This window comes from Pseudomonas sp. SG-MS2 (assembly GCF_009933855.1).
Taxonomy (GTDB): Bacteria; Pseudomonadota; Gammaproteobacteria; order Pseudomonadales; family Pseudomonadaceae; genus Aquipseudomonas; species Aquipseudomonas putida_E.
In genome coordinates, this window is record NZ_MOMO01000258.1 from 1 (window position 1) to 115343 (window position 115343).

106 protein-coding genes and 4 pseudogenes (1 of these 110 running past the window's edge) are annotated in these 115343 nt (G+C 57.9%); 59 read left to right on the plus strand and 51 right to left on the minus strand.

What is annotated here, in order from left to right; translation table 11 throughout:
- Positions 1–642, minus strand: a 642-nt coding sequence (locus tag BLX42_RS24240; protein ID WP_161872839.1) for a GntR family transcriptional regulator, incomplete at its 3' end; no start/stop codon positions are given.
- Positions 643–731: 89 nt separating this feature from the next.
- Between BLX42_RS24240 and BLX42_RS24245 the strand changes: the two genes are divergently transcribed.
- Genes BLX42_RS24245 through BLX42_RS24255 form a run of 3 tightly spaced genes read left to right on the plus strand, consistent with a single transcriptional unit; the run spans position 732 to position 2509 of the window.
- Positions 732–1361 (plus strand): FMN-binding negative transcriptional regulator, encoded by a 630-nt coding sequence (locus BLX42_RS24245; protein ID WP_125924275.1) that lies wholly within the window; start codon positions 732–734, stop codon positions 1359–1361.
- A 12-nt stretch (positions 1362–1373) separates the two neighbouring features.
- A complete protein-coding gene (locus BLX42_RS24250) occupies positions 1374–1820 on the plus strand; it encodes a GNAT family N-acetyltransferase (RefSeq protein WP_046786750.1) in 447 nt (148 codons plus the stop codon).
- 14 nt (positions 1821–1834) lie between these two features.
- Positions 1835–2509: a GNAT family N-acetyltransferase gene (locus tag BLX42_RS24255; protein ID WP_161872840.1), complete on the plus strand. Its 675-nt coding sequence runs from the start codon at positions 1835–1837 to the stop codon at positions 2507–2509.
- Between the two features lie 3 nt (positions 2510–2512).
- On the opposite strand, the gene BLX42_RS24260 is transcribed toward BLX42_RS24255, so the two are convergent.
- Entirely contained in the window at positions 2513–3412 is a 900-nt protein-coding gene (locus BLX42_RS24260) for a homocysteine S-methyltransferase family protein (RefSeq protein WP_161872841.1), read from the minus strand.
- A gap of 106 nt (positions 3413–3518) precedes the next feature.
- Here BLX42_RS24260 and BLX42_RS24265 point away from each other — a divergent pair, with 106 nt between their 5' ends.
- Positions 3519–4340, plus strand: a complete 822-nt coding sequence (locus BLX42_RS24265; protein WP_039604255.1) for an ABC transporter substrate-binding protein — start codon at positions 3519–3521, stop codon at positions 4338–4340.
- Positions 4337–5158 (plus strand): amino acid ABC transporter permease, encoded by an 822-nt coding sequence (locus BLX42_RS24270; protein WP_161872842.1) that lies wholly within the window; start codon positions 4337–4339, stop codon positions 5156–5158. Before BLX42_RS24265 ends, BLX42_RS24270 begins: the two co-directional genes overlap by 4 nt.
- A gap of 123 nt (positions 5159–5281) precedes the next feature.
- Here the strand turns inward: BLX42_RS24270 and oadA are convergent, their stop codons facing one another.
- On the minus strand, positions 5282–7090 hold the full coding sequence (gene oadA / locus BLX42_RS24275) for a sodium-extruding oxaloacetate decarboxylase subunit alpha (RefSeq protein WP_046786754.1): 1809 nt from the start codon (positions 7088–7090) through the stop codon (positions 5282–5284).
- 98 nt (positions 7091–7188) lie between these two features.
- Positions 7189–8604 carry an acetyl-CoA carboxylase biotin carboxylase subunit gene (locus BLX42_RS24280; protein ID WP_046786755.1) on the minus strand — a complete coding sequence of 472 codons (1416 nt, stop codon included), beginning with the start codon at positions 8602–8604 and terminating at the stop codon, positions 7189–7191.
- Positions 8605–8809: 205 nt separating this feature from the next.
- On the opposite strand from BLX42_RS24280, the gene BLX42_RS24285 reads away from it, so the two are divergent.
- Positions 8810–9757: a LysR family transcriptional regulator gene (locus tag BLX42_RS24285; protein ID WP_161872865.1), complete on the plus strand. Its 948-nt coding sequence runs from the start codon at positions 8810–8812 to the stop codon at positions 9755–9757.
- On the opposite strand, the gene BLX42_RS27020 is transcribed toward BLX42_RS24285, so the two are convergent.
- Positions 9699–9917 carry a PA3496 family putative envelope integrity protein gene (locus BLX42_RS27020; RefSeq protein ID WP_080765901.1) on the minus strand — a complete coding sequence of 73 codons (219 nt, stop codon included), beginning with the start codon at positions 9915–9917 and terminating at the stop codon, positions 9699–9701. The two genes, BLX42_RS24285 and BLX42_RS27020, sit on opposite strands and share 59 nt — an antisense overlap.
- A 113-nt stretch (positions 9918–10030) precedes the next feature.
- Entirely contained in the window at positions 10031–10897 is an 867-nt protein-coding gene (gene hexR, locus BLX42_RS24290; protein ID WP_012316879.1) for a transcriptional regulator HexR, read from the minus strand.
- 103 nt (positions 10898–11000) lie between these two features.
- On the opposite strand from hexR, the gene zwf reads away from it, so the two are divergent.
- From zwf to BLX42_RS24310, 4 genes are all read left to right on the plus strand, one after another.
- Complete coding sequence (zwf, locus tag BLX42_RS24295; RefSeq protein ID WP_046786757.1) at positions 11001–12443, plus strand: glucose-6-phosphate dehydrogenase; 1443 nt, start codon at positions 11001–11003, stop codon at positions 12441–12443.
- A 97-nt stretch (positions 12444–12540) separates the two neighbouring features.
- On the plus strand, positions 12541–14730 hold the full coding sequence (gene uvrD, locus BLX42_RS24300; RefSeq protein ID WP_115273184.1) for a DNA helicase II: 2190 nt from the start codon (positions 12541–12543) through the stop codon (positions 14728–14730).
- 120 nt (positions 14731–14850) lie between these two features.
- Entirely contained in the window at positions 14851–15705 is an 855-nt protein-coding gene (locus BLX42_RS24305) for a Tim44 domain-containing protein (protein WP_012316883.1), read from the plus strand.
- Between the two features lie 114 nt (positions 15706–15819).
- Positions 15820–16227, plus strand: a complete 408-nt coding sequence (locus tag BLX42_RS24310) for an SMI1/KNR4 family protein (protein ID WP_046786759.1) — start codon at positions 15820–15822, stop codon at positions 16225–16227.
- A gap of 96 nt (positions 16228–16323) precedes the next feature.
- Here the strand turns inward: BLX42_RS24310 and BLX42_RS24315 are convergent, their stop codons facing one another.
- A complete protein-coding gene (locus BLX42_RS24315) occupies positions 16324–18084 on the minus strand; it encodes a cation:proton antiporter (protein WP_046786760.1) in 1761 nt (586 codons plus the stop codon).
- Positions 18085–18404: 320 nt separating this feature from the next.
- Between BLX42_RS24315 and BLX42_RS24320 the strand changes: the two genes are divergently transcribed.
- Positions 18405–18890 (plus strand): acyl-CoA thioesterase, encoded by a 486-nt coding sequence (locus BLX42_RS24320; RefSeq protein ID WP_012316886.1) that lies wholly within the window; start codon positions 18405–18407, stop codon positions 18888–18890.
- On the opposite strand, the gene pdxY is transcribed toward BLX42_RS24320, so the two are convergent.
- Positions 18887–19759, minus strand: a complete 873-nt coding sequence (gene pdxY, locus BLX42_RS24325) for a pyridoxal kinase PdxY (RefSeq protein ID WP_046786761.1) — start codon at positions 19757–19759, stop codon at positions 18887–18889. The genes BLX42_RS24320 and pdxY overlap by 4 nt on opposite strands.
- 120 nt (positions 19760–19879) lie before the next feature.
- Here pdxY and BLX42_RS24330 point away from each other — a divergent pair, with 120 nt between their 5' ends.
- Positions 19880–20272 (plus strand): DUF3301 domain-containing protein, encoded by a 393-nt coding sequence (locus BLX42_RS24330; RefSeq protein ID WP_161872843.1) that lies wholly within the window; start codon positions 19880–19882, stop codon positions 20270–20272.
- Here the strand turns inward: BLX42_RS24330 and BLX42_RS24335 are convergent, their stop codons facing one another.
- Genes BLX42_RS24335 through zigA form a run of 3 tightly spaced genes read right to left on the minus strand, consistent with a single transcriptional unit; the run spans position 20273 to position 23115 of the window.
- Positions 20273–21244: a GTP-binding protein gene (locus BLX42_RS24335; protein ID WP_161872844.1), complete on the minus strand. Its 972-nt coding sequence runs from the start codon at positions 21242–21244 to the stop codon at positions 20273–20275.
- 39 nt (positions 21245–21283) lie between these two features.
- Positions 21284–21910: a DUF1826 domain-containing protein gene (locus BLX42_RS24340; protein WP_161872845.1), complete on the minus strand. Its 627-nt coding sequence runs from the start codon at positions 21908–21910 to the stop codon at positions 21284–21286.
- Entirely contained in the window at positions 21907–23115 is a 1209-nt protein-coding gene (gene zigA / locus BLX42_RS24345; protein ID WP_161872846.1) for a zinc metallochaperone GTPase ZigA, read from the minus strand. Before zigA ends, BLX42_RS24340 begins: the two co-directional genes overlap by 4 nt.
- A gap of 111 nt (positions 23116–23226) precedes the next feature.
- Between zigA and BLX42_RS24350 the strand changes: the two genes are divergently transcribed.
- Positions 23227–23607: a hypothetical protein gene (locus BLX42_RS24350; RefSeq protein WP_039602354.1), complete on the plus strand. Its 381-nt coding sequence runs from the start codon at positions 23227–23229 to the stop codon at positions 23605–23607.
- Between the two features lie 24 nt (positions 23608–23631).
- Positions 23632–24519, plus strand: coding sequence for a GTP cyclohydrolase FolE2 (folE2, locus tag BLX42_RS24355; RefSeq protein ID WP_161872847.1), 888 nt, complete (start codon positions 23632–23634; stop codon positions 24517–24519).
- Between the two features lie 5 nt (positions 24520–24524).
- Here folE2 and BLX42_RS24360 read toward each other — a convergent pair whose 3' ends face one another.
- The gene (locus BLX42_RS24360) at positions 24525–25052 is read right to left on the minus strand and encodes a DUF3617 domain-containing protein (RefSeq protein WP_039602348.1); all 528 of its coding nucleotides are present in this window, start codon (positions 25050–25052) and stop codon (positions 24525–24527) included.
- 129 nt (positions 25053–25181) lie between these two features.
- On the opposite strand from BLX42_RS24360, the gene cls reads away from it, so the two are divergent.
- The gene (gene cls, locus BLX42_RS24365; RefSeq protein WP_046786766.1) at positions 25182–26621 is read left to right on the plus strand and encodes a cardiolipin synthase; all 1440 of its coding nucleotides are present in this window, start codon (positions 25182–25184) and stop codon (positions 26619–26621) included.
- A 35-nt stretch (positions 26622–26656) separates the two neighbouring features.
- Here cls and cfaB read toward each other — a convergent pair whose 3' ends face one another.
- Positions 26657–27841, minus strand: coding sequence for a C17 cyclopropane fatty acid synthase CfaB (gene cfaB, locus BLX42_RS24370; protein ID WP_046786767.1), 1185 nt, complete (start codon positions 27839–27841; stop codon positions 26657–26659).
- Between the two features lie 201 nt (positions 27842–28042).
- Between cfaB and lpdA the strand changes: the two genes are divergently transcribed.
- Both lpdA and BLX42_RS24380 read left to right on the plus strand, forming a co-directional pair.
- Complete coding sequence (gene lpdA / locus BLX42_RS24375; protein ID WP_046786768.1) at positions 28043–29443, plus strand: dihydrolipoyl dehydrogenase; 1401 nt, start codon at positions 28043–28045, stop codon at positions 29441–29443.
- A 202-nt stretch (positions 29444–29645) separates the two neighbouring features.
- Complete coding sequence (locus BLX42_RS24380; protein ID WP_046786769.1) at positions 29646–30554, plus strand: LysR substrate-binding domain-containing protein; 909 nt, start codon at positions 29646–29648, stop codon at positions 30552–30554.
- A gap of 67 nt (positions 30555–30621) precedes the next feature.
- Here the strand turns inward: BLX42_RS24380 and BLX42_RS24385 are convergent, their stop codons facing one another.
- Positions 30622–32325, minus strand: a complete 1704-nt coding sequence (locus BLX42_RS24385) for a BCCT family transporter (RefSeq protein WP_115273192.1) — start codon at positions 32323–32325, stop codon at positions 30622–30624.
- Between the two features lie 397 nt (positions 32326–32722).
- Here BLX42_RS24385 and BLX42_RS24390 point away from each other — a divergent pair, with 397 nt between their 5' ends.
- From BLX42_RS24390 to arsJ, 12 genes and pseudogenes are all read left to right on the plus strand, one after another.
- The gene (locus BLX42_RS24390; RefSeq protein WP_046786771.1) at positions 32723–33913 is read left to right on the plus strand and encodes an aromatic ring-hydroxylating dioxygenase subunit alpha; all 1191 of its coding nucleotides are present in this window, start codon (positions 32723–32725) and stop codon (positions 33911–33913) included.
- A 10-nt stretch (positions 33914–33923) separates the two neighbouring features.
- Entirely contained in the window at positions 33924–35369 is a 1446-nt protein-coding gene (locus BLX42_RS24395) for an aldehyde dehydrogenase family protein (RefSeq protein WP_046786772.1), read from the plus strand.
- Between the two features lie 12 nt (positions 35370–35381).
- Positions 35382–35543, plus strand: a pseudogene (locus BLX42_RS27025) (rubredoxin); the annotation flags it as partial.
- Entirely contained in the window at positions 35532–36767 is a 1236-nt protein-coding gene (locus BLX42_RS24400) for an FAD-dependent oxidoreductase (RefSeq protein WP_239539515.1), read from the plus strand. The pseudogene BLX42_RS27025 and the gene BLX42_RS24400, both read left to right, overlap by 12 nt.
- A 9-nt stretch (positions 36768–36776) precedes the next feature.
- Complete coding sequence (locus BLX42_RS24405; RefSeq protein WP_046786774.1) at positions 36777–38105, plus strand: FAD-binding oxidoreductase; 1329 nt, start codon at positions 36777–36779, stop codon at positions 38103–38105.
- Positions 38102–38473, plus strand: coding sequence for an ethanolamine utilization protein EutQ (locus BLX42_RS24410; protein WP_046786775.1), 372 nt, complete (start codon positions 38102–38104; stop codon positions 38471–38473). Before BLX42_RS24405 ends, BLX42_RS24410 begins: the two co-directional genes overlap by 4 nt.
- A gap of 28 nt (positions 38474–38501) precedes the next feature.
- The gene (locus BLX42_RS24415) at positions 38502–39659 is read left to right on the plus strand and encodes an MFS transporter (protein ID WP_115273195.1); all 1158 of its coding nucleotides are present in this window, start codon (positions 38502–38504) and stop codon (positions 39657–39659) included.
- Between the two features lie 373 nt (positions 39660–40032).
- Positions 40033–40389, plus strand: coding sequence for a metalloregulator ArsR/SmtB family transcription factor (locus BLX42_RS24425; protein WP_012316898.1), 357 nt, complete (start codon positions 40033–40035; stop codon positions 40387–40389).
- A pseudogene (locus tag BLX42_RS27115) lies at positions 40355–40486 on the plus strand (arsenate reductase ArsC); the annotation flags it as partial. The gene BLX42_RS24425 and the pseudogene BLX42_RS27115, both read left to right, overlap by 35 nt.
- Positions 40487–40503: 17 nt before the next feature.
- Complete coding sequence (gene arsH, locus BLX42_RS24435) at positions 40504–41220, plus strand: arsenical resistance protein ArsH (RefSeq protein ID WP_115273197.1); 717 nt, start codon at positions 40504–40506, stop codon at positions 41218–41220.
- A gap of 121 nt (positions 41221–41341) precedes the next feature.
- Complete coding sequence (locus BLX42_RS24440) at positions 41342–42346, plus strand: ArsJ-associated glyceraldehyde-3-phosphate dehydrogenase (RefSeq protein WP_012316902.1); 1005 nt, start codon at positions 41342–41344, stop codon at positions 42344–42346.
- A gap of 9 nt (positions 42347–42355) precedes the next feature.
- Positions 42356–43606 carry an organoarsenical effux MFS transporter ArsJ gene (gene arsJ / locus BLX42_RS24445; RefSeq protein WP_161872849.1) on the plus strand — a complete coding sequence of 417 codons (1251 nt, stop codon included), beginning with the start codon at positions 42356–42358 and terminating at the stop codon, positions 43604–43606.
- Positions 43607–43702: 96 nt separating this feature from the next.
- Here the strand turns inward: arsJ and glmS are convergent, their stop codons facing one another.
- From glmS to rpmH, 21 genes are all read right to left on the minus strand, one after another.
- Positions 43703–45538, minus strand: coding sequence for a glutamine--fructose-6-phosphate transaminase (isomerizing) (glmS, locus tag BLX42_RS24450; RefSeq protein ID WP_161872850.1), 1836 nt, complete (start codon positions 45536–45538; stop codon positions 43703–43705).
- 2 nt (positions 45539–45540) lie between these two features.
- A complete protein-coding gene (locus BLX42_RS24455; RefSeq protein WP_161872851.1) occupies positions 45541–46317 on the minus strand; it encodes a DeoR/GlpR family DNA-binding transcription regulator in 777 nt (258 codons plus the stop codon).
- A gap of 214 nt (positions 46318–46531) precedes the next feature.
- The gene (gene glmU / locus BLX42_RS24460) at positions 46532–47899 is read right to left on the minus strand and encodes a bifunctional UDP-N-acetylglucosamine diphosphorylase/glucosamine-1-phosphate N-acetyltransferase GlmU (RefSeq protein WP_046786782.1); all 1368 of its coding nucleotides are present in this window, start codon (positions 47897–47899) and stop codon (positions 46532–46534) included.
- A gap of 120 nt (positions 47900–48019) precedes the next feature.
- Positions 48020–48439 (minus strand): F0F1 ATP synthase subunit epsilon, encoded by a 420-nt coding sequence (locus BLX42_RS24465; protein WP_012316945.1) that lies wholly within the window; start codon positions 48437–48439, stop codon positions 48020–48022.
- A 43-nt stretch (positions 48440–48482) separates the two neighbouring features.
- On the minus strand, positions 48483–49859 hold the full coding sequence (gene atpD, locus BLX42_RS24470) for a F0F1 ATP synthase subunit beta (RefSeq protein WP_016489910.1): 1377 nt from the start codon (positions 49857–49859) through the stop codon (positions 48483–48485).
- Between the two features lie 27 nt (positions 49860–49886).
- Complete coding sequence (gene atpG / locus BLX42_RS24475; protein ID WP_046786783.1) at positions 49887–50747, minus strand: F0F1 ATP synthase subunit gamma; 861 nt, start codon at positions 50745–50747, stop codon at positions 49887–49889.
- A gap of 48 nt (positions 50748–50795) precedes the next feature.
- Entirely contained in the window at positions 50796–52340 is a 1545-nt protein-coding gene (gene atpA / locus BLX42_RS24480) for a F0F1 ATP synthase subunit alpha (protein ID WP_021785310.1), read from the minus strand.
- Positions 52341–52361: 21 nt separating this feature from the next.
- Complete coding sequence (locus tag BLX42_RS24485) at positions 52362–52898, minus strand: F0F1 ATP synthase subunit delta (RefSeq protein WP_003253191.1); 537 nt, start codon at positions 52896–52898, stop codon at positions 52362–52364.
- A 12-nt stretch (positions 52899–52910) separates the two neighbouring features.
- Positions 52911–53381, minus strand: a complete 471-nt coding sequence (locus BLX42_RS24490) for a F0F1 ATP synthase subunit B (protein ID WP_003253189.1) — start codon at positions 53379–53381, stop codon at positions 52911–52913.
- Positions 53382–53437: 56 nt separating this feature from the next.
- On the minus strand, positions 53438–53695 hold the full coding sequence (atpE, locus tag BLX42_RS24495; protein ID WP_003097235.1) for a F0F1 ATP synthase subunit C: 258 nt from the start codon (positions 53693–53695) through the stop codon (positions 53438–53440).
- A 143-nt stretch (positions 53696–53838) separates the two neighbouring features.
- Positions 53839–54708, minus strand: coding sequence for a F0F1 ATP synthase subunit A (atpB, locus tag BLX42_RS24500; RefSeq protein WP_003260030.1), 870 nt, complete (start codon positions 54706–54708; stop codon positions 53839–53841).
- A 16-nt stretch (positions 54709–54724) separates the two neighbouring features.
- Positions 54725–55132: a F0F1 ATP synthase subunit I gene (locus tag BLX42_RS24505; protein ID WP_012316950.1), complete on the minus strand. Its 408-nt coding sequence runs from the start codon at positions 55130–55132 to the stop codon at positions 54725–54727.
- Between the two features lie 149 nt (positions 55133–55281).
- Entirely contained in the window at positions 55282–56154 is an 873-nt protein-coding gene (locus BLX42_RS24510; RefSeq protein WP_046786784.1) for a ParB/RepB/Spo0J family partition protein, read from the minus strand.
- Positions 56155–56163: 9 nt separating this feature from the next.
- Positions 56164–56955 carry a ParA family protein gene (locus BLX42_RS24515; RefSeq protein WP_012316952.1) on the minus strand — a complete coding sequence of 264 codons (792 nt, stop codon included), beginning with the start codon at positions 56953–56955 and terminating at the stop codon, positions 56164–56166.
- 18 nt (positions 56956–56973) lie between these two features.
- On the minus strand, positions 56974–57624 hold the full coding sequence (gene rsmG / locus BLX42_RS24520) for a 16S rRNA (guanine(527)-N(7))-methyltransferase RsmG (protein WP_119688003.1): 651 nt from the start codon (positions 57622–57624) through the stop codon (positions 56974–56976).
- Positions 57621–59513 (minus strand): tRNA uridine-5-carboxymethylaminomethyl(34) synthesis enzyme MnmG, encoded by a 1893-nt coding sequence (gene mnmG / locus BLX42_RS24525; RefSeq protein WP_012316954.1) that lies wholly within the window; start codon positions 59511–59513, stop codon positions 57621–57623. The genes rsmG and mnmG overlap by 4 nt, the downstream gene beginning before the upstream one ends.
- A 514-nt stretch (positions 59514–60027) precedes the next feature.
- Positions 60028–61398, minus strand: coding sequence for a tRNA uridine-5-carboxymethylaminomethyl(34) synthesis GTPase MnmE (mnmE, locus tag BLX42_RS24530; protein ID WP_115273205.1), 1371 nt, complete (start codon positions 61396–61398; stop codon positions 60028–60030).
- Between the two features lie 86 nt (positions 61399–61484).
- Entirely contained in the window at positions 61485–63167 is a 1683-nt protein-coding gene (gene yidC, locus BLX42_RS24535) for a membrane protein insertase YidC (protein WP_012316956.1), read from the minus strand.
- Between the two features lie 2 nt (positions 63168–63169).
- Positions 63170–63415 (minus strand): membrane protein insertion efficiency factor YidD, encoded by a 246-nt coding sequence (gene yidD, locus BLX42_RS24540; RefSeq protein ID WP_080516506.1) that lies wholly within the window; start codon positions 63413–63415, stop codon positions 63170–63172.
- Positions 63408–63812 (minus strand): ribonuclease P protein component, encoded by a 405-nt coding sequence (rnpA, locus tag BLX42_RS24545; protein ID WP_080516507.1) that lies wholly within the window; start codon positions 63810–63812, stop codon positions 63408–63410. The genes yidD and rnpA overlap by 8 nt, the downstream gene beginning before the upstream one ends.
- Positions 63813–63825: 13 nt before the next feature.
- Entirely contained in the window at positions 63826–63960 is a 135-nt protein-coding gene (rpmH, locus tag BLX42_RS24550; RefSeq protein ID WP_003253163.1) for a 50S ribosomal protein L34, read from the minus strand.
- A 582-nt stretch (positions 63961–64542) separates the two neighbouring features.
- On the opposite strand from rpmH, the gene dnaA reads away from it, so the two are divergent.
- The 17 genes and pseudogenes from dnaA to BLX42_RS24635 all read left to right on the plus strand — a co-directional run bounded on the left by dnaA (position 64543) and on the right by BLX42_RS24635 (position 83666).
- Entirely contained in the window at positions 64543–66078 is a 1536-nt protein-coding gene (gene dnaA, locus BLX42_RS24555) for a chromosomal replication initiator protein DnaA (protein ID WP_046786788.1), read from the plus strand.
- Positions 66079–66118: 40 nt separating this feature from the next.
- Positions 66119–67222 carry a DNA polymerase III subunit beta gene (gene dnaN, locus BLX42_RS24560; protein ID WP_012312006.1) on the plus strand — a complete coding sequence of 368 codons (1104 nt, stop codon included), beginning with the start codon at positions 66119–66121 and terminating at the stop codon, positions 67220–67222.
- A gap of 15 nt (positions 67223–67237) precedes the next feature.
- Positions 67238–68341 (plus strand): DNA replication/repair protein RecF, encoded by a 1104-nt coding sequence (gene recF / locus BLX42_RS24565; RefSeq protein ID WP_115273207.1) that lies wholly within the window; start codon positions 67238–67240, stop codon positions 68339–68341.
- 4 nt (positions 68342–68345) lie between these two features.
- A complete protein-coding gene (gene gyrB, locus BLX42_RS24570; protein ID WP_046786790.1) occupies positions 68346–70766 on the plus strand; it encodes a DNA topoisomerase (ATP-hydrolyzing) subunit B in 2421 nt (806 codons plus the stop codon).
- A gap of 837 nt (positions 70767–71603) precedes the next feature.
- On the plus strand, positions 71604–72242 hold the full coding sequence (locus BLX42_RS24575) for a TnsA endonuclease N-terminal domain-containing protein (RefSeq protein ID WP_011953077.1): 639 nt from the start codon (positions 71604–71606) through the stop codon (positions 72240–72242).
- Entirely contained in the window at positions 72223–74181 is a 1959-nt protein-coding gene (locus BLX42_RS24580) for a DDE-type integrase/transposase/recombinase (RefSeq protein ID WP_016497347.1), read from the plus strand. Before BLX42_RS24575 ends, BLX42_RS24580 begins: the two co-directional genes overlap by 20 nt.
- The gene (locus tag BLX42_RS24585; RefSeq protein WP_010951429.1) at positions 74178–75137 is read left to right on the plus strand and encodes a TniB family NTP-binding protein; all 960 of its coding nucleotides are present in this window, start codon (positions 74178–74180) and stop codon (positions 75135–75137) included. Before BLX42_RS24580 ends, BLX42_RS24585 begins: the two co-directional genes overlap by 4 nt.
- Positions 75138–75212: 75 nt before the next feature.
- Positions 75213–77129, plus strand: coding sequence for a TniQ family protein (locus BLX42_RS24590; RefSeq protein WP_010951430.1), 1917 nt, complete (start codon positions 75213–75215; stop codon positions 77127–77129).
- Between the two features lie 56 nt (positions 77130–77185).
- On the plus strand, positions 77186–77545 hold the full coding sequence (locus BLX42_RS24595) for a histone-like nucleoid-structuring protein, MvaT/MvaU family (RefSeq protein ID WP_010951431.1): 360 nt from the start codon (positions 77186–77188) through the stop codon (positions 77543–77545).
- A 645-nt stretch (positions 77546–78190) separates the two neighbouring features.
- Complete coding sequence (locus BLX42_RS24600) at positions 78191–79033, plus strand: TIGR04255 family protein (protein WP_010951432.1); 843 nt, start codon at positions 78191–78193, stop codon at positions 79031–79033.
- On the plus strand, positions 79030–79713 hold the full coding sequence (locus tag BLX42_RS24605; protein WP_126404318.1) for a transcriptional regulator: 684 nt from the start codon (positions 79030–79032) through the stop codon (positions 79711–79713). Before BLX42_RS24600 ends, BLX42_RS24605 begins: the two co-directional genes overlap by 4 nt.
- Positions 79714–79715: 2 nt before the next feature.
- On the plus strand, positions 79716–80585 hold the full coding sequence (locus tag BLX42_RS26675) for a hypothetical protein (RefSeq protein WP_016497350.1): 870 nt from the start codon (positions 79716–79718) through the stop codon (positions 80583–80585).
- Positions 80586–80895: 310 nt separating this feature from the next.
- Positions 80896–81084: pseudogene (locus BLX42_RS24615) on the plus strand (hypothetical protein); the annotation flags it as partial.
- 67 nt (positions 81085–81151) lie between these two features.
- Entirely contained in the window at positions 81152–82132 is a 981-nt protein-coding gene (locus BLX42_RS24620; protein ID WP_161872852.1) for an IS5-like element ISPa16 family transposase, read from the plus strand.
- Between the two features lie 127 nt (positions 82133–82259).
- Positions 82260–83015, plus strand: a pseudogene (locus tag BLX42_RS24625) (hypothetical protein); the annotation flags it as partial.
- 220 nt (positions 83016–83235) lie between these two features.
- Positions 83236–83445: a hypothetical protein gene (locus BLX42_RS24630; RefSeq protein ID WP_003298409.1), complete on the plus strand. Its 210-nt coding sequence runs from the start codon at positions 83236–83238 to the stop codon at positions 83443–83445.
- 14 nt (positions 83446–83459) lie between these two features.
- Positions 83460–83666, plus strand: coding sequence for a hypothetical protein (locus BLX42_RS24635; RefSeq protein WP_003298411.1), 207 nt, complete (start codon positions 83460–83462; stop codon positions 83664–83666).
- Between the two features lie 143 nt (positions 83667–83809).
- Here the strand turns inward: BLX42_RS24635 and BLX42_RS27030 are convergent, their stop codons facing one another.
- A complete protein-coding gene (locus tag BLX42_RS27030; protein ID WP_003253468.1) occupies positions 83810–83938 on the minus strand; it encodes a hypothetical protein in 129 nt (42 codons plus the stop codon).
- 122 nt (positions 83939–84060) lie between these two features.
- The gene (locus tag BLX42_RS24640; protein ID WP_003298414.1) at positions 84061–85758 is read right to left on the minus strand and encodes a phosphoethanolamine transferase; all 1698 of its coding nucleotides are present in this window, start codon (positions 85756–85758) and stop codon (positions 84061–84063) included.
- Between the two features lie 490 nt (positions 85759–86248).
- Between BLX42_RS24640 and BLX42_RS24645 the strand changes: the two genes are divergently transcribed.
- From BLX42_RS24645 to BLX42_RS24655, 3 genes are all read left to right on the plus strand, one after another.
- On the plus strand, positions 86249–86587 hold the full coding sequence (locus BLX42_RS24645) for a zinc ribbon domain-containing protein (protein ID WP_079732563.1): 339 nt from the start codon (positions 86249–86251) through the stop codon (positions 86585–86587).
- Between the two features lie 54 nt (positions 86588–86641).
- Positions 86642–87547, plus strand: a complete 906-nt coding sequence (locus BLX42_RS24650; RefSeq protein WP_010951438.1) for a cation diffusion facilitator family transporter — start codon at positions 86642–86644, stop codon at positions 87545–87547.
- A gap of 157 nt (positions 87548–87704) precedes the next feature.
- Complete coding sequence (locus BLX42_RS24655; RefSeq protein WP_011953105.1) at positions 87705–88055, plus strand: DUF3147 family protein; 351 nt, start codon at positions 87705–87707, stop codon at positions 88053–88055.
- A gap of 32 nt (positions 88056–88087) precedes the next feature.
- Here the strand turns inward: BLX42_RS24655 and BLX42_RS24660 are convergent, their stop codons facing one another.
- Positions 88088–88414 carry a DUF2790 domain-containing protein gene (locus BLX42_RS24660; protein WP_010951440.1) on the minus strand — a complete coding sequence of 109 codons (327 nt, stop codon included), beginning with the start codon at positions 88412–88414 and terminating at the stop codon, positions 88088–88090.
- A 689-nt stretch (positions 88415–89103) separates the two neighbouring features.
- Here BLX42_RS24660 and BLX42_RS24665 point away from each other — a divergent pair.
- Entirely contained in the window at positions 89104–89778 is a 675-nt protein-coding gene (locus BLX42_RS24665; protein ID WP_003253457.1) for a heavy metal response regulator transcription factor, read from the plus strand.
- Positions 89775–91193, plus strand: coding sequence for a heavy metal sensor histidine kinase (locus BLX42_RS24670; protein WP_161872853.1), 1419 nt, complete (start codon positions 89775–89777; stop codon positions 91191–91193). Before BLX42_RS24665 ends, BLX42_RS24670 begins: the two co-directional genes overlap by 4 nt.
- Positions 91194–91251: 58 nt before the next feature.
- Here BLX42_RS24670 and BLX42_RS24675 read toward each other — a convergent pair whose 3' ends face one another.
- Positions 91252–91839, minus strand: coding sequence for a hypothetical protein (locus tag BLX42_RS24675; protein WP_004576009.1), 588 nt, complete (start codon positions 91837–91839; stop codon positions 91252–91254).
- A gap of 266 nt (positions 91840–92105) precedes the next feature.
- Between BLX42_RS24675 and BLX42_RS24680 the strand changes: the two genes are divergently transcribed.
- The gene (locus BLX42_RS24680) at positions 92106–92327 is read left to right on the plus strand and encodes a hypothetical protein (RefSeq protein ID WP_161872854.1); all 222 of its coding nucleotides are present in this window, start codon (positions 92106–92108) and stop codon (positions 92325–92327) included.
- 83 nt (positions 92328–92410) lie between these two features.
- Here the strand turns inward: BLX42_RS24680 and BLX42_RS24685 are convergent, their stop codons facing one another.
- Genes BLX42_RS24685 through BLX42_RS24695 form a run of 3 tightly spaced genes read right to left on the minus strand, consistent with a single transcriptional unit; the run spans position 92411 to position 95227 of the window.
- Positions 92411–93865, minus strand: a complete 1455-nt coding sequence (locus BLX42_RS24685) for a glycosyltransferase family 39 protein (protein ID WP_004576008.1) — start codon at positions 93863–93865, stop codon at positions 92411–92413.
- A complete protein-coding gene (locus BLX42_RS24690) occupies positions 93859–94842 on the minus strand; it encodes a glycosyltransferase family 2 protein (protein WP_024718166.1) in 984 nt (327 codons plus the stop codon). Before BLX42_RS24690 ends, BLX42_RS24685 begins: the two co-directional genes overlap by 7 nt.
- The gene (locus tag BLX42_RS24695; protein WP_004576006.1) at positions 94808–95227 is read right to left on the minus strand and encodes a GtrA family protein; all 420 of its coding nucleotides are present in this window, start codon (positions 95225–95227) and stop codon (positions 94808–94810) included. Before BLX42_RS24695 ends, BLX42_RS24690 begins: the two co-directional genes overlap by 35 nt.
- Before the next feature lie 257 nt (positions 95228–95484).
- On the opposite strand from BLX42_RS24695, the gene BLX42_RS24700 reads away from it, so the two are divergent.
- From BLX42_RS24700 to BLX42_RS24715, 4 genes are all read left to right on the plus strand, one after another.
- The gene (locus BLX42_RS24700) at positions 95485–96453 is read left to right on the plus strand and encodes a LysR family transcriptional regulator (protein WP_161872855.1); all 969 of its coding nucleotides are present in this window, start codon (positions 95485–95487) and stop codon (positions 96451–96453) included.
- Positions 96454–96663: 210 nt separating this feature from the next.
- Positions 96664–97971 carry an OprO/OprP family phosphate-selective porin gene (locus BLX42_RS24705; protein WP_009395904.1) on the plus strand — a complete coding sequence of 436 codons (1308 nt, stop codon included), beginning with the start codon at positions 96664–96666 and terminating at the stop codon, positions 97969–97971.
- 298 nt (positions 97972–98269) lie between these two features.
- On the plus strand, positions 98270–99295 hold the full coding sequence (locus BLX42_RS24710) for a hypothetical protein (RefSeq protein ID WP_010951450.1): 1026 nt from the start codon (positions 98270–98272) through the stop codon (positions 99293–99295).
- A gap of 127 nt (positions 99296–99422) precedes the next feature.
- A complete protein-coding gene (locus BLX42_RS24715; protein ID WP_010951451.1) occupies positions 99423–99647 on the plus strand; it encodes a hypothetical protein in 225 nt (74 codons plus the stop codon).
- A 92-nt stretch (positions 99648–99739) separates the two neighbouring features.
- On the opposite strand, the gene BLX42_RS24720 is transcribed toward BLX42_RS24715, so the two are convergent.
- From BLX42_RS24720 to BLX42_RS24740, 5 genes are all read right to left on the minus strand, one after another.
- A complete protein-coding gene (locus BLX42_RS24720; protein ID WP_041476521.1) occupies positions 99740–101737 on the minus strand; it encodes a heavy metal translocating P-type ATPase in 1998 nt (665 codons plus the stop codon).
- A 202-nt stretch (positions 101738–101939) separates the two neighbouring features.
- The gene (locus BLX42_RS24725; protein WP_003253432.1) at positions 101940–102263 is read right to left on the minus strand and encodes a DUF2790 domain-containing protein; all 324 of its coding nucleotides are present in this window, start codon (positions 102261–102263) and stop codon (positions 101940–101942) included.
- A gap of 162 nt (positions 102264–102425) precedes the next feature.
- Positions 102426–105587 carry a CusA/CzcA family heavy metal efflux RND transporter gene (locus tag BLX42_RS24730; protein ID WP_010951454.1) on the minus strand — a complete coding sequence of 1054 codons (3162 nt, stop codon included), beginning with the start codon at positions 105585–105587 and terminating at the stop codon, positions 102426–102428.
- Positions 105588–105611: 24 nt separating this feature from the next.
- The gene (locus tag BLX42_RS24735) at positions 105612–106862 is read right to left on the minus strand and encodes an efflux RND transporter periplasmic adaptor subunit (protein WP_161872856.1); all 1251 of its coding nucleotides are present in this window, start codon (positions 106860–106862) and stop codon (positions 105612–105614) included.
- A gap of 68 nt (positions 106863–106930) precedes the next feature.
- A complete protein-coding gene (locus BLX42_RS24740; protein ID WP_135002145.1) occupies positions 106931–108202 on the minus strand; it encodes a TolC family protein in 1272 nt (423 codons plus the stop codon).
- Between the two features lie 404 nt (positions 108203–108606).
- Between BLX42_RS24740 and BLX42_RS24745 the strand changes: the two genes are divergently transcribed.
- The 3 genes from BLX42_RS24745 to BLX42_RS24755 all read left to right on the plus strand — a co-directional run bounded on the left by BLX42_RS24745 (position 108607) and on the right by BLX42_RS24755 (position 111555).
- Entirely contained in the window at positions 108607–109950 is a 1344-nt protein-coding gene (locus BLX42_RS24745; RefSeq protein ID WP_003253422.1) for an OprD family porin, read from the plus strand.
- A gap of 489 nt (positions 109951–110439) precedes the next feature.
- Positions 110440–111114 carry a heavy metal response regulator transcription factor gene (locus BLX42_RS24750; RefSeq protein WP_003253420.1) on the plus strand — a complete coding sequence of 225 codons (675 nt, stop codon included), beginning with the start codon at positions 110440–110442 and terminating at the stop codon, positions 111112–111114.
- Between the two features lie 117 nt (positions 111115–111231).
- On the plus strand, positions 111232–111555 hold the full coding sequence (locus BLX42_RS24755) for a hypothetical protein (protein WP_010951457.1): 324 nt from the start codon (positions 111232–111234) through the stop codon (positions 111553–111555).
- A gap of 101 nt (positions 111556–111656) precedes the next feature.
- Here BLX42_RS24755 and BLX42_RS24760 read toward each other — a convergent pair whose 3' ends face one another.
- The 4 genes from BLX42_RS24760 to BLX42_RS24775 all read right to left on the minus strand — a co-directional run.
- Positions 111657–112184, minus strand: a complete 528-nt coding sequence (locus BLX42_RS24760; protein ID WP_012269855.1) for a hypothetical protein — start codon at positions 112182–112184, stop codon at positions 111657–111659.
- 189 nt (positions 112185–112373) lie between these two features.
- Positions 112374–113801 (minus strand): hypothetical protein, encoded by a 1428-nt coding sequence (locus BLX42_RS24765; protein WP_196997244.1) that lies wholly within the window; start codon positions 113799–113801, stop codon positions 112374–112376.
- Positions 113802–113852: 51 nt separating this feature from the next.
- Positions 113853–114254 carry a hypothetical protein gene (locus BLX42_RS24770; RefSeq protein WP_153428583.1) on the minus strand — a complete coding sequence of 134 codons (402 nt, stop codon included), beginning with the start codon at positions 114252–114254 and terminating at the stop codon, positions 113853–113855.
- A 725-nt stretch (positions 114255–114979) separates the two neighbouring features.
- On the minus strand, positions 114980–115343 hold the 3' portion of the coding sequence (locus tag BLX42_RS24775) for a DUF2254 domain-containing protein (protein ID WP_119688004.1). The gene runs 914 nt beyond the window's last position; the window shows 364 of its 1278 coding nt (coding positions 915–1278); the start codon falls outside the window, past its right edge — the gene reads right to left on this strand; it ends in the stop codon at positions 114980–114982.

Below are 115343 nucleotides of genomic sequence, written 5' to 3' on the forward strand. Positions count from 1 at the left end.
GGTGATCACAATTTGTCCAGCCGTGCACGACATCCCCCTCGACCGACGTAGATACGCAGCGATCAATTCACGCAGTAACGGCTCGCCCGCCGGGTCGCCATAGCCAAGCTGCGCTGGATCGGGATTTCGCCAGAAGCCCGCTTGCAGCTTGGCCCAGACCTCAAAGGGGAACAGATCGAAGGCCGGAACACCTACCCGAAACGCCCGCGGCGGGCCAACTTTTGGGAATGGCAGATGGTTACTTTTCAGACGCTCCAAACGCTCACTGGAACGCCCACATCTGGATAAATCATCAGTGCTTTCTGAGCATTTTGTGGATAAACCTGTTGATAAGCCATGGGATAACCCTGTGGACAGTTGTGTGGATAGTTTCGGCAGATGGCAAACATAGGTGCCATCTCCAACCCGGCTTTCTATGTAGCCTTCGGCATACAGTTGGTCATAGGCACGCACCACGCTGTTGCGCGAGAGCGCGAGCATGCCCGCCAGGTCTCGTGTCGACGGCAGGCGCGTGCCGCTGCTCAAGCGCCCATCCAGCACGCGAGCGCGCAGCGCTTGATAGAGCTGCTGACTCAACCCTCGGCGTTGATCGAGGACGATCCCGGCGGGATCGAATGGCAATACCAAAGGGCGCTCGCTCATCGCATTGGACCTATCAAAATCATCACCAATGGCTCTTAACCTGAACCAATAGCCTGCCTACGATGAAGCCAATCGACAAGGATCCGCCCATGTACAACAGCAAACCGCACCAGGAACACAACCTTGAGCGCCTGCATCAACAGATGCGGGAAACCCGCCTGGCCCTGCTGGTCACCCACGGCGAGCAAGGTCTGCTGGCCAGTCACATACCCGTGTTGATCGATACCAGCGAAGGTGACTTGGGCACCGTTTACGGGCATCTGGCCCGTGCCAACCATCAGTGGCAGGCCTTGGAGCAAGGTGTAGAAGCCTTGTTGGTTTTCGCCGGCCCTGACGCTTATGTCAGCCCCGGCTACTACCCGAGCAAGCTCGACAACCCCAAGGTTGTGCCCACCTGGAACTACTTGGCGGTGCATGCCTACGGCGTCGCTGAAGTGGTGCAGGGCGGCCCCGACCTGCTGGATATCGTCAGCCGCCTGACCGACCTGCACGAGCAAGGACGCAGCACCCCATGGAAGGTCACCGATGCACCCAGCGATTACATCGAAGGCATGCTCCGCGCCATCGTCGGCTTCCGCCTGCCCATCGCACGTCTGCAGGGGGCACGCAAACTCAGCCAGAACCGCTCAACGCAGGACATCGAAGGCGTACGCCAAGGGTTGGCCAGCAGTACCGATCAGCTAAACAATCAACTGGCGGCGCAGATGCGCACGCCCTGAAGGAACAGCCCCATGCCCAACGTCATCCTGCGCCCCGTCAGCGCCAACGACCACGCCGCGTGGCTGCCCCTGTGGCAGGCCTACCTGCGCTTTTATCAAACCGAACTGGCCGATGAAGTCAGCGCCGTGACATGGCAGCGCATCCTCGACTCGCAGGAGCCAACCCACTCGGCGCTGGCCTGGATCGATGGCAAGGCGGTAGGCATGGTCAACTGGATCTATCATCGAACCAACTGGAGCATTGCCAACGCCTGCTACCTGCAGGACCTGTACGTTGACGGTAAGCAGCGCGGCCTGGGCGTTGGCCGGCAACTGATCGAACTGGTCAACGCCAGTGCCAAAGCGGCCGGCTGTTGCAAGGTGCACTGGCTGACACATGAAACCAACGCTACCGCCATCGGCTTGTACGAGCAGGTCGCCGAGCGACCCGGCTTCATCCAATTTCGCCAAACGCTGTGAGACGGGAGCAACGCATGAGTCAACCCAATAACTGGCAACCTGCAGCCCTGCCCCAGGCCGAGCCCCTTGAAGGGCGTTTCATCCGCCTGGAGAAGCTCGATCCGGCGGGTCATGCGGACGATCTCTGGGAGGTGCTGCAAGGTCCGCACTGCGACCCAGCACTGTGGGACTACCTCCCCTATGGCCCGTTTGCCGAGCGCGGTCCGTTCGATCAATGGCTTGCAGACAATGCCGCCAGCCGCGATCCGCTGTTTTACAGCGTCATCGACCGCAGCAGCGGCCAGGTACAAGGCATTCTGAGCCTGATGTCGATGGTGCCTGCCCACGGTCGCATCGAGATCGGCCATATTGCCTTCGGCGCAGCCATGCAACGCACCCCCAAGGGCACCGAAGCGGTATACCTGCTGGGCAAGCTCGGTTTTGAACTGGGTAATCGCCGACTGGAATGGAAGTGCAACAACGCCAATGCCCGCTCCAAGCGCGCAGCGGAGCGCTTTGGCTTCATCTACGAGGGTGTGTTCCGCAATCACATGGTGATCAAGGGCCAGAACCGCGACACGGCCTGGTACTCGATTACCGATCACGAGTGGCCTGCAGTGGCGGCCGCTTTCGAGCGCTGGCTGAGTGCCGACAACCAGCGCCACGAGGGTCAGTCGAAAACGCTGGAAGCCTGCCGGGAGCAGGGCTGAGGCTCAGTTCAGGTTACGCTTGAGCTCAGCGATGTGCTCTGGCCCGATGCCACAGCATCCGCCGAGCAAGCTGGCGCCGCGCTGGCGCCAATCCTGGGCCCAGCTCAGGTAACCCGGCGGGTCGAGGTCTTCGCGCAGCTCATCCAGGCCATCGTTAGCGGTGGCGTCCTTGGGTTGCGGCGGGAAGGCGTTAGCGTAGGCTCCGATGGCGATATCCACACCCAGGCGCTCAAACACTTCGCGCGCAGCGTCGATGGCAGCACCGATCACTTCCGGCTGGCTGCAGTTGAACAGCATGGCTTTGACGCCCAGCGTTGCTACTGCTTCGGCAGCTGCGGTCACACTTTCACCAGAACGCAGCTGCGGTACGTCGCCGACCTCTTCATCCTGCAAGGTGAACGATACCCACAACGGCTTGCCATCTGCTGGCAACTGGCCGGCAATTGCCTGCACTTCTGCGATCGCACTCTGGGTTTCGGCCAGCCACAGATCGACATACGGTGCCAGCCCCACCACCAGTGGGAGCAATACCTCGGACACGCGCTGTGGCTCGAACAGGTCAGGGCGGTAGGAGCCGAACAGCGGAGGCAATGAGCCAGCGACTCGCACTGGCCGTGGGCTGGCATCCGCCGCAGTACGTGCCAGCTGACCAGCGGTGGCGGCCAAGGCGAAGCCTTCATCAGCGAAGCGGTCTTCACCAATATGGAACGGCACCACTGCATAACTGTTGCTGGTGATCACCCCAGCACCGGCTTCGATATAGGCCGCATGCACCGCCACTACGGCTTCCGGCGCTTCGCTCAGTGCAAGTGCCGACCACTCCGGCTGGCGGAACGGCGCGCCTCGGCGCTGCAGCTCCCGACCCATACCGCCATCAAGAATTTCCAACGTCCGATCGCCCATATAACTTCCGCTTATATTGATATGAATAATATTCACTGGTGGCTTTAAACTTATAACTATTAAATATCGAAATCTGATTTTTTAACAACTTTTTCCAGGTGTCTTCATGCGTTTGCCTTCCTTGATTTGCGCAGGCCTTCTGGCCCTGAGCGCCACCTCTGCAGCCTTTGCCGGTGCCACACTGGACCGCGTCGAGTCGCGCAAGGAAGTCGTCAACGTACTGATGGAGAGCTACCCGCCGTTCTCCTTCCTCAATGAACAGAACCAGCTCGATGGTTTTGACGTCGATGTGGCCAAGGCGGTCGCGGCCAAGCTCGGCGTAAAGCTGCGACTGGAAACACCCTCCTGGGATGTCATTGCTGCGGGCCGCTGGAGTGGTCGCTACGACCTGTGCATCTGTTCGATGACGCCAAGCAAGGCCCGCGCCGAGGTGTTCGACTTCCCGGTGGAGTACTACGCCTCGCCTGCGGTGATCGTGGTCAACGCCAAGGATGAGCGGATTCACACGGCCAAGGACCTCGACGGCCTCAAGGTCGGCCTGACCAGCGCCTCCAGCTATGAGAGCTACCTGAACAAGAACCTGGTTATCGAAGGCGCGGAAGACAAGAAGATCGAGTACCCCTTCGACTTCGTCCAGATTGCCCCCTATGACACCGACAACGTCGCCTTCCAGGACCTCGGCCTGGGTGCAGGCGTGCGCCTGGATGCGATCCTGACCAACTTGGTGACCGCGCAGCCACGCCTGGCCCAGGACAAGCGCTTCAAACTGGCAGGCGCGCCGCTTTACGAAGAGCCCAACTCAGTCGCCATCGAGAAAGGCGATCCAGAGTGGGACGCCAAGCTGCGGCAAGTGTTCGCCGAGCTGAAGGCCGATGGCACGCTGGCCAAGCTGTCGCAGAAGTGGATCGGCGCCGACATCAGTAAATGAGCGCCCATCAACCTGCAGCCAAGCCCGTCGCCTCCGCGACGGGTTCACGCCTGTTCGGCTTTCGCACCCGTCTGTACCTGACGTGGCTGGTACTGCTGTTGCTGTTCGTGGGCTTCTTTCTCAGCTTTGATCTGAAATTCTCGATCATCGTCGAGAAGTTCCCCAACCTGGCAGGCTTCAAGCTGGGCCCCAATGGCTTCCTGCAGGGCGCTGCGCTGACCCTGTTCCTGTGCTTGTGCTCTATGGTGGTGTCGGTGCTGTTGGGCTTTGCCGCCGCCCTGGCACGGTTGTCGAAGAGTGCCCTGCTATTCGGCGTGGCCAGCTTCTACACCTCGTTCTTCCGCGGCACGCCGCTGCTGATCCAGATCCTGTTGATCTACCTCGGCTTGCCCCAAGTAGGCCTGGTGCCAGGTGCAATCGCAGCGGGCATCATCGCCCTGTCGCTAAACTATGGCGCTTACCTGAGCGAAATCTTCCGAGCCGGCATCATTGGCGTTGCCTTGGGCCAGCGCCAGGCAGCGCTCGCCCTGGGCATGCGCCCGGTGGCGATCTTCTGGCACATCACCCTGCCCCAGGCAATGCGCACCATCATCCCGCCGAGCGCCAACCAGTTCATCTCGATGCTCAAGGACTCGTCGCTGATTTCGGTGATGGGTGTCTGGGAAGTGATGTTCCTGGCCCAGTCGTATGGGCGCTCAAGCTATCGCTACCTGGAGATGCTGACGACAGCTGCAGTGATCTACTGGGTGCTGTCGATCCTGCTCGAACTGGCCCAGGCCAGGCTGGAGCGGCATTTTGGCAAGGGCTATCAGCGCTAGGTCCAGCGCAACCGAGGGGTATTTGAGCTAGCGCCGCCCGCATCGCAAGGGGCCTGACAACCACCCAAAAAAAGGGGAGCATCCGCTCCCCAGAGGTTAACCGCTTGTAGATGAGGGCTTATGTCAGCCCTCGATCTCGATCAGGATCTCACCCGGCGTCACGCGATCGCCCTTGGCCACGTGGATGGCAACGACCTTGCCGGCGATGGCCGCCTGCACTTCGGTTTCCATCTTCATCGCTTCGGTGATCAGCACTGCCTGGCCGGCCTTGACTGTGTCGCCTTCCTTGACCAGCACATCGACGATGTTGCCCGGCATGGTAGTGCTGACGTGGCCTGGCGCACTGGCCTGCTTGCGCTTGCTGCTGCCGCCGCCGACAAACTCGTTGAGGGGCTCGAACACCACTTCTTCCGGCATGCCGTCGATCGACAGGTAGAAGTGGCGCTTGCCTTCGGCCTTGACGCCCACGCCGGTGATGTCGACGCGGTAGGTTTCACCGTGCACGTCGATGACGAACTCGGTCGGCACACCTTCACCCCCCGGGGCGGCGACCGCACCGGCTTCCGGGATCGGCAGCAGCGCTTCAGGGGTCAGGGTGCCGGCTTCACGCTCTTCGAGGAACTTACGGCCAATGTCCGGGAACATGGCGAAGGTAAGCACATCTTCCTCGCTGTGCGCCAAGGCGCCGATGTCGGCACGCAGTTTGGCCATTTCCGGCTTGAGAAGATCGGCCGGGCGCACATCGATCACGTCTTCGCTGCCGATCGCCTGGCGGCGCAGTTGCTCGTTGACCACGCCAGGCGCCTTGCCGTAACCGCCTTGCAGGTACAGCTTCACTTCGTTGGTGATGGTCTTGTAGCGTTCGCCGGCCAGTACGTTGAAGAACGCCTGGGTACCGACGATCTGCGAGGTCGGGGTCACCAGAGGTGGGAAGCCAAGGTCTTCTCGCACCCGCGGGATCTCGGCCAGCACTTCGTTCATGCGGTTGAGCGCGCCCTGCTCCTTGAGCTGGTTGGCAAGGTTGGAAATCATCCCGCCTGGCACCTGGTTGACCTGCACGCGGGTGTCCACCGCAGTGAACTCGCTTTCGAACTGGTGGTACTTCTTGCGCACGGCATAGAAGTACAGGCCGATTTCCTGCAGCAGTTCCAGGTCCAGACCGGTGTCGAACTCGCTGCCCTTGAGCGCGGCGACCATCGATTCGGTACCCGGGTGGCTGGTCCCCCAGGCAAAGCTGGAGATGGCGGTGTCGATATGGTCAGCACCGTTTTCCACAGCCTTGAGCTGGCACATGGCGGCCAGGCCGGCAGTATCGTGGGAATGAATGAACACCGGCAGCGACTGCTCGGCCTTCAGCGCCTTGACCAGCTCGCCGGTGGCATACGGGGTCAAAAGGCCAGCCATGTCCTTGATCGCTACCGAGTCGCAACCCATGGCTTCCATCTGCTTGGCCTGGTTCACGAAGGCTTCGATGGTGTGCACCGGGCTGGTGGTGTAAGCGATGGTGCCTTGGGCGTGCTTACCGGCAGCCTTCACCGCCTCGATGGCCACGCGCAGGTTACGCACGTCGTTCATTGCGTCGAAGATGCGGAACACGTCGATACCGTTGACCGCCGCCTTGGCGACGAACGCCTTGACCACATCATCGCTGTAGTGGCGGTAGCCCAGCAGGTTCTGCCCGCGCAGAAGCATCTGCAGGCGGGTATTGGGCAGCGCATTGCGCAGTTTGCGCAGGCGCTCCCACGGGTCTTCCTTGAGGAAGCGCACGCAGGCATCGAAAGTGGCGCCGCCCCACACTTCCAGCGACCAGTAGCCGACCTTGTCGAGCTTATCGCAGATCGGCAGCATGTCTTCGGTCCGCATGCGGGTAGCCAGCAGGGACTGGTGGGCGTCACGCAGGATTGTGTCGGTAACAAAGATCTTCTTGGACATTCTTATCTCCTCATGGCGACAAGCTTGAAGCTACGAGCCGCAAGAAAAAGCCGATTCGCTTCAACTTGCAGCGGGTCGCTCACAGCTTGCAGCTGCATTCATAGGCCTGCGTGGGCGGCGATGGCGGCGGCGATGGCCAGGGCCAGCTCTTCGGGTTTGCGCTTGATCGAGTAGTTGGTCAGTTCAGGGTGGCTTTCGACGAAGCTGGTGTTGAACTGGCCGCTACGGAATTCCGGATTGCGCAGGATTTCCTGGTAGTACGCGGCGGTGGTCTTCACCCCTTGCACGCGCATGTCGTCCAGGGCCCGCAGGCCACGGTCCATGGCTTCTTCCCAGGTCAACGCCCACACCACCAGTTTCAGGCACATGGAGTCATAGAACGGTGGGATGGTGTAACCGGTGTAGATCGCTGTATCGGTGCGCACACCCGGGCCGCCAGGGGCGTAGTAACGGGTGATCTTGCCGAAACTGGGCAGGAAGTTGTTCTTCGGGTCTTCAGCGTTGATGCGGAACTGCAACGCGTAGCCGCGGTGCTGAATATCTTCCTGCTTGACCGACAGCGGCAGGCCCGAGGCGATGCGGATCTGCTCGCGGACCACGTCGATACCGGTGATTTCTTCGGTGATGGTGTGCTCGACCTGCACGCGGGTGTTCATTTCCATGAAGTACACCTCGCCATCGGCGAGCAGGAACTCCACAGTACCGGCGTTCTCGTAGTTCACAGCCTTGGCTGCCCGGACCGCCAGGTCACCGATGTAGGCACGCTGTTCGGGGGTGAGCTGGGGGCTTGGGGCAATTTCGATGAGCTTCTGGTTGCGGCGCTGGATCGAGCAGTCACGCTCGAACAGGTGCACCACATTGCCGAAGCTGTCGCCCAGGATCTGTGCCTCGATATGCTTGGGGTTGACGATGCACTTTTCCAGGAACACTTCCGCTGAACCGAAGGCCTTGGTAGCTTCGGAGATGACGCGGGGGAAGTTCTGCTCCAGCTCTTCACGGCTGTTGCACCGGCGAATGCCCCGGCCGCCACCGCCGGAGGTGGCCTTGAGCATCACTGGGTAACCGATACGCTCGCCTTCGCTCAGGGCTTCGTGGATGTCGGCAACGTTGCCTTCGGTGCCTGGGGTAACGGGCACGCCGGCCTGAATCATGGTGCGGCGCGCTTCGGTCTTGTCGCCCATGCGGCGAATGACGTCGGCGGCCGGGCCGATGAACTTGATACCGCGCTCGGCGCAGATCTCTGCCAGCTCCGCGTTTTCCGACAGGAAACCGTAGCCCGGGTGCAGGGCATCACAGCCGGTTTCCACAGCAAGATTCACCAGCTTGCGCGGGTTCAGGTAACCAGCCAGCGGCTCGGCACCAATGCTGTAGGCCTCGTCAGCGCGCTTGACGTGCAAGGCGTGACGGTCGGCGTCGGAATAGATCGCGACAGAGCGAATGCCCATCTCGGCGCAGGCACGCACGATGCGGACTGCGATTTCACCCCGGTTGGCGATCAGGATTTTTTTTATCACTGGAGTCTTCCCAAAGCCGTAGGAACAGTCGAGCCGGTTCTACCGGTCGGCGCGTGACCAAGCGTCGCTGGCCAGTCGCACATTCACCCTAGCGCTGTAGGTCGATAAACAAAAATCAATATTTGTTAGAGGCTGTATTAGCAAAAGCTTATAGTTAGGTAACAAGGTTTTACCGGAGCCTAGAATAAAAATGCGTAAGTCCTTGATGCGTATGACTTTGCGTCAGTTGCAGGTCTTCAATGAGGTGTGCGATTTGCGCTCATACAGCCGCGCCGCCGAGGAGATGGCGCTGACGCAACCCGCCGTTAGTCTACAAATTCGTCAGCTGGAAGAGCTGGTAGGGCAGCCGCTGTTCGAATACGTCGGCAAGAAACTTTACCTGACCGAAGCCGCCGAGGCGCTGCAGCGCGCCAGCCGGGACATCTTCGGGCGCCTGGAAAGCCTCGACATGCAGCTTTCCGACATGCAGGGCTCACTGCAAGGGCAACTGAAACTGGCGATCGAATCCAGCGCCAAATACTTCGTCCCACACCTGTTCGCCGCCTTCAAGCAACGTCACCCGGAGGTCAACCTGACCCTTACCGTGGTCAACCGCGCCCAGGCGATTCGGCGCCTTTCCGACAACCGCGACGACCTGATCATCATGTCCATGGTGCCGCAGGACATGGGCCTGGAGTTCCTGCCGTTTCTCAACAACCCGATCATCGCCGTGGCGCCGCCGGACCATGCGTTGTGCAAACTGGAGCAGTTGCGCCTGCAGGACCTGGAGCCTCATACACTGCTGGTCCGTGAACAGGGCTCAGGGACGCGCAAAGCCTGCGAGGAGTACTTCAAGGACAAGCGTGTGCACTTCACCCAGACGCTGGAGGTAGCGTCGGCCGATGCCCAGCGCGAATGCGTCATCGCCGGCCTTGGTATCGCCCTGCTGACCCGCCATGCAGTGAACATGGAGCTGGCCATGGGCGTGCTCAAGGAATTGCCAGTGGAGGAACTGCCGCTGTACCGCAGCTGGTGTGTGGTGCAGGCCAAGGCCAAGCGGCAGTCACCGGTAGCCTTGGCCTTTCTGGCTTTCATTCGCAGCGAACGTGCGCTGATCAGCGCGCTTGTTGAGCGCTTTTCGGGGAAGCTGGCGCTGAAGTCTGCCACACCGTGAGGGCTTGCAGCTCCGGATAGTCTGCAAGGTCGCGCAGCAGTTGACGTTGGTCGCAGTAGCTTTCGATCGCACGGCGGTACTCCATGCGGCGCTGATCTTTTTCCTGCTGTTTGCGAGCCTTGGCGCTAGGTAGGTAAGAGCCATCGAAATCACGAGCCATGCCTGTCTCCCTGATCGAGTGCGGGGAGTTTCAGACTGGCTCGAGCGCTTTACCGTTTTGCTGAGGATTGGTGACAAATCGATGAAATTTGCAGATTCTTCCGCAATTGCCGATCAGTCATCCATCGCCTTGATCGACTTGGGCGACAACCGCAGGCTGCGCAAGCTGCGCTTCACACTCTTGAGGTGATTGACCAGGCTCGGCCCGCGGGCCATGGCCACGCCCATGGCCAGCACATCGATCACTACCAGGTGGGCGATACGCGAGGTCAGCGGGGTGTAGATTTCAGTGTCTTCGTGCACATCGATCGCCAGGTTGACGGTCGAAAGCTCGGCCAGTGGGGTCTGGCTGGGGCACAGGGTGATCAGGTTGGCGCCGCTCTCACGCACCAGGTTGGCGGTGATCAAAAGGTCCTTGGAGCGCCCGGACTGGGAAATGCATACCGCCACGTCGCCTGGCTTGAGGGTGACCGCCGACATGGCCTGCATGTGCGGGTCGGAGTACGCGGCGGCACTGAGCAACAAGCGGAAAAACTTGTGCTGCGCGTCTGCAGCAACCGCGCCGGATGCACCAAAGCCATAGAACTCCACACGTTGCGCCTGCGCCATGGCACTCACCGCCTGTTGCAACGCGTGCGGGTCAAGGTGCTCGCGCACTTCCATCAGGGTGTGCAAGGTAGTGTCGAAAATCTTCAGGCTGTAATCGGCAACCGAGTCGTCCTCATGGATGGCGAACTGCCCGAAGCTGGCGCCGGCAGCCAGGCTCTGCGCCAGCTTGAGCTTGAGGTCCTGAAAACCTGAACAGCCGATCGCCCGGCAGAACCGCACGATGGTCGGCTCGCTGATACCCACGCTGTGTGCAAGGTCCGCCATCGAGCTGTGCATGACGGCAGCCGGGTCCAGCAGCACGTGGTCGGCCACTTTCAGTTCCGATTTGCGCAGCAGGTGGCGCGATTGGGCGATATGTTGCAACAGATTCACGGGCTGGACTCGGTTATGATCGGCTGGCCGGGATGTAGCTTTCTTGTAGTTATACTACATGGACGCCAACCCGCCCAGTTAAACGAACGTGGAGAGTGGTGGTTTGACTATTCCTTGCGACATTCTGGTGTTCGGCGGCACTGGCGATCTGGCCCTGCACAAACTGCTGCCGGCGCTCTATCACCTGTATCGCGAGGCACGCCTGAACATTGCCGTGCGCATCATTGCCCTGGCCCGGCGCAACCTGTCGCGCAACGAGTACCTGAAGCTCGCCGAACGCCATTGCCGAGTGCAGATCGCCCGGAGTGATTTCGACGAAGAAGTGTGGCAACGCTTTTGCGCACGCCTGGACTACTTTCCCATGGACGCCGCGCAAAGTGCCGACTTCGGGCGCCTGGCGCGCTACCTCGGCGAGCCTGGCGGGCTGACCCGCATCTATTACCTGGCCACCGCGCCCAATCTGTTCGTGCCGATTGCCAACCACCTACGGGTGGCGGGCCTGGCCGACCATGAGGCGCGCATCGTGCTGGAAAAGCCGATTGGCCATTCGCTGGAGTCGGCCACCGCCATCAACGAAGCGATCGGCGCGGTGTTCGAGGAATCTCAGGTGTTTCGCATCGACCACTACCTGGGCAAGGAGACCGTGCAGAACCTCATGGCTCTGCGTTTCGCCAATGCGCTGCTTGAACCGGTGTGGCGCAACGGGCAGGTCGATCATGTGCAGATCAGCGTCTGTGAAACCCTCGGTGTAGAAAACCGAGGCGGCTACTACGATCGGTCCGGGGCCACCCGCGACATGCTGCAGAACCACCTGCTGCAGCTGCTGTGCCTGGTAGCCATGGAGCCGCCTGCGCAGTTCGAGGCCGAGGCGGTACGCGACGAGAAGGTCAAGATTCTGCGCGCCCTCAAGCCAATCACCGGCCAGGACGTTCAGGACAAGACCGTGCGCGGTCAGTACGGTGCCGGGCACATCGGCGGCCAGGAAGTGCCCGCCTACTACTTCGAGAAGGACGTGGACAATGACAGCGACACCGAAACCTTCGTCGCCGTCCACGCCCACATCGACAATTGGCGCTGGGCTGGCGTGCCTTTCTATCTGCGCACCGGCAAACGCATGGCACGACGCTCGTCGCAGATCGTCATCCAGTTCAAGCCCGTCCCCCACGAGCTGTTCAACGGTGGCCAGGTCAACCAGCTGTTGATCCGGCTACAGCCCGACGAGCGCATCAGCTTGCGCATGATGACCAAAAGCCCCGGCAAAGGCATGCGCCTGGAGCCGGTGGACCTTGACCTCAACCTGGCGCAGGTGTTCGGCCAGACGCGTCGCTGGGAAGCCTATGAACGCCTGCTGCTGGACGTGCTGGAAGGTGATTCGACGCTGTTCATGCGGCGTGACGAGGTGGAAGCCGCCTGGGCTTGGGTCGACCCGATCATCAAGGGTTGGGAGGAGCATTTTCAGGCCCCCCGCCATTATGCGGCCGGCAGCAATGGCCCCGACCAGGCCAACAGCCTGTTGGCCAGGCACGGCAGGCACTGGCATGGCTGAAGAGGTACGCCACGCAACGATGGGCGGCGGCGCGGCAGGGTGAATATTTATACAGTAGGCGTTTGCCCCGTAACCGGCCTGCCCCTAGAATGGGCGGATGCACACAGATGACCTCTCCCTCCTGCTGAACTCCCTCAACGATGCCCAACGCCAGGCCGTCGCGGCCACGCTCGGGCGTCAGCTGGTGCTTGCTGGCGCCGGTTCCGGTAAAACCCGCGTGCTGGTGCACCGCATCGCCTGGCTGATCCAGGTCGAACAGGCCTCGCCGCACTCGATCCTGTCGGTGACCTTCACCAACAAGGCCGCCGCCGAGATGCGCCAGCGCATCGAGCAATTGCTGGGCATCAACCCGGCCGGCATGTGGGTGGGCACCTTCCACGGCCTGGCGCATCGGTTGTTGCGCGCTCACTGGCAGGAAGCCCGTCTGGTGCAGAACTTCCAGATCCTCGACAGTGATGATCAGCAGCGCCTGGTCAAGCGGGTGATCCGTGAGCTTGGCCTCGATGAGCAGCGCTGGCCAGCGCGCCAGGCCCAGTGGTTCATCAATGGGCAGAAGGACGAAGGCCTGCGCCCACAGCATATCCAGCCCGGTGGCGACCTGTTCCTGGGGACCATGCGCAGCATCTACGTGGCCTACGAGCAGGCCTGCGAACGCGCCGGGGTGATCGACTTCTCCGAGCTCCTGCTGCGGGCCCTGGACCTGTGGCGCGACCACCCGGGCCTGCTCGAACACTACCAGCGGCGCTTCCGTCACCTGCTGGTGGACGAGTTCCAGGACACCAACGCCGTGCAGTACGCCTGGCTGCGCCTGCTGGCTGGCAAGGGCGGCGGCAGCCTGATGGCCGTGGGCGACGACGACCAATCGATTTACGGCTGGCGCGGCGCCAAGATTGAAAACATTCACCAGTACACGGCTGACTTCCCTGATGCCGAGATGATCCGCCTGGAGCAGAACTACCGCTCCACCGGCGGCATCCTCAAAGCCGCCAACGCGCTGATCGCAAACAACAGCGGGCGCCTGGGCAAAGAGCTGTGGACCGACCTGGGCGAAGGCGAGCCTCTGACCCTTTATGCGGCTTACAACGAGCATGACGAAGCGCGCTACGTGGTCGAGACCATCGAGAGCCTGATCAAGCAAGGCAATTCGCGCAGCGACATCGCCATTCTTTATCGCTCCAACGCCCAGTCGCGCGTGCTGGAAGAAGCGCTGCTGCGCGAGCGCATCCCCTACCGCATCTATGGTGGGCAGCGCTTCTTCGAGCGCGCCGAGATCAAGAACGCCATGGCTTACCTGCGCTTGATGGAAGGCCGTGGCAACGACGCCGCGCTCGAACGGGTAATCAATGTGCCGCCGCGTGGCATCGGTGAAAAAACCGTCGAGGCCATCCGCGAACATGCGCGCCACGGTCAGTTGTCGATGTGGGGCGCCATGTGCCAGTTGCTGGCAGCCAAGGCACTCAAAGGCCGGGCCGCTAGTGCATTGGGCGCTTTCATCGAGCTGATCGAGAGCCTGGCTGGCAAAGTCGCGGACATGCCCCTGCATACCATGACGCAGACGGTCATCGAGCAGTCCGGCCTGATCATCTATCACCAGGAAGAAAAGGGTGAAAAGGGCCAGGCACGGGTAGAAAACCTTGAGGAACTGGTCAGCGCCGCTCGCAACTTCGAAACCACTGACGATGACGCCGACCTTTCGCCGCTGTCGGCCTTCCTCGGCCATGCTTCGCTTGAAGCCGGAGAGGCCCAGGCTGACGAGCACGAAGACAGCATTCAGCTGATGACGTTGCACAGCGCCAAGGGCCTGGAATTCCCCTACGTCTTCTTGGTGGGCATGGAAGAAGGCCTGTTCCCGCACAAGATGAGCCTGGAAGAGCCAGGCCGCCTGGAAGAAGAGCGCCGCCTGGCGTACGTGGGCATTACCCGCGCCATGCGCCAGCTATTTATGACCTATGCCGAAACGCGTCGCCTGTATGGCAGTGAGACCTACAACAAGGTGTCACGATTCGTACGTGAAATTCCGCCTGGCCTGGTTCAGGAAGTGCGTCTTTCGAACAGCGTCAGCCGCCCGTTCGGCGGCGCCAAGAGCACCAGCGCGAGCAGCCTGTTCGCCAATGCCAACATTCCGCAGACCGCTTTCAATCTGGGCCAGCGGGTACAACATTCGGTATTCGGTGAAGGCGTGATCCTCAACTTCGAGGGTTCCGGCGCACAGGCGCGTGTGCAGGTGAACTTTGCCGAAGGCAGCAAGTGGCTGATGCTTGGCTATGCCAAGCTCGAAGCTATCTGAAGCCTGTGGGGCGCGCTGAAATATTTAGGCAAAAGCTGGAAACATTATGTCGCTGGTCATGTGCACAGGAACCTGTGCAACATGACGCGCGTGCAATCCACAACAGGGGAAATCCCATTTATGCAACGTTTTCTTAGCATCGCACTGGCGCTTTGCGTCGGCCTGACGCTGAGCCTGGACGCCAACGCCAAGCGCTTCGGCGGCGGCAAGAGCTCGGGCTCCGCGCCTATCCACCAGACCCGCCAGGCTACGCCAACCACGCCCGCCGCTGCACCGACCGCTCCTGGCCGTGCACCGGCCGCCGCCAGCGGTGCTTCGCGCTGGCTGGGCCCACTGGCCGGCCTCGCCGCCGGTGGCCTGCTGGCGTCCATGTTCATGGGTGACGGCTTCGAGGGCCTACAGATCATGGACTTCCTGATCGTCGCCCTGATCGCGTTCCTGGTGTTCCGCTTCATCGCCGCACGGCGCCGCCAGCAGCAGCCGCAGATGGCCGCTCCGGGCCACGCACCGTTCCAGCGTGAAGCCCACGGCCAGCCTGCCCAGCCGTCGATCTTCGGTGGTTCGGCTGCACCTGCAGCGCCAGCCGCGCCGGTCATCAACGCCCCGGCCTGGTTCAACGAGCAGAGCTTCCTGGCCGCAGCCCGTAGCCACTTCCAGTCGCTGCAGCAGCACTGGGATGCCAACGAGATGGACAAGATCGCCGAGTTCGTCACCCCGCAGATGCTCGAGTTCCTCAAGCGTGAGCGTGCTGATCTGGGTGATGGTTTCCAGGCTACCTACATCGATAACCTCGATGTGCAACTGGACGGTGTCGACGATCGTGCCGACCGCACCGACGCCACCCTGACCTTCCGTGGCGTGTCGAAGACCTCGCGCTTCGACCAGGGCGAACCTTTCAGCGAAAGCTGGCACATGGTTCGTGCCCCGGGCGAGAACCAGCCTTGGCTGGTCGCCGGTATCCGCCAAAACGGTTAACCGTCGCACGTTGCACAAAAAACCCCGGGCTAGCCCCGGGGTTTTTGCTTTTGCCAGACCGCCCTACTAGGGTATAACGCGCAGCGATGTCATCAAGGTTGGAGGAAATGAACCGTGGAAGAAGTGATCGAACAACTCCGTGAAGCCAATGAACCGGTACCGGTGCCCCTGGAGCTTCCCGACGAGGACCAACTGGTCGAGATCGAGGAACAACTGTTCATCAACATTCCGTTCGTATTCAAAGAATTCCTCTTGACCGTCAGCGACGTGGTGTACGGCTCCCTGGAACCGGTCACCGTCACCGATCCCCAGTCACATACCTACCTGCCCGACGTGGCCGCCAATGCCTGGGATGCTGGAGTACCGCGCGACCTGATCCCGCTGTGCCAGGACGGCGACAATTTCTACTGCGTCGAGGAAGACGGCACGGTGGTGTTGTGGGATGCCGACGAGGAAGGGGTTGGTGAAGACAGCTGGGAATCGGTCTGGCACTGGGCACGGGACGTCTGGCTGGAAAGCTGATGACTTGCACGGTCGCCAGGCTTTAAGCGCCTGGCGACATCGTTACCGCTCCGTCCACTCCGACAATGGTGGAATCCAGCGCAGAGACCCTCCCGCTCAGTGCGTGTTTTCCCGGCTGTTTTCCAGCGTCTCCAGCAGGGCGATCTGCATCCGCGAATGCACACGGATGAACCAGCGCCACAGCACCGCCACCACTATTGCGGCCACCACGGCAATGATCAGCAGCAATTCGTTGGTCGGCAGGATGCTTGCCGACAACGCCGACAGCAGCAGGAAGATGACCAGCAGTGACAGCAGCGGGATCACTTCGGCCACTACACGGCGAACGCGCTGGGTATGGCGCCCTGCCATTTCCGGTTTGACACCCATCTCCGCCAACAGCATCGACAACGCTTTGAGCTTGCGATAGGCAGCGATAAGGAAGGGCAGCGACAACAACAGCGCCGCGCCCCAGATTATCGCCTTTTGCTGGCTGACATCGCTCACCCATTCACTGAGCCAAGTACCGATACGTACAGCGAAATAGCCGCCGCTGAAGAAAATCGCGATCACCAGCGCCAGGTTGACACCCACCTGCAGCAGGATGCGCCGGATCATCGCGGCCAGCATCGCGCTTTCACCCTGCGGCTGGATACTGCGCAGCCATTCGCCATACAGCGACAGCACGCGCGACAGCCGGCTCGGCATCACCTTGCCCAGCTTCAGCGACAGCGGGTCCGCAGCGCGGATGAGATAGGGCGTGAGCAACGTGGTGATGGCCGAAACAGCCACCGCAACCGGGTAGAGGAAGTCACTGGTAACCTGCAGCGTCATGCCCAAGGCCGCAATGATGAAAGAGAACTCGCCGATCTGTGACAGCCCCATGCCCACGCGCAGCGAGGTACGGCCGTCGTTGCCGGCAATGAATGCACCCATGCCGCAGGACAGCATTTTGCCCAGCACCACGGCTACGGTGATCACCACAATCGGCCAGGCGTAGTCGAGCAGCACGTTCGGGTCGATCATCAAGCCAATGGCAACGAAGAATATGGCGCTGAACAAGTCACGTACCGGCTCGATCAGCCGTTCGATCTTCAGCAACTGGCGGGATTCGGCCATGATCGCACCGATCAGGAAAGCCCCCAGCACCATGCTGTACTCGAGTTTGACCACCAGCAGGCAGAAGCCGAAGCACAGGCCCAGGACGGTGATCAGCAGCATCTCGTTGCTTTCGAATTTCGCCACGTAGGCCAGCAGTCGCGGCACCAGCAAAATGCCGATGACCAGCGCCACGATCATGAACAATGACAGCTTGCCGACCGTGGAAAAGACCTCACCGGAACTGACCGTACCGCTGACCGCAATCCCCGACAGCAGCGCGATAATGCCGATGCCAAGAATATCCTCGACGATCAGCACGCCGAAGATCAGCTGCGCAAAACGCTCGTTTTTCATCTTCAGGTCGTTGAGTGCCTTGACGATGATGGTGGTCGAGGAAATCGCCAGGATCGCACCGAGGAACAGCGAGTCCATGGTGCTCCAGCCAAACCAGCGGCCGATCTCGAAACCGATCCAGATCATCAGGACGATTTCCAGAAACGCTGCAATGAACGCCGTGGCCCCCACCTTGAACAGCTTGCGCAGGCTGAATTCAAGCCCCAGGCAGAACATCAGGAAGATCACCCCCAGCTCGGCCAGGGTCTTGATGGTGTCTTCATCGTGAATCAGGCCGAACGGCGGGGTGTGCGGGCCGATGATGAAACCGGCAACGATGTAGCCCAGCACTACTGGCTGCTTGAAGCGATGAAAGAGGATGGTCACTACCCCGGCGACCAGCATGATCACTGCCAGATCCTGGATGAAGCTGATGGCATGCATGGCGCGATACTCCTTTTCGTTGCCCGGGCAAACCGCTCCTCTGCCAAGGCAAACCCGAGCGAGCAGCAAATACATACTGTATTGAGTGCAGGAAGGCCCATGTTGCATGGGCTTACTCAGGTTAACATCGCACCCAACCGCATAATGCCGATGCAATATGTGGAAACAGATCGGCCGTTCAACGGCCCCTGATGGCATGATCGGCGTGACGACGGCGCTTCTGTCGACGTCCCGTATCAGGAAGGCAACTTCAAGAGGGGAAACAGAAAGTGTCAGCAGATACCCGCCCCGATTCAGCGCAACCTCACCGTGAGCACACTATGGAACCTGGAAACGCCCAGCTGAGCATGACCGTCCTGATGACCCCGGACATGGCCAACTTTTCTGGCAACGTACATGGCGGCACCTTGCTCAAGTATCTCGATGAAGTGGCGTATGCCTGCGCTAGCCGCTATGCCGGCAGCTATGTGGTAACCCTGTCGGTCGATCAGGTGATTTTCCGCGAGCCGGTGCACGTGGGCGAACTGGTGACGTTCCTGGCCTCGGTCAACTACACCGGCAATACCTCCATGGAGGTGGGCATCAAGGTGGTGACCGAGAACATTCGCGAACGCTCGGTGCGGCATTCCAACAGCTGCTTTTTCACCATGGTGGCGGTCGACGACAACCGCCGCCCGGTCCCGGTCCCTGCGCGTCAGCCGCAGTCCAGTGAAGAAAAGCGCCGTTTCCTGCAGGGCCAGCAACGCCGGCAGATCCGTCAGGAGCTGGAAAAGCGTTACCAGGACCTGAAGACCGACGCCCTTTAAAACGCCAGGGGCTGCGCCTCGAAGCGTACACGCGGGTGAGCGATGCGGTCCTGAGCGCGCACCAACTGCAGTTCGTAGCTGGCGCAGGCCTGGGTTTCCAGCAGCACCTCATGCACAGCTGCCGCGGTGTATTCGAAGGCTTGCACCCAGCTGTCGCCCAACAGCACCCGGGCCAGGAACAGCCCTGAGGTCAAGTCCCCTACCCCGACCGGCTGGCGAGGGAATGCCAGCAGCGGGCGGCGCAAGTGCCAGCTGTGGTCATGGGTGACCAGCAACATTTCAAACATGTCTTCGCAACGCCCCGGGTAGGCCAGGTGCTTGACCAGCACAACCTGCGGGCCACGCTCGAGCAGGCCGCGAGCCATGTCCACGCAATCTTCCAGGCTTTGCGCGCGCCGGCCACAAAAACTGTCCAGCTCCAGCTGGTTGGGGCACAGGATGTCAGCCTGGGCAACCGCATCGTCCAGCAGGAACTCGCTCACCTCCTGGGGCACGATGCAGCCCTTCTCCGCATGCCCCATGACCGGGTCGCACAGGTACAGCGCCTTCGGGTTGACCGCCTTGATCCGCTCTACACCTGCCAATATCGCCCGCCCCTGTTCGGCGCTACCCAGATAGCCCGAGAGCACGGCATCGCAATGCCCCAGTTCGCCAATGTTGGAAATGCCTTCCACCAACGCAGGAATTTGCGCTGGAGCAAGCACTTCGCCCGCCCACTGGCCATACTGAGTGTGGTTGGAGAACTGCACGGTATTGAGCGGCCAGACATTGACCCCGATACGCTGCATGGGGAACACCGCGGCGCTGTTGCCGGCGTGGCCGAACACCACGTGGGACTGAATGGCGAGCAGGTGCGGAGTGCGTTTCATGCGGGCGTTTTCCAAAGCTGTTTCAAGGATTGTGCGTCGCGCAGTATGAACTCGATTGCCACCTGTACGACAGACCAGGGACGCAGTTAAGCTGGATCGACCTGTTTGGAGCATACGCAAATGTTGACCCTGGAGAATCTCTTCGTCCTGATGCTGATGGCCACGGCAGGCGCTTGGTTATGGCACAACCACGGGCTGCGCGAGAAAGCCTTGGAACGGGTCAAACAGCATTGTGCCAAGCTGGATCTGGAGCTGCTCGACGATGCCGTCGCGCTCAAGCGCATCGCATTCCTGCGCGATGCCAACGGCAGAAAGCGCCTGGCCCGCGTGTATGCCTTCGAGTTCACTGTCACCGGCGAACAACGCCACCCGGGCACGGTGACTCAGTTTGGCGCTCATAGCGTGCAGATCGAGCTGGCGCCCTACCCGTTCGAGATCAATACGCCGCCACGGGCCGACAACGTGATCGAGATGAAGCAATGGCGCCAGGAACACAATCGCTGGCACAACTGATCACCCCACCCGGCAAGCCTCCAGCGCAGCCTGCAGCGCTTGAAGGGGTTGGGGCTGGTCGAAAATAAGCTCAATGCGCGTGTCCTTGCGCCAGTCACTCGGCTGCCAAGCCGGCAAGTTGCCGGCAAGGCCGTTGAAAGACTGCCACCCCTGCGGGCTGTGGATAACACCTTTGGCCCGACGCCATGAGTGAGAGTCAAGCAAGCCACGCAGAGCCAGTGGATCGAATTGCTGGCTTGGGTGCCAGCGCCAGCCGACACTCCAGCCGCCCTCACCTTGCTGTGCATGACAGATTGGCTGACGTGGGTCTATCCACAGGGCGCCTGCGGCCGCTTGGTGATTGTCCACAACCCTTTTATCCACAGCAGCATCGCTCACGGCGGCTGTGGATGAACAAGGAAGCCTGGAAACTGCTAACAGCCCCTGCTCTGTCCAAACGCCCTGTTTCGCTGCAAATTCCTTATTTATCAACAACCTACTATTTTCATCAACAGCCTCGCTCTTATTGAAAACGACCAGCGCCGCGGCTGCCAGAGCCTGCTGTTGCGCATCAGGTAACGGCTCACCTCGCGCCAGCGCTTGAGCATCCACAACCATCACCATCGGCTGCAGCGTCAGCACTCCAACCCAGGGGGCCTGATTCAGTTGAGCCAGTAACTGCAAGGGGTGACCAAGACCCGAAGGTTCAATGAACAGCCGGTCGGGCCGCGCCTTGCGCAACAGGCGCCCCAGCCCGACCTGAAACGGAGTGCCATTGACGCAGCACAGGCATCCACCCGCCACTTCGGCAATGGCAACCCCATCTTCATCACGGCTGAGCAGGGCCGCATCCAGGCCGATCTGGCCAAACTCATTGACCAGTACGGCCCAACGCTCGCCGGCCGGGCGCTGAGCCATAAGCTGACGGATGAGGCTGGTCTTGCCTGCACCCAAGGGGCCAGCGATGACATGGGTAGGAATGTTCTGCAGCATGCGTTTACTTCAGGCCGGAATTCACTCCACTATGCCCCGTCACGCCAACCAGTCAAGGCTGAGCAACAGGCGAGGGTCATGGCCAGCCGGCGAGCGATGGATCAGGCCTGCCCCTTCGTTGCCTACCCATTTTTCGCCCTTCAGCAGCGCAACATCACCCGCTTGCAGTCGTTGGATGTTATCCACAGGTGCCGGTGCGAGCTGCAATCCGGCTCGTTCGATGGCGCCTTCGCACAGCCATTCGCTGCCGCAGCCCACATAAGTCGTGAGCAAGCGCACAGGCACGTTATCCACATGAAAGCGCGGGCACATGGCATTGTGCAGTACCCGCACGCGCAGACCGACCCGACGTGCACCCAACAGGCACGTATAGGCTGAAATCAGCCAGCGCACATCTGCGACGAAACTCTCATAGCCCTGCAGATCAGCCGCTTCCCCCAAAAAGCCCGGCAGTAACGGCGGCTCATGCTCATGCACCTCGAGCACCCGCTGGTCCGCCAACGGTTGGCCGAGGCTGACCACCAATCCCGCGAAGTCTTCAACCTGGGCAGGCAAGCGTCGCTGCCAGACTGCCAGGTTCACGCCCTCTTGAAATATGTCGGTGAGTACCCGAGGCGATTCGCCGTGTACTTGGCGGATATCCACAGGCTGAGCCGCTGGCGTCATGCTGCCTCCTCGGTGTGCCAGGGACCGAAGGGATCCGGCAGGCGCAGCCAGCCCGCATGACCTATTTCCATCTCGTCATCGGTCAACAAGCAGGCATCCAGGTCTGTGGATAACTGGGCGAAGTCGATGTTCTGCCCAATGAACACCAGCTCCTGACGGCAGTCACCACTCTCAGCCGCCCAGTGTTCAAGAATTTCTGCAGCGCTCTGTTCGTCCTGCGGCCAGTGTTCCTTTGGCACAAAACGCCACCAGCGGCCGGCCAGTCCATAGCGCATCATGCCGCCAGCCTGCGACCAGCTGCCAGCCTCCTGAAACTTGCTGGCCAGCCAAAAGAAGCCTTTGGAGCGCAGTAACCGGCCATTGCTCCATTGCTTGTGGATAAAATCAAAGAAGCGTTGTGGGTGCAGCGGCCTGCGAGCTTGCCAGGTAGTAGCGGCAATGCCGTATTCCTCGGTTTCCGGCACATGCTCACCGCGCAGTTCCTGAAGCCATCCAGGTGCCTGTGCAGCCTGCTCGAAATCGAAAAGGCCGGTATCCAGGATCTGTGCCAGCGGCACCTGGCCCATGACCATCGGCAAAATCTGCGCTCGGGCATTGAGGCTACGCAAAATGGCGATGAGCTCCTCGCGCTCATGCTGGCTGATCAGGTCGATCTTGCTCAGCAGCAGCACATCAGCAAACTCCACCTGTTCGATCAGCAGGTCGCTGATCGATCGCTCATCGTCGTCCCCCAAGGTTTCGCCACGGCTCGCCAGGCTGTCCGCCGCCTGATAATCGCGCAGGAAGTTCAGGCCATCGACCACCGTCACCATGGTGTCCAGCCGTGCCATGTCGCTCAAGCTACGGCCCTGCTCATCGCGGAAAGTGAACGTCTCAGCTACAGGCAGCGGCTCGGAGATGCCTGTGGACTCGATCAGCAGATAATCGAACCGGCCTTCATTCGCCAGCCGTGCGACTTCCTCCAGCAGGTCCTCGCGCAGGGTGCAGCAGATGCAGCCGTTGCTCATCTCAACCAGCTTTTCTTCAGCCCGATTCAGGCTGACATTACGCTGGACCTCACTGGCATCAATGTTGATTTCGCTCATGTCATTGACGATGACTGCGACACGCAGGTTGTCGCGATTACGCAGGACATGGTTGAGCAAGGTGCTTTTACCGGCACCCAGGAAGCCGGAAAGCACAGTAACGGGAAGACGATTGGGCATGGCGAAACCTCTACAGGCAGACGCATTCGAAACGATGCATTGCACAATGTTATAAAGTAACAATACAATTTCGCCAAGCCGTACTCGTCGGATGAGTACCCGGAGATGGAAATGAACCTGTCACCTGCCGCCCTGTTGCTGCTGCTCGCTGCGCCTACATCCTTGCTTGCGATGCCTCAGCAAAACACGCTGGCGGTATGTACACGCAGCGCGACGCTGTTAGCCTGCAAGGACGCCAATGGCAGTTACTACAGCGTGCGTACGGAGGGCAGCCACTTCTACCTGCGCGGTTTCGACAGTGCGACGCGCCGCTTATGGGCGCAAACCAACAGCCGCTATGGAGCGCTGACATTCTTCACCGGCCTGGCCAGCGATGGTGAAGCCTGGGTTGGCTACAGCCGCCGAGTTGGCTGGACCTCTCTTAACCGCGTTTCCAGCTCCAACGGCCAACGGTTCAATCTGCATTGCAGCCTGGTCGGTGGCTGCCGCTGACATTTCTTTTATCTGGTATTGCCAATGACTAGCCTGACGCTCCCCGATATCGCCGCACAGACACATCAGCATGCTACGCCACTGGCCTGGGTGGGCATGTGCGGGATCGCCCAGCCCGTGCACTTCGACGGGCGTAGCGTAGCGGCCATGGCCGATGCAGGTGTAAGCCTGGAGGATGGCGCCTCGCGCGGTATTCATATGTCCCGGCTGTACCTGTCACTGGAGCGTCTCGAACGTCAATCGCTGACTCCGTTGGCAATCCGCCAAATACTGGCAGATTTTCTGGCTAGTCATGAGGGCCTATCCCATGCCGCCTACCTGCGTTTGACCTTCGATCATTTGTTGAAAAGGCCGGCCCTTGTCAGCCCATTGGCAGGATGGAAAAGCTACTCGATCACCGTGAATGCCAAGGTTGAAAATGGAATGTTCCACGTGGAACTATCGGTTCGCGTGCCTTATTCGTCGACCTGCCCATGCTCTGCGGCACTTGCACGGCAATTGATTCAGCAACAATTCCAGGCAGACTTTTCCGGGCAGGCAATGAACCGAGAGGCGGTCGTGGAGTGGTTGGGCAGCAGCCAGGGCATCGTTGCTACCCCCCACAGCCAACGGAGCCTGGCTGAGGTTCACGTACGGTTGGGCGAAAGCCTGGAAGTACTACCGGTCACGGAGCTGATCGACCAGATTGAGGCAAGCTTGGGCACCGCCGTTCAAACAGCCGTGAAACGCGCAGACGAACAGGCGTTCGCCTTGGCCAACGGACAGAACCTGATGTTCTGCGAAGATGCCGCCCGCCGCCTGCATGAAGCGTTGCGACAGATGGAATGGACCACCGCCTTCAAGCTGCGTGTGGTACATGCAGAAAGCCTGCATGCCCACGACGCAGTAGCCGCCAGCCATTGGCAATGGTGAGCTCTTCAGGTACGCGGCTTTACTGTTCCACAGTCATTTCCCAGCCATACCGCACGGGTATTCATACTGCCCCGTTGTTGGACACCCGAAGCATTGAATGTCCCGTTGACCTGGGTAGTGAACTCCTTATCGCTGAGGAAAGTAGCCTGGCCGGTACCCTGAGCTTTTGGGCAACTGAACTGAAACTTCCAGACATTGCCGGTCCGGTCGGTAATCTTTTGCGTGCAGCCTGACTGAGGGTCCTGCAAGGGAATATCGTTTGTTTTCACCTGCTCCGGCGTCAGGCAGGAACGCACGCCATTACCTGCTACCGCGATGCCCTGCTTGGCCAGCGCCCCTTCCATCATAGCCCTCTGCTCGGGCGGCAGGTTCTTCAGTTGGCCAAGCATGAACTGCATGTCCGGCAACTGCTTACCGTCGACCTGCATGTTGCTGGTGGTGAGCTCCCACAGACCAGGCTGCAACATCTGCGCATGCACCAGTGGGCTGGCCAGGCCAAAAGCCAGGGCCAGCATTGGCAGACGAATCTTCATGGACGAACGCTCCTCAAAATAACCGGCTCATGGCCGGGCAAAGGCTTAGACGGCAAATCCGCTTTCAGGTTGCAAGGCGGCCCTGGAAGTGTTCTGTTATCTGCTGTGTATTTGCCAAGCAGGATGCGTATGGATTACCACAGCCCCTACTTCTTCGGCTATGTGCTCGGGCTCGTTCACTTGCTTGGCATCATCGCCGCGCTGCATGCGGTGTTTACCGTGCGTACTGCCCAAGGGGCCATCGCCTGGGCCATGTCGCTGTTCTTCATTCCCTACTTCACCCTCATCCCCTACCTGGTATTCGGTGCCCGCTCCTTCAATGCCTACATCAAGGCTCGGCGCCAGGCCAACCAGGAAATGCACGTGGCCATGGCCAACCTCAACTGGCGGCCATGGGTGGAGGAAGCCCTCACCGCTCGGGAGTCACAGAGCTACGCCGCCCTGCGTGCCATGCCGAAACTTGGGCGAATGCCATGCCTGGCCAATAACCAAGTGAAGCTGTTGATCGATGGCAAGGCCACCTTCGACGCCATCTTCGCGGCTATCGAACAAGCGCGAGAAGTGGTGCTGGTACAGTTCTTCATCATCCACAACGACACCCTCGGCAAAGCACTGCAGCAACTGTTACTGCGCAAAGCGGCCGATGGCGTGAAGGTGTTCGTGCTGTATGACAGGGTTGGCAGCCATGCCTTGCCCGCCAGCTACAGCCAGAGCCTCAGAGACGCAGGTGTACAGATCCATGCCTTCGCCACCCGCCGCGGCTGGTTCAATCGCTTCCAGGTGAACTTCCGTAACCACCGCAAGATTGTCGTGGTCGATGGGGTCACCGGTTTCATCGGCGGGCACAACGTCGGTGATGAATACCTTGGCGGCAACCCCCAGCTCTCGCCCTGGCGTGATACCCACGTGCAGATCGGCGGCCCGGTCCTGGCTTGCCTGCAGGAGTCTTTCGCCGAAGACTGGTACTGGGCAACGCGTCAGCTACCGCCACTGATCCTGCCGGACACCTATCCTGACAATGGTGTGCTGTGCCAGGCCCTGGCCAGCGGGCCGGCAGATTCCCAGGAAACCTGCTCACTGTTTTTCATCGAAGCCATCCACTCCGCGACTCGCCGCGTATGGATCACCAGCCCCTACTTCATTCCCGACGAGGCCGTGTTCGCCGCACTGCGCCTGGCCGTGCTGCGCGGTGTGGATGTGCGCATCCTGATTCCAGCGCGGCCTGACCATCGGATCGTTTACGCAGCCTCCAGCCTGTTCGCCTTCGAGGCCGTACGGGCGGGGGTACGCATGTTCCGCTATCAGCCAGGTTTCCTTCATCAGAAGGTGGTGTTGGTGGACGACGAGGTCAGTGCTATCGGTAGTGCCAACCTGGACAACCGCTCGTTCCGGCTCAACTTCGAAATTACCCTGCTGACCGTGGATCGGGATTTCGCGGATCAGGTCGAAACGATGTTGACCACTGATTTCGAGAAGGCCAGGGAAATTACGCCTGAGGACAGCAGTAAAACCCACCGCATTCAACAGCTAGGGATGCGTATTGCGCGGTTGATTTCGCCGATACTCTGATAGGTAACCGGGGCCGCTGAAGCGCCCCCGGGGAATCAGCGATACAGGTCTTCACGCGTCCAGGGCAGGTCATGATGCCCGTCGGCGTAGGGCTTGACGGCAAGGATCTGGTGCAGGTTGATCCAGCCCTTCTGGAATGCGTAGGCGCAGCCGGCCAGGTACAGACGCCAGATGCGCAGGGTCTTCTCCGGCACCAGCGCGGCAGCCTTGTGCAACTGGTTCTCCAGGTTTTCGCTCCAGTGGTGCAAGGTCTTGGCGTAATGCAGGCGCAGGCTCTCGACGTCGACGACCTCCAGCCCGGCCGCACAGATACTTGCACTGATCATCGACAAGTGCGGCAGCTCACCGTTGGGGAATACGTAACGGTCAATGAACTCACCCGCCCCTCGCCCCACCGGACGGCCATCGACATGCTTGGCGGTGATGCCATGGTTCATCACCAGGCCGCCCTCTCGCACAGCGCCAAACAACTTCTGGCTATACAGCGCCAGGTTGGCATGCCCGACATGCTCGAACATGCCAACGCTGACCACCTTGTCGAAGCGGCCATCCTGAGGAAGGTCGCGATAATCGAGGATCTGCAGGTCGACCCTGTCGGCCAGGCCTTCTGCCTTGACCCGTTGCCGCGCCAGCTTGAGCTGCTCTTTGCTCAAGGTAATGCCGAACACTTTCGCCCCGTACTCGCGTGCGGCAAAGCGTGACAGCCCCCCCCAACCGCAGCCGACGTCCAATAGGTAGTCATCGGTTTGCAGGCGCAGCTTGCGGCACAAGTGGTCAAACTTGTCCTGCTGTGCCTGATCAAGGGTGTTGTCCTGCTCACGGAAGTAGGCGCAGGAATACGCCATGTCCTGATCGAGCCAGAGTTGATAGAACGCGTTGGAGACGTCGTAGTGATAGGAGATGGACTTGGCGTCTGTGCGCTTGTCGTGAGCCACACGCTGTGGCGGTGCATCATCTTCCCCCGTCAGCAAGGCTTCGCTCAGCTCATCGCACACCCGAATGGCTTCACCGATATCGCCCTCCAGCTCCAGCTTGCCTTCCACGAACGCGGCGCCCAGCTGGTCCATGGTTGGATGGGTCAGCTGAGCGATCAGCTGAGGCTCCTTGACGAGGATGGTGACCTGCGGACTGGGCCCCAGATCGAACTGGTTACCGTCCCACAATTTCAGACGAAGTGGCAGATGCAGGCTCTGCAGCGCCGGCGGAAGTTGCGCAAGCATGAACGACCCTCCTTCTGGGCTCGATACATGAAATTTCGAACACCACCGAAACAGGGTAGTTCATTCGTGCGAAGTTTCCGCTGAACGATACCAAGGTCTAGAACCAACTGATCTTATGAATACCTCAGATTGTATACAATTTAGCGCTCTCAGCTTAACCTTGTGTCCATCTCGCGCTTCTTCATCTGGAGTAGAAAACCCATGAAATCCTATGACGTGGTGATCATCGGCGGTGGCCCCGGCGGCTACAACGCGGCGATTCGTGCCGGGCAACTGGGCCTGAGTGTCGCCTGTGTGGAAGGCCGCTCGACCCTTGGCGGTACCTGCCTGAATGTCGGCTGCATGCCGTCCAAGGCATTGCTGCATGCCTCGGAGTTGTATGAGGCTGCCAGCGGTGACGAGTTTGCCCACCTCGGCATCGAAGTGAAGCCAACCCTGAACCTCGCCCAGATGATGAAACAGAAGGACGAGAGCGTGACTGGCCTGACCAAGGGCATCGAGTACCTGTTTCGCAAGAACAAGGTCGACTGGATCAAAGGCTGGGGCCGCCTCGATGGCGTCGGCAAGGTCATTGTCAAAGCCGAGGACGGCAGCGAGACGCCGTTGCAAGCCAAGGACATCGTCATCGCTACCGGCTCCGAGCCCACTCCCCTGCCAGGCGTGACTATCGATAACCAGCGCATCATCGATTCCACGGGCGCCTTGGCCCTCCCCGAGGTGCCCAAGCACCTGATCGTGATCGGCGCTGGCGTCATTGGCCTGGAGCTGGGTTCGGTGTGGCGTCGCCTGGGCAGCCAGGTCACCGTCATTGAATACCTCGACCGCATCTGCCCCGGCACAGATGAGGAAACCGCAAAGACCCTGCAAAAGGCCCTGGCCAAGCAAGGCATGGCCTTCAAGCTCGGCAGCAAGGTGACCCAGGCGACGGCCTCGCCCGACGGGGTCAGCCTGACGCTGGAACCGGCCGCCGGCGGCGCTGCAGAAACACTGCAAGCCGACTACGTACTGGTTGCCATCGGCCGTCGTCCTTATACCCAAGGCCTGAACCTGGAAAGCGTCGGGCTGCAGACCGATAAACGCGGCATGCTCACCAACGAGCATCATCGCACCTCGGTGCCAGGTGTCTGGGTCATTGGCGACGTCACCTCCGGCCCGATGCTGGCGCACAAGGCCGAAGACGAAGCGGTCGCCTGCATCGAGCGCATCGCCGGCAAACCCCACGAGGTCAATTACAACCTGATCCCCGGCGTGATCTATACCCGCCCCGAGCTGGCCAGCGTCGGCAAGACCGAAGAGCAACTCAAGGCAGAGGGCCGCGCCTACAAAGTGGGCAAGTTCCCCTTCACCGCCAACAGTCGCGCGAAGATCAACCATGAGACCGAAGGCTTCGCCAAGGTCCTCGCCGATGCCAACACCGATGAGGTACTGGGCGTGCATCTGGTCGGCCCGAGCGTCAGCGAGATGATCGGCGAGTTCTGCGTGGCGATGGAGTTCTCGGCCTCGGCTGAAGACATCGCCCTCACCTGCCACCCGCACCCGACCCGCTCCGAGGCCTTGCGCCAGGCGGCGATGAATGTGGATGGGATGGCGATGCAGATCTGAGGTTCGAAACCCCGGAACGACGAACCTCCGATGGGGGTTTTTACAGTGAGTTCACATAACTGAAGCTGTTGCGGCAGGCCCCAAATCATGGGGCCTGTAGTCCGGTCCAGTCTTCAAAATATTTCTCCCGACTGCCCCCTGGAGACTGAACGGATCATTAATATAGAGCGGCTGATAATAATAATGAGTGGAACCCCAAGCCGTGAAAATCCAGCCTCTTCCGCCGCTCAACAGCCTGCATGCGTTTGAGTCTGCAGCCCGCCATTTGAGCTTTACCCTTGCTGCCAAAGAACTGAATGTCACCCAGGGTGCCATCAGCCGTCAGGTTCGCCTGTTGGAAGACTACCTGGGCAAGGCACTGTTCACCCGTACCACCCGCACCATGACCCTCACCCATACCGGCACGCAGTACTACGAAACGGTGCGCGAGTGCATGTTGCACCTGGCCCGTACCACGGGCGAGATTCGCCAGTGGCATGGCAACCAGCAAGTGACGGTGGCCACCAGTACCGCCATGGCCTCACTCTGGTTACTGCCCAAGGTGTCGGAGTTCCAGAGTGCCCATGAAGACATCGATCTGCGGATCATCGCCCACGATCATGTGAAGGATTACGCCAGGCTCGAGAGCGACCTCGCGCTGTACTACTGCAACCCCCCGCCCAAGGACATGACTGTCACGCCGCTGTTCTCGGAAAAGATCTTTCTGGTATGCAGCCCGGCCTATCTGGCCAGGCATCCGCAACTGAGCAGCATCGAAGGTTTGGCGACGTGCACCTGGCTGTGGCTTGAGGACTCCCAGCGCGACTGGGTAGGTTGGCCGGAGTGGTTCAAACGCCTGGGGTACCAGCCGATGACGCCCAAGCACCGCGTGAACATCAACAGCTACAGCATGTTGATCCAGTCGGCGATCAGTGGCCAGGGCGTGGCTCTGGCCTGGGGCAACCTGGTGGACGATGCGTTGAGCAGCGGCGCGCTGGTCATGCCCAACGATGTGGTGCTGCAGACCGATGCCAAGTTCTGCCTGCTGGAGTCGACCAACGAGCGGGGCCCCCGTGAAAGCGTGCGGCTGTTCCGGGACTGGTTGATGGCCCAGCCATCCGTGCAGAAATAGGCTGCCAGAAAAGCCCAAGACCGACAGCGGATGACTGCCAGTCTTGGGTATCCATACCGGGTTGGGCTCAGCTGGCTTTCTTCGCCGTCAGCCCCCCATCAAGGCCCCCGCCCGTCAGTGTGCCCGTCACCGGGGTGATGCCCTGAGGGATGATCTGCGGGATTGGCATGCGCCCGCCCGGCGGTGTATCGAGCACGCCATCAGCCATTTCCTGGCGCAAGCTGCGCATCAGGGTGTAACTGATAAGCAGGATGAACCCCGCAATGGGCAAGCCCGCTGCGATGCTTGCCATCTGGATCGCCTTGAGCCCTCCCGCCATCAGCAGGGCCGTAGCAATGGCACCCTCCAGAATGCACCAGAGCAGGCGGATACTCTGCGGCGGGTTGGCACTGCCCATGGAGTTCAACGTACACAGCACCTGGGTGCCGGAGTCAGCCGAAGTGATGAAGTACGTCGCAAGCAGGATACAGACCAGCACGCTCAGCACCTTGCCCAACGTACCTGCTTCGATCTTGTGCAGCAGGGTGAACATGGCGGCGGTGGTTTCCTGCTTGGTCGCCAGCAACACCGTGCCACCTTCGAACTTGGCCTTGTCGCCCTGCAGTTCGCCGCTGGCTACCTGCTGCTCGTGGTGCTGGCGGTCGACCTGTTCGGTCTTGAGGGCTGCACCCCCGAACACCGACATCCAGACAATGGTCACCAAGGTTGGCACCAACAGCGCGCCAGCAATCAGTTCACGAATGGTGCGGCCCTTGGAGATCCGGGCGATGAACAGACCTACAAACGGCCCCCAGGTCATCCACCACGGCCAGTAGAAGGCCGTCCACCAGTTCTGCCAGCCACTGTCCTTCTGGGCATCGCTCCAGAAGCTCAAGCCGACGATGTGCTGGGCATAGTCGCCGGTGCTTTCAAGCATCAGGTTGAGAATGTAGCGCGTCGGCCCAAGCAGCAGGATCAACACCACCAGTATCACCGACAGCAGCATGTTCCATTCCGACAGGCGCTTCATGCCACGCGAAACACCAGCCATCACCGATACGGTGGTCACCAGGGTAATGAGCACGATCAAGGTGACTTGCACCCCCAGGCTGATGGGCAGGTCGAACACCTGGCTCAAGCCGGTGTTCATCTGCACCACACCCAGCCCCAACGACTGGGAGACACCGAATGCAGTGATCACCACTGCAAGGATATCGACCACGTGACCGATAGGCCCATAGATGCGCTCACCGATCAGTGGGTAGAGGATCGAGCGCATGCTCAGCGGCAAGCCCTTACGATAGGCAAAGTACGCAAGACCAAGGCCCACGATGGTAAAGATTGCCCACGGATGCAGGCCCCAGTGGAACAAAGTGATGCGCATGGCGGTGGTCGCCGCTTCGTCGGTCAGGCCCGTGGCAAAGGGGTTGCCCGCGTAATGCCACATGGGCTCTGCAACCGACCAGAAGATCAGGCCGATGCCCATGCCACCACTGAACAACATGGCGATCCAGGAGCCGAAGCTGAACTCAGGCTTGTCGTCGTCACGCCCTAACTTGATGTGCCCGAACTGGCTGCACATGAGATAAAACAGTAACCCCAACACACCAGTGACCGAGATCAGGTAGAACCATTTGAAGTTCTGCAAGATAAAGTCGGAGGCACGTTGAAAGGCAGCAGCCGCGTGTTCTGCGAACAGGGCGCAAAACAGCACGAAAAGTACAACGGCCAGCAACGACCATATCGTCACGGTGGGATTGAGGCCTTTGAGCAGGCCAGATTCGGCACGCATGGGTTATCCCCTATTGTTTTTGTTCAAGGGTTTTATGTCACGGCTGGATAGCGCCGCTGCCACAGGCAGGTGCCAGATCCCTGGCGGCGGTCCTCCCGTAGGCCCAAGGCACGGCACGCTCCCTTGGGCCCTGACAAAATGGGAGAATCACCCACACTTCGACAAACTATTTCTTGTCATCAATTGATTACAAAAAATCATAAACGTGGGCAATCCAGAAGATGACCATTCATCAACTATTCCTTTGCGAAGACCCTAACCTGCGCGCAAATCATTAATGATTAAAACTGATAAATAACGCTGAAATAAATCGTTTGTCGAGCCCTCCTTCTCTTGCTGAAACTGGCGCCAGGCATCAAGGCACTGCCTGCCGTGCATCTGACAAGAGAAAACAAAAATGACCGTATCGACTGATTCCCGCCTTATTCCCGTCCACGCCCTGGAAACCGTTCTGGCACCGATCCATGAAGCCCATGGCCTGACCAATGAGTTCTACACCGACCAGCGCTATTTCGAGCTTGAGCGCGATGAAGTGTTGGGGCGCAACTGGGCCTGTATCGGTTTTGCCAGCGACCTGCCGACCACCAGCTACGTCAAGCCTGTGGACTTCATGGGCCTGCCGCTGTTGATGATGCGCAACCGCGAAGGCCTGGTGCAGGTGTTCCATAACGTCTGCAGCCACCGCGGCGTGAAACTGGTGCAGCAGGCGGGTGAAGTGCAGGGCGTGATCCGCTGCCCCTACCACTCCTGGACCTACGACCTCAATGGCGGCCTCAAAGGCACACCGCACGTCGGCGGGATCAATCAGCACAAGGACGAGCGTTTCGCCTGCGAAAAGCATGGCCTGAAGGCACTGCGCACCACGATCTGGATGGACATGGTGTTCATCAACCTGTCCGGCGATGCACCGGCCCTTGAAGATCAACTCAAGCCACTGACCGAGCGCTGGACCCAGTTCCTGGGCAGCGACGGCATGAACCTGCTGCGCCGTGAAGCGAACAGCGGCGCCATGAGCATCGAGGTCAACTGCAACTGGAAGCTCGCGGTCGAGAACTACTGCGAGGCCTACCACTTGCCGTGGGTACACCCGAGCCTGAACAGCTACTCGCGCCTGGAAGACCACTACAACATCATGTTCGAGGAGTTCGCCGGCCAGGGCAGCCACGCCTACAACCTCTCGGCTGTTGCCGGCACCCATTTGCCGATTTTCCCATCCTGGCCACAGGAGCGCCTGCGCACCGCCGAGTACGTGGCGTTCTTCCCCAACGTGCTGCTCGGCATCCAGGCCGACCACGCCTTCGCCATGATGCTGGAGCCCGTGGCCCCAGGCAAAACCATCGAACACCTGCGCCTGTTCTATGTCGGCGATCAGGCCCTGGACAGCCACTACGACGCCTCGCGCAAAGCCGTGATGGAGTCCTGGCGCGTGGTGTTCGCCGAAGATATCGCTTCGGTCGAAGGTATGCAGAAGGGCCGACTCTCCCCTGGCTATAGCGGTGGCGCATTCTCGCCGGAAATGGACCTGCCGACTCACTACTTCCACAAGTGGGCTGCCCGCCAATTGCTCGACTGCGCGCAGCGCGCCTGAGGTGATCACCATGCATTCGATAGCCCCGCACTGGCTGAACTTCATCGACGGCCAGTGGACCGACAGTGAGCAGCACCTGACCATCCACAACCCCGGCACCAGCGCACCTGTGGCGACCGTCGCCCAGGCCAGCGTGGCCGACGCCGAACGCGCCCTGCAGGCCGCCCGACGCTGTGCCGACAGCAATGTGTTGAGCCGCGTGCGGCCGGCGCAGCGTGTGACCTGGCTGCTTGAGATTGCGGCGCAGATTCGTGCAATCACCGATGAAGGCGCCTGGGTGCTGTGCCAGGAAAACGGCAAGAGCCTGCGTGATGCGCGTGACGAATTCGTCGAGGCTGCGCGCTACTTCGAGTATTACGCCGGCATGGCCGACAAGATCGAAGGCAAGTCGATTCCGCTGGGCGACGGCTACATGGACTTCACCGTCTACGACCCGATGGGCGTGTCGCTGCAAATCGTGCCGTGGAATTTCCCGGTGTCGATCTGCGCGCGCTCCCTGGCCCCGGCCCTGGCGGCGGGCAACGCTGTGGTGATCAAGTCGCCGGAGCTGTCGCCGCTCGGCCTGTGCGTGCTGATGCAGGCCATCGAGCGTGCTGGCCTGCCACAGGGTGCGGTCAACCTGATCTGCGGCCGGGGCCGTGAAGTGGGGGCCTATTTGGCCGGCCATCGCGACGTCGACCAGATCGTCTTCACCGGCTCTGTTGCTACCGGCCAGAGCATTTTGCGTTCCGCCGCCGACCACGCGACCCCCAGCGTCATGGAGCTGGGCGGCAAGTCGGCTGCCCTGGTGTTCCCCGATGCCGATCGCGAGCAAGTGATCAACAGCGTGAAAAGCGGCATTTTCTTCAACGCAGGCCAAGTATGTTCGGCCATGTCACGCCTGTTGGTGCATCGCTCGGTCTACGACGATGTCGTCGCTGATGTCGTGGCAATGGCAGAGGGGTTGAGCGTCGGCCTGGGCCAGGACAACCCGGACCACACACCGGTGATCTCTGCAGGCCAGCTCGAGGGTATCGAAGCCCTGTGCCAGCGGGCCCAACAGCAAGGCGCCGTCGTCGCAACCGGCGGCGAGGCCATCTCTGGCCTGCGTGGGCACTACATGGCGCCGACGGTACTGCGCGATGTAACCCCGGACATGGAGATCGCCCAGGCCGAAGTGTTCGGCCCGGTGTTGGCAGTGATGCCCTTCGACAGCGAAGAGCAGGCCATCGCCATTGCCAACGGCACCGTCTTCGGGCTGGTGGCAGGCGTGTTCACCCAGGACCTCAACCGCGCTCTGCGCTGCGCACGGCGCCTGTGCGCCGGCCAGGTGTTCGTCAACGAGTGGTATGCCGGCGGCATCGAAACCCCGTTTGGCGGGGTCGGGCTCTCGGGCTTCGGACGCGAAAAAGGCCAGGAGGCGCTCTACAGCTACGTCAGGACCAAAAACCTGGCCGTACGTATCAAGGGCGAGTGAGGAGGTAACGCGATGAAAACCTGGCTCTGCATCATCTGTGGCCTGATCTACGACGAAGCCAAAGGCTGGCCCGACGACGGCATCGCCCCCGGCACCCGCTGGGAAGATGTGCCCGAGGACTGGCTGTGCCCTGAGTGCAAGGTCGGCAAGGCCGACTTTGAAATGATCGAACTGAGCACTCCGATTGCTGCTGTGGCGGCGGCGCCGGTCATCCAGGCACCACCTGTTGCCATCGCCCGCCCGGCGCAACCGGTGGTCATCATCGGTAGCGGCCATGCCGGCTATGGCCTGGCACAAGCCCTGCGCAAGGCCGACCCGCAGCTGGAGATTCGCGTACTGACCCAAGAGTCGGGGCATATCTACTCCAAACCTGCCTTGTCGATCGCCCTGGCCCAAGGGCGCACTGCTGCAACCCTGGCAACTGAAAGCCCGCTGGCGATCGAGCAGCGATTGGGCATTCGAATCTATGCCGGATGCAAGGTCGAGCGTATTGATACCCAGGCGCGACGGCTGCATACCAGCCTAGGCGAAATGGACTACGGCCAACTGGTACTGGCCAGCGGTGCTTCTGCGGTGCGGTTGCCTATCGAGGGGTGCGCCGAGGCCCTGCTCAGCGTCAACAACCTGCACGATTACCAGGCGTTCCGCCAACGTCTCAAAGATGTAAAGAGCGTGGCAATTCTGGGTGACGGGTTGATTGGCTGCGAGTTCGCCAACGATATGGCGAGCAATGGCTACAAGGTGCGGGTGATCGGCCTGGGCGCCTGGCCCATGGAGCGCCTGCTGCCCGAGGCGGCAGGCCAGCACTTGCAGCAGGCGCTTTCGGGCCTTGGCGTGCAATGGAATCTGCGCACCACCTTGCAGCGCATCGAGCGCAACAGCGACGGCTACCAACTGACTCTGGCCGACGGTCAAGTGGTCGAGGCAGACCTGGTGCTCAGCGCAGTGGGCTTGCGCCCCAACCTTGAACTGGCGCTAGAGGCCGGCCTGGACTGCGGCCGGGGGATCAAGGTCGATGCACAACTGCAGACCTCGCACCCGGGCATATACGCCTTGGGTGACTGCGTCGAGATTAATGGCCAGTTGCTGCCCTACCTGGCGCCGATCAACGAGGGTATTCGTGCCCTGGCCAAGACGTTGCTGGGCCAACCGACCGCTGCCCATTACCCACTGGCGCCTGTGACCGTGAAAACCCCGGTTGCCCCACTGTGCCTGCTGACGCCACCCGGTGACTGTCAGGGGCAATGGCGTTGCGATCCGACCAGCGATGGATTGAGCGCGGCGTTCCACGACCACGCCGGTGCCCTGCGCGGGTTCGTGCTGCTCGGGCGCCAGGCGCAACTGCAACGTAATACCTGGCTGCAAAGCTGCCAGGACACCCAGCAACATGTGGCCTGAGGCCGAACCATGAACAGTATTGTCAATCTGCCTCACGACGACCGCAGCTGCGGTTGGTACGCCGCGCTGCCTGAGCCGGCACCGAGCAAGCGCCTGAGCGGCGAACAGAATGCCGACCATGTAGTGATCGGTGCAGGCTTCGCCGGGCTTGCGGCCGCACGGCGGCTGGCCGAGCACCTGCCACAGGCGCGCATTATCCTGGTGGATGCCCAGCGCATCGCCTATGGCGCCTCGGGTCGCAACTCGGGCTTTGTCATCGACCTGCCGCACAAGTTCGCTCTGGAGCATCCCGACCCGCAACACAAGCAGCGCCTGCTGGGGCTGAACCGGGCCGCCATCGACCAACTTCAGACCTTGATCGACCGTCATGGCATCGAGTGCCAGTGGTCTCATGCGGGCAAGTACCAGGGCGCGGTGGGCGAGCGTGGCCAGGGCTACCTGGACCATTTCGAAAAACTCATGGCCGACCTGGGTGAGCCCTATCGCGTGGTGGAGCGTGACGAACTGGCCGGCGTACTCGGTAGCCGCTACTACAGCCGTGCTATCTATACCCCGGGTTGTTACTTGATGCAGCCTGCCGCCCTGGTCCGTGGCCTGGGTGGTGCGCTGCCGGCCAACGTCGAAGTGCTTGAAGAGTCGCCCATCCGCTCACTCGAGAAAGACCCCAGCGGCAAATGGCTGCTGCGCGGCGACAACGGACTGATCCGTACCCCGCAGGTATTGCTGGGCACCAGCATTTTCACCCAGGAGTTCGGTTACCTGCGCAACCGCCTGCTGCCGGTGATGACCTTCGCCAGTTGGACACGGCCGCTGAGCGATGCCGAGATGGCAGCAATCGGCGCCCAGGCCGACTGGGGGCTTACCCCTGCCGACCACGCCGGTACCACGGTGCGCATGACCCAGGACCGACGCCTGATCATTCGCAATACCTACAAGCACGTTCCTCGCTACGGCCGTAGCATCACCGATACCGCCCGCAACAAGATTCGCGATGATCATCGCAAGGCGTTCGAGGCGCGCTATCCACAACTCAAACAGGTGCCGTTCACGCATACCTGGGGCGGTGCCTATGCGATCTCGCGCAACTTCACCAATTACTTCGGTCAACTCGATGACGGCGTCTACGCAACCGCCTGCGACAACGGCGTTGGTGCCGCCTGGGGCACCATTTCCGGCACGCTGCTGGCCGACATGGCAGTGGGCGCGGACTCGCGGCAATTGAGCGACATCCGCGCCGTGACCGGGATGCCCTCACGCAACCCGCCTGAGCCGTTCCTGGGCCTGGGCGTGCGCACTCGGATTCGCTGGGCAGCGTTCAACAGCAGGCGCGAAGTATGAGCCGCGTGCCGAGCGGCAAAGGCCCGGTGCGCCTGGTCGATCATCGCGACCTGGATTTTGCCCAGCGTGGCGGCCCGCCGGGTGACGCGTGGGTCGCACGCGCCATCAGCAACGAAGTGTCGCCCAACCTGGGCGTAGGCTTTGCCCGCTGGGCAGGTGCCGAAGTGGCCTGGACGGTGCTCTACGACGAAGTGATTTTCGTCATCGAGGGCTGCTTTGAGCTCCAGGCCAACGGTGAGCTGTATCGGGTATCGCCCGGCCAGGTGCTGTGGATTCCCGAAGGCACGCAACTGGTTTATGCAGGCCACGCGCTGTTCGGCTATGTGGTGTACCCGGGCGACTGGAAACAGCGTCACGGCCTTGCCTGACTACCGACCCTCTCCCTGGGGAAGCCAATTGTTCGCACTAAGTAAAAGGTTCGGCACGATTTATGTCGCTGCCTTGTTGATGCAACTGGGCTCCAGCCTGCTGATGACCTACCTGGCCCTGCGCCTGGATGCAGCCGGAGTGGCACAGTTGTGGGGCGGCGCGCTGATGGCCGCAAACGCGTTGGGGATGGTGTTCGGAGCTCGCTCCGGCTACTGGCTGATTGGCCTGGCCGGCCATGCGCGGGCCTTTGTGGTGAGCGCCGGGGTGATAGTGACTGCGGTGCTCACGCACCAGCTCAGTGATGGCTTGCCGCTGTGGCTTGCCCTACGGTTTATCGTGGGGGCAGCGATGATGTGCCAGTTGATGGTCATCGAGAGCTGGCTCAACGACTGTGCTCCGGTTAACCGGCGAGGCGGCGCCATGTCGCTGTACATGGTGGCCAGCTATGTCGGCATGATGCTTGGCCAGCTGATGCTGAGCCTCGGAGATGGGTTGCACACACTGGCGCTGACAGGCGTGGCCATTGCCTTTGCTATTGGCTTGATCCCAGTGGCCCTGCACAGCGGTGCCCAGCCGAGCGGTATCAGCCAGGCTCGGATCAAACCGATGTTGTACCTGCGCAGGCTTCCTCAATCGTTGTTCACGATCCTAGCTTCGGGGTTACTGAACGGTTGCCTGTATGGGCTGACCCCGATCTTCGCCGCGCAACTGGGCTTTACCCCGGCGCAGGTTGGGCAGTTCATGGCCATCAGCATTGCCGCCGGGCTGCTGGCGCAGCTGCCGCTGGGCAAACTGTCGGATCATTTTTCGCGCATCACGCTGATCCGGGCTACGGCCTTATTGCTGTGCATCGCTTACCTGCCGCTGGCTCTGGGCCTGGCATCAGGACAGCTGTGGATAATTTTGGCGGGCGCCACCATCGGTTTCTTGCAGTTCTGCCTGTATCCACTGGGTGTGGCGCATGCCAACCACAATCTGGAGCCTGAGCTGCGTGTAGCGGTGGCTGGGGTATTGCTGATGACGTTTGGCATTGGCGCCACCATCGGGCCCTTGATTGCCAGTGCGATGATGGAGCAATCCGGGCCGCAGGCGCTTTATATCTTCAGCATTGGCGTGGCGGCGATGGTGACGTGTTTTATAAGAGAGAAGCGCAGCGTGGGTGGGTCACTGGCAGGGGCAGCATAGCCTTAGGTGTGCATGTTGCGTTTTCCGCTGGGCGAACAACTGCAGGCTGTCGCAGTAGCTACGCCAGTTCCCGCCTGGGGGTGTCTGCTCATCCAGGATGAGTACACCCATCATCGAAGGGTTGCGATATATTCGGAAAAGCGTATATTCGAAAAAACATATAGGCGCGGATTGGCAAGATCCGCGTCCTGTTTGTTTGTACCGCAAACGCAGCTCGCTCGCCAAGCTTTGCTCCGGCACACGAACCCTGTGCATTTCGACGCTTTCAGCGCAGCGACCAGTGACAAACACGATGCCTTCCGACACACCCTTCACGAGATCCATGAGCGCATCAAAATGTTCGTCCTTGTGAAGACCAAATACTGAGTAACCCATGACTGACTCGCTGACCCCTACCAAGGTCTTCAAATGCCTCGCCGACGAAAACCGCATTCGGATGATGCTGCTGATCGCTCGCGAGGAAGAACTCTGCGTCTGTGAACTGACCTGCGCGCTGGAAGAAAGCCAGCCCAAGGTTTCCCGCCACTTGGCGCAGCTGCGCACCTGTGACCTGCTGGAAGACCGCCGCCAGGGCCAGTGGGTTTATTACCGGCTGCATCCATCGCTTCCCGCCTGGGTACGTGAGGTCCTGGCAACGACGCTGGAGGCCAACCGTGAATGGCTGAGTACCAGCACCAAACGACTGGACTCCATGGGTGACCGCCCACAACGCGTCGCCTCGTGCTGCTGATCCTTGCCGAGAAGAACCGATGAAAGTCCTGTTCCTCTGCACAGCCAATAGCTGCCGCAACACCCTCTGCGAGACCGCTTTCAGCCACCTGGCGCCTTGTCTCAGGAGTAAATCATGACCGAACACCACATCCCCAACATCGACAACGACCTGGTCGACCTGCCGACCGCAGACAAACTGGCAGTCGAGCAAAAGTCCACCCATAAGCCTCGCATCCTGCTGCTGTACGGATCGACCCGCGAACGTTCCTTCAGCCGTCTGCTGACGGAAGAAGCAGCCCGCCTGCTGGAGCACTTCGGTGCCGAGACGCGAATTTTCAATCCGTCCGGCCTGCCATTGGCGGACGACGCCCCCGATGACCACCCCATGGTCAAGCAGCTGCGCGATCTGGTGCTGTGGTCCGAAGGCATGGTCTGGTGCTCGCCAGAACGCCACGGTGCAATGACCGGCGTGTTCAAGTCGCAGATCGACTGGATTCCACTGAGCATGGGCGCCGTGCGCCCGACCCAAGGCAAAACCCTTGCAGTGATGCAGGTCTGCGGTGGCTCGCAGTCGTTCAACGTGGTCAACCAGCTGCGTGTCCTCGGCCGCTGGATGCGCATGTTCACCATCCCTAACCAGTCGTCCGTGCCGAAGGCCTATCTGGAATTCGACGAGGCGGGCCGCATGAAACCCTCTTCGTACTACGACCGTGTCGTCGACGTGATGGAGGAGCTGGTGAAGTTCACCCTGCTGCTTCGTGACCGCTCCGACTACCTGGTCGATCGCTACTCCGAGCGCAAGGAGTCGGCAGAGGAACTATCCAAGCGTGTCAATCAACGATCCATTTGAGGCTTTCTGAGCAGGCGACTGCACCCGTATCCCGTGCTAGCAACGCTGCGCACGTTGGGTACATCAACCAATTCAGCGACACCCTCTGACCTTTCGCTAATCGCGATCCGAGAACAAGAACATGGCTATCAAAGTAGGTATCAACGGGTTTGGCCGTATTGGTCGCTTGGCGCTTCGCGCGTCCTGGGACTGGCCAGAATTCGAGTTTGTGCAGATCAATGACCCGGCCGGTGACGCCGAGACCCATGCCCATCTGATCAACTTCGATTCGATCCACGGACGCTGGCACCGTGAAGCCCGCGCAGAAGGTGACGCGGTAGTGATCGAGGGCAAGCGCATCAAGGTCACCGCGAACAAGACCATCGCGGACACAGACTGGTCGGGCTGCGATCTGGTCATCGAGGCCAGCGGCAAGATGAAGTCGGTAGCCGTGCTCCAGGCCTACCTGGATCAGGGCGTCAAACGCGTGGTGGTCTGCGCTCCAGTGAAGGAAAAAGGCGCACTGAACGTGGTGATGGGCGTCAACCAGCACCTGTTCGACCCGGCGCAGCACCGTATCGTCACCGCCGCCTCCTGTACCACCAACTGCCTGGCCCCGGTGGTGAAGGTGATACACGAGAACCTGGGCATCCGCCACGGCTCGATCACCACCATCCACGACCTCACCAATACCCAGAGCATCCTCGATACACCGCACAAGGACCTGCGGCGCGCGCGTGCCTCGGGCATGAGCCTGATACCGACCACGACAGGCTCGGCCACCGCAATCGCCGAGATCTTCCCCGAGCTGCGCGGCAAGCTGAATGGTCACGCCGTGCGTGTACCGCTGGCCAATGCCTCGCTGACCGACTGCGTGTTCGAAGTGGAACGACAGACGACGGCTGAAGAGGTCAACGCGCTGCTGAAAGCCGCTGCCGAAGGGCCGCTGAAGGACATCCTGGGCTACGAAGAGCGCCCCTTGGTGTCCATCGACTACCGCACCGATCCACGCTCCTCAATCATCGATGCGCTGTCCACCCTGGTGGTCAATGGTTCCCAGGTGAAGATCTACGCCTGGTACGACAACGAGTGGGGCTACGCCAACCGTGCAGCTGAACTGGCACGCTTGGTCGGCGCAGCGGAGTAAACGGCGATCATGAAGGCGTTGTCAGCCCTGCCTGCACAAGTGCGTCAGTACCTGCTGGTTACCGGCAATTACTGGGCCTTCACCCTCACCGACGGCGCATTGCGCATGCTGGTGGTACTGCACTTCCATTCGCTGGGCTACACGCCGCTGCAGATCGCGGCGCTGTTCCTGTTCTACGAAGTGTTCGGCGTGATCACAAACCTGGTGGGCGGTTACCTCGGCGCGCGCCTGGGGCTCAACCGCACCATGAACATCGGCCTTGGTATGCAGGTTGTGGCCTTGCTGATGCTCACGGTACCGGCAGCCGGGCTGACGGTGCCCTGGGTGATGGCCGCCCAGGCGCTATCCGGCATCGCCAAGGACCTGAACAAGATGAGCGCCAAAAGCTCCATCAAGCTCCTGGTGCCGGACAGCCAGCAAGGCACCCTCTACAAGTGGGTAGCCATCCTGACGGGCTCGAAAAACGCGCTCAAAGGCGTGGGCTTCTTCCTTGGGGGAGCACTGCTTGCGCTGCTCGGCTTCACCCTGGCAGTGCTGGCCATGGCTGCAGTACTGGCTCTGATCTGGATCGGCAGTTTGATGCTGCTGAAAAAGGACTTGGGCAAAGCCAAGGCCAAACCGAAGTTCCGCGACATGCTGTCCAAGAGCCGGGCCATCAACATCCTCTCGGCCGCACGGCTGTTTTTGTTCGGTGCCCGGGACGTCTGGTTCGTCGTGGCGTTGCCGGTGTACCTGAGCACGGCGTTTGGCTGGGACTTCTGGCTGGTCGGTGGTTTCTTGGCCGCGTGGGTGATCGGCTATGGCATCGTCCAGTCGCTTGCTCCTCACATCACCGGCAAGAAGCGCGGTCATGTGCCCGACGGCAGAGCGGCCTTCATCTGGGCAATCGCCCTGGCCGGGCTCCCTGCGCTCATAGCCGTGGGCCTGTCGGCAGGCTGGTCGGCGCAAATAGTGCTGCTTGGTGGGTTGATGCTGTTCGGCGTGCTGTTCGCGGTGAACTCATCGCTGCACAGCTACCTGATCGTCAGCTACGCCAAGGAAGACGGCGTTTCTTTAGACGTGGGTTTCTACTACATGTCCAACGCCATGGGCCGGTTGGTCGGCACGCTACTCTCAGGTTGGGTGTTCCAAGCCTATGGGCTGGAGGCCTGCTTGTGGGTTTCCAGTATGTTCGTATTGGCAGCCGCGCTCATCTCGACCGGATTGCCTCTCGCACAGCCATTAAGCGGAAGTACGGGGAGTTCACACCCAAAGATCTAAAAGTAAGGGAGCCAGTAGCGGCTCCCTCTGATCAACACCAATTTTGACCGTCCTGCGACAGTTCTCTAAAACCAATAGGGTCGAACGCTGCCGCGCTTATTCCACCGTCACCGACTTAGCCAAGTTACGCGGCTGGTCAACATCAGTGCCCTTGAGCACCGCCACGTAGTACGACAGCAACTGCAGTGGAATGGTGTACAGGATCGGTGCCAGCGCGTCAGCGATGTGCGGCACCTTGATTACATGGGTACCTTCGCCGTTGCTCATACCGGCGTGCTCATCGGCGAACACCACCAGCTCACCACCCCGGGCGCGGACTTCCTGCAGGTTCGACTTGAGCTTCTCCAGTAGCTCGTTGTTCGGCGCTACAGTAACCACCGGCATGTCGTTATCCACAAGCGCCAGCGGGCCATGCTTGAGCTCACCCGCCGGGTACGCTTCGGCGTGGATGTAGGAAATCTCTTTGAGCTTGAGCGCACCCTCCATCGCAACCGGGTACTGCGCACCACGGCCCAGGAACAGGGTGTGGTGCTTGTCGGCGAACAGCTCGGCGATCTTTTCGACGGTGTGGTCCATGGCCAGGGCTTCGCCCAGGCGTGCCGGCAGGCGACGCAGCTCTTCGACCAGCTCCGCTTCCACACCAGCCTCGAGGGTGCCACGCACCTGGCCCAGGGCCAGGGTCAGCAGCATCAGCGATACCAGCTGGGTAGTGAACGCCTTGGTCGACGCCACGCCGATTTCCGGACCGGCCAGTGTCAGCAGGGTCAGGTCGGATTCGCGTACCAGCGAGCTGATACCCACGTTGCAGATGGCCAGGCTGCCGAGGAAGCCCAGTTCCTTGGCATTGCGCAGGGCAGCGAGGGTGTCGGCAGTTTCGCCAGACTGGGAAATCGAAACGAACAGGGTATCCGGCTGGACCACTACCTTGCGGTAGCGGAACTCACTGGCTACTTCGACCTGGCAAGGGATACCGGCCAGGCTTTCCAGCCAGTAACGCGCAACCATGCCGGCGTGGTAGCTGGTACCACAGGCCACGATCTGCACGTTGCGCACCTTGGCGAACAGTTCAGCAGCCTGTGGGCCAAAGGCCTGGACCAGCACATGGTCCTTGCCCAGGCGGCCTTCCAGAGTGCGCTGAACCACGGTCGGCTGCTCGTGAATCTCCTTGAGCATGAAGTGGCGGTATGCGCCCTTGTCAGCCGCTTCGGCGCCTTCGTGATACTGCACGGTTTCGCGCTGGACCGAGTTGCCGGCCTGATCCCAGACCTTCACCTGGTCACGGCGGATCTCAGCGATGTCGCCCTCCTCCAGGTACATGAAGCGGTCAGTGACCTGGCGCAGCGCCAACTGGTCGGAAGCCAGGAAATTCTCACCATGGCCAAGGCCAATCACCAACGGGCTGCCACTGCGCGCGGCAACCAGACGATCGGGTTGTTTCACGCTGATCAGCGCCAGGCCATAGGCACCGTGCAGGCGCTTGACCGCTGACTTCAGTGCGTCCGCCAGGTCCGGGATGGTCTTGAGGGTATGGTGGATCAGGTGGACGATAACCTCGGTATCGGTTTGCGAAACGAACACATAGCCCAAGCCTTTGAGCTCTTCGCGCAGCTCTTCATGGTTTTCGATGATGCCGTTGTGTACCACTGCCACTTCTTCACCCGAGAAATGCGGGTGCGCATTGCCCTCGGTCGGTGCGCCGTGGGTAGCCCAACGGGTGTGGGCAATGCCCAACTGGCCGATCAGCGGGTCGGCAGCGTTGGCAGCGTCCAGTTCAGCGACCTTGCCGATGCGGCGTCGGCGCTGCAGTTCACCTTGCTGGGTATAAACGGCAAGGCCGGCGCTGTCGTAGCCGCGGTACTCGAGCCGCTTGAGGCCTTCGATGAGAATGGCGGTGATGTTGCGTTCAGCTACGGCGCCAACGATTCCACACATGATTATTTCTCCTGGCTGATCGCGGCGCACATCAGGTTGACGCCGCGGGCTTGAATCTGTTCGCGTGCCGCTGCTGGCAGGCGTTCGTCTGTAATGAGGGTGCTGACACTGCCCCAAGGCAGTTCAAGATTGGGGATCTTGCGCCCGACCTTGTCGGATTCGACCATCACGATCACCTCGCGGGCCACTTCGGCCATGACTCGGCTCAGGCCCAGCAGCTCATTGAAAGTCGTGGTGCCGCGGTTGAGGTCGATGCCATCTGCGCCGATGAACAACTGGTCGAAATCGTATGAGCGCAGTACCTGCTCGGCGACCTGGCCCTGGAACGACTCGGAGTGCGGGTCCCAGGTGCCGCCGGTCATCAGCAGTACCGGTTCATGCTCAAGCTCGCTAATGGCGCGGGCCACGTTCAAAGAGTTGGTCATCACCACCAGGCCTGGCTGGCGGCCGAGCTCCGGGATCATCGCGGCAGTAGTGCTGCCACTGTCGATGATGATCCGCGCGTGTTCACGGATACGGCCGACAGCAGCGCGGGCGATGGCTTTCTTGTAGGCAGACACTGGCTGTGCGGTTTCCCCAAGCATCTCCTGCGGAACCGGTACCGCGCCGCCGTAGCGACGCAGCAGCAAGCCATTGGCCTCTAGGGCCGCGAGGTCCTTGCGTATGGTGACTTCCGACGTTTCAAAGCGCTTGGCCAACGCGTCCACACTGACCTCACCTTGCTCGCTGAGCATGGCCAGGATGTTGTGACGGCGTTGGGGGGTATTTCGTTTCGACATGGGCGCTTAAGTTTCGATTCGAAAGATAATGATTGCAATCAAAACCTATCAGAGGGTATTCGTCAAGGCTGTGGATCTGAAAAATCACCGGCCTGTGGATAAATAAATGCCGCAGAGCGCAGTGCAGCGGCTTGCCCCTCCGATGCCTTTACAGCCAATAAAAAAGCCGACTTATTCACACAAGTCGGCTTTCGATCGAACGGGCTGTGGATAATCAGCCCTTCTTGATCTTCTCCGGCCTCTTCCAGCCCTCGATGTTGCGTTGACGCGCACGTCCCACGGCAAGTTGCCCAGCCTCGACAGTCTGGGTAATCGTCGAACCCGCCGCAGTCGTGGCCCCTGCCTTGATATCCACAGGCGCCACCAACGAGTTGTTCGAACCGATGAACACATCCTCGCCCATCACAGTCTTGAACTTGTTGGCGCCATCGTAATTGCACGTGATGGTGCCAGCACCAATATTGGTGCGTGCGCCGATCTCGGCATCACCCAGGTAGCTCAAGTGACCCGCTTTGGCGCCTTCACCCAGGTGGGCATTCTTCAGTTCGACAAAGTTACCCACATGGGCCTTGGCATCCAGCACGCTGCCCGGGCGCAGGCGCGCGAACGGGCCGGCATCGCTACCCTCGCCCATCACGGCGCCTTCAATATGGCTGTTGGCCTTGACCACCACGCCTTTGCGCAAGGTGCTGTCCTTGATCACGCAGTTAGGGCCAATCTGGACGTCGTCCTCGATCACGACCTTGCCTTCGAGGATGACGTTGATGTCGATCAGCACATCGCGACCAACGGTCACTTCACCACGCACGTCGAACCGAGCCGGGTCACGCAGGGTCACACCCTGTGCCATCAATCGTCGGCCTTCGCGCAGTTGATAGTGGCGCTCGAGTTCGGATAGCTGGCGCCGGTCGTTGGCACCCTGCACTTCCATCGGGTCGTGCGGTTGCTCGGTAGCCACCACCAGGCCATCAGCCACTGCCATGGCGATGACGTCGGTCAGGTAATACTCACCTTGGGCGTTGTTATTCGACAAACGCCCCATCCAGTCGGCAAGGCGAGCGGCTGGCAGGGCCAGGATGCCGGTATTGCCTTCCTTGATCGCTTTCTGCACATCGCTGGCGTCCTTGTGCTCGACGATCGCAGTCACCTTGCCTTGGGCATCACGCACAATGCGCCCGTAGCCGGTCGGGTCTTGCAGGTTAACGGTGAGCAAGCCCAACTGCTGGTCGGTGGCCTTGGCCAGCAGGCGTTGCAGCGTTTCCACTTCGATCAGCGGTACGTCGCCATACAGCACCAGCACCGTGTCGGCAGTGATCGCCGGCAGCGCTTGGGCAACGGCATGCCCGGTACCCAGTTGCTTGTCCTGCATAACGAAATTCAGGTCGTCGGCTGCCAGGCGCTCACGCACCTGCTCCGCACCATGGCCAATCACTACGTGAATGCCTTGAGGCTGAAGCTGCCGTGCGCTGTGGATAACATGGCCGAGCATGGAATTGCCGGCCACCGGGTGCAGCACCTTGGGCAGCGCCGAGCGCATGCGGGTACCTTGGCCGGCGGCGAGAATAACGATATCGAGTGACATTGACTGGCTACCAATCCTGGGCGGTCAGAGAAATGACCGAGGGGGAATTCGGAAAAAGAAAAAGGGTAGCCGAGGCTACCCTTTTACTCAATCGCAACAGCAGTGATCAGCCGGGGCCGATTACTTGCCTTTGCGCATTTGCTGGACGGTACGCAGCTGAGCTGCGGCCTCGGCCAGACGTGCGGCGGCGGCGCCGTAATCGAAGTCCGCGCCTTTCAGACTCAGGGCGTTCTCGGCAGCCTTGAGGGCTTCCTGAGCCTGAGCTTCATCCAGGTCTGTAGCACGTTGCACGGTATCGGCAAGCACCTTGACCATGTTCGGCTGAACCTCGAGGAAACCACCAGAGATGTAATACACCTCTTGGGCGCCACCCTGCTTGGTCAGCGTGATCGGACCTGGCTTCAGATTGGTGATCAGAGGCGCGTGGCCTGGAGCGATACCAAGATCACCCAGGTTACCGTGCGCAACCACCATCTCGACCAGACCGGAGAAAATCTCTCCTTCCGCGCTGACGATATCGCAATGGACTGTCATAGCCATCTGCTTGCCTCAACCTGATAGCGCCCCTTGCGGGGCGCAGGAATTACAGTTTCTTGGCTTTCTCGATCGCTTCGTCGATGCTGCCGACCATGTAGAACGCTTGTTCTGGCAGGTGGTCGTAGTCACCTTTGAGGATGCCGCTGAAGCCAGCGATGGTGTCTTTCAGGGAAACGTACTTACCTGGCGAACCGGTGAAAACTTCGGCCACGAAGAACGGCTGCGACAGGAAGCGCTGGATCTTACGAGCGCGGGCTACCAGTTGCTTGTCGGTCTCGGACAGTTCGTCCATACCCAGGATCGCAATAATGTCCTTCAGCTCTTTGTAGCGCTGCAGTACATACTGAACGCCACGAGCAGTGTCGTAGTGCTCATTGCCGATCACGTTCGGGTCCAGCTGACGCGAAGTCGAGTCCAGTGGGTCGACCGCTGGGTAGATACCCAGGGAGGCGATGTCACGGGACAGAACGACGGTGGCGTCCAGGTGGGCGAAGGTGGTCGCTGGCGACGGGTCGGTCAAGTCGTCCGCTGGTACGTATACGGCCTGGACGGAGGTGATCGAACCTTCCTTGGTGGAGGTGATGCGCTCTTGCAGAACGCCCATCTCTTCAGCCAGGGTCGGCTGGTAACCTACTGCCGAAGGCATACGGCCCAGCAGTGCGGATACTTCGGTACCGGCCAGGGTGTAACGATAGATGTTGTCGACGAACAGCAGAACGTCGTTACCTTCGTCACGGAACTTCTCAGCCATGGTCAGGCCGGTCAGCGCTACGCGCAGACGGTTTCCTGGTGGCTCGTTCATCTGACCGTAGACCAAGGCTACTTTGTCGAGAACGTTGGAGTCCTTCATCTCGTGGTAGAAGTCGTTACCCTCACGAGTACGCTCACCCACACCAGCGAACACGGAGTAACCGCTGTGTTCCATGGCGATGTTACGGATCAGTTCCATCATGTTTACGGTCTTGCCGACACCGGCACCACCGAACAGACCAACCTTACCACCCTTGGCGAACGGGCAAACCAGGTCGATAACCTTGATGCCGGTTTCCAGCAGGTCGTTGCCGCCTGCCTGGTCAGCGAACGAAGGCGCTGGCTGGTGGATACCGCGACGCTCTTCTTCGCCGATCGGGCCGGCTTCGTCGATCGGGTTGCCCAGTACGTCCATGATACGGCCCAGGGTGGCCTTACCAACAGGAACGGAAATGGCAGCACCGGTGTCGACGACATCCAGACCGCGCTTCAGGCCTTCGGTCGAGCCCATCGCAATGGTACGAACCACGCCGTCGCCCAGCTGCTGCTGAACTTCCAGGGTGGTTTCCGCGCCTTGTACTTTCAGCGCGTTGTATACACTCGGCACGACGTCACGTGGGAATTCCACGTCGATGACGGCGCCGATGATTTGAACGATACGTCCGCTACTCATAGCTGGATCCTCTGAATATGTGAACCGTTAAACCGCGGCAGCGCCGCCGACGATTTCCGAGATCTCCTGGGTGATCGCAGCCTGACGCGCCTTGTTGTAGATCAGCTGGAGCTCTTTGATCAAATCACCGGCGTTGTCTGTGGCGTTCTTCATCGCGATCATCCGGGCCGCTTGTTCAGCAGCGTTGTTCTCGACCACCGCCTGGTATACCTGCGACTCCACGTAACGCACCATCAAGCCGTCCAGCAGCTCTTTTGCGTCGGGTTCGTACAGGTAATCCCAGTGGTGCTTGAGTTCCTGATCCGGGGTTGCCACCAACGGTACCAATTGCTCGACCGTCGGCTTCTGGGTCATGGTATTGATGAACTTGTTCGAAACCACGCAGAGGCGATCGATACGGCCGTCCAGGTAGGCGTCCAGCATCACTTTGACGGAGCCGATCAGATCGTTGATCGATGGCTCTTCGCCCAAGTGGCTGATCGCGGCTACGACGTTGCCGCCAAAGATGCGGAAGAAAGTCGCACCCTTGCTGCCGATCACGCACAGGTCGATTTCCACGCCCTGTTCGCGGTTCGCGTTCATGTCCTTGACCAGGGCCTTGAACAGGTTGGTATTCAAGCCACCGCACAGACCACGGTCACTGCTCACCACAATATAACCGGCACGCTTTACAGGGCGCTCGATCATGAAGGGGTGGCGGTATTCCGGGTTGGCGTTGGCCAGATGACCGATCACCTGGCGGATACGCTCCGCGTAAGGACGGCTAGCAGCCATGCGCATTTGTGCCTTGCGCATCTTGCTGACCGCCACTTTCTCCATGGCGCTGGTAATTTTTTGCGTGCTTTTGATGCTCGCAATCTTACTGCGAATCTCTTTTGCGCCTGCCATGTATCACCTATCAGGTTAGCAAGCGGGGGCCTGAGCCCCCGCTGCGGCTTACCAGGTCTGGGTGGCCTTGAACTTCTCGATACCGGCTTTCAGGCCTGCGTCGATTTCGTCGTTGAAGTCACCCTTCACATTGATCTTCGCCATCAGTTCAGCGTGATCACGGTTGAAGAAGGCGATCAGTGCTTGCTCGAAGCTGCCGATCTTGGAGACTTCTACGTCAGTCAGGAAACCACGCTCAGCGGCGTACAGCGACAGGGCCATGTCCGCGATGGACATTGGCGCGTACTGCTTCTGCTTCATCAGCTCGGTAACGCGCTGACCATGCTCCAGCTGCTTGCGGGTCGCTTCGTCCAGATCGGAGGCGAACTGGGCGAATGCAGCCAGTTCACGGTACTGAGCCAGAGCGGTACGAATACCACCGGACAGCTTCTTGATGATCTTGGTCTGAGCAGCACCACCTACGCGGGATACCGAAACACCGGCGTTCACTGCAGGACGGATGCCCGAGTTGAACATGGCCGATTCCAGGAAGATCTGACCGTCGGTGATGGAAATCACGTTGGTCGGAACGAACGCGGAAACGTCGCCAGCCTGAGTTTCGATGATCGGCAGCGCAGTCAGGGAACCGGTTTTGCCAGTTACAGCACCGTTGGTGAACTTCTCGACGTACTCTTCCGAAACGCGCGATGCACGCTCCAGCAGACGGGAGTGGAGATAGAACACGTCGCCTGGGTACGCTTCACGTCCTGGTGGACGGCGCAGCAGCAGGGAGATCTGACGGTAGGCAACGGCCTGCTTGGACAGGTCATCGTAAACGATCAGTGCGTCTTCGCCGCGGTCACGGAAGAACTCGCCCATGGTGCAACCGGCGTATGGCGCCAGGAATTGCAGTGCGGCGGATTCCGAAGCACTGGCAACCACCACGATGGTGTTGGCCAGGGCGCCGTTTTCTTCCAGCTTGCGAACGATGTTGGCAACGGTGGAACGCTTCTGGCCGACAGCAACATAAACGCAGAAAATACCGGAGTCTTTCTGGTTGATGATGGCGTCGATGGCCATGGCGGTCTTGCCGATCTGACGGTCACCGATGATCAGCTCACGCTGGCCACGGCCGACCGGGATCATGGCGTCGACGGACTTGTAGCCAGTCTGTACAGGCTGGTCTACCGACTTACGCCAGATCACGCCTGGAGCAACTTTCTCGACCGCGTCGGTCTCGGTGTTGCCCAGAGGACCTTTGCCATCGATCGGGTTGCCCAGTGCGTCGACTACGCGGCCCAGCAGTTCCTTACCAACCGGAACTTCCAGGATGCGGCCGGTGCACTTGGCGCTCATGCCTTCGGCGAGGGTGTCATAGGCACCCAGGATCACTGCACCTACGGAGTCTTGCTCCAGGTTCAGGGCCATGCCGTAGACGCCGCCAGGGAACTCGATCATTTCGCCGTACATGACGTCGGCCAGACCGTGGATCCGCACGATACCGTCGGAAACCGAAACGACGGTACCTTCGTTACGGGCTTGGGAGCTCACATCGAGGTTGTCGATGCGGCCCTTGATGATTTCACTAATTTCGGAAGGATTGAGTTGCTGCATTGCTCTGCTGCCCCTTCAAACTCAAGATTTCAATGCTTCGGCCAGTTTCGCGATTTTGCCGCGAACAGAGCCATCGATTACCAGGTCACCAGCGCGGATGACGACGCCGCCAATCAGGCTGGCATCCTCCGACGCGTGCAGGCGCACTTCCTGGCCTAACCGTGCACTGAGAACCTTGGCGAGTTTGTCTTGCTGTTCTTGGTTCAACGCGAAGGCACTGGTGACTTCCACGTCCACGGATTTCTCTTGCTCGGCCTTGTACAGGTCGAACAGAGCGGCAATCTCCGGCAGAAGCAGGAGACGGTCGTTTTCCGCGGCAACATGAATGAAATTCTGTGCCTGTGCATTGAACTTGTCACCGCACACGTCAATGAACGTGGCGGCCTTTTCTGCGCTCGTCAGTCGCGGGGCCTTGAGCAGGCGCTGCATGGTGTCGTCTTGCGACACCGCAGCAGCCAGGCCGAGCATGGCTGACCAATTGGCCAGTTGCTGATGGGCCTGGGCATGCTCAAAGGCAGCCTTAGCGTAAGGTCGGGCCAACGTGGTCAGTTCTGCCATGATCGCCCTCGCTTAAATTTCAGCGGCCAGTTTGTTAACCAGCTCCGCATGCGCGTTTTGATCGATTGTGGCGCCAAGGATCTTTTCAGCACCGCCAACGGCCAGGGCACCCACTTGGGCACGCAGGGCGTCTTTAGCACTGTTCAGTTCCTGTTCGATCTCGGCCAGAGCCTGAGCCTTCACACGGTCAGCTTCGACGCGGGCCTGTTCACGGGCTTCCTCGACAAGCTGAGCAGCGCGTTTCTTGCTTTGCTCAATGATTTCGGCTGCCTGTGCTTTAGCTTCACGCAGTTGCTGACCCGCTTTCTCTTGGGCCAGCTCCAGGTCGCGAGCTGCGCGGTTGGCAGCGTCCAAGCCGTCAGCAATCTTCTTTTGGCGCTCTTGCAGAGCAGTGATGACCGGAGGCCATACATACTTCATGCAGAAGAGTACAAAAATCAGAAAAGCAACGGATTGGCCAATCAGGGTTGCATTAATGTTCACGCCAACACCTCGCTCGGTCTTAATTCATACAGCCATCAACTCGTGGATACGAGTGATTAGCCGGCGATCTGACCAACGAACGGATTCGCGAAGGTGAAGAACAGAGCGATACCAACACCGATCATGGTTACGGCGTCGAGCAGACCGGCAACGATGAACATTTTGACCTGCAGCATCGGAACCATCTCAGGCTGACGAGCAGCGCCTTCCAGGAATTTGCCGCCCAGCAGGCCGAAACCAATGGCGGTACCCAGAGCACCCAGGCCGATCAGCAGAGCAACAGCGATAGCGGTCAGACCAACTACAGTTTCCATCTTTCCTCCCGACTTTTACGTCGTATTGGTTAGGTTTTTAGTTTGAAGCGGTAAAACAAATCGTTTGGAACAGCTGCCCTTGCGGACTTTTAAAGCCCTCCCCCCAAACGAGCGGGGAAGGCTATCAGACACGCCAGGCGGTCTTAATGGTTATCTTCGTGAGCCATCGACAGGTAGACGATGGTAAGCATCATGAAGATGAAAGCTTGCAGGGTGATGATCAGGATGTGGAACACAGCCCACGCCCACTGCAGCACCACACCCAGGCCGCTCAGCCACAGAAGGCCGGAGCCGAACATCACGGCGATCAGGATGAACACCAGCTCGCCGGCGTACATGTTGCCGAACAGTCGCAGCGCCAGCGAGATCGGCTTGGCGATCAGGGTGACGAACTCGAGCAGGAAGTTGACCGGAATCAGCAGGATCTGCACGAAGATGTTCTTGCTGCCGAACGGGTGCAGGGTCAGCTCACCGATGAAGCCGCCCAGGCCCTTGACCTTGATGCTGTAGAAGATGATCAGGGCGAACACGCAGAAGGCCATTGCCAGCGTCGCGTTCGGGTCGGTGGTCGACACGGCGCGGAACGGAATGTGCGGATCACCGGAAATCAGGATGGCCAGCTGAGGAATCCAGTCGACCGGTACCAGGTCGACGGCGTTCATCAGGAATACCCAGACGAAGATGGTCAGTGCCAACGGCGCAATCACCGGGCTACGGCCGTGGAAGGAGTCCTTCACGCTGCCGTTGACGAAATCGACCATCACTTCGACGAAGTTCTGCAGACCGCCAGGCTGGCCGGAGGTCGCCTTCTTCGCCGCCATGCGGAAGATGAACAGGAAGATCAGACCCAGCGCGACGGACCAACCCAGGGTGTCCAGGTGGAACGCCCAGAAGCCCATTGCCTTGGCTTCTGCAGCCGAATGGGCGAAGCCCCAGCTGCCGTCTGGTAGTTGACCGTAGGTCAGGTTCTGCAAGTGGTGCTGGATATAGCCCGAAGCGGTTTCTGCTGCCATGGTTGCCTCAAACGCCCTAAGGTCTCGAAAGTCTTTTATTCATCAGCAGGGGCGCAAACCAGCTGACCAAAAGGGTCAACACGAAGACGCCGAAGACTGCTAACGGCGCCAGTGGCTTCACTCCTGCGAAGGTCAGTGCGAACAGCACTGCCGTCAAAATCATCTTGCCGGCCTCGCCTGCGTAAAACGACTTGACGATGGCCTGCGCCGCCCGGGCTCCGCTAAAGCGAAAAGCCTTCCAGGCGAAATACATATTCGGCAGCCAGGCAATCAAACCTCCGCAGAGACCTGAATATCCACTGACTGCCCCTTTCCACTGCCACAACACCAATGTTGCCAGCAGCAGCACGACAAATTGAGCCAGCAGTACCGGAAAAACCGCCCAGCGATGGAAAGGCAGGCGGTTTGGCGTGCGGATTTCCATCACAACTGCTCCTCAGAAGTCGACCAACAAGTCAGTAACGACTTGGCATAAATTGTGCCGACAAAATGCGCGCAGAGTATAGGGGTGGATTAACCCCTATTCAACTCTTGGGTAGTGATTTCCGACTGCGCGCTACAACTGGAATTGTTTCAGCGGATGTGAGCAAGGACGCCCTGCAACTCGTCGAGCGAGTTATAGCGAATAACCAGCTGGCCTTTTCCCTTGTTTCCGTGACGAATCTGCACCGCGGAGCCCAGGCGCTCTGCGAGCCGCTGTTCAAGGCGCTCGATATCCGGGTCAGGTTTGCTCGGTTCTACCGGGTCAGGTTTGCCACTGAGCCACTGGCGCACCAGTGCCTCGGTTTGGCGCACGGTAAGCCCACGTGCGACAACATGACGCGCCCCTTCTTCCTGGCGATCTTCTTCAAGACCGAGCAAAGCACGTGCGTGGCCCATCTCCAGATCACCATGGGCAAGCATGGTCTTGATCGCTTCAGGCAGCGAGATCAGGCGCAGCAGATTGGCCACGGTAACCCGCGACTTGCCTACGGCATCGGCTACCTGCTGCTGGGTCAGTTCGAACTCCTGTTGCAGGCGCTGCAGGGCCAGGGCCTCTTCCAACGGGTTGAGGTCCTCTCGCTGGATGTTCTCGATGAGGGCCATGGCGATGGCCGCTTCATCAGGCACTTCCCGCACCATCGCCGGGACGGTGTCCAGGCCAGCCTGCTGCGTGGCCCTCCAGCGGCGCTCACCGGCAATGATCTCGTAGCGGTTGCCATCGATCGGGCGCACCACAATCGGCTGCATCACACCGTGCGTGCGAATCGAGTGCGCCAGTTCTTCCAGCGCCTGCGGATCCATGTCACGGCGCGGCTGGTATTTACCGCGCTGGATCAACTCGACCGGCAGGTGTTGCAGTTCTTTCTGGTCGATCTTGACAGCCTGCTCTTCGAGCGCGCTGACGGAAGGACCACTGAGCAGTGCATCCAACCCACGTCCGAGACCCCGTTTCTTAACGGCCATGCGGATTCCTTAAGTTGTTTGTGCAGTGCGTGATTGACGGCGTTGACGGCGAACCAGTTCCCCGGCCAGGGCCAGATAGGCCAGTGCGCCACGCGATTGCTTGTCGTAGGCCAGCGCCGGCATGCCAAAGCTCGGTGCCTCGGCCAAGCGGATGTTGCGCGGAATGACGGTATCGTAAAGCTGCTCGCCGAAGTGCTCCTTGAGCTGCGCCGATACATCGTTGTTCAGGCTAAGACGCGGGTCGTACATGGTGCGCAGCAGCCCTTCGATCTTCAGCTCCGGGTTCAGACGGGCGGCAATGCGCTTGATGTTATCCACAAGGTCGCTGAGACCTTCCAGTGCGTAATACTCGCACTGCATCGGGATGATCACGCCATCGGAGGCGACCAGGGCATTGAGCGTCAGCATCGACAGCGACGGTGGGCAATCGATGAGGATGAAGTCGTAATTCTCGCGGATCGGCGCCAGGGCGTTGCGCAGGCGGCTCTCCTTGACCTGCATTTCCAGCAGCACCACTTCCGCGGCAGTCAGGTCGCGGTTGGCCGGCAGCAACTGGAAGCCACCATGCTCGGAGTAGTGCATGGCCTGGGCAAGGTCGCATTCCCCGATCAGCAGGTCGTAGACCGAGTGTTCGAGTTCGTGTTTGTCCACACCGCTGCCCATGGTGGCGTTGCCCTGCGGATCGAGGTCGATCAGCAGCACACGACGCTTGGTCGCAGCCAGCGATGCGGCGAGATTGATACAGGTGGTGGTTTTACCCACTCCACCTTTCTGGTTCGCGATTGCGAATACCTTAGCCATTGTTGCGTGTGTTCCCAGTCATGCCTTGCGGCGCAGTATCAGCAGATGGCGCTGGCCCTGGCAACCTGGAACGGTCAGGGCCTGCTCGCTTTCCACTGTGAAGTCTGCGGGCAATGCTACCAGTTCATCGGCAGGATGCAGCCCCTTCATTGCAAGCCATTGCGTCCCGGTGTCGCCCAAGTGGCGGGTCCAGTTGGTGAAGTTCTCCATGCTGCTGAAGGCGCGAGAGATGATGCCGCTGAACGGCTGTGCTGGCTGGAAGGCCTCGACCCGGCTGTGGATAACCGTGAGGTTGTCCAGTTTCAGCTCCATCTTCACCTGGGTGAGGAAGCGGGTTTTCTTGCCGTTGGCGTCCAGCACGGTTACGCGTTTGTGCGGATGCAGGATAGCCAATGGAATCCCGGGCATGCCACCGCCGCTGCCGACATCAAGCCAGCTATCGCGATCGCTGTGGATAAAACCCATTACGCTGAGGCTGTCCAGCAGATGGCGCGAAACCATCTCGTTCGGGTCGCGCACGGCGGTCAGGTTGTAGGCTTTGTTCCATTTGATCAACAGGGCCAGGTAGCCAAGCAGCCGTTCATGCTGCTCGGCGCTCAGCTCGACACCGAGCTGGCGTGCACCTGTGGACAACTCTTCAGCGTGTTGCGGGGTGACCAGGGAACTCAAGCGCTTTGCTCCAATTCGCGGCCAGCGCCGCGTTTTTTCAGATGTATCAACAACAGGGAAATTGCCGCTGGTGTCACGCCAGGGATCCGCGAAGCCTGGCCCAGCGTCTGCGGGCGAGTCTGGCCGAGCTTGCCCTGGATTTCCTTGGACAGGCCGGAAATCGAGGTGTAGTCGATATCCACAGGCAGGCAGGTGTCTTCACTGGCACGCAGGCGAGCGATCTCGTCCTGCTGGCGATCGATGTAGCCAGCGTACTTGGTCTTGATTTCGACCTGTTCGGCAACCTGTGGATCGATCTGTTCGCCGCCGGTCGCTTCGATCAGCCCGGCGTAGTCCACTTCCGGTCGCGCCAGCAGGTTGAGCAGGCTGTATTCGTGACTCAGCGGGGTACCGAACTTATCCACAACGGCCTGGCCCTGCGGTGTATTCGGGCGTACCCAGGTCGATTTCAAGCGCTGTTCCTCACGCTCGATGCCGTCACGCTTGGCGCAGAACGCGGCCCAGCGCTGGTCGTCGATCAGACCAAGCTCACGACCTTTCTCGGTCAGGCGCAGGTCGGCGTTGTCTTCGCGCAGGATCAACCGGTATTCGGCCCGCGAAGTGAACATGCGGTACGGCTCCTGGGTACCCAGGGTAATCAGGTCGTCGACCAGCACTCCGATGTACGCCTCGTCACGGCGCGGGCACCAGCTTTCGCGGCCCTGCGCGCGCAGTGCGGCGTTGGTACCGGCCAGCAGGCCTTGGGCGCCGGCTTCTTCGTACCCGGTAGTGCCGTTGATCTGGCCAGCGAAGAACAGGCCACCGATAACCTTGGTCTCGAGGCTGTACTTGAGGTCACGCGGATCGAAGTAGTCGTATTCGATGGCATAGCCCGGGCGCACGATGTGCGCATTTTCCATACCGCGAATCGAGCGCACCAGCTCCAGCTGCACGTCAAACGGCAGCGAAGTGGAAATGCCGTTGGGGTACAGCTCATGGGTGGTCAGGCCTTCCGGCTCGATGAACACCTGATGGCTTTCCTTGTCGGCAAAGCGATGGATCTTGTCCTCGATCGACGGGCAGTAACGCGGGCCGACACCTTCGATGACGCCCGAGTACATCGGCGAACGGTCGAGGTTCGAAGCGATGATTTCGTGGGTACGCGCATTGGTGTGGGTAATCCAGCAGCTGACCTGACGCGGGTGCATCGCGGCGTTGCCCATGAACGACATGACCGGGATTGGTGTGTCGCCCGGCTGCTCGGTCATCACCGAAAAGTCCACCGAACGACCGTCGATACGCGGAGGTGTACCGGTTTTCAGACGACCGACGCGCAGCGGTAATTCACGCATGCGGTGGGCCAGGGCAATCGACGGTGGATCGCCAGCGCGGCCGCCGGAATGGTTCTGCAGGCCGATGTGGATAAGGCCACCCAGGAAAGTGCCGGTCGTGAGCACCACCGAATCGGCGAAGAACCGCAGCCCCATTTGCGTAACCACGCCTTTGACCTGGTCTTGCTCGACGATCAGGTCGTCACAGGACTGCTGGAATATCCACAGATTTGGCTGGTTTTCCAGGATTTCGCGAACCACGGCCTTGTAGATGGCGCGGTCGGCCTGTGCACGGGTGGCGCGAACAGCCGGGCCCTTGCGGTTGTTCAACACGCGAAACTGGATGCCGCTCTTGTCAGTGGCCAGTGCCATGGCACCGCCGAGCGCATCGATCTCTTTGACCAGATGGCTTTTACCGATGCCACCGATGGCCGGGTTGCAGCTCATGTGACCGAGGGTTTCCACGTTATGGGTCAGCAGCAGGGTTTTCACACCCATGCGTGCAGACGCAAGCGCAGCCTCGGTACCGGCATGGCCGCCGCCGATGACGATCACTTCAAAACGGGAAGGGAAATCCACCACGCACCTCGTGCCTGTTTTTGCGAATAGAGAAGGTAAGCGGACAAGTATAGGGACTTCACCCCCTCTAAAGAAACCTTTTGCGCAAATTTTGACCAGGCTGTGGATGAGTGGCTGATAACAGAAACTAGAGAGAAGAAATTTAAAAAAGCTTTGTTTTTATGTTTATTCTTATGCACGCACCAATCTGTGGATAACGTTCTACACCCCTCTGGATTCGCCATGTAGAAGAAAATTAAAACCTGTGGTTGGAGTGCCATGAGGGCTATGGATAACCGGATTTAGCCTGTGGATGAAATGCCTACTTACCCACAGGGCAGGTTTTCCTCAGAAAAAAAGCATGCTTATCAACGGAGCTGAAGCCGACTTTTCCACAGGGCTCATGAGCGCTTTTTCAGGCCGGTGATTAAAAATCTGCAGCTACAAAACCCTGTCCGAGACGCCCGAGCCCCAAATCTCAGGCAAAAAAAAGCCGCTCCAGGAAGAGCGGCGTCGTGAATGGTTTAGCTAAAAGCTACTTACCGATGCAGAAACTAGAGAAAATCCGCCCCAGCAGGTCATCCGAACTGAACGCGCCCGTGATTTCCCCCAGCGCGTGCTGGGCCTGGCGCAGGTCCTCAGCCAACAGCTCTCCGGCCCCCGCCAAGGTCAATTGCGCACGACCGTGCTCCAGATGAGCACTGGCCTGGCGCAGGGCATCGAGGTGCCTCCGGCGTGCGCTGAAGCCACTCTCTGCAGTCTGTTCATAACCCATGCAGGCTTTGAGGTGATCGCGTAACAGCAGCAAGCCCTGATCGTCACCTTTGGCGCTCAAGGTGATGGTTACATGACCGTCATCGCACTGTTCCAGCCCTACGGGTTCGCCGCTGAGGTCGGCTTTGTTGCGAATCAGTGTGACCTTGCCCGGATCAGGCCTTTGATCAAGAAACTCCGGCCACAGGGCGAACGGATCACTGGCCTCAGGGGCGGTGGAGTCGACCACCAACAACACTCTGTCGGCTTCGCCTATGGCCTTGAGTGCGCGCTCGACGCCTATCTTTTCCACATGGTCGTCGGTGTCGCGCAAACCGGCCGTATCGACGACGTGCAGCGGCATGCCATCGATGTGGATATGTTCACGCAGGATATCCCGCGTAGTACCTGCGATGTCGGTGACGATTGCCGCCTCACGACCGGCCAGTTGATTCAGCAGGCTCGATTTGCCTGCATTCGGCCTGCCGGCGATCACCACCGTCATGCCGTCACGAAGCAGCGCACCCTGCCCGGCCTCACGCTGCACTGTGGACAACTCGGCACGCACTGAGTCGAGCATCGACAGGACGTGGCCATCGGCAAGAAAGTCGATTTCCTCCTCGGGGAAGTCGATCGCTGCCTCGACATAGATCCGCAGCGCGATCAGTGCTTCAGTCAGGCTGTGCACACGCTTGGAGAACTCCCCTTGCAACGAGCGCAGGGCGTTGCGTGCTGCCTGGCTGGAGCTGGCTTCGATCAGGTCGGCAATCGCTTCGGCCTGGGCCAGGTCGAGCTTGTCGTTGAGGAACGCCCGCTCACTGAACTCACCCGGGCGGGCCAAGCGGCAACCCACCTGCACGCAGCGTTGCAACAGCATGTCCAGTACGACCGGGCCACCATGCCCCTGCAATTCGAGCACGTCCTCACCGGTGAACGAGTTGGGTCCGGGGAAGAACAGTGCAATACCTTCATCCAGCACCAGCCCTTCCTGGTCGCGGAATGGGCCGTAATGGGCATGGCGCGGTGTCAGTGTGCGGCCGGTTATGAGCTGGCCAGCCTTGGCCGCCAATGGGCCGGACAGCCTGACAATACCCACCCCTCCACGTCCTTGTGCGGTTGCGATGGCAGCGATGGTTTCACGCACAGTGTTCATGCTCGAAAGCCTCTACGACAAAAACGACAGATAGCAAAAACGCCCCCGAGGGGGCGTTTTTATTCACAGGCTAGCGCAGTAGCCCGTCAAGCAGCAGCTTTTTTGGTCGCTGCTTCAATACGGCGGGTGATGTACCACTGCTGCGAAATCGACAGGCAGTTGTTCACAACCCAGTACAGCACCAGGCCAGCCGGGAACCACAGGAAGAAGAAGGTGAAGATGATCGGCATCATTTTCATCACCTTGGCCTGCATCGGATCCGGCGGCGTCGGGTTCAGGCGCTGCTGGATGAACATGGTAGCGCCCATGATGATCGGCAGGATGAAGAACGGATCCTTGATCGACAGGTCGGTGATCCACAGCATCCATGGGGCCTGGCGCATCTCGACGCTTTCCAGCAGCACCCAGTACAGGGCCAGGAACACCGGCATCTGTACCAGGATCGGCAAGCATCCACCCAGTGGGTTGATCTTCTCTTTCTTGTACAGCTCCATCATCGCCTGGGACATCTTCTGGCGATCGTCACCAAAGCGTTCCTTCAGTGCGGCGAGCTTCGGCGCCACGGCACGCATGCGCGCCATCGAGCGGTAGCTGGCGGCCGACAGCGGGAAGAACAGGCCCTTGATGAGCATGGTCAGGACAATGATCGACCAGCCCCAGTTACCCAGCAGGCTGTGGATATGTTGCAGCAACCAGAAGATCGGCTGGGCGATGAACCACAGGAAGCCGTAATCGACGGTCAGTTCCAGGCCTGGGGACAATTCCTTGAGCTTGGACTGGATCTTCGGGCCGGCGTACAGCATCGCGCTGGTTTCGGCCTTGCCGCCAGCCGGTACGCTGATGGCCGGGCCGGTGTAGCCGATGATGTAGTTGCCTTGGCTGTCCTTGCGGGTCTGGACGACATTGTTGTCCGACTTGGCAGGGATCCAGGCAGTTACGAAGTAGTGCTGCAGCCAGGCAACCCAGCCGCCAGACACATTTTCTTTCAAACTACCTTTGTCGATGTCCTTCATCGACACTTTCTTGTACGGCTCGCCAGCTGTCCACAGGGCAGCACCCAGGTAGGTGGCGGTACCGGTGGCGGTGCTCGAGGACGGATCACCACTGGCGTCACGCTTGAGCTGGGCAAACATGTTGCCGCTCCAGGCCTGGCCGCTCTGGTTGTCGATCAGGTAGCTGACGGACAGGTCGTACTCACCGCGCTTGAAGCTGAAGCGCTTGATGTAGTTCACACCGTTGTCGCTGAACTTCAGGTCGACCACCAGTTGTTCCTGGCCATCAGCCAGCTGGAAGGACTTCTGCTCTGCGGCGTACAGCGGACGGCCGGTGGAGCGCGCATCCGGGCCGTTGGCACCGGTCAGGCCGCTCTGGGCCAGATATACGCGCTCGCCACCGTTGTCGAACAGCTGGAACGGAATGTCCGGATGATCCTGACGACGCGGGTACTTCGGCAGGTTCAGCTGGACGATGTCACCGCCGACTGGATCGATAGCCAGTTCCAGGACATCGGTCTTGACCCGGATGAGATCCTTGCTGAGTGCAACAGGTGCCAGTTCGGCAGGGCTCGACTCGGCGTTGGCGCTCGGTACATCGGCGCTGGCGCCGTTGTTAGCGGCCGGTACGCCATCGGGCAGGCCCGGAGCAACAGTGCTGGCAGCAGTATTCTGAGTCGGCAAGGCAGCCTGGCCGTAGTCATCGTTCCACTTCAGGACCATGACGTAGGACACGATTGCCAGGGCGGCGATCAGGATCGTGCGTTTAATATCCATGATTACTCGGCTATCGAAGAAGTTCGGGAGGAAGGCGCGGGGGGAACGGGATCGAAACCGCCGTCGTTCCACGGATGACAACGCCCCAGGCGACGAACGGTTAGCCACCCGCCACGCAAGAGGCCATGGGTTTCTATGGCTTCCAACGCATAACAGGAGCAACTGGGGTAGAAACGACAGTGGCTGGCCATCAGAGGACTGATGGCATAACGGTAAAACTGGATCGGAACGAGTGCCAGTTTACGCATCTTGGCTGTCTACCCCTGCGGAATCGGCGTTAGCCGCTGGAGTGGGCCGGCTGCGCGCCAGGCGTTTCCAGAGCTTGCCAAAGTGTTGGTGCAATTCCGGGTTTTCTATCTCACCCAATCCCTTGCGCGCGACGATCACTATGTCCAGGCCAGCGAGCATTTGCTGGTGCAGACGGAAGGAATCGCGCATCAAGCGCTTGAGGCGATTGCGTTGAACGGCAAGCTTGACGCTCTTCTTGCCAATCACCAAGCCAAGGCGTGGATGATCGAGACCGTTCTCGCGAGCAAGGATCAGCAGGTTTTTCCCTGGAACCTTGCCGGTTGGGGAGTCGAAGACCGCTTTGAAATGCCGGGGTGTAAGCAGTCGCTTTTCCCGACTGAAGTCCTGACTCACCACCTTTGCCGAAAGATCAAATGGCCAGACGCTTACGGCCTTTGGCACGACGACGCGACAGAACAGCACGGCCGTTCTTGGTAGCCATACGGGCACGGAAGCCGTGGGTGCGAGCGCGCTTGATGGTGCTTGGTTGGAAAGTACGTTTCATGGCGTGTTACCTGGTTTGTCGACAACGGGCCGGAATGGCCCCCTTTTTAAGAGATCGGCGATTCTAGAGAAAGCAAGCCAATAGGTCAATTTCCAACCAGCCTTTCCTTATGGAAGGTGCTTTCAGCGATCGAGCGGGGCGGCGTCTGGTCGGGCAGGCAAACGGATGACAAAACTAAAAAAAGAAGAGACATATAAAAAGCTTTTCTGAATAACTTATAAATCTTAGGTGGATAAGTTTCTGTGGATAACCTTCTGCAGGCCAAAGATTACGGGCTGTACAGCGATCAGAAACATTGTCCACAACCCGTGCTGCGCTTGTGCTGGGCCTGCGTACAGCCTGTGGATGAAAAGGCTCATTATCCACAGGTGAGTTATCAACAGGTCTTGACCCGGGGTTGTGCATAGCCCTTATGGTGGGTTATCCACAGAGCTTATTCACAGTCCTTCAGGGTCGTTTTGGTCGCTAAATGGCTGTTTTGCCATGGCTCATAATGTTTCCACATGTGGATAACTGATCGCTTGACCGGTACAATGGCCGTTTGTTTTTGCCTCATCCGGCTTTCAAACTCAGGGGATATCCGTGTCAGTGGAACTTTGGCAGCAGTGCGTGGAGCTTCTGCGCGATGAACTGCCTGCCCAGCAATTCAACACCTGGATCCGTCCGCTACAGGTCGAAGCCGAAGGCGACGAGTTGCGCGTGTATGCGCCTAACCGTTTCGTTCTCGATTGGGTGAATGAAAAGTACCTCGGCCGTCTGCTCGAACTGTTGGGTGAGAACGGTAGCGGCATCGCGCCTGCCCTTTCCTTATTAATAGGTAGCCGTCGCAGCTCCGCACCGCGGGCCGCGCCCAATGCCCCGGTCAGCGCTGCAATGGCTGCGTCCCTTGCGCAGAGCCACGCGCAGCCAGCAGCCGCGCCAGTCATGGCTGTTGCTGACCCGGTCTCGGTGCCCACTGCTGAACCTGCGCAGGCCACCGACATGGCCGAGGCGTCGTCGCGTGGCAGCTATGATTCGATGGCGGACAGCGCTCCGGCACCTGTCGCGCCGGGGCGTACCGAACAGCGCAACGTTCAGGTGGAGGGTGCGCTCAAGCACACCAGTTATCTGAACCGTACGTTCACCTTCGAAACCTTTGTCGAAGGTAAATCGAACCAGTTGGCCCGGGCAGCCGCCTGGCAGGTTGCCGACAACCCGAAGCATGGCTACAACCCACTGTTCCTTTACGGTGGCGTGGGCCTGGGTAAAACGCACTTGATGCATGCTGTGGGTAACCACCTGCTGAAGAAGAACCCGAATGCCAAGGTGGTGTACCTGCATTCCGAGCGCTTCGTCGCGGACATGGTCAAGGCGTTGCAGCTCAACGCGATCAATGAGTTCAAGCGCTTCTACCGTTCGGTCGATGCGCTGCTGATCGACGATATCCAGTTCTTCGCCCGCAAGGAGCGTTCACAGGAGGAGTTTTTCCACACCTTCAACGCATTGCTCGAAGGTGGCCAGCAGGTGATTCTCACCAGTGACCGCTACCCGAAGGAAATCGAAGGTCTGGAAGAGCGACTGAAGTCGCGTTTCGGCTGGGGGCTGACGGTGGCTGTCGAGCCGCCGGAGCTGGAGACCCGCGTGGCGATCCTGATGAAGAAGGCAGACCAGGCCAAGGTCGAGTTGCCGCACGATGCCGCTTTCTTCATCGCTCAGCGTATTCGCTCCAACGTACGTGAGCTTGAAGGGGCATTGAAGCGCGTCATCGCCCACTCGCACTTCATGGGCCGCGACATCACCATCGAGCTGATTCGCGAGTCGCTGAAGGACCTGCTGGCGCTGCAAGACAAGCTGGTGAGTGTGGATAACATTCAGCGCACCGTGGCCGAGTACTACAAGATCAAGATCTCCGATCTGTTGTCCAAGCGCCGTTCGCGCTCTGTAGCGCGCCCGCGTCAGGTGGCCATGGCGTTGTCCAAGGAGCTGACCAACCACAGTCTGCCGGAGATCGGCGACATGTTTGGCGGCCGTGACCACACCACCGTGCTGCACGCTTGCCGCAAGATCAACGAACTGAAGGAATCCGACGCGGACATCCGCGAGGACTACAAGAACCTGCTGCGCACGCTCACCACCTGATGGCCGCCAGCGCAGCTAATTGAAGGCAAGGGACTAGACCATGCATTTCACCATTCAACGCGAAGCCCTGTTGAAACCCCTGCAACTGGTCGCCGGTGTCGTCGAGCGCCGTCAGACCTTGCCGGTCCTGTCCAACGTACTGCTGGTCGTGCAAGGCCAGCAGCTGTCGTTGACCGGTACCGACCTGGAAGTCGAACTGGTAGGCCGCGTCCAACTGGAAGAGCCGGCCGAGCCTGGCGAAATCACTGTCCCGGCGCGCAAGCTGATGGACATCTGCAAAAGCCTGCCGAACGACGTTCTGATCGATATCAAGGTCGACGAACAGAAGCTGTTGGTCAAGGCCGGCCGTAGCCGTTTCACCCTGTCGACCCTGCCAGCCAACGACTTCCCCACTGTGGAAGAAGGCCCAGGTTCGCTGACCTGCAACCTTGAGCAGAGCAAACTGCGTCGTTTGATCGAGCGCACCAGCTTTGCCATGGCTCAGCAGGATGTACGTTACTACCTCAACGGTATGCTGCTCGAAGTGTCGCGTAATACCTTGCGTGCCGTGTCTACCGATGGGCATCGTCTGGCGCTGTGCTCCATGAGCGCAGCCATCGAGCAGGATGAGCGTCATCAGGTCATCGTGCCGCGTAAAGGTATCCTCGAGCTGGCGCGCCTGCTCACCGACCCGGAAGGCATGGTCAGCATCGTCCTGGGCCAGCACCACATCCGTGCGAACACAGGCGAGTTCACCTTCACGTCCAAGCTGGTCGATGGCAAGTTCCCTGACTATGAGCGTGTACTGCCCAAGGGTGGTGACAAGCTGGTCATCGGCGATCGCCAGGCCTTGCGTGAAGCGTTCAGCCGTACCGCAATCCTTTCCAACGAGAAGTACCGCGGTATCCGCCTTCAGTTGGCTGCCGGTCAGTTGAAAATCCAGGCAAACAACCCGGAACAGGAAGAGGCGGAAGAAGAGATCAGCGTGGACTATGACGGTGCATCGCTTGAGATTGGCTTCAACGTCAGTTACCTGCTGGACGTATTGGGTGTGATGACAACGGAACAGGTTCGCCTGATTCTCTCCGATTCCAATAGCAGTGCTCTGCTGCAGGAAGCCGGCAATGACGACTCGTCTTACGTTGTCATGCCGATGCGCCTGTAACCTGTAGCAGGCCAAATGTCCCTTCGACGTATCATGGTCACCGCGGTGCGCAACCTGCACCCGGTGACCCTCTCACCCTCCCCCCGCATCAATATCCTCTACGGCGCCAACGGCAGCGGCAAGACCAGTGTGCTGGAAGCTGTGCATTTGCTCGGGTTGGCCAGATCGTTTCGCAGTACTCGACTCAATCCCGTCATTCAGTACGAGCAGGCTGCGTGTACGGTTTTCGGTGAAGTACAGTTGGGCGAAGGCGGCACCAGCAACTTGGGTGTGTCGCGCGAGCGGGCGGGCGACTTCACTATCCGTATCGATGGGCAGAATGCCAAGAGCGCCGCGCAGCTTGCAGAACTACTGCCCCTGCAGCTCATCAACCCAGACAGTTTCAGGTTGCTTGAAGGCGCGCCGAAGATCCGTCGCCAGTTTCTGGATTGGGGAGTGTTCCACGTGGAACCTCGCTTCATGCCGGCTTGGCAGCGTCTGCAGAAGGCGTTGCGGCAGCGGAACTCATGGTTGCGGCATGGTACACTTGACCCAGCTTCGCAAGCCGCCTGGGACCGGGAATTGTGCCTGGCCAGCGCGGAAATAGATGAATACCGTCGCAACTACATCAAGGCCTTGAAGCCCGTCTTCGAGCAAACCCTGAGCGAACTGGTCGAGCTGGACGGGTTGACCCTTAGCTACTACCGAGGCTGGGACAAGGACCGGGAACTCAACGAAGTACTCGCCTCTTCTCTCCTTCGCGATCAGCAGATGGGCCATACCCAGGCCGGTCCGCAGCGTGCTGATCTGCGTCTTCGTCTGGCTGCTAACAACGCAGCCGACATCTTGTCGCGTGGTCAGCAAAAGCTGGTGGTCTGTGCATTGCGCATCGCCCAAGGCCACCTCGTTAGTCAGGCTCGCCGCGGCCACTGTATTTATCTGGTGGATGACTTGCCGTCCGAGTTGGACGACCAGCATCGCCGTGCACTGTGCCGCTTGCTAGAAGAATTACGCTGCCAGGTGTTTATCACCTGTGTAGATCACGAATTACTGAGGGAAGGCTGGCAGACGGAAACGCCAGTTGCTTTGTTCCACGTGGAACAAGGCCGTATCACCCAGACCCACGACCATCGGGAGTGAAGGCATGAGCGAAAATCAAACGTACGACTCTTCAAGCATCAAGGTGCTGAAAGGTTTGGATGCCGTGCGCAAGCGTCCCGGCATGTACATTGGCGACACCGATGACGGTAGCGGCCTGCACCACATGGTGTTCGAAGTGGTCGACAACTCGATCGACGAAGCCCTCGCCGGGCACTGCGATGACATCACCGTCATTATCCACACCGATGAATCCATCAGTGTGCGCGACAACGGTCGCGGCATTCCGGTCGACGTGCATAAAGAAGAAGGCGTTTCTGCAGCCGAGGTCATCATGACCGTACTGCACGCCGGCGGTAAATTTGATGATAACTCCTACAAAGTTTCCGGCGGCCTGCACGGTGTAGGTGTTTCGGTAGTAAACGCCCTTTCGGAAAAGCTGGTGCTTACCGTTCGCCGTAGCGGCAAGATCTGGGAGCAGACCTACGTTCATGGTGTTCCACAGGCGCCGATGGCCGTTGTGGGCGAAAGCGAAACCACCGGCACCCATATTCATTTCAAGCCTTCGGCTGAGACCTTCAAGAATATTCACTTCAGCTGGGACATCCTGGCCAAGCGTATTCGTGAACTGTCCTTCCTGAACTCTGGCGTTGGCATCCTGCTGAAAGACGAGCGCTCGGGCAAAGAAGAGTTCTTCAAATACGAAGGCGGCCTGCGTGCATTCGTTGAATACCTGAACACCAACAAGACTCCGGTCAACTCCCAGGTGTTCCATTTCAACGTCCAGCGTGAAGATGGCGTGGGTGTTGAAGTTGCCCTGCAGTGGAACGACAGCTTCAACGAAAACCTGCTGTGCTTCACCAATAACATTCCGCAGCGCGATGGCGGTACCCACCTGGTTGGTTTCCGCTCTTCGCTGACCCGTAGCCTGAACAGCTACATCGAGCAGGAAGGCCTGGCCAAGAAGAACAAGGTTTCCACCACCGGTGACGATGCTCGTGAAGGCCTGACCGCGATCATTTCGGTCAAGGTGCCGGATCCGAAGTTCAGTTCGCAGACCAAGGACAAGCTGGTCTCCTCGGAGGTGAAAACCGCCGTGGAACAGGAAATGAACAAATACTTCGCCGACTTCCTGTTGGAAAACCCCAACGAAGCCAAAGCGGTAGTCGGCAAGATGATCGACGCTGCCCGTGCCCGTGAAGCGGCGCGCAAAGCGCGTGAAATGACTCGCCGTAAAGGCGCGCTGGATATCGCGGGCTTGCCGGGCAAACTGGCGGACTGCCAGGAGAAGGACCCTGCCCTTTCCGAACTGTACCTGGTGGAGGGTGACTCCGCAGGTGGCTCGGCCAAGCAAGGTCGTAACCGTCGTACCCAGGCGATCCTGCCGCTGAAGGGCAAGATTCTCAACGTCGAGAAAGCACGCTTCGACAAGATGATCTCCTCCCAGGAAGTGGGCACACTGATCACCGCACTGGGCTGTGGCATCGGCCGCGAAGAGTACAACATCGACAAACTGCGCTATCACAACATCATCATCATGACCGATGCTGACGTTGACGGTTCGCACATCCGTACCCTGCTGCTGACCTTCTTCTTCCGTCAGCTGCCAGAGCTGGTCGAGCGTGGCTACATCTACATTGCCCAGCCACCGCTGTACAAGGTGAAGAAAGGTAAGCAGGAGCAGTACATCAAGGACGACGAGGCCATGGAAGAATACATGACCCAGTCGGCCCTCGAAGATGCCAGCCTGCACCTGGATGAGTCTGCGCCAGCCGTTTCCGGCGTTCAGCTGGAGGTTTTGGTCAACGAGTTCCGTGGTGTGATGAAGACCCTCAAGCGTTTGTCTCGCTTGTACCCGGAAGAGTTGACCGAGCACTTCATCTACCTGCCGGAAGTTACCCTGGAGCAATTGGGCGACCATGCCGTCATGGAGAACTGGTTGGCCAAACTGCAGGAGCGCCTGAGCAACAGCCAGAAGTCTGGCCTGATGTACAAGGCCACCCTGCGCGAGGACAAGGAGCGCAATGTGTGGCTGCCTGAAGTGGAAATCACCTCGCACGGCCTGGCCAGCTACATCACCTTCAACCGCGATTTCTTCGGCAGTAACGACTATCGCACGGTGGTCAACATTGGCTCCAAGTTGTCGAGCCTGCTGGGTGAAGGTGCTTACGTACAGCGCGGTGAGCGTCGCAAGGCGATCGTCGAGTTCAAGGAAGGCCTGGATTGGCTGATGAACGAGACCACCAAGCGTCACACCATCCAGCGATACAAAGGGCTGGGTGAGATGAACCCGGACCAGTTGTGGGAAACCACCATGGACCCAACTGTACGTCGCATGCTCAAGGTCACCATCGAAGACGCGATTGCCGCCGATCAGATCTTCAACACCTTGATGGGTGACGCGGTTGAGCCTCGCCGCGACTTCATCGAAAGCAACGCGCTGTCGGTTTCTAACCTGGACTTCTGATCAGGTTGTAGGTTCACAGAAAAGCTGCACGCTTTCACAAATAGATGACCGGCCGGGCTTCAACCATGGCCCCTGTCGGTCACCATCAAGCCCGCCTTCGCGGGCTTTTTTTTGCCTGGAATTCCTGCCGGGGCGCCCTACTCCGCTCATTGGAAAATGATGCAGATGGGGGGATTTGAGGAAGTGATTTGATGGGGCGCTGGAAGTGCTGAGAGGGTCGGCGGGCGGATCTGAGCAGCAGAGAGATTGAGAGGACTTTAAAACTAATATTTGAACACCTTAATAGTTAATTAAGCGTACGTGTTAAGTATTAATTTGAACAATTTAGTATGGAAATGGAATTTGGTGGAAGTTGCCATTTTGGATTTTTTGTAGATTTCGAAGGGATGTTGGAATAAGATCTATGATCAACTTTTCCGCTTTGCACTGAAGATTTTCAGCCAAATCAGCTGTTTGAAGCGAGAGCTTCAGACCTGATCCAAATTGCTCCAGCGATCACGAAGTGGCCGTTTAGAAATAAAGAGAGCAAGCCGATTGCTTTAGATTCTGATCAGTCATGAGAGTCATGACCAATGAGAGAAAAGGAGACCTGAAAATGTAGAAAAACGCGATCAATCCCGAGAGGACTGACCGCGCTTAGCGAAGCAGACTTGCGTCCTCAGAACCCGCAATGTCTGCTTTTTCGAAGCGACTGTCAATCCTCTCCCATTTTTTCGACCTTAGCGAGGTTACTCGACGGCACAGTGTTGCCTGTCGAAAGGCCTCACTTCGCCCGCCCTGCGCCTTGATTTTTTGGCGCAGCGTCGGCGCTCGTTTCGAGATTTTCGGAGGTGTTTCATGACAGTACGAAAGGTGGTCACGCGGCGGTCCAACCATTACCGCGGCTACTTCCCATCGCTCAAAAATAAAAAGCCTGTGCCCTGGGAGTCCCAGCTCGAAGGCGCTCTTTTTCGGCTTCTTGAGCTGTCTCCTGCGGTCATCGGCTACGTCCCGCAGCCCAGTGAGGAACGTGTTCCATCGCTCCAGGGCTACTTCAAATATTACCCAGACGTACAGGTTTTCCTCGCGGATGGGCGCGAGTGGTGGTTTGAAGTGAAGCCTCACGACCGACTGAAGATTGCCAGCGTCAGGCAGCGACTGGATGCCGCTGAGCGCTACTTCAACGCCACTGCCCGTAACTTTTCGGTGATCACTGAAAAGTTAATTGAAGCTGAACCCCTGGCTACCAATCTTAGAAGGCTGATGTATCACCGGCGCGGTCCAGAGCTTTCGCATCAGGCCTTGGAGGAGGTAATGGCGACCTTCAACGAATGGCCGCCTATGACCGTTGCAGATCTGCTCTACGTGGTTGGTGAGGGGAAAGCCTGGCGCTTGTTAGGCCTTGGGGTGGTGGGCATTGACCTTGATAGGTCAATTGACACTGACTCCCCGGTCTTCCTGCAAGGGGGGCACCGTCATGCAAACCTTTTCCCTTAGGGTGAAATTGGTCGTCATCGTTCGTGGCGTACTGATGGTGCTTGAGAAGAGGCTTATTGACCGGAAGCTGCTCTTTTTCGATGAGCTTGGTGAGCCCACGAAGCTATCCGAGAAGGAGTTCTATGAGGCCTACGAGAAGCGCGAGATCGAGATCTCCGCTGATCAGCCATACCTTGGGAAGGTTCCGTATGTGCGGAACGTCCCTCCAGATATTTCATGCTTCCCCAAAAAACATGGAGATGAGGCATTGCGTCGACGCAAGTATCTGGACGACCTAACTAAGCGCGGTAAATACAAGCTACCGGGTGACGAAGACATGATCAAGAAACTTAGAGATATCGCCAAAAAGATTGGGGATGCGTGCGCACCCTCGGTTTCCACTATTCGACGTTGGGCAGCCAAATACATTGGCCAGAACGTAGTAAAGCTTATCCCTCAGCATGCCAAAAAGGGTCGGGCTGCCGCGATACAGGGAGAGCTCGAAGTTATTCTTGAAGGGGTGATTAATAAAACCTACCTGCAGGATACGATTCCAGCGGTCAGCGTGGTCGTTTCAGAATTCGAAGATCAGATAAAAGAGAGGAACAAAAGTCGTTTGCCTTCGGATCAGCTCAAGATCCCAAGCGGAATGACTGTCCGAAGGTACATCGCCAAGCTGGATCCGTACCTTGTGGATAAGGAGAGGCTCGGAAAACACGCAGCAGACAAGAAGCACCGTGTTGCGGCGGGTGTCCTACGTGTCCATGAGATTTTGGAACGTTGGGAAATTGATCACACCTTGTTGGACGTCCAGCTTGTGGATGAAACCTCGGGGCTGTGCATTGGGCGCCCCTATCTGACGATCGTCCTCGACCGCTTCTCTCGAATGGTGATGGGATATTTGCTCCACCTGTCGGCGCCAAATACGGAAACCGTGCTTCGTGTGATCGAACGCTCAATCCGTCCAAAAGCCGAATTGCTGAAGCGCTTTCCGAAAGTGAGAAATGAATGGTGGGCACGTGGGCTGCCGGCTCGAATAGTCCCAGACAACGCAGCGGAATTTCACGCGGGCGATCTCATCATGGGATTCAACGAGTTGGGTATCGAGATCATGTATCCCGCTTCAAGGGCCCCTCAAAGGAAAGGTGCCGTCGAACGCTTTTTCAGCACACAGAACCTGGGGCTTATCCACAACCTCCCGGGTACCACCTTCTCGAATATCCAGCAGCGTGGCGATTACGACTCGGAGAAGAATGCATGTTTCACGCTCCCTCAATTGGAGGCGGTGGTAGTGAAATGGATCGTCGATGGTTACCACCAGACTCCTCATCGGGGGCTGGACAACAGAACACCGGCTCAAGTCTGGGGGACTAGCGAGGCGAACCATGTCATCAGCCTTCCCGTCGACCTGGACTCGTTGGAGTGCATTCTGGCCAAGCGGGCCTCGGTGAAGGTTCACCATTACGGCATCGAGGTTGCCAAAGTGGGCTACCACTCTACGGAACTTGCTGAGCTCCGTATGCGTTTGGCAGACGGAGAAAAGGTAAACGTCCGCTATCGAGACGAAGCCGGGCACGTTTGGGTTCACGACCGCTTCAGAAACTTGTTCTTCAAAGTGCCCGCCAAAGATGAGCGAATGGCCGGTAAGAGCAGGGAGGTGTGGAAGGCTGCCGAGAAAGCGCTGCGAGAAAAATATAATGAGCAGCCTAGCTTCGAGGCTACGCACAGGTGCTACCAGGAAATTATGGAAGATGCAGACGAGGCCCGCCGTTCGCAGACGCTCAGAAAACGACGCGCAGCTGCCATAGCGAAAATCGACAAGGAGGGTCGAGTGACCGAAAGCACGCCTCCACCCAAGGTACTCGCTGAAGTGGAATGGACCGGTGACTCTATTCCTAACATTCCGCCAGCAGCCTTCAAGGTCTCGGTTCGTCGCCCTGCTGGGAGTTCTAAGCCATGAACGCCATCAATCTGTACGAATGCTACGAGCATGGTGAATACAGCTTTACGCTCCGCGATCGTTTTATTCACAGCCCTCAAGTCGAGCGAGCGTTGACGCGACTAGGCGATATCCACGGCGATAGTCGGCGTACCAGAGCAAGTAAAGGGTTGCTGATCCAAGGTCCAAGCGGAGTGGGCAAGAGCACATTGGTCAAGGAGTACATTCGGTCATTGGAGGAATTGGAGAGCCATGACCCACAGAAGCGGACAGTTCTGTTCGTCGAGATGCCTTCGTCTCCAACCAAAAAGAACCTGGCAGCAGCCATTTTGGCAGAGCTGAAGGATCCCTTCGCAGAGGCACGAGGACATTCGGCAGAGGTTAAATTTGCGCGAGTAGTCCTGCTGCTGAAGAACCTTGGCGTGGAGATGTTGGTCCTCGATGAGGCGCAGCACCTGGTCGATTATCGTCGTAATGGTGCGTATGAGGCAGCAGACTGGATCAAGAGTCTGATGAATGAAACCAGTATCGCGTTTGTTCTGATTGGGCTGAAGCGCACCGAAAATCTCCTGCTAGCAAACGAGCAACTGCGACGCAGGTTTTCGGCCACGGTGGCATACGATCGCTTCACCTTCTCCGCTAATACGTCTCTTCATTTCGTGATGTTGTTGCAGGCAATCGAGGGCGAACTGCCTGTTCAAACCATCAGTTTTGTAGAGCCAGCGATGATTAAACGCTTCTACCTGGCTTCCTATGGATTGATCGACTACCTCATCAAGATTGTGGACAGGGCTGTTTGGCTGGTTCAAGTCCAGGACCTTGTCGGGATTGAACTTCCTGTGCTGGCCCAGGCTTTTGAAGACGAGGTTTGGAGCTACGCCACCGAGGATCGAAACCCCTTCAGTGCGAGCTTCAATTTCCAGCCTCTGTTCGGGAAGCGGGAGCCGTTTGAGACGTTCGAAGAGAGCAGTACCTGACGGCCAAGGGCCGGGCTTATCGGCCCGGCTCTACTCCCCTGATTTTTATGTCTTCGATTTCATGGATGTGTAGGAATGTTTGGTCTTTTAATCAACCCACGACCACACCAAGACGAAAGTCTTTTGGGGTACCTGCAGCGCCTGGCGAAAGCCAACGGATTACCCAGAAAGGAACTGCTCACCGCCTTTGCACGAGCCGACGAGACCGATGTTGCGGACTGGCTGCAGATGATGGAAGGACCACTGAGCTGGCCTGCGGTATCTGCTGAGTTTCGTGATCCAAGGCCCAAGGGGGTCAAGTTATGGACGACTCATCACGCTCGTTACTGTCCGATCTGTTTGGGCGAAGCCGGTTATTGGAGAGAAAGCTGGGGCTTGACCCTGGTTACGACGTGTTCTGTCCACGGCACTGAACTCCACGGGCGGTGCCCCAACTGTCTGAAGGAAACCGATCCAAGCGCAATGAGTGCGAATAGTTGCCAAGCGTGTGGCACCTCATTGAGTGGGACCAATTTTGAGATCGCGCCGGCGAGTGATACGGCCGCCTGGCTCACCTCTGGCTTTGAAGATAGGTTTTACGCCGACTCGTTGCCAGCTGACGCGGGATTGGCGGCCCTCACCTACGAACAGTTTCACGAGTTGTCATCGCGTCTCGCTGTCAGAAGTTTGCCTACGGAAAGAACCCAGCCGCTGAAGGTTGCTGATTCGGGTTCGCTAGAGATATCGCGGCTTATGGCAAACGCGGCGGGCGTGGTTCTCATGAACTGGCCTCTCGCATTCAGAGAACTGCTGAGTGGCCTCAAGGCAGTCCATTCCGATAACGAACATTGGACGCTCAGCAGATCGTTCGGCCCGATATACCACGACATCCACCGTGATCTGGATGACTCTTGTTTTGACTTTCTTCGTCGAGAGTTCGAATCATTTCTGCAGCATGCGTGGGAAGCACCGTTAGCGAAGCGAAATCGCAATTTGAGTGAGGAGACGATTGAGAGACATCGTTGGGTGTCGTTCGATTCTGCTGCTGAAGCTTGTGGTCTCGGGGTATCAGTCATAAAACGCCTTCATCAGGAGGGACAAATCGCCTATCGGGAGAAGGTCCATGAAGATCGAGTCTTTACGGTCGTGGACCTGGATCATTTGAAGGCAATCTCGCAGCATCTCCAGGGCGTGGCTGATATGAAAGAAACCTCGACTTTGCTAAGCCTCTGTCGCAATCGGGTTAGGCAGCTGCTAGCTGGTGGTACCCTCCAGTTCTTTGGTGGAGAACCGCGCCCAGGCGAAAGGTGGCTGATTGACTGCCGCTCGATCAACGAATTGATTGATGAGAAGCTGCCTACCAGCTCTGACCAGAGCCTGGTGTCGATCAACTACTTGGCCAAGCATTCTCTGCCCAAGGGGGGTGGGTTGGTCGAGTTGGTTCAGGCAATACGTGCAGGTGAACTTCGCGCTTACGGCCCAGCTGAGAATGGCTCGGTTGCGGTAGGGGCGTGGTTACTCAAGCCGCAAGATTTTGCAGCGTGGCAACAAGCCCGAGCTGAGAACAAGAGTCCGGTCTTTCCCGGCCTGTCGGTAGTCAAGGCTGCTGCGCTGTTAGGCGTCAAAGAACAATGCGCATACGCGTTCGTTCGACTGGGTCTGCTATGGAGCACTGCTGTCGAACGAGGCCGGCGTACGCAATTGATGGTTAAGCCTCAAGCCATCGACAGATTCAGGCGTGGCTATATCTTGGGACCGGAGATTGCGGTGTATTTGGGGAAGTCGACCAGGGAGGCGTTCAAGCACCTTTGGGAGGCCAGGTTTCGCCCCGTTGCGGGGCCATCCATTCCAAACGCGGCTTGCCGGCAGTACGTTTGGGTAAGAAGCAAAAAGCTGATCGATTACCTCGCAAGTGAAGCCGCCCAGATCGACGATCCTGAAGCCATCACGTTTTTATCCACACCGATCGCTCAGCCTCGTGATTGCCGATTCAGGCATGTGGGATCAAGATAGTTAGCACGCTTTCTTTCTTGATTGCTAAAATCATCGAACCCATTTTGGAGAATCTTATGTCCCGTCTCGCTGAATTCCGCCTGCTCGAACAACAGCTCGCAGCCCAACTGGCGGAGCTGGAAGCGCTGAAAAATGACTCTGCCCTGAAGCAGGAAATGGAATTTGAAACGAAGCTGCGCAGTTTGCTCAACGAGTATGGCTACGGCCTGCGCCAAGTGGTGCTGATCCTCGATCCGCAAGCGGTGGCTTCCACTGATATGGCCCCAAAAACCTCTCGGAAACCACGCGAAGTAAAGGTCTACAAGAATCCACACAGCGGAGAGGTTGTTGAGACCAAGGGTGGTAATCAGCGTACGCTTAAGGCCTGGAAAAACGAGTATGGCGCTGAGGTAGTCGAGTCTTGGCTCGCCAATTGATTGCACTGCAGGCGGCTTCTGGCACGAGATGAATCGTGGTGCGCCCCGAATGCAAATTCCCATTCTGGGGCGTGACGAAATTTTCTGCGGGTGGTGGTGACACACAGTTTATGCGCATTAAATAGAGGTCCACTTCAAAAAATGGACTCTCCAAAATGCGGAATGCTCTCGTCTCAATCTCAGTGAACACCATCGCAAGCCTCCTGACTGCGCTTGTGCTTCACTGGATCACCCGTCCTCTTTCCGACCTCTCCATTCAGCCAATCACGGCCTCAAACTCTGGATCCAAGAGCTCTTCGTGCTCTTCGTAGATGAGAAATCTGGACCAGACAGCACGTTTCTGAACCACCCCATCAGAGCAAGCGTTCCCCTGGATTGAGCTATCTGGTGACGATTCGTTGAGTTTCTTCTCACTGCTAGGAAGAGCTCTGATTAAAAATTCGTGCTTCCTCAGAGGCTTAGCGATGGTGTCTGTAGAGGCTTTTCTGGAATGACGAGTAAGCTCCTGATGGAGGCGTTTTCTGCACTCCATCCCTCACGGGGACCGCTTGTCAAATCGAAAGGCCCTGCTATACAGTTCTTGTCAAAGGATTTGTCAAATGATGTAGAATCCGGTCCCTCGTTGGGCGCGGTGGAGGAGTTAACATGTCAGAACGCGAAGGGGTCTTAGCAAGGGCGCCGCTTATCTATGCGTTGAGCGTAATCAGATTTGCCCCGATTCTTAAGCTGCCAAAGCTGATCCCAGACATTCAGCACACGATCCGTCAGAGCCTCCCGGGCTTCTTCCAGATGGTCAAGGGCGTGCCGCCTGGGGTGATGCACAGCGGAGAACCGAATTCTTGGGCGTTCCTTAATCGGGATGCTGACTACGCGTGCGTGCTGGCCATGGATCACATGATCCTGCAAAGCACAAATTATCTTCATTTTGATAACCACTTAGCGCTTTTCCGTGAGTGCATTGAGGCGCTGGTAGGGCAAGCAGGTGCATTGGATATCACCGCTATCGGGATGCGGTACGTCGATAAAATTGAACCAGCTGAAGGTGAGACCCTAGCCGACTACCTTCCGGAAGCCATGCTCCCACTTAAATGCGATGAGCTAGCGGCGCATGGGAAAGTCCCCAAGGAGCAGCTTGGAATCTCTACTACCACCTACCATCTAGATCCGGAGTATCTGCACATCAGATGCTGGCGGCAGACTGGTATGTGGATACCGGAAGATTTGGTCGAGCCGGCCATGGTTTTCGAAATTGCTAAGCAATCGAGGAATTCATCCAAGCATGGTGCTCCTCTGCAAGGTGCATTTGTGCCTGTTAGCGAAAATGGTGCTCTTCTCGATACGGATGCGCATTGGCCGCTGCAGTTAGCCGAACGACTGGGAACCGAGGAGATCTGCACGAGACTCGACGGTTTGCATAAGACTGCTAACTTTGCTTTTAGGACAGTCGCGAAAGATCATGCCTTTGAGGTTTGGGGGAAGGCGAAATGACTACAGCAATGAATGGGCAATGGATTGATCCTACCGGGGCTGCTGTAAGCAGATCTTCTACTTGGGAAAACCCTGAAATTGCTCCGCGTGTAGGTAGCACGACAGCAAACCCTGTATTGGCGATTGCTTTCACAGCGATGCTGGCCGTTTCGGTAGTAGTCGCTCCTGGGACTGCCTCCCTGCCCTATCCACAACTTATCGGCTCAGCAGGCATGAGCTTTCATGGCGTGCATGCTGGTGCCTGGACCGAGGTGGACACCAGCCAGGATGCCAATGTTACCGAAGACGTAGCGCCGGCCTTAATCGAGGAGCTTAGGAGCGACTTCAAGTTGTCAGATAGCTCCATCGCGCAGATCTTCAACGTGTCTCGTCAGACCGTGTACAATTGGCGGACTGGAAAAACCGCCACTGGTTTTCCCGAGAGGCTTGCGGCTTTAACTGAGGCGTTGCGCCAAGTTAACGCCGAAGAAGCGCAGTATCTGCATCGGGTGCTTTTCTATCCAACCGCCGATGGCCGCCTGATTCAGGATGCGCTTTCGGATGAAGCGTGGAATCGAAATGGCGCTAAAGGTGTGTACGGAATGGTTGCGGAGTTGGCTGGCAAGGCGCAGCAGCTACGTGATAGGGACCTCAAAACCATCGCCAGGTTAGAAAAATCGGGCGGTTCGAATTTGGTTTGATTATGGCTGATACACCTGAGCAAGAGATCGTAAGTGCCATTAGCGCTGCTGGTTGGCTGCAAGGAGATACCGTCTCAGGTGACGCCTTGATTGAACACATATCCGAGGAGGTCCTGAAAGGCCAATTCGAGGGGGTGGCTCCAGCTTATTGGATGTTGGCCTCCCATTCCTGCACGGTGCATGCACGCAACCTTTGTGATGCGCCGTGGATAGAGTGGATTGCCGTTAAGGTAAAGAAAAAGGCCTTTGATAAGCAGCTGCACGCCCTCAATCCACGTACGCTGCACCTGCAGCACGCGGAAAAGCAGGTTTTGGAGCTCAAGATTCACAAGCGTGTGTGGACCAAGAGAGCCGTGCTTCCGACGCTCCACCGAAATCCGGTAATCACGCTGAGCGAAGAAAACGGTCAGTATTTCTCATACTGGATGTCCCACCATTACAACCGTATTGCGATGCCGGACGAGTTGGTCAACCGCCTGAAGGCAGACCAAGGTGACGACGGCATGAAGGGCATCGCCGTGCTTGTCGACGATTTCCTCCATCAGAACAACCAATTTTTCGCTAGTGCTTGGGTTTCCTTCAACCCCAAGGGCGAGATTCGCGACCCGGCTGAGCCCTACGAGGTGGTGTTCCGGTTTTTGACCAAACGAGAGCACGCCAGGCGCGCAAATGAGCTGCACGACCAGCTGAATGAATTGCTCGGGGTGGCCAGAAATCTCAACGATGGGCTGTACTTCGGTGGAGCAGACGTCACGGTGCTCCAAGACTTTACCATGCTCGATGCGGAAGACTTCGTGCGGTACAACCTTCACGACTGGCTCAGTGTTGGGGATACCGATGAAGATGAAGAAGGTGCCGATGATGCTGACTGAGCTGCTATCGGCCTCCCCTTTAGGATCTGGGTTTGACCTTAGCTGACCGGCTGCTCTACAAACCAATTGATTTTCTCCGGAGCCGGTGTCACTGTCGCTCCAAGAATAGCCCCCACGCCTCGGGCAGGTCCCAGACCTGTACTGCGCACCAGGGGGTTAGTTGTTTCTAGGGCCCGCCCAGGTCGATCAGGCATGCTTTGGGCGGGCCTCAAACCAGTGGGTGACCACCAAAAGGGTCAGTTAGGCCTACTGCTGCCTATCCTCGCTCGTTACCATCCAGAGACCCTCTATTGATACGGTTTCAGCAAAGATGGATGTCTATAAGGTCCGCATCGAAGACACAGAAAGCAAGATCATCGACAAGGAAGGTTTCGAGGCCGAGACCTTCCGCAGAGATCCATGGTACCAGCCTGGAAGTGCCGGCAAGCTAGCTCAGTTTGCTGTATGCCCGGCATGCGACAACCCTGTCCAGCTGGTTGGGCTGTATGAGCTACCGCCTAAGGAAGGTCTGAAAAAGACTTCCCGAATCTGGTGAAATACGCCGATCCCGCCAGCCGAGTTTTTCCATGAAGCAGATGACCTTCGCCGACGCCGAGTACGCCGGCAAGCGCAAGCAGACCCGTAAAGAGCTGTTCCTGATCGAGATGGATCAGGTGGTGCCGTGGAAAGGACTGATTGCCTTGATCGAGCCGCATTACCCCAAGGGCGAAGGTGGTCGGCCCGCCTATCCTCTGCTGGCCATGCTGCGTATTCACCTGATGCAGAACTGGTTTGGCTACAGTGATCCGGCAATGGAGGAAGCGCTGTACGAGACGACCATCCTGCGCCAGTTCGCCGGGTTGAGCCTGGAGCGCATTCCCGACGAAACCACCATCCTCAACTTCCGTCGCTTGCTGGAGAAACATGAACTGGCAGCCGGCATCCTCGGCGTAATCAATGGCTACCTGGGGGATCGCGGCCTGTCGCTGCGCCAGGGCACTATCGTCGATGCCACACTGATCCACGCGCCCAGCTCGACCAAGAACCAGGACGGCAAGCGCGACCCGGAAATGCACCAGAGCAAGAAAGGGAACCAGTATTACTTTGGCATGAAGGCGCACATCGGCGTAGATGATGAGTCGGGGCTGGTACACAGCGTGGTAGGCACGGCAGCCAACGTGGCGGATATCACCCAGGTCGACAAACTGCTGCACGGTGACGAGAGCGTCGTCTGCGCCGATGCCGGCTACACCGGCGTCGAAAAGCGCCCCGAACATGCTGGCCGCGAAGTGATCTGGCAGGTCGCAGCACGCCGCAGCACCTACAAGAAGCTCGATAAACGCAGCGCCCTGTACAAAGCCAAGCGCAAGATCGAGAAGGCCAAGTCACAAGTGCGAGCGAAGGTCGAGCACCCGTTTCGAGTGATCAAGCGCCAGTTCGGTTACGTGAAGGTGCGCTTCCGTGGCCTGGCCAAGAACACCGCTCAGCTGGTGACGCTGTTCGCGCTGTCGAACCTATGGATGGCGCGCCGACATTTGCTGACTACCGCAGGAAAGGTGCACCTGTAATGCGGAAAATGGCTGCTGCGAGGTGCTCGCGGCGGCCAAAAACGGAGAACTGAGCGGGTTACCTGGTCGATTTTGATCGACGGCCCGCTTTCAAAAGCAGCGAGGGCTGAAGTCGACCGGAAATACAGGGTTACTTCAGACCTTCCCTAACGTGAAGAACCCATTCGGGAAACATGCTACTAAGAGCATTCGCGGCATCGCTCCATTTGATAGTGAGGCCCGTAACGATTGCCCGTACTTCCAGCCTCGCCAGCACAAGAAAACAGAACGAAAAACCAGGTTTGACGGCGTCCCACGGAAGATTCTCAAGCTATTGATCGAACAGTTCGATCGCGTGGTTTACATCCTGGAGAAAGAGACCCAACTGGTCCTTTCCGAGAACGCGTTGAGAGGCATGCTGCAGCGTTACAAGGGAGAGCGTGGCTACCTCTATACCGGCGCGACGCTTCGCAATGTGCCATGGATCTTTGCTTACATGTCGGACGCCACCCGCCTGTTTGGCCAGAAGGTCATTGGAAATGCTGAGCTGGTGAAAGCTATTGCCGCTGAGGTGCCAGGGGCGGAAATCAGCAGCACTGGTCGGCTGGAATCGAAGAAGGTGCCTGGTTCGAAGGCGGCATATTTTGATCTCAAAATGAGTTTCATCCGCCATCGAATCGTCAAAGACAGTGAAGCGTCCGGCTTGGTTGAAAGCATGGAGTTTGTAGTGTCACAGCCTCGCGGAGGTGAGCTTGAGCACATTCACAAGGAAGTCATCAAATTCGATTCGGCTTGGTTCGAATCCCTTATCCGGATGCCGGTTGATCATCCTTATCGCAGAATGGATAGAGTGAAGATGGCCCGGGAGGAACTGGGCGATCTGCTGGAGCTGACTCAGGCCTGAGGAGGCCTGTTGTAAACCACTTTTTTTCACTGTAACCACAGTGGTTTACAGTGAAAAAAAGTGGTTTACAACGTAGCTACGACACGCGCCCTGGCCACTCCCCAGGCCAGCGCGCTCCTCATTGATTCGTTCAGTCGGGCGTCGAACACCTATGCTGCTCGGGGCCTTGCCACGCCGCGGTGTCCTATAATTCATCTTCAGCTGAATGGAGCAAAATGTTGTGAAGCGCACATTCATTGGAATGGTCGAGGCTGGTGAGCCACTGATGAGGCAAGCGCTTGAAGCTATCCGACAGGCCCACGAAGCGGAGGCTGCTGGATTGCCAGACCTTGAGGTACAGCGTCTTCACCCATTGGCAGATTCGCTCTATCAGGCGGTCATTGATTTTCAGCTCCTCAAAGCAGGTAAACCACCGTCGACTATCCAGTGAGGACCTGCCGCTACATGACGAAAAAGATGCCAGCTCTTCTCCCCGACCACCCCATGTATACCGACGCAGTGGATGCGATGAAGCAATACCACGAGGCGCAGGCTTCTGGCTCATCTGCCGAAGAGGTTGAGCGCCTGCGTCAAATCGCAGAATCACAATTTCGGGCTGTCAGCGAGTATCAGCTCAACGCTCTGGGATATCAGTCTCGTCGTCCGCACTGAAGGGATAACCGATCCGGAGGTAGCTTCAGAATCCATCAAGCCAAGCGGAAGACTCACGACGCGGTCCGATTGATCAGCGAGACGGTCGGGAGGGTTTGCACACAGCCCCAAAAAAAAAGCAGCTCCCGAGAGCTGCTTTTTTCTTACTCCCCCTTTTTGTGCTTGTGGGGTTTCAGGTCCGGATGGTCCTTCTGCTTTTCAGGGGTGACTCGCTGCCTTTTGTCCGGAGTGCCATCTTCATTGGTGCGCTTTGGGCCTGGCTTGATGCTCATGCAAAACTTCCTTTTCCGCTTGGGTTGTTGAATGCAGCTATGTAATTAGTCCAGCTTCTCTCAGCTGTCAAAGCAGGCTGGTGCAGAACCGCCTGGCCGATGATCCGGTCCACATCGAACATTCAGAGGCCAGAATAAGAGCCTCCGACAAAGGGCTTACAAGGGGCAGTGAAATCCAGCGCTGAGCGATACGAAGACGTCTGGACGTTCATCATGCCGAGCACGGTGTGGAACAGGTTGTCGTGGCTCAGCGGTGACGTGGTTTGAGCTTTCAAACAACCCACGTTGACCTTTTCGCTCTTCGCGAGCGAGTCAGACATCCAAAGTACCAACGGCACCTTTGTTTGCTCGTCAGGAGCCATCGCGTAAGGCAGCCCGTGTAGATAGAGCCCACCCTCCCCCAGCGATTCGCCGTGGTCCGAAACGTACATCAGCGCAGTGTCGAACTTGGTGTTGGCCGCCAGGATATCGATGAGATTTGCAGTCACATAATCGGTGTAGAGGATTGAGTTGTCGTAGGCATTGACCACCTCCTCCTGCTTACATTTGTCGAGCTCGTTGGTCTCGCACACCGGTGCGAATTTCTTGAATTGCGAGGGGTAGCGCTTGTAGTAGGCCGGGCCGTGACTGCCTTTGTAGTGGAGCACCAGGACAGCATCGCCTTCCTGGCGCTTGATGAAGTCTTGCATCTCCGTGAGCAGCACCCCGTCCTTACACTCCTCGCTGGTGCACAGTTGGGAATCCGCGTGAGAGGCAGCCTTGTGGTTGGGAACCCTGTCGCAGACCCCTTTGCACCCCGAGTTGTTGTCAGTCCACATGACACTGATGCCAGCGCGTTGAAGCACGTCGAGCAGCCCTTCTCGGCTCTTGGCCAAGCCATCTTTGTACTGGGCCTTACCCACGTCCAGGAACATGCATGGCAGCGAGACCGCGGTAGCGGTACCGCAGGAGCTCACGTTCGTGAAGCTAATGACATTTCGCTTTTCTAGTTCCGGATTCGTTTCACGGGAGTAGCCGTTGAGGGAGAAGTTGGCGGAGCGAGCGGTCTCTCCTACTGCCAGTACCAGCAGCCTGGGTTTACGAGCCGCACCCTGTCGATTAACTACCGCATCAGTACCAATGGCCGTCAGCGTTTTAGGTGAGGCCAGCTGACGCTTCAGGTACCCATGGCCAGCCGCAAACAAGTTGGTAGGTACCAGAATCAGCCGGATCTCCCGATTGTTGCGCAGCAAGGAGGCATACGACTGGTACTGACTCAACGCGATGCCAGATAAGGTCAACAGAGCGAGCGACAGAGCAATGAACCTGCTGACCAAAGCTTTGGCCCAAGGCTTGCGCCGGAGGGGAACCCGGGCAATCAGGTAGACGGGCAACACCCCAACCATTGCGACCCAAAGACCGAGCTTCCAATTCAGCAGCTCGGTTGCCTCAGCGACGTCGGTCTCCACAACGTTGGTGAACATTGTGTAATCGATCACGATGCCGTAGGCATTCATGAAGTAACTCGCAAAAGACGCGCTGATCAGTACCAGGCACAGTATGGGTTTGGCCAGCCGCCCCCATGACAGCAAGCTCAGAACGGTAAACACCCATGCGAATACTATGACTGGGAGGCTAGCCGCTAGCTGCCAGTTCACTTCATCGGTTTTGAATACCAGCTTCCAGAGCACGTTCCAGAGCTCAGCGTTCGCGAATAGCAGTAACCAAAAAGTCACCAGGCCGATTAGCAAATTAGTACTGATGCCTTTCTGCCGCGCATTGCGAATAGCAAAGATCCATTTGCTTAACAGGGTGTGAACAATGGATTTGGAAGGTGTCATTATCAAACTCTGGAAGCTGCTTATCCATGGCGGTAGCTATGGAGTTAGCGGGAGCTACAAGGCAAACCGTCGACAGATGCTGAGCGATTGCGCAATGTGCGGAGCGTCAGAGGCCTTAGGCCCCTAGGCGTTGGGGACGCTTAGTATGTGTGAGGCATAGGGATAAAAAGAGAAATGAATCTCGCTGAGCGCATTATTTCCGGGACCTGATAACGACACGATGACCTCGGGATTACAATGCTGACAGAAATCCAATTACTGCTGTTTTGATTGTCATTGATCACGCTATGATCAAAATTAGGGGAATACTACCCACCAAAAGCAATGCTCCGCTCAGCTAGATAAATTTAATTTCACAAACAAAACGGTTTCGTTTTGTCGTAGGCTAATTTTGAACTTTCAATTCAACTTACAAGTCTTTCTCGCGAGCAGAACATAATTTTCAACTTTTGCTCGTTAATATGTCACCCATCAATGAGGGGCGAATACCATGAGCTTTTTCAAAAACATCCTGGGCGGGCACCATGGCCGTGGAAACCACGGTGGAGGCAAGCACCACAGCGGGGGACATGGGGCCGAGCAATATGATCGCCATGGCCGGCAGCAGGGCTGCGACGGCGGTAATCAGGTGTATGACGGCGGGCGCCCTCCCACTCCTGCCCCCATCAAAGATCTGCAGGGCTGCAGGCAGTGCCGGACGGCCAACGATCCGTCAGCACGCTTTTGTCTAAACTGCGGAACACCGCTATCGAGTGGTTGCACCGCCTGCGGCTCGCTGCTGAGTGCAGGAGCAAGATTTTGCAGTCAGTGTGGCCAAGCGACGCTCTAAGGCTAGGTAGACAGGAAGGCCAACGAGACCACAACCCTGCGCAAGGAGAAATACGTGGGTTCAAATCATGACCATGGCAGCGCTGCAGTACGCGAGGGGCATCAGAAGAAGCTAATCATGGCGCTCGGCTTGACTGGCAGCTTCATGATTGCAGAAGTGATCGGTGCGTGGATTACCGGCAGCCTGGCGCTGCTGTCGGACGCATCTCACATGTTCACAGATACTGCCGCCTTGGCGATCTCACTGATTGCACTTCAGATAGCCAAGCGGCCGGCGGATCAGAAAAGAACCTTCGGCTATGCGCGCCTGGAAATTCTGGCTTCGACGTTCAACGCCGTGCTGCTCTTCCTGGTGGCGATGTACATCTTGTATGAGGCCTACCAGCGCTTCTTCATGCCGGCGGAGATCGCTACCGGAGCGATGATGTGGATCGCAATCGCCGGCCTGATCATCAACCTAATTTCGATGCGCCTTCTGGCATCTGCGAGCAACGAAAGCCTCAACGTCAAAGGAGCCTACCTCGAAGTTTGGAGCGACATGCTCGGCTCGCTTGGCGTAATCATCGCGGCACTTATCATCCGCTTCACCGGCTGGACCTGGGTCGACACGATTGTCGCTGTGGCGATCGGCCTTTGGGTTCTGCCGCGGACGTGGCAGTTGCTTCGCGAAAGCCTGGGGATCCTCATGGAGGGTGTCCCGAGGGGGCTCGACGTTACGGCAATCGAGGCCACCATCCTCGGAGTAGATGGCGTGACGGACGTTCATGACTTGCACGTGTGGGCTGTCAGCAGTGGCAGTAACGTGATGACGTCGCACGTAGTGGTTCGGGATTCTGCAGATGGGGATGCTGTGTTGGCGGCCGTCGTGGATGCTGTCAGCGATGCATTCGAAATCCATCACTGCACCATCCAGATCGAGCGGGCAGCTTTCCACGAGAGCGTTCCCTCACCCTCGCACTGACCGATCGGTAAACACCATGCAAACACATCACCCTCCTGGCTGAGGGTGATGTTGCAAAAAAAATGCGGTGAGGGATGCCGTAAACGGCAGGAGCGCTTCAAGGGGGTTGGTGAATGGCTTCGCCTGCCCTCGTCAACAACCTCCAGAAGGCTCAGCGATGGCCTGGATCATCACGAAGTACCTACTCACTGCCGGTATAGTGATTCTCGTGTCAGAGCTGGCGAAACGCAGCGACAAGCTGGGCGGCTTGGTCGCCGCCCTACCCTTGGTCACGGTCGTGACGTTGGTCTGGCTCTATTTAGAGAACCAGAGCATGGAGAAGATCTCCAACCATGCTTGGTACACGTTCTGGTACGTGCTTCCGACCCTGCCGATGTTTATTGCTTTTCCATTGCTGCTACCTAAGCTCGGCTTTTGGCCGACACTGATCAGCAGCATCCTCATCACAATGGCCAGCTTCGGAGGCTTCGCCATACTGCTGCGCCGGTTCGGCATTGAGCTTCTATGATCCGGTGGCCGCAGGGATCATCTTGATGAGTCTTAACGGCTATTAACACACTCGCCCTTCACCAGGTAGCGAACCATGTGCAGTTCGCCTTTCGAGTCTTCGTAGGTCATCATGCTTCTTACATTACCGCAGTACCGCACATTGGGTGATACATACACCAACTTACCAACGTCCAGGTCCATGCCATAGGCGTAGTCTTCTAGTTGAGGCATGGGCTTTTTTACGCGTTGAGCATAATCCGCTGTAGCCTCTCTAGCAGTACGCTCGATGTGTTTATTGATCTCCATACCGCTTTGGGCATTGGCTGTTAGTGATGTAAAGAGCATAAACACGGCGATCGCTGATACAGTAGTGTTCATAAGAAGTCCCTTAATAAAAAAGCGCCCGTAGGGGGGCGCTAAAATTCACCTACCAAAGGAGCGTATGGTTTACAGGTGAATGCACTGGCGCGAACAACTGCTCGGTGCTCTTGCCAAGCTGCTTTGAAATGAGACAATTTCCAAAGCAGCGATGCCTCTTCCGCTGCCCTTAAACTAGCAAAGGAGGCTAACACCAAGATGATCGTGCAATTACAATTTGGACATGTAATAGATTGTAAGATAATTATTCGAGAGAATATCGAGCCGCCACGTGAACTAATTTGCAGAAAGGCGCTGCGGTTTGCGGCCGTGCATGGGGTCTGCCTGCGTGGCGCCCTCGATCCAAGGCCAGTACCAGTCCTTGCAAGCTAACGACCGAAATGCTGCCTGTCCTGGCCGATTCCACCTGCCAGGCGAATCTGTCATACACCGCCGCAGGCCCCAGAATCCGCTATGCTTAGGGGTGGAGCCTGCATGACTGTCAGAAATCTTGCGGCTACATTACAAATTTGTAGGATTTCGCCGCGGCCAGCTTCTTCGCGTTAAGATTCAAGCGTCCTCAGGTGACCCGGCGTATGGACAGAGGTAGCGACTACCACATGCCATACCCTCAGCCAAACTTTCGAACAGCCTGCAACCATAATCTTGGCGGATTAGGCCAACTCCTTCCTCACACCTTGAGATAAGTTATGCGCGTTCTAGTTGTGGAAGACGAAATTAAAACTGCCGAATATCTTCAGCAGGGCCTATCCGAAAGCGGGTATGTCGTAGATATCGTGCACAACGGTGTAGATGCTCTGCACTTGTTCAACACTAATGTCTATTCGTTGGTCCTCCTGGACGTGAACCTCCCGGGTATCGACGGCTGGGACCTGCTGGAAACCATCCGTAAGACCAGCCGGGTCCGCATCATCATGCTGACCGCCCGCGGACGCATCAATGACAAGCTCAAGGGCTTGGACGGCGGCGCGGATGACTACCTTGTGAAGCCATTCGAATTCCCTGAGCTGCTTGCTCGCATCCGTTCGCTGCAACGCCGTGGTGATGAGTTAGTCGAGAAGAGCTCGCTGAAAATTGCCGATCTGGAACTCGACTCCGTCCGCCATCGCGTCTTCCGCGGTGGCACACGCATCGATCTCACCACCAAGGAATTTGCGCTTCTGCACCTGCTCATGAGCCGAACGGGCGAAGCGCTGACTCGCTCTCAGATCATCTCGTTGGTCTGGGATATGAATTTCGATTGCGACACCAATGTCATCGATGTAGCCATCCGGCGCTTGCGCTCGAAGATCGATGACCCGTTTGAAACCAAGCTCATTCACACGCTTCGTGGCGTTGGGTACGTTTTTGAGGAACGCGCATGAGGCCATTCAGCCTGGCTGCAAAGCTGGGGTTAAAAGTTGGGTTGATGAGCGCAGCGTTGCTGCTTCTGTTCGCCACCTTTGGCTATCTGATGGTAGGCAAGGCTCTGGAAAGAAATGCCAGAGCAGACCTGGAAGTAAAGATGGCGGGGATGGCTCACAACCTGTCCACCATCCCGGACATCTCCGGCGTCAACGCGGATGCGCATCAGCTTGTCGATTTGGTCATGGGCCACAACAACCTGTATGTGAGCATATTCGATACCTCACAGAATCAGACTCCCCTGCTCTCGATTGGCTCGAAACAGGTCAATCTGGAGGTGCACAAGTTTCAGCCGGCGGCCCAGCCCAAAGAGCACGAATGGCGTGATACGCAGGACCGTCCTCTGCTGAGTGCTTCTCGAATCATGCGTTTGGGCGATGGAACAGAGGTCAGCGTCTATATGACCATGGACCAGTCATCCAGTGAGGCGCTGCTCGATGCGTTGCTGACCTGGGCCTTGATGATGTCCCCCGTCATCCTCGCACTGATCTTGGCCATTGGCTGGTGGACTGTGCGCAGAGGCCTGCTACCACTGACCAAGTTCCTCAAGATCGCCTCGAAAATCTCAACCGAGAGCCTCGACCATCGCCTTCCAACTGATGGGATGCCGGCAGAACTCAAAATGCTCGCCGACGGCATCAACATCATGCTGGCTCGCCTGGATGATGGGGTTCAGCAGCTCTCGCAGTTTTCTGACGACCTTGCTCACGAACTTCGAGCACCGCTTTCCAACCTGATGGGCAAGGCCCAGGTTGCCTTGACCAGAGAACGATCGCTTTCCGAGTACCGGGAGGTTCTGGAGTCGTGCACAGAAGAGCTGGACCGCATGAGCCGCATGGTTTCCGACATGCTGTTCTTGGCCCAGGTCAGTCATCCAGCATCAATGGTGGAGTTCGAATCCGTCTCCTTGGTCGACGAGGTTCAGCGAGTGTGCGATCTCTTCAGCATTTCAGCAGAAGAAGGCGAGATTCAGCTGCAGATCTCCGGCAGTGATGACGTGGTGCGCGGGAACCGTCTGATGGTTCAACGAGCCGTCTCGAACCTCGTGTCAAATGCGATCCGATACTGCCCTCGCGGCCGCACGGTCTTCGTGAAGGTGCAGCATAGTGCGAGCGGTACGACGTTGAGTGTCGGCAACCCCGGCCGCGGTATTGCCAAGGAACACCACGCGCACTTGTTTGAGCGGTTCTACCGTGTGGACAAGAGCCGAGCACGGAGCGAAGGCGGTACCGGTCTTGGCTTGGCCATCGTTCAGTCGATCATGAGCCTGCACCAGGGGTCGGCGAGCGTCGAGGTGACCGAAGAAAACTTCACCTGGTTCCACCTTCACTTTCCCGCAGCCCAGCAACTGCAGCCGGCAATGAACGCCGCTTAAACCGCGCAGACATGATTAGGCCCGTCAATCGACGGGCCTTTTAGTTTGCCTCAATGCATCAGTGCCGGAGGACCACAGTGTCCATGGGCGACCGCAGAATCACTGACTTAATAATCTTCTGTTCGTCAGGACTGGCGTTCTTCCACAGGTGGGAGAAGTACTGAGCATTCACTTTCTCTTGGGCACTTACGCTGCCGGCGGCATCGATCAGGCGCATGGTCGAGTAGACACAGATCAGCGCCAGGATGAAGAACGCCGTGGCGACCACCATCACATAACGCTTGGCCAGCACCGGTGCACGCTTGAGCTCCTGCATAGAGGCGTCCGCGGCCTTTGTAGCTACTGTAAGCTCCGAGATCAGTGGCTGGATGGCGGTGTCAACTCCGCGGCATGCGGCTGAATACGCTGCTGCAGCGGCGCGCAAGGCAACCTCTTCCGCATTCGACCAAGCCTTCTCTGCCTTTCGCACCTCCTCCTGAATCTGCCGGCCGACAGCGTCCACCTGCTCCACCAGTTCGTTCGACCTCTCCAGAACAGCGCTTGAGGTGAGCGTTTGCGAGGTCAGCTCATCGAGTTGGACAGTGAGTTTTTCAGTGCAGCGGCGAAAGTCACTGATAGCAATTGCCCAGGGTTCTATATCATTCATGGCTATCTCCTAGGGCGGCCAACAACGCCGCGCGGAATTAACGCGCTAGATATCAAAATTGTAATTTTAGAGAAGGTTCTTAGTCGCCCTCGACAGTGTTGAGATAGACATGATCCTTCCAGATTTTAAGATTTAACGCACCCTATCCGCTGCCAAAATTACGGAATTGTAATTATTGACTCACCTTGTCGTTAGCTTCGCGCTCCTAAACTACAAACCAACAAAGGCCGCTAATCAGGCAGGTCTAGTATGAACCGAGGTTCAAAATGAAATTTGTCAAATCTATCGCTATTGGCAGCCTGCTGCTGGGTCTCATGGGTACCGCTTACGCTGAAGGCGGCTTCGAGCGAGCGAAACAGTTCAACGAGAACTTCCGAACCGAACAGGCTCGCCTATGGAGCGATGACTCTTCGGACCAGAACAAACAACAAGTCGCTCAAGAGAAAAAGAAAGAAAGCAAGGATGGTAAGGAGCAAACCGACAATTAATCGGCGGTTATATAGGACTTCAAATGACGAAAGTAATCGACAAAAAAGCCAGGGTAAAAACCTGGCTTTTTTGTGCATGGAATTTAGCCTTCGTTCTTGCGAGGCGTTCCCGCATTGCTTTCTCCAGCCAGCCCCTCGGCACCTTGTACGGTACGTTTCCAATGGCAAAGCAGGAGCTGGCTGGCGTTCGCTTCGGTGATCGGGGTGCAAGCCAGATCAGCGGGCAGACCATCCTTGCTGTCTCGCAAGCGTCTGGACAGATAGAACGAGCCATCCTGCGGCCACTGGGCAGGATCCTTGATGTTCTCGGACTTCCCGCTGCTGTAAAACTCCGATGAGTATGAGCGGCGGCCAGGATAGATCAGGGGAGCAGAGTGAGCGGTCTGCACATTCAGCCACGCTTGAACCACATCTCGCTGATTCTGTGGTCGCTCTTCTAGTACTCCGGCGTAGATGATGCCCGCACCGATGATTGGCAACACTAAAGCGCTCGCAGCGGAAGCCCAGGTGGTCTTCGGGCCAACTTCGCTGATCCGTGCGGACAGCAGCAATGCCCAAGCTGGCAGTGCAGGTAGCAGGTAGGTCCACAGAATGTTGCCAGCGAATGTGAAGAAGACCGGTGTCGCCAAGGCCCAGAGCCATAGGTAGGCTTCGAAGCGCTGCATCGATCCACGCTTGCGGATCAGCAGTGGTAGGAACAAGGCCCATGGAAGGAGCGACAATCCGAGCTGGATCCAGATGGTGCCATATGGCTTTGCATGAGCACTGCCATACAGGTCGCCCGCCCAGTTACTGACGACGTAGCGGCTCCAGTGCTCACCAACGAAGAAGTACTCCATGAAGCCGGGCGTTTTCATCTCGGCCGCGACATACCAAGGCACGGATATACCGAACATAAGCACAAGGCCGCTGATCCAGGGAAGCTTCAGTACCCGTCCCCATTCCTTGTAGATAACGAACCAGGCGAATGCCGGCGCCCCCATAAGCACCAGGGTCAGCGGCCCTTTGGCAAGCAAGCCCAGCCCGAGACCTGCGAACATCAGGTAGGCATCCGCCTTGCTGGCGCACTTCATCCAACGCCAGAAACCGTAGCTGGCCAGCAGAATCGAGAACGACAAAACAGGGTCAGTCAGCACAACACCGCTGGAGACCAGGCCAAGGGTGGTGCTGGAAAAGATAATGGCAGCCCAGATTCCGGCGTTACGAGAAATCTGCTGCGTGCCGAGTTTGATGATGATGAAACAGCTTGCCAAGTGCAGTAGCCACGCTGGGAAACGCGCAGCGAACTCGTTAACACCGAAGACCGTCATGCTCGCGGCCTGGGTCCAGAAGGACAGCGGTGGCTTGCCCCAGAACGGTACCCCGTAATCGAACATAGGCGTGATCCAGTCATTCAACTCGACCATCTTGCGAGCCATTTCAGCGTAGCGAGCCTCCGATGTGTCCATCAATGGGTAGATGCCCAGCCCCACCAAACGCAATAGCAGTATCGAACCCAGGACCCACCACAGCGTCCTCTCGTTCTTCAGGCTCAGCATTTCTTACCCTCGATCGAAGCCATCGAAGGGTGGAGTGACACTGGATCCGCCTTGCTGCTATGCTTCAGGAAATAGAGAGGCCGGCGCTTCACTTCCGCGAGTGTCACGCCAAGGTACTCCCCCACCATGGCGACACCGACGCACATGAATGAAGCCATTCCGACGAGCAGGTGATGGATGTCGAAACTGCCAGCCACGAGCGACGCAAGCATGTAGCAGATGCTGGAGACGAAAAGTCCGAAACTGATGAGGCTGAAGATGCGCAGCGGTTTGCGAGAGAAGCTGACGATACTCTCGATGGCCAGATTGAACAGGCCAGCTGCATTCCACTTGGTGCTTCCGGCATGGCGAACAGTACGATTGTAGGGTAGTTCGATGGTACGAAAGCCTACCCAGCCAATCATGCCTTTGAGAATCCTGGAGCGCTCGTCCAGCGCCCGCAGTGCTGCCAGCGGAGCAGGTCCAATCAATCGGAAATCACTGACATCGGTCGGCATGTCCACCTTCTCCACCAGGCGATGCATGACCCAGTAGTATGCCCGGGCACTCATGCGCTTAAACCACGAATCACCGATTCTCAGGTTACGCTGCATGTTCACCACGTCGTAGCCGCGTTGCCAGTAGTCCACCATGGCCGCGATGAGCTCTGGTGGGTCCTGCAGGTCGACATCAATGAAGATCAGCGCACTGCCACGGGCATGGTCTATCCCGGCGCTCAGTGCAGCCTCTTTGCCGAAGTTGCGACTCAGAGACAGGTAACGTACAGATGACCCATCCTGATAGTGGCGAAGAATGTCGGCCGTCCGGTCTTTACTGCCGTCGTCGACATAGAGGATTTCGCAGGAGACGGATAATCGCTTCACCACGCGGGTGATGCGCTGGTGGAACTCGGGGATGGTTTCCTCTTCCTCGAAGCAAGGGACCACAATGGTTAACAACGGATCAGGGCGCTCGGGAAAGCGATGTAATGTCTGCATGATTGAATGTCCAAAAACGATGTGCAATGAATCCAAGTGCAGTGAGGCTTAAGGTCACTACGATTTGGGAGATGAGAGGTGACAGATTCGACTTGATGAGGACCCACATACCCACGCCATTGCCGAAGTTTGTGGCTAACACGACCAGTGCAAACCTGACAGGCTGAAACTTACGAGAGCCATCTGCCACAAAACAGAGCGCCCGATTTCCAATAAAGCTTGCAATGGCTCCAACCATGCCGCCACAGATACTGGCCAGCAACGGAGTAGCGAACTCTGTCGTAACCAGCACCAGGAACACCGCATAATGGAATCCCGTTGCTATGAAGCCGATTCCCAGATAACGAATCAGTAAGTTAATAAGAGGTTTGGTTTGATTGTCCATTGCCAAAGCCTATGGAGGCAAAGGTGAAAAAATAGTGAAATAAATGTAAATGCGCAATTAGCTGGATCCATATATGGCAAGAAATAAAGTGGCGCACTACGATAGCACGGCACAATATCAAAGGGATTACTTGAAAATTACGCTTTCGAAATAAAAGGCTTCCGATAACGTATGCATGACCTGTGGATTACAATGTTGAAAGCATAAGGAAATGCTGGGCATCATTGAGATAGATTCCCCGAATTAAGGGGGACCTAATGGTTACACAAAATGAAACATATTCAGGCAGCGTTGTTCCTTACAGTCCTGACATATTGGATGATCTGCCAATTGATGATCAGCTGGCCGTAGAGTTTTTTGCAACAGCACGTTGTGCCAGTTTCAAACAGGCTGCCCGAGGCCTCAATGTGCCAGTGGTAGGCCTTCGGAAACGCTTGGAAAAACTGGAAGAGCACATTGGTGCTCCTGTGTTTGTCTACAAACACAACAAGCTTGCCCTGACCCGCACAGGCGAGAGGGTCAGCCATTACCTGTGCCAGCTCTTCGGCCCAGACGGCCTTGGCAAGTCCGGTGAAAAGGAAGTCCCCAGGCTTACCATCGCGATCACAGAGCCAGTGCTGAACGACATCGTAAACCGCGATCTAGTCGCCTACGTGCGTGATCATGCCGAAATGCAGCTGGAAATCCATTCAGAATGCACAACGCAGATGCTTTCTGAGTGTGAAGTCGATGTGGGTATCGCTTTGGTGAGCCCAGATGATAAAGGCGCGCTTGATCGCCATCCTACGTATAGGTTTGAACGGCTTGGCCGGATTGGGCACGCCCTGTTCATTTCCAGCCGCTATTCAAGAAGCGTCACCCTTCCAGTGGAGAGCTTGGATTTGCACAACTTCATGCTCGTTGTCCCTTGGGATGAAGAGATCTTGGCGGGCTCACGAAAGTGGGCATCGATAATGGCTGAGCATCAGGGCGGTACCACTCGGGTCAAGAGCTACAACCTATCACGAGGCCTTGTCGTTGGCGGTGCGTGTATTGGAGTGCTGCCCGACTACAGCCGAAAACTGGAGAGAAATATCCTACCCGTGCCGGGTTTCCTGGACGACCTGGAGGAGAAAGATGTCTATCTTGTTATCAAAACGAAGCTTGTCCGCAATCCGCAGGTTTTGGAAATTCGAAGATTGATCAAGAAGAGCTTCTTTGATAAGAAGGACTGGCTTGTTCGGTAACAGTTTTGTTAGGTTTGAAACTCCTCCGTTAACACTACAGAAACACAACTGTCATATTCGCTTGCAACCTAGTCAGAGTGCTTAGAACAAAGGCATCTTGTTACAGCAGGTGACAACCGTGGCCTGCTCCCATCTGCAAGATAAATTTAGGCCGGCGCAGGGCGAAATATAACGTCGGTAGCTAAGCACTTAACATACGAGAGGCAAGCAATGATCCGTTCTTCGAACATGCGGGAAAAGCTGTTGGCTGCCGCAATAATAGGCACATTTTCCTCGCAAGCATTCTCCGGAACAGTAACCACTGACGGAGCTGACATCGTTCTGAAGACCAAGGGCGGTCTTGAAGTATCGACTTCTGACAAGGAATTCAGTTTCAAACTGGGCGGCCGAGTTCAGGCCGACTACGGCCGTTTCGATGGTGTCTTCACCAAGAATGGCGATACCGCTGACGCAGGCTACTTCCGTCGCGCCTACCTTGAGCTCGGTGGCGTGCTGTACCGCGACTGGAAGTATCAGCTCAACTACGACCTTTCCCGCAACACGGGCAACGACTCCGACGGCTACTTCGACGAAGCCAGCCTGACCTACACGGGTTTCAAGCCGGTGCAACTGCGCTTTGGCCGTTTCTACACCGACTTCGGTCTTGAGAAAGCCACCAGTTCGAAGTGGACCACCGCCATGGAGCGGAACCTCTCGTACGACCTGGCGGACTGGATCAACGACAACGCCGGCATGGGTGTTCAAGCCACCAGCACCATCGCTGACATGGCTTATGTTTCCGGTAGCGTTTTCAGCGAAACCAATAACAACTCGGATGGCGACAGCACCAAGCGCTACAACGTACGTGGCGTGTTCGCACCGCTGCACAGTGATGGCAACGTCCTGCACGTCGGTGCTCAGTACGCTTACCGCGACCTCAAAAACAGTGCGGTCGATACCCGGATTCGTTCGCGTCTGGGCGTCCGCGGTGTAGATACCAATGGCGGCGGCGATGCCGGCACCAACGGCAACCGCATGCTGTTTGGCGGTGCTGCTGCACAAGATGGCCTGTGGAAGGACGACTCGGTCTGGGGTCTCGAAGGTGCCTGGGCCACCGGCCCGTTCTCGGTTCAAGCGGAATACCTTCGCCGCAAGCTGAAAGCTGACCAGGCCAACAACGACATGAAGGCCTCCGGTTACTACGCCCAGATGGCTTACACCCTGACCGGCGAGCCGCGTATCTACAAGCTCGATGGTGCCAAGTTCGACACTATCAAACCAGAGAACAAGGAACTGGGGGCCTGGGAAGTCTTCTACCGCTTTGACGATATCAAGGTCGAAGACGGCAACCTGGTCACCGCGGCGGACCAATCGAACGAGCGCAAGGCCAAGAGCCACACGGTGGGTGTGAACTGGTACGTCAACGAGGCGGTGAAAGTCAGTGCCAACTACATCAACGTGCGCACCGACAACAACGAGAACACCGTGGGCGACGACAGCGGCAATGCCATCGTGACCCGCCTGCAATACGTCTTCTGATCCCTCTCATCAGTCTGACGTGAGAAAGCCGGAAGCGCTCAACGTGCTTCCGGCTTTCCTGTTTCTGGAGGTGATCAAGCATGGAGCGCCCTCCTCCTACCTGCTTTCGCTTACCGATGACCGCTCTTGCCAAAGCTCGGCGAATCTGATGTGATTGCCGCGTCGGGCTTTGCATGGTGGCCGTGCAAGCAAATCAAACCTGACTCCTATTCATGATTGAACCTGATTCGACGTCCAGCTTCGCGTCTAACGGCCCTACAAGCGCAGCTACCCCAACGTCGCTCATTAGGGGATAGTCATGCCTGCAAAAAAGCTGCTTCAACCTCTCGCTGCTCAGCTGCACGCCTCGTTCTCGGCTTCTGGCCGCCCGTACTCTCATCTGCACCTCCACCAGCTGTTCCACGCGGCCATCGGCTCCGTTGCACCGCAAGTTGCCATCCAAGACAAGCTGCCAATTCAGGTCTGTCGTGACAACGAGACACGGCAGTACAACCTCTACGCGGCGGTCGAGCGGGCGAAAACGTGCTTAGGATTGACCGATCTTCAAGCAGTCGGTGTGGCTGAAGAAGTCATTGAGGTGCTACGAACTGCGGGAATCGGCGTGAACCAGGTTCGCCTGCTCCTTGACCCCTCCTTCAGCTCGAAGACTCGCAAAAAGGCCTTCAAGGCTCTCTGCAAGAACCTGGATCTGAACGAGCTAGGCGATCGCTTCGTCCCCAAGACTGCCACGTTGGCCATCGCTGCTGGTATTGCGCCGCCTCCCAAAATGTCGTGGAAGGATCGCTTCGCCCTGGCTGCAAATTCCCCCATGCGGGGGCCAAGCGAGCTCATCAGCATGGTCAACCGGGATGAGTGTTATCTGTGGGTATTCCCACCGACTGACCATCATGCGACGGCTCCAGCGACGCATGACCGTTTCTTTGGTGAAAAGACCCACCCGAGCGCAGAAATGGGCATGGGGTTCAGCATCATCGATTCCGGCTGGACCCGCCCCAAGTACCCGCTATCCAGGCAGTCACAAGAGACCTTCATCCAGTATTCGCTTTCTGCGCCGATGTGGTCCTGGCGCGCACAAAGTGACACCTGGCGCCTGGGAAACATCCTGCGTTCAAGAATCCTTGACGGGGCTCCTTGGCATAACGAGCCTCTGAGTGACGTGCTTCCGAGCGGCCTTAAATCCCTGCCCCGGATCTATGGGTGCGAAACCTGCCGAACGCTGTTCATTGAGAATCACAGCGACTACCCGGATGTACCCACTCAGTGCCAATGCGGTGAGGCGAGCAGCACGGGTGACCAAAACGAGTCATCTGCTCTCAATAGCTGATTTTCCTTACGGTGGCGGGCTGAGCCCCCCGTTAGGGATTGGCTATGGGAGCGGGATTCGCTCACCCCAAACCTGAAGGCGCCGCCACCTAACCGAGCGATATGAGCTGAATGCTCGCGGAGTAGATATGCAAAAGAGTAAAAACAAACAGGACACCCTGGCGGCGATCAATGCGCTTGTCGAGATTGCGTATGATCAGGGATTTGCGGACGGACACGGAGTCGGCAATCAAGTCGGTTTCGTAGCCGGTGTCATGAGCCTCAAAGCTGCATTGGCCTGCGGCTTACGGCATGGCTCACCTGAGTGCGGAAAGGCCCTTGAAAGCCTCAAGCGCATCGGGATCGACGAGTGAGAGAAAAGTACGGGTCGTGCGCTGATCGCGCACGACCCGTACTTCTACTTCAGGTCATTTCCCTGCTTAGCTTCATGATTGAAGCTCAGGGATCAGGTGCTTCTGCGGTAGGCCAACAGGCGCAAGGCGTTGAAGACGACCAACAGTGTGGAGCCCTCATGGATCGCAACAGCGGCACCAATGCTCAAGCCCATGATGGTGGACGGAACCAGGATGGCCACAATCCCCAAGCTGACGAACAGATTCTGGTGGATGATCGATCGCGTGTGACGGCTCAGCCCCACCGCAAATGGGAGTTGCCTGATGTCGTCAGCCATAAGCGCGATATCAGCCGTTTCCAGGGCAACATCAGATCCAGCAGCCCCCATTGCGATACCAACGCTCGAACTGGCCATGGCAGGGGCATCATTGACGCCGTCACCCACCATGGCCACCTTGGCGCTAAGGCGCAGGTTTTTGATGGCCTTGACCTTGTCTTCCGGCATCAGGTCTCCCCACGCTTCATCTAAGCCAACTTGTTTGGCTACAGCCTCTGCAACGCGGTTGTGGTCTCCAGAAATCATGACCATGCGTTCGATGCCCATCTCTCTAAGCTTCTGGAGTGCCTCTTTGGCCCCCTCCCGGGGTGTGTCCAATAGCCCGATAGCGCCCAGATCCTTGTCAGCACGCCGTACCACCATGGTGGTACGGCCTGACTGACGTAGACGCTCCGCAGCCTCCAGGGCTGCCTTGCTGAGTGCGGGAATACCATTGGTACCGAACATCTCGACCTTGCCAATCCAGACGAACTGCCCATCAAGCTCAGCACGCACGCCGCGGCCAATCATGTTGCTCATGTTCTTGGCTTGGAATCGGCACCGTGTGCCAATCATCTCTTCACCGTCACGCACAATTGCCGCAGCCAGCGGATGGTCGCTCATCGACTCCACAGCGATGGCGACGTTTAGCAGATCCTCGATCTGCGTGCCGCCTATGGGTATTACATCGGTGATACGTGGGCGCCCTTCGGTCAGGGTACCGGTCTTGTCGAATGCCATGGCATTCAATGATCCAAGCTCTTCAAGTGGCGCACCGCCCTTGATCAGCACGCCACCTCGGGCTGCCCTGGCGATGCCAGAGAGAATGGCGCTTGGTGTAGCGATCGCGAGCGCGCAGGGGCTGGCTGCAACCAGTACGGCCATCGCCCGGTAGAACGAGTCACGGAACGGCTCGTCAAGGAAAATGCCGGCAAATAGCAGCCCGACTACCAGCAGTAAAACCAACGGGACGAATATGCGTTGGAAGCGGTCCGTGAATCGCTGGGTCGGTGACTTCCTGACTTCGGCTTCACTGACCATCTTGATGACCCGCGCCAAGGTACTCTCCGTAGAGCGCCGGGTTACCTCAACCTCGATGAGCGTTTCGCCATTGATGGTACCGGCGAAGACTTTCGAGGCTGCATCCACTGCATCTGGCTTGCTGCGTGCGAGTTCGGCATCAGGAACAGGTTGCTTGTCCACGGGGACGCTCTCACCGGTTACTGGCGCCTGGTTGATACTTGAGGAGCCTACGACTACAAAACCATCGGCCGGCAGGCGGTCATTGGGGCGCACGATGACAACGTCACCGGGAACCAGCAGCTCCACGGGCATCTCCACCGTGCCATTTGCTCTGCGTACGATCGCGGTGGCTGGTGCGAGCTTGGACAGTGCCTCAATCGCTTTCTTGGCCCGCCCCATCGCGTAGCTTTCAAGGGAATGCCCCAGACTGAACAGGAACAGCAGCAGAGCCCCCTCCGCCCAGGCGCCGATGCTCGCGGCACCGACTGCGGCGAGAAGCATCAGCGAGTCGATCTCGAAGCGTTTCTGACGGATGTTGGTAACCGCTTCCTTAGTGGTGAACCATCCACCGAACACGTAGGCCGACACGTACAGAATCAGAGGCAGACGATCAATCAGGCCAAGTTTTCCTGCGAGAGCTCCGGCACCCAGGAGAGCACCACAGATCAGCGCGAAAATCAGCTCTGTGTTCATTCCAAAAATGCCGCCATGCTCATGGCTATGACCTTCATGCCCGGCTTGGTCATCAGGGCGTTCAAGCAAACTCTTCATAACTCGTCCCTTCTGGGGTCAAGGCTTCCAATTGCCCTCTGCAGTTGGGGAGCCGTCTCTGTTGGTTGGCTAAGATCTATTGCACGGTTTGCCCGAGCCCAGGCGTTAACATTTCGAAGCTATGGGGTATCGGGCGTAATAAAAAATGCCAGGCACTGCCTGGCATTTATGAATTCTCTAATTGTTCTGTTCAAATCGTTTACTACTTGTTGTTGATGCATTGCGAATACATCGAGTAACGAACAGTCTTGAGCGTGCCCTGGGAGTCCTCGAAGGTCATCAACCGTGGATAGACCTGGCAGGTACGGGGGTCCTGCGACTGACGTACGAATTTCGCAACGTCTATCTTCATGCCATATTTGTAATCCTGAATCTCTGGCATTGGCTTGCCATTTTTCTCCGCGTACTTGGCCACTGCGGTCTGGTGTTCCTTGGTGTATTGAAGCTGCTTGCTCTCGGAGAAAGTGTTGGCCTGCGAAGCCACCGAGAAAACAACAAGTGCAGCAGCGATAATTAGCTTTTTCATAAAACCCTCTCAATTTCAAAACTTCTCGGGCGTAACCTTAGCAATGCATAGGCATCACCGGCATGACGAGAAACTTACAATTTTGAAAGGTAAGTGCATCTACTTCACTTTAAACAAAAAAGCCCACAACACGTGTTGTGGGCTTCTCTTTAGCGGAGGCTGTTAGCTAACCACTTCGGCCTCGTCGCCGTCTTCATCCTTGCGGTGTGCCCAGTGATACAGGGCAGGCAGTACCAGCAAGGTCAGTGCGGTGGAGGACAGGATCCCGCCAATCACCACCGTCGCCAATGGCCGCTGAACTTCGGCACCGGTGCCGGTGGCCAAAGCCATCGGGATGAAGCCCAGGGACGCTACCAAGGCTGTCATCAGAACAGGTCGCAGACGGGTCAATGCACCTTCATCGACTGCCTGTCTGAGCGTTCGTCCCTCCTCCCTTAGCCCGCGGATGAAGGCAATCATCACCAGGCCGTTCAGTACTGCAACGCCGGACAGTGCAATGAAGCCGACACCTGCCGAGATCGACAGTGGGATGTCCCGCAGCCACAACGCCACAACACCACCGGTGAGTGCGAATGGAATACCGGTGAAGACCAGCATGCCGTCCTTCAGGTTGTTGAACATCAGGAACAACAAGGTCATGACCAGCAGCAAGGCGACTGGAACAACGATCTGCAGGCGTTTGGCAGCCGACTGCAGCTGCTCGAACTGGCCCCCCCAAGTCGTCCAGTAGCCCGCAGGGATTTGCACCTTCTTGTCCAGCGATGCGGTCGCCTCCTCAACGAAGGACCCCAGATCGCGGCCTCGAACGTTGGCGCTGACGATAACCAGACGTTTGCCGTTCTCGCGGCTGATTTGGTTCGGGCCCAGTTGCAGGTCCAGATTGGCGACCTGGGACAGCGGGATGAAGCCGATCTGATTGGCACCCTGTGCCGCATTGGCAGGTACCGGGATCAGCAAGCTGGACATACCCGCTACGTCGGTGCGAACGGTCTCTGGTAGGCGTACTACCATGTCGAACCGACGGTCGCCCTCATACAGCGTGCCGGCCTGACGGCCACCCACGGCGATAGCGATCGAGTTCTGAACATCCGCGATGTTCAGGCCGTAGCGTGCTGCTTTTTCGCGGTCAATGTTGATGGTCAGCACCGGCAGGCCGGATGTCTGCTCAACTTTCACTTCCGATGAGCCCGGGACCGCTTTGAGCGCTGCCGCGATCTTGTTGGCGGTGTTGTTGAGCACGTCCATGTCATCGCCGAAGACTTTCACAGCGACGTCACTACGCACGCCCGAAATCAGCTCGTTGAAACGCAGTTGGATTGGCTGCGACAACTCGTAGTTGCTTCCTGGAACACCCGCTGCGGCCTTCTGCACTTCAGCAATCAGCTCATCACGAGGCTTCTTCGGGTTAGGCCACTGATCCTGAGGCTTGAGCATGATGTAGGCGTCAGAGGCGTTCGGCGGCATCGGGTCAGATGCAATTTCTGCGGTACCCGAGCGTGCGAACATCCGCTCAACTTCAGGCACCTGCGCAATCACCGCTTTCTCCAGACGCTGCTGCATCTCGACAGATTGAGTGAGGCTCGTTCCAGGCACACGCATGGCCTGCATCGCAAAGTCACCCTCACTGAGGCTTGGGATGAACTCGCTACCCATACGACTTGCCAGCAAACCACTGAGCACGACCAAGGCTACTGCGGCCGAGAAAGCGATGTTCCGATGTCCCAGCACCCATTGCAGAACCGGTTCATAGCGCAGTCGAGCTGTGCGCATGACCACGCCTTCCTCTTCCTTCACCTTGCCAGTGACGAACATGGCAATAGCTGCAGGAACAAAGGTAACGGACAGGACCATTGCACCCAGCAGCGCCATCACAACGGTGAAGGCCATCGGGTGGAACATTTTGCCTTCGACGCCGGTGAGGGCGAAGATCGGCAGGTACACCACCATGATGATCAGCTGACCGAAGATCAGCGGCCGGCGAGCTTCTCGCGCCGCGGCAAAGACCTCGTGGAAGCGTTCGGTTTTGGTGAGCATGCGGCCATGCTTATGTTGCGCATGAGCCAGTCGACGGATCGCGTTTTCTACAATAACCACGGCACCGTCGACGATGATGCCGAAGTCGAGTGCCCCCAAACTCATTAAGTTGGCACTGACCTTGTTGTTGAACATGCCTGTGAAGGTGAACAGCATGGACAGCGGAATCACCATCGCGGTGATCAGAGCCGCACGGATGTTGCCGAGGAACAGGAACAGAATGGCGATAACCAGGATCGCGCCTTCCACCAGGTTCTTCTTCACCGTCGCGATGGCTTTTTCAACCAGGTTGGTACGGTCGTAAACAGTCACAGCCACCACGCCCTTTGGCAGGGTGCGGTTGATGTCCGCCAATTTGGCGGCGACAGCTTGAGATACGGTGCGGCTGTTTTCACCAATCAGCATGAACACGGTACCGAGCACGACTTCGCGGCCGTTCTCAGTAGCAGCACCTGTACGGAGCTCTTTACCGATGCTGACGTCAGCAACGCTGCTGATGCGAATCGGTGCACCATCCACACTGGTGATCACGATGTTGGCGATGTCTTCGATATTGCCTACCTGACCCGGTGCACGGATGAGCAACTGTTCACCATTACGCTCGATGTAGCCGGCACCGACGTTGGCGTTGTTACTTTCCAACGCTGCGACCAGGTCATTGAGTGTCAGCTTGTAGGTAGCCAGGCGCTTTGGATCCGGCGCAACCAGGAACTGCTTGGCATAACCGCCGATGGTATTGATCTCGGCCACACCCGGGACGTTACGCAGCTGAGGCTTGATGATCCAGTCCTGGATCACGCGCAGGTCGGTCGGGGTGTACGGCGTACCGTCCTCTTTGACCGCGCCATCTTCGGCTTCAACAGTCCACAGGAAGATCTCGCCGAGGCCGGTAGATACCGGACCCATGACGGCCTCTACACCTTCTGGCAGCTGTTCCTTCGCAACCTGCAGCCGCTCGTTGATCAACTGGCGGGCAAAGAAGATGTCAGTGCCATCCTTGAAGATCACGGTGACCTGAGACAGGCCAGAGCGAGACAGGGAACGGGTCTGCTGAAGGCCCGGGAGACCGGCCATGGCCGTTTCAACTGGAAACGTGATCCGTTGTTCGGTTTCCAAGGGCGAGTAACCAGGCGCTGCAGTGTTGATCTGCACCTGGACGTTGGTGATATCGGGTACCGCATCGATGGGCAGCTTTTGATAGCTGTAGATACCGATACCCGCCATGATCAGAACGGCGATCATTACTACGATGCGCTGCTCGATGGCGAATCTGATGATACGTTCAAACATGAGAAATCATCCTGTCAGTTCGCATCAGTGACCGTGTTCGGCAGAAGCTTTGCCGAGCTCGGACTTGAGTGTGAAGCTGCCACTGGTTGCTACCTGGGCGCCGGCTTCAATACCGTCGATGATTTCCACGTACCCATTGTCGCGGCGACCCAGTTTTACCGGGCGGGTGTCAAAGCCATCTGGGGTGCGTACGAATACCGAAGGTTTGTCTTCAACGGTCTGCACAGCGTGCTCAGGGACCGCTACGGCAACTCGATCGGTCTGGGAGGTGACCGCAATGTTTACGAACAGGCCTGGACGCCAGGCGCCGTTGGGGTTGGTCAAGGTGACGCGGACAGTAGCTGCACGGTTTTGCTCGCCCAGCAGGCTGCCGACATAACCCACCTTCCCTCCGACCTCGACGTTCATGTCAGGCGAAGAGACTTTCACTGCACGGCCAGTCGTGACCTTGCCCAGATCTGTCGGCGGAACTGCGAAGGTCGCCCAGACCTGATTCAGGTCGGAAAGGATGAAGGCGTTGGTCGCCTCGCTGACGACTTCGCCGACGGTCAGGTGTTTCTCCACTACCACGGCGTCGAAGGGAGCGCGGAGCTCGTAACGATTACCGCCAACGGAGTTAACCGAGGCACCGATTGCGCCGACCTTCTGCTTGGCGTTGGCCAAGGAGATCTCCGCTTCTTGCAGCGCTTGGCGTGCTTGGAGGTAGTCTTGCTCTGCAGAGATCTTGTCCTGCCACAGTTGCTTCTCACGTTCGAAGGTCACACGCGCCAGTTCGACGCGACGCTGTGCGGCCTGTTGTTCGCTGCGCAGGTCAGAGATCTGCTGGCTGGCGATTACCGCGAGGACTTGCCCTTTCTTGACCGTCTCGCCCAGGTTGGCCTGGACAGCCTCAACAACGCCAGGAACACGAGGAACCACGTGGGCAGTACGATCTTCGTCGAAGCGAATTTCGCCAGGGAAGCTCACGACGGTACCGAGGTCACGAGGCGCTGCAGCTTCCAGGGCAACACCAGCGGCCTTGATCTGTTCAGCGCTGAGCGTCAGCTTGCCCTCTTCTTCACCGCCCTCTTCGCTGTGGCCTTCTTCACCATGGCCCTCATCACCTTCCTCTTTGGCGGCAGATGCGGCTTTCTTTTCGTCGCCATGGCCATCGTTAGCGCCATGCTCGGCAGTACTGGCGGCCTGCTGTCCGGAACTGTTGTTCCAGGCAAGGCTGCCAAATCCGAGGGCTGCCACAGCGGCTACCGCGAGGGCGATCTTGCGTTTGTTATCCATTGCTACTCCTGCTGATCGTAGGCACCGGCTTGTTCAAGGCTGTGTGCCGAAGAAAATGTTTGGCCCGTTCAGCGAGTGCCGGCGGTTGAGCCGACTTCGCCATAAACCCTTTCCACCTGCGCACGCGCATTGGTCGCCGCTGCCAACGATTCGAGGTATTGGCCACGAGCGACGATCAAGGTGCGCTGGGCATCCAGCACTTCGATGAAACCGAATTTGCCCATCTCGAAGCCGCGGGTTGCGGTCTCTACGGCTTGTTGGGCTGAAGGCAGAATGGTCTTGTCGTAGGACTCGACCTCCTGCATGGCGGTGGACCATTGGTTCAACGCGGTTTGGGTTTCGGTGCGCAGGCGCAGCTCAACAGCATTGCGCTGGTCCCGGGCCTGATCTGCACGACGAGAAGCGGAAAGAATGTTGCCCTGGTTACGATCGAACAGCGGCAAAGGGATAGACAGGCCCACAGTGTTGACCCGCTCGCGCACAGAGCGGTCGTACTGGCTACCTACACTGACAGTAAGGTTCGGGATACGCTGAGCTTTCTCTGAGCCGAGCGAGGCATCGCTCTTGTCTATCTGCACCACGGCCTGACGCATTTCTGCTGTTTGGTCGAGCTTAGCCAGCAGATCTTCAGTGCGAGGTGGCAAGCCCGGGGAGAGGGTTGGCGATTCGAGTCGATCAAACACGGTGACTGAGCTCCCGGTAATTTGAGCGAGCTGTTGGTAAGCGGTCGCTTTTTCCGTTTCTGCACGTCGAACTTGCAGCTGGGCTTCGGCCAGTTGCACTTGAGCGCGGGTCGCCTCCACTGGGGACGACTTACCTGCGCGAACACGGCCATCGACGATGCGAAGACCGCGCTCAGTCAGTTCGAGAGATTGCTTGGCCAGGTCGAGACCTGTCTGGGCCCGCAACGCGGCGTAAAAGGCTTGGACGACATCTGCACGCAGGCCGTTAACGCGACGGTCTAACTCAAGCTGTGCGGCGGTCTGCCCGTATGTGGCGACGTCAACACGAGCCCCCCGCTTACCGCCCAGCTCAAGGGTCTGGCTGAGAGAGACAGTCGTCTGGCTGGTGTTACGACGGGTGTCTTCCACGTCATACGAGATTGTGGGGTTGGGGATAAGCCCGGCCTGCTTGCGAGCACCATCAGCGATCCCAATTTCTTGCCTGGCCGCGGCCAGGTCTGGGTTGGCATCCATGGCCGTCGAAAGCGCCTGGGGCAAGCTGATGCTTTGGGCAAGGGCTGCAGGCGCCATCAACCCAGAGATGACTGCACAGAGTGCAGCGATCTTCCAGGGCGAGACGGGGGTCTTGGGTAAGACATTGCGGTTATACCGGGGCACTTTGATGGTCCTCGTGCACAAACTTCGATAAAGCTTGGCGAGAACGCCGAAACAGCTGCCAAGCCCCACTTGATTAGGTGATGGCACTCTAATGAGCGGTAGCTATCAGAGGGGTGGCTAGAAAATTACAATTTCGTAAGAAAGCTTTGTAATGCCCGTAAATACTGGGAAACCCAACCCGACACGATGATTTCGATACAAGCAACAGAGATGGCAAACACGCGGTGCGAAGGTGCCGAATAACAGGTAGATGACGAAATTGTAATTGTCCTATCACCCTCCCGTTATCTTCGGCCTGCAAATATGAGCTCGCGCTACGCTAGGCGCGCCGCCGGGTCAGAACAACTAACGACACCCGCGCCGGTAAACATAATAAAAACTGCCGTGAATCAAAGGAGCATCGGATGAAAATCAAAGTACCACTGTATTTGGCGGCAGTTTCTGCGCTGTCTGGAAGCTATGCTATTTCGGCACAAGCTGAAGACAAGCCAGAAGGCTTCATTGAAGGCAGCAGCCTTACAGTGTTGAACCGTAACTTCTACTTCAACCGTGATAACCGCGACAGCACCGCCCCCACTTACAACAGTGGCAAGGGCAATACGAACGGCTACTCCGAAGCCTGGGCGCACGCGATCATCAGCAAATTCAACTCCGGGTTTACCCAAGGTACCGTTGGCTTTGGCGTTGATGCCTTTGCCATGATCGGCCTCAAGCTCGACACCGGTGATGGGCGCAACGGCGGCCGTAGCTCCTTCGACGTGCTGCCCGTTGATAACAAGGGTGAAGCTCGCGACGAATACACCAAGGTCGGCGGCGCAGCCAAAGTCCGCTTGTTCGATACCATCGTGAAAGTGGGTGATGTCTTCCCATCGACCCCGGTCGTCGCATCGGGTGACTCTCGCCTGCTGCCAGAGAGTTTCCGCGGTGTGACCGTTGAGAACACCAGCATCCAGGGCCTTACCCTCCAGGGTGGTCGTCTGCATGCGATGAGCCAGCCGGTCTCAAGCAACCTGAACGACAACTTCGTGACGTTCTACGGCGGCCCGGTCAACTCGCCATGGATCGGTTACGGTGGCGGTGACTACTCGATCAACGACAACTGGACTGTGAGCGTCTACGCCAGCCAGCTGAAAGACGTCTGGAATCAGTACTACGCCGGCACAAGCGTGGTTTACCCGCTGAGCGACGATCTGGCGCTGATCGGTGGCTTCAACTACTACAAAGCCGTAGATGAAGGTAAGAAGCGCCTGGGTGAATTCGACAACAACATCTGGAGTGCCAAGGTCGGTGTGCGTTACGGTGCCCACACCCTGGCCCTGTCGCATCAGCGCAACAACGGCGACGACGATTTCGACTACCTGCGTCAGTCGGACTCGATTTTCGTCGACAACTCCATCCAGTACAGCGACTTCAACTCGCCGAAAGAGCGTTCCTGGATGCTGCGCTATGACCTGAACTTCACCAGCTACGGCATTCCAGGCCTGACGTTCATGACGCGCTACGCCAGAGGCTCGGGTGCGGATTACTCGAACGCTAACCAGTTCTACATGCGCACCGACGACAACGGCAACCCGCTCGACAATCAGAAGCGTTGGGAGCGTGACGTCGAAGTCAAATACGTTGTCCAAACCGGTCCGGCAAAAGATCTGTCCTTCCGGTTGCGCCAGGCAACCACGCGTGCCACTGCTTTCGAATCGGATCTGGATGAAACTCGTGTAATCATCGAGTACCCGCTTTCGATTCTGTAATTCGCTAACTGGGCCAGTTATCCATTGGCGGGTCCTGTTAGTAAAACGAGCATTACGCATTCACCTTGAGTGGCTTAAGTGCTCCTTTGGTAAAAGGTGGATATTTGGCGCCCATTGGGCGCCTTTTTTTTGCCTAAAATTCAAGTAGGCGTTCGATTGTACGCATCGCATGCCGGTGAAGTTCATGACTACACCAATGACCAGTCTCTTCAATGTGAGCGACCTCGCCGTCATCTGAGCGGAACGAAGCCAGCACAAAGAAGAAAATAACCCAATACTTCATAAGGTCAAATCACCTGCTGGAGAGAGGGCCCGCAACTGTCAAACCCAAACCGCGACAAGATATACCGCCAGACTATCAACTGTATTACCTAGAAATTACAAATCCGTCATTTGAGCCCCGGCACGCTCATTTTGATTTACCATCCCTTTCAATAATGCCGGCGCGCGTGCGCGGTTAATTGCTCAGTGATATCGAGACAAAATCCCATGCGAATTCTGGTAATTGAGGATGAAGTAAAAACTGCGGAGTATGTGCGTCAAGGTCTGACGGAATGTGGCTATGTCGTAGATTGCGTCCACACCGGGTCAGATGGATTATTCTTGGCTAAGCAGCACGAATATGAGCTGATTATCCTGGATATAAATCTGCCAGAGATGGACGGTTGGCAGGTCCTTGAGTTGTTGCGTCGTAAAAACTGCCCTTCCCGTATCATGATGCTGACGGCGAGAAGCCGGCTGGCGGATAAGGTCCGGGGGCTGGAGAACGGAGCAGATGACTACCTGATCAAGCCATTTGAGTTCCCTGAGCTGCTGGCCCGGGTTCGCGCCTTGATGCGCAGGTCAGATCACCCTGCATCCGTAGAGGTCATTCGCGTCGCTGACCTGGAGCTTGATCAGAGCCGGCACAGGGCATTCAGGGACGGTCAGCGCATTGACCTGACCACGAAAGAATTCGCGTTACTGCATTACCTGATGCGTAATACCGGTGTGGTGCTGAGCCGCACCCAAATTATTTCGCAGGTTTGGGATATGAATTTTGACTGCGACACAAACGTTGTAGAGGTGTCGATTCGAAGACTCAGAGCCAAGATAGATGACCCTTTCGAGACCAAACTGATACATACGCTTCGGGGCGTAGGGTATGTGCTTGAAAAACGATAGTTGCCAAGCTCTCTAGTACCGAAAATCCGCTACATGCTCCCGTCGCTTGCGAACTTGAGGTTTCTGTTTACGATCCGCGGCGCTGATTCCTCACTCAACAAATGAGGTAGGCTGTACATGAGGTATAGCATTGATTATCAGCAGGTTTCGCAAGGACAATCCGATGCCAGCATTGATGCCTGTCCAGCTGACATTGTCTTCAACAGCGACCATGGCCTAGCTCTTATCCCGTGCGTTGGCGATGTTATCAACCTCCCCTCTACGGCGGTCAAAGAAGGGGTTTGCGGCATCGTTAGATCAAGGATTTTCAATTATCTCAGAGGTCCTGAAGAGCTGTACTGTCACGTCAATATTCTCGTTGAGGAGGCGGACATCAATTTCGAAAGTCTCATCTCGGAATACATGCGCAATCAGTCACGTGCTCGCTCGCCTTCTTCATAAAGTCGAAGGCGGGCCAGTCCATTAATGGTTGTGTATGGGTGAGGGTTCAGCAGAGCGAGCGCCTACTGAGCACCAGAGATGAATAGTCACAGCCTAGTGGTTTAACGCGGTACTGCTGGTGTACGCAGGGCCGGACTCATTGTTTTTTGAATGGCGCATTGCAGCACATAGAAATATAAAACCCCGGAAGCAAATACGATTGCGGACAGATAAGCAAACTCAGAGTCTAAAACCCCGGAAACCATATACAATTTAATCGTGATAGAACCCATAATAATTCCGGTACAGTACATGACGCCTGTGAACTGATTGCCCAAAAAACTCAGTATGCCGCTGAAGGCATTGTTCGCACTCAACAGCATTGCTTTCAGTATCGTCCAGCCGAGAACTGGCAGAAAAGCCTTGATCATGAAGGCGAATAACATCGACGATGCAAACAGTTTTATCGGGGTTTCTGCCCACGGCTTGATGGTGCCGTCTACTTCAACGCCGGTATACAAGATGATATTCAGAATAATCGCCATAAGGGTGCATATGCCGAGGCGTATCATTTCCCGCTTAAGCGGGGCCATCATTATCACTGCGTGAATCTTGTTTCCAAAGTATCGTTTTAGTCCTTGGATCGACATTTTTCTTCCTATGCTCTCGGGTATGACGCTGTTGTAGCGTTGTATGACGGTCATGCTTTTACCCGAAGAGAGGTGACGCTTCAACGGTCCTGAATTGCGCAGGGGATCTCATGTCCTTCCCCTGGCTGGGTAGCTTGCTGAGAAATTCTCATCTACCTGCGTGGCAACGATGCGGCCACCCCGCCGCCGTCAGAGCTCTGGAGGACTGGCTGCTGTCAGCAACTCATCGAGTGACGGAACCTTAGCGTTTGCACTGAGGACGAGTGTTCTGGATCGGAGTATGGATACATCAAAGAAAGATTCGCACTCGACTCTTCCGTTTACTTCTCTCCAGTGGGTGACTTCTGGTATCAACTCATTAGGCACCGGGTATAGTGCCATAGGGTTATGGAATACCTCCACTTCAGCAGACCACGGCTCGTAGCCATATTGCGGCCAGAGCTGACCGTAGTCGCTGGACGCTACATCCAACAGAAATGGGATACCTCGTGATGCTCCCGGAGAACGGTCGAAAAACTCACCAAACCGCAAGTATCGGTACCCGTCTAGATGAGCTCCACCTGAGATCGGCACTCGGCTGAGCTTTGGCACTGTGCAGGCATTGGTGAAAATGACCGCTGAAAGATGGGCATTTTCCATTAGCGTAAATAGGCCGTTGGGGCGCCCTGATAGCAGAGATGTCTCTTCCTCCACAGTTATCAGGTGCGTACCACGATGCGCAGATGAGTGAACTGCAAAGCCATAGAGATAGCTGATGAGCGACTCCCTGCTCCACAGCATTGAACTGGGCGCATGGAAATCGGCTAAGGCCAGAATGAGCGGCTTACCCTCCACGTGCGGTAGGGATTCGTAACGCTTGTCCAATTTGTTTTGGATGGTCCTCGCAAACCTTTCTGCAGCCGCTCCTAAGAAACGCTCATGTCGGTCAGCGGGTGGGGGGACCGGCGAGGCGCCAAAATGCTCATACCGCTCTTCCGGGTTGGCTGTCACTGCTTCAACCCAGGCCTCATCTCCCAGCCTATTCTCGATGTGAAAATCGGGTGATTCTTTAGGCTGGGTGACCAAGAGTCCCTGTTCACGAAAAATCGCTAATAGGTGGGCTTCCCAGAGGCGGGTGTGAAAATTCTCAGTCTGGCAATCGGGAACCCAATTTCTGTCTGGGGATGGCAGTGCGAGATACAGTTGATTCAGCGCCCACGCCCCAATACGGCGGCTTGGATCAAATAGTGATTTGAACACCACGCTTGGTGTGCGCTTACCCATTCTGCTTAGAGGAGCACGTCGTCGTTCACCTGAAGGGAGTGGAAGCGGATGGGCTTGGGTATAGAGAAAATGGCTGATTGAGGCGCGGGCTTCGGACTCGCCAGTGGTGCACTCACCATGGCTGAGGAGCACCCACACGCTATCGACACGACGCCGCAAGGTGACAATTCCGAAGCTGCCGGAATTGATATTTCGGGTTAGAGCGGCACAAGAAATTCCGTCCTCACTAAGCCATGCCCCTACTGGCGGGCTGTCCCCAAACCCCAACCCTCGTGGAAGCGACAAAGCGATTAGATCGAACATCGGCGCAGCAATTTCTTTCATTCGCTGATCTCGGCAGTCGTCAAAATGCATTCCATCAATGCCTCGGAGCGTGCCCGCCGGCGATGGCATCGGTGGAGGTACCTATTGAAGAAGGGGGCTTTGCTCCACCAGGACGTCTCGGTTGGTGAAGATGGTCTCAATGGTTGCAGCCTCGGCAGCCACATGAGTCTTTCGCGTGATCTCTTCAAGGGCCAGTTCGAGCCGGTAGTCTTGGAAATACTCGTACAGCTTTTCAGAGCTCTCGGATATCTCCTCCCCACCATTTTTTGCGAACAAGATGTGGATGATCGCTGCGAGTGGGAGGGAGATGTCGAGATCCTTCTCTTCTGCATCTGACTCCGAGTTCAAACCGTCGAAATACCTCTCCAGATGATTCTGGAGCTCCTCAAGCCAGAACTGAGATAGGTTGCTAGGTAGGGAGCTTTCAGGCCCGGTCAGAAGGACTTCATCTCTGAATAGAGCCAGCAGATTGGGGTTTGCCATGGAGGACCTCACGATTAGATTTGAGAGCAACTGGTCAGCATAGTCCACCTCAAGATGACCACCTCCTTGACGCCCATCCTGGTGCTCCTGAGCATCAGACGAGTGAATCGCCCCGAAACCTGTAGATACAAAATGACCGCTTCTCGCCGTTAGCTGCCTTTCTTGAAGGACAGCTTTGGGTCGATAGCGGCCTTCGTGGAGGTTGGTGTCTACGGGGTCGGTTTAGTCATTCTGAATCTCCGGTTTCACCTCCGTGAGGCCGGCCATCGTCATGCATCAGATCTTGATTGACACGCGTGCCGCTTTGGATAGCCTTGCAATTGAGGGCTGCAACTGCGCATTTGTCGGGCCTGGGTACCAGCATGAGCCCCCGCAATTTTGGCAGCAGAGGAAGCTGGTTCCTCTGAAGTAGTGACGGCGGGCATTGCCAGTCGGATTCTGAACCCAAGGTCGCCAGACTAGGAGCTAAAGGATCGCTGCGACTACTCCTCATCCCTTACCGAAAAGTCACGCGTCGGTCGTAAACGGCCCTTTCCAGGCCAATCAACTTTTGTGATTGGTGAGTAGGGATTTCTCGGCTTTTCTGTGAAAAGCACCCCTTCATTTCACAAAAAAAATGGCGAAGATTCCAATTTCACGGGGTCTGGCCTATCACCTATTTTGTGAACCTACACAGGTTGTTCTCACTAAAAAGCCCGCGCAAGCGGGCTTTTTGGTTTGGGCTGTCATTCAATCGTCCTGAGCTTCACGTGCACTGACCTCAGCTGATCTTTTTCATGCGCGAGTGTAAGTGACGCCTCTGCACGCATGACAAGCTGCTCCCCATGCCTGATGCAACTCTGCTTGAAAAGCGCGGGGTTTATCTGGGCCAGGCTGACAAGTGCCTTGAGCAACCGAAGGTCGACTTCTAGAAGAGCGGCGCCGTCTCTGCTGATAGGGGCAAAAAAATCGTCGAACAAATCGTCCACCGTCAACCCTCGCAGGTGGACCCACTCGCAGCTTTTTTCCTGGTCCGGTTCGCAAGCGTGTGCTTTGCCCCAGTACGTCAAAGTTCTAAGGCCTCTGCCAATCACATCAATAGCGGTGCCC

Coding starts and splice junctions, on each gene's coding strand:
- BLX42_RS24315 (WP_046786760.1), bottom strand. CDS start 18,084: ATGCATGCCATCAGCTTCATCCAGGATCTGGCAGTGATCATGCTGGTC.
- BLX42_RS24750 (WP_003253420.1), top strand. CDS start 110,440: ATGCGAATTCTGGTAATTGAGGATGAAGTAAAAACTGCGGAGTATGTG.
- BLX42_RS24515 (WP_012316952.1), bottom strand. CDS start 56,955: ATGGCTAAGGTATTCGCAATCGCGAACCAGAAAGGTGGAGTGGGTAAA.
- yidC (WP_012316956.1), bottom strand. CDS start 63,167: ATGGATATTAAACGCACGATCCTGATCGCCGCCCTGGCAATCGTGTCC.
- BLX42_RS24720 (WP_041476521.1), bottom strand. CDS start 101,737: ATGAAGAGTTTGCTTGAACGCCCTGATGACCAAGCCGGGCATGAAGGT.
- arsJ (WP_161872849.1), top strand. CDS start 42,356: ATGAAGGCGTTGTCAGCCCTGCCTGCACAAGTGCGTCAGTACCTGCTG.
- BLX42_RS24575 (WP_011953077.1), top strand. CDS start 71,604: ATGACAGTACGAAAGGTGGTCACGCGGCGGTCCAACCATTACCGCGGC.
- mnmE (WP_115273205.1), bottom strand. CDS start 61,398: ATGAACACTGTGCGTGAAACCATCGCTGCCATCGCAACCGCACAAGGA.
- cls (WP_046786766.1), top strand. CDS start 25,182: ATGGATTACCACAGCCCCTACTTCTTCGGCTATGTGCTCGGGCTCGTT.
- BLX42_RS24510 (WP_046786784.1), bottom strand. CDS start 56,154: ATGGCCGTTAAGAAACGGGGTCTCGGACGTGGGTTGGATGCACTGCTC.
- atpB (WP_003260030.1), bottom strand. CDS start 54,708: ATGGCAGCAGAAACCGCTTCGGGCTATATCCAGCACCACTTGCAGAAC.
- BLX42_RS24395 (WP_046786772.1), top strand. CDS start 33,924: ATGCATTCGATAGCCCCGCACTGGCTGAACTTCATCGACGGCCAGTGG.
- BLX42_RS24330 (WP_161872843.1), top strand. CDS start 19,880: ATGTTGACCCTGGAGAATCTCTTCGTCCTGATGCTGATGGCCACGGCA.
- BLX42_RS24660 (WP_010951440.1), bottom strand. CDS start 88,414: ATGAACACTACTGTATCAGCGATCGCCGTGTTTATGCTCTTTACATCA.
- BLX42_RS26675 (WP_016497350.1), top strand. CDS start 79,716: ATGGCTGATACACCTGAGCAAGAGATCGTAAGTGCCATTAGCGCTGCT.
- BLX42_RS24245 (WP_125924275.1), top strand. CDS start 732: ATGTACAACAGCAAACCGCACCAGGAACACAACCTTGAGCGCCTGCAT.
- BLX42_RS24685 (WP_004576008.1), bottom strand. CDS start 93,865: ATGCTGAGCCTGAAGAACGAGAGGACGCTGTGGTGGGTCCTGGGTTCG.
- BLX42_RS24350 (WP_039602354.1), top strand. CDS start 23,227: ATGAACCTGTCACCTGCCGCCCTGTTGCTGCTGCTCGCTGCGCCTACA.
- BLX42_RS24465 (WP_012316945.1), bottom strand. CDS start 48,439: ATGGCTATGACAGTCCATTGCGATATCGTCAGCGCGGAAGGAGAGATT.
- BLX42_RS24285 (WP_161872865.1), top strand. CDS start 8,810: ATGCGTATGACTTTGCGTCAGTTGCAGGTCTTCAATGAGGTGTGCGAT.
- folE2 (WP_161872847.1), top strand. CDS start 23,632: ATGACTAGCCTGACGCTCCCCGATATCGCCGCACAGACACATCAGCAT.
- BLX42_RS27020 (WP_080765901.1), bottom strand. CDS start 9,917: ATGGCTCGTGATTTCGATGGCTCTTACCTACCTAGCGCCAAGGCTCGC.
- BLX42_RS24760 (WP_012269855.1), bottom strand. CDS start 112,184: ATGTCGATCCAAGGACTAAAACGATACTTTGGAAACAAGATTCACGCA.
- BLX42_RS24505 (WP_012316950.1), bottom strand. CDS start 55,132: ATGGAAATCCGCACGCCAAACCGCCTGCCTTTCCATCGCTGGGCGGTT.
- atpA (WP_021785310.1), bottom strand. CDS start 52,340: ATGCAGCAACTCAATCCTTCCGAAATTAGTGAAATCATCAAGGGCCGC.
- BLX42_RS24265 (WP_039604255.1), top strand. CDS start 3,519: ATGCGTTTGCCTTCCTTGATTTGCGCAGGCCTTCTGGCCCTGAGCGCC.
- BLX42_RS24755 (WP_010951457.1), top strand. CDS start 111,232: ATGAGGTATAGCATTGATTATCAGCAGGTTTCGCAAGGACAATCCGAT.
- BLX42_RS24645 (WP_079732563.1), top strand. CDS start 86,249: ATGAGCTTTTTCAAAAACATCCTGGGCGGGCACCATGGCCGTGGAAAC.
- atpD (WP_016489910.1), bottom strand. CDS start 49,859: ATGAGTAGCGGACGTATCGTTCAAATCATCGGCGCCGTCATCGACGTG.
- BLX42_RS24425 (WP_012316898.1), top strand. CDS start 40,033: ATGACTGACTCGCTGACCCCTACCAAGGTCTTCAAATGCCTCGCCGAC.
- BLX42_RS24765 (WP_196997244.1), bottom strand. CDS start 113,801: ATGCATTTTGACGACTGCCGAGATCAGCGAATGAAAGAAATTGCTGCG.
- BLX42_RS24620 (WP_161872852.1), top strand. CDS start 81,152: ATGAAGCAGATGACCTTCGCCGACGCCGAGTACGCCGGCAAGCGCAAG.
- BLX42_RS24745 (WP_003253422.1), top strand. CDS start 108,607: ATGAAAATCAAAGTACCACTGTATTTGGCGGCAGTTTCTGCGCTGTCT.
- BLX42_RS24255 (WP_161872840.1), top strand. CDS start 1,835: ATGAGTCAACCCAATAACTGGCAACCTGCAGCCCTGCCCCAGGCCGAG.
- BLX42_RS24770 (WP_153428583.1), bottom strand. CDS start 114,254: ATGGCAAACCCCAATCTGCTGGCTCTATTCAGAGATGAAGTCCTTCTG.
- glmS (WP_161872850.1), bottom strand. CDS start 45,538: ATGTGTGGAATCGTTGGCGCCGTAGCTGAACGCAACATCACCGCCATT.
- arsH (WP_115273197.1), top strand. CDS start 40,504: ATGACCGAACACCACATCCCCAACATCGACAACGACCTGGTCGACCTG.
- uvrD (WP_115273184.1), top strand. CDS start 12,541: ATGCACACAGATGACCTCTCCCTCCTGCTGAACTCCCTCAACGATGCC.
- BLX42_RS24665 (WP_003253457.1), top strand. CDS start 89,104: ATGCGCGTTCTAGTTGTGGAAGACGAAATTAAAACTGCCGAATATCTT.
- BLX42_RS27030 (WP_003253468.1), bottom strand. CDS start 83,938: ATGAGCATCAAGCCAGGCCCAAAGCGCACCAATGAAGATGGCACTCCG.
- BLX42_RS24605 (WP_126404318.1), top strand. CDS start 79,030: ATGACTACAGCAATGAATGGGCAATGGATTGATCCTACCGGGGCTGCT.
- BLX42_RS24680 (WP_161872854.1), top strand. CDS start 92,106: ATGAAATTTGTCAAATCTATCGCTATTGGCAGCCTGCTGCTGGGTCTC.
- BLX42_RS24640 (WP_003298414.1), bottom strand. CDS start 85,758: ATGACACCTTCCAAATCCATTGTTCACACCCTGTTAAGCAAATGGATC.
- BLX42_RS24485 (WP_003253191.1), bottom strand. CDS start 52,898: ATGGCAGAACTGACCACGTTGGCCCGACCTTACGCTAAGGCTGCCTTT.
- yidD (WP_080516506.1), bottom strand. CDS start 63,415: ATGCGTAAACTGGCACTCGTTCCGATCCAGTTTTACCGTTATGCCATC.
- BLX42_RS24400 (WP_239539515.1), top strand. CDS start 35,532: ATGATCGAACTGAGCACTCCGATTGCTGCTGTGGCGGCGGCGCCGGTC.
- BLX42_RS24700 (WP_161872855.1), top strand. CDS start 95,485: ATGGTTACACAAAATGAAACATATTCAGGCAGCGTTGTTCCTTACAGT.
- BLX42_RS24390 (WP_046786771.1), top strand. CDS start 32,723: ATGACCGTATCGACTGATTCCCGCCTTATTCCCGTCCACGCCCTGGAA.
- BLX42_RS24580 (WP_016497347.1), top strand. CDS start 72,223: ATGCAAACCTTTTCCCTTAGGGTGAAATTGGTCGTCATCGTTCGTGGC.
- recF (WP_115273207.1), top strand. CDS start 67,238: ATGTCCCTTCGACGTATCATGGTCACCGCGGTGCGCAACCTGCACCCG.
- BLX42_RS24730 (WP_010951454.1), bottom strand. CDS start 105,587: ATGTTTGAACGTATCATCAGATTCGCCATCGAGCAGCGCATCGTAGTA.
- BLX42_RS24360 (WP_039602348.1), bottom strand. CDS start 25,052: ATGAAGATTCGTCTGCCAATGCTGGCCCTGGCTTTTGGCCTGGCCAGC.
- BLX42_RS24585 (WP_010951429.1), top strand. CDS start 74,178: ATGAACGCCATCAATCTGTACGAATGCTACGAGCATGGTGAATACAGC.
- rpmH (WP_003253163.1), bottom strand. CDS start 63,960: ATGAAACGTACTTTCCAACCAAGCACCATCAAGCGCGCTCGCACCCAC.
- BLX42_RS24595 (WP_010951431.1), top strand. CDS start 77,186: ATGTCCCGTCTCGCTGAATTCCGCCTGCTCGAACAACAGCTCGCAGCC.
- BLX42_RS24705 (WP_009395904.1), top strand. CDS start 96,664: ATGATCCGTTCTTCGAACATGCGGGAAAAGCTGTTGGCTGCCGCAATA.
- BLX42_RS24675 (WP_004576009.1), bottom strand. CDS start 91,839: ATGAATGATATAGAACCCTGGGCAATTGCTATCAGTGACTTTCGCCGC.
- oadA (WP_046786754.1), bottom strand. CDS start 7,090: ATGTCCAAGAAGATCTTTGTTACCGACACAATCCTGCGTGACGCCCAC.
- BLX42_RS24250 (WP_046786750.1), top strand. CDS start 1,374: ATGCCCAACGTCATCCTGCGCCCCGTCAGCGCCAACGACCACGCCGCG.
- BLX42_RS24715 (WP_010951451.1), top strand. CDS start 99,423: ATGCAAAAGAGTAAAAACAAACAGGACACCCTGGCGGCGATCAATGCG.
- dnaN (WP_012312006.1), top strand. CDS start 66,119: ATGCATTTCACCATTCAACGCGAAGCCCTGTTGAAACCCCTGCAACTG.
- BLX42_RS24405 (WP_046786774.1), top strand. CDS start 36,777: ATGAACAGTATTGTCAATCTGCCTCACGACGACCGCAGCTGCGGTTGG.
- BLX42_RS24385 (WP_115273192.1), bottom strand. CDS start 32,325: ATGCGTGCCGAATCTGGCCTGCTCAAAGGCCTCAATCCCACCGTGACG.
- BLX42_RS24260 (WP_161872841.1), bottom strand. CDS start 3,412: ATGGGCGATCGGACGTTGGAAATTCTTGATGGCGGTATGGGTCGGGAG.
- BLX42_RS24455 (WP_161872851.1), bottom strand. CDS start 46,317: ATGTCGAAACGAAATACCCCCCAACGCCGTCACAACATCCTGGCCATG.
- BLX42_RS24655 (WP_011953105.1), top strand. CDS start 87,705: ATGGCCTGGATCATCACGAAGTACCTACTCACTGCCGGTATAGTGATT.
- BLX42_RS24340 (WP_161872845.1), bottom strand. CDS start 21,910: ATGACGCCAGCGGCTCAGCCTGTGGATATCCGCCAAGTACACGGCGAA.
- BLX42_RS24690 (WP_024718166.1), bottom strand. CDS start 94,842: ATGCAGACATTACATCGCTTTCCCGAGCGCCCTGATCCGTTGTTAACC.
- zigA (WP_161872846.1), bottom strand. CDS start 23,115: ATGCCCAATCGTCTTCCCGTTACTGTGCTTTCCGGCTTCCTGGGTGCC.
- BLX42_RS24440 (WP_012316902.1), top strand. CDS start 41,342: ATGGCTATCAAAGTAGGTATCAACGGGTTTGGCCGTATTGGTCGCTTG.
- atpE (WP_003097235.1), bottom strand. CDS start 53,695: ATGGAAACTGTAGTTGGTCTGACCGCTATCGCTGTTGCTCTGCTGATC.
- BLX42_RS24695 (WP_004576006.1), bottom strand. CDS start 95,227: ATGGACAATCAAACCAAACCTCTTATTAACTTACTGATTCGTTATCTG.
- BLX42_RS24270 (WP_161872842.1), top strand. CDS start 4,337: ATGAGCGCCCATCAACCTGCAGCCAAGCCCGTCGCCTCCGCGACGGGT.
- pdxY (WP_046786761.1), bottom strand. CDS start 19,759: ATGAAACGCACTCCGCACCTGCTCGCCATTCAGTCCCACGTGGTGTTC.
- BLX42_RS24710 (WP_010951450.1), top strand. CDS start 98,270: ATGCCTGCAAAAAAGCTGCTTCAACCTCTCGCTGCTCAGCTGCACGCC.
- BLX42_RS24410 (WP_046786775.1), top strand. CDS start 38,102: ATGAGCCGCGTGCCGAGCGGCAAAGGCCCGGTGCGCCTGGTCGATCAT.
- cfaB (WP_046786767.1), bottom strand. CDS start 27,841: ATGCTTGCGCAACTTCCGCCGGCGCTGCAGAGCCTGCATCTGCCACTT.
- gyrB (WP_046786790.1), top strand. CDS start 68,346: ATGAGCGAAAATCAAACGTACGACTCTTCAAGCATCAAGGTGCTGAAA.
- atpG (WP_046786783.1), bottom strand. CDS start 50,747: ATGGCAGGCGCAAAAGAGATTCGCAGTAAGATTGCGAGCATCAAAAGC.
- BLX42_RS24320 (WP_012316886.1), top strand. CDS start 18,405: ATGGAACCTGGAAACGCCCAGCTGAGCATGACCGTCCTGATGACCCCG.
- glmU (WP_046786782.1), bottom strand. CDS start 47,899: ATGTCACTCGATATCGTTATTCTCGCCGCCGGCCAAGGTACCCGCATG.
- BLX42_RS24305 (WP_012316883.1), top strand. CDS start 14,851: ATGCAACGTTTTCTTAGCATCGCACTGGCGCTTTGCGTCGGCCTGACG.
- BLX42_RS24725 (WP_003253432.1), bottom strand. CDS start 102,263: ATGAAAAAGCTAATTATCGCTGCTGCACTTGTTGTTTTCTCGGTGGCT.
- BLX42_RS24590 (WP_010951430.1), top strand. CDS start 75,213: ATGTTTGGTCTTTTAATCAACCCACGACCACACCAAGACGAAAGTCTT.
- lpdA (WP_046786768.1), top strand. CDS start 28,043: ATGAAATCCTATGACGTGGTGATCATCGGCGGTGGCCCCGGCGGCTAC.
- BLX42_RS24335 (WP_161872844.1), bottom strand. CDS start 21,244: ATGCTGCAGAACATTCCTACCCATGTCATCGCTGGCCCCTTGGGTGCA.
- BLX42_RS24635 (WP_003298411.1), top strand. CDS start 83,460: ATGACGAAAAAGATGCCAGCTCTTCTCCCCGACCACCCCATGTATACC.
- BLX42_RS24670 (WP_161872853.1), top strand. CDS start 89,775: ATGAGGCCATTCAGCCTGGCTGCAAAGCTGGGGTTAAAAGTTGGGTTG.
- BLX42_RS24600 (WP_010951432.1), top strand. CDS start 78,191: ATGTCAGAACGCGAAGGGGTCTTAGCAAGGGCGCCGCTTATCTATGCG.
- BLX42_RS24735 (WP_161872856.1), bottom strand. CDS start 106,862: ATGGATAACAAACGCAAGATCGCCCTCGCGGTAGCCGCTGTGGCAGCC.